Genomic DNA, 115,343 nt, shown 5'->3' on the forward strand with positions numbered 1-115,343 from the left:
GTACGGATTCCCGCCTCTTTCATTCGATTCTTGCGCTCATATCCGATTAGCACACCACACACTCCAGCTATGAGTACACGCATCAAGTATTCCACTTCCATGCACATCACCTCTTTCATTATGTATATGCTTACATGTGTCTATCTTTACTATTACCCAATCTTTCCCCGACTAATAAAAAGCCTCTACTCTGGTCAATTCTCTGCCCGAAAATTCCCCCCATGTCTCTCTCCCAATCCGTAATAATGTCTGAAATTATATATCAGCGGATGCCATTCCTCCGGATTGATCTTGTTCAGTCCAGATATCAGGCGTGTGTGCGCGTGCACCTTCACCGCTTTCACTTCCACAATCGCCATGAACGGTGTATGCTCGGGAATACGTATGTGTTGTACAGCCGCTTCAATCTGGAGCGGACATTCAGCTATTTTATCTGGAGCCACCTGAACCGATGCTTGAGATGTCAGTCCAGCCGCAATGAATTTATCCTGGCAAAACGTATAGCCCATCTGCCTTTTCTCCTCAGGAACCGGGGTAACTCCCGTATAACGACCCAGTGCCTCAACCTGTTTCCACATGGTCGCATCCGGCAGATTAATTACACACTCCGGATGTCGACTCAGATTTTCATAGGCTTTTCCCTGTATACCTAGACCAAGAACCAAACAATCCCCCAGCGCCCAAGATGAAGACAGTGGAGACAGGTTGGTTGACCCATCCTCGTTTAATGTGCTTAACAGCAATACGGGCGTACCATAATATAAAATACTTGGATTAAGCGTTTCATGTTGTATCACTTCTGAACTCTCGGACAACTGCTCTGTAGCAAAGTCCTGTTTCGTTATCTTTTTCATATCCTGTACCTCTCCTGTTCCAATTCCATTGGTTTATAAGCTCAATCTGACCCGTATGGGACGATACAACAGAATTGTAATACAGTAATAGTTCAGATATGATCGAAGTATGAATGTATATCCGAATATTACTGTTATTGCGTCGTTAATCGCTGATCCAAGCCGCGCTATTTTTCTGTCATCTTTGCTGGATGGGCGGGCGTTGCCCGCAGGGGAGCTTGCTCATATGGCAGGCGTCACTCCCCAGACGGCAAGCAGCCATCTCGCTAAACTCGTAGAGGGAGGATTACTCGAAGTCGAACAACAAGGACGTCACCGATACTATCGTCTGGCAAACAAAGAAATTGCTAATCTGATTGAAACCATGGCCAGTATTGCCCCGCCTGTACAGATACGCTCTCTCAAACAATCCGATCAGCTTCAACAACTGAGTTATGCACGGACCTGTTATGGTCATCTGGCCGGGAAATTAGGAATCTCGCTCTGTGAGGCCTTAGTACAGAAGGGTTATCTTTCAGAGCCCGAAGAGGCACATAGCAAGGATTATCAAGTTACAGAGAAAGGAACGCAGTGGTTCACTACGTTCGGCATTGAACTTCAAGTGAAGCCGGGGTCACGCCGGGCCATCGCTCGTAAATGTTTGGATTGGAGCGAACGCCGTCATCATCTCTCAGGTATGCTTGGCGAACAACTCAGACATCGATTATTGGAACTGGACTGGATTCGTCAAAAAACAGGAAGTCGCTCAGTCGAAGTAACGGAAGCTGGAAAGAAAGGTTTATACGAGGTGTTGGGTATCTTACTGTAGTCTGTAGGTGGAGGTGCAGCAGGGATAAAGGAAGAAGAATAAAACGCAAAAAATCCCCTTCACTTTGACCGGTATCCGATCTAATGTGAAGAGGATTTTATTGTTTAATTCAGAACGGAGAGAGAGGGATTCGAACCCTCGCACCGCTTACGCAGTCTAACCCCTTAGCAGAGGGTCCCCTTATAGCCACTTGGGTATCTCTCCAAGAAATGGCTCCCCGAACAGGGCTCGAACCTGTGACAACTCGATTAACAGTCGAGTGCTCTACCAACTGAGCTATCAGGGAAAATCAATCTTGATTAACTTAATTTATCATGATTAATAATCCAAGTCAACATGCCTTCCATCACTTTCTTTAGCGCATTGATTGATGCACACATCAGATATTCTGAAGGCCCAGTTTTCCCGCACAACGACCACAGCGGTAACGCTTCGGATCTATTTTCCGCTTGCGCAAATATTCCGTGCCACAGCTCTTGCACACCAGCTTATAACGATACGGCAGAGGTTTTCTGCCTTTGCCGTCAGGCAGAGATTGGCAGAACCGTGAGCCTCCCACCTTCTGCAATAAAGCTTTGAATTCCGGGTCGCGATGCTGATAACCACGCCCACGAATATGCAGATGATAGTGGCACAGCTCATGCTTGATGATTTTCTCAACTTCATCCCGCCCGTAGGCTTCGAGCTGATGCGGATTGATCTCAATCCGGTGACTTTTGAGCATATAACGCCCACCTGTGGTGGTCAGGCGACTGTTAAACAACGCCTCATGGGTGAACGGCACTCCGAAATGATCCATTGATATCTGTTCGATCCATTGTTGCAACTCCTTATTTTCCATCGGTATCCTCTCCTTGCACCCCCTCGGAGTATTGGTTTTTCTGGCAATATACTTGAATTTTAACCGTTTCGTAGGCTACACTGTCAAGTAGAATGTATGAGGGGAGATTATTACTCGTTATGCCTACAATGCGCTATGTCATCTTACAGCAGGAACAACAATTGCAGTTTGTGGAAATGCCGGCGGATTACGCCTATCAACTTAGTGCGCTCAATCTGCGCCTGCACAAGGAAATCGATAAACTCACTGCAGCAGATGTCCCTGTCCTGCCTTGGGCGATTGCCGAATGTGACAACCTGGATCTCCTGAACGAAAATCTCACCATTATCGGTGGCCTTGATTATATCAATGCACTTGAAGAGTCTTTTGCAGCACTGCGTGAAAACCATTATCCCTTGATTTCTCTGCTTACCGAAATCCGGGCGCTTCAGGCCCAATTGGAACAATGGTATGAAGAAGAGATGGAAGCCCTCTAATCCACTCCAGATCTCATTTTAAAATGACAAGAACGAAAAGCGCATCTCCCTGAATTGGGATTTGTGCTTTTTGGTATTGAGATATTGATTTGCCGGGGTCTGCCACTTATCCCGCACAGTCCAGGCTATTGCCACATATGCTAACGTACAGATGAATTATGCAAGAGGAGGAGATACCCTTGCCTCAATGGCTTTGCAATCAACTGATGCGTGCATTTCACAAAAAGGACAGCCGGCAAATCAAGCTGCTGAACGAATGCTGGTTCTTTTATCGTAACAAACCAGCAAATGGCACACCGCGCAGCGCGGAGAACGAACTTTAAGAGGTTGTTCAAAAAGTCCATGATCATAGCCACCGTACTTACCAGAGCAATTGGAACGAATAACGGGACCATTACTGTCGACAACAAACAGCCTTCCTGGTCAGGGAAGGCTGTTCTCCAATTCTATTACTTAGGAAGACTGTTGCGCAGAAGCAGGCTTCTTCATCGTAAGGCCGACACGGCCTTTTTTGGTATCCACACTCATAACCCAGACCGTTACATTATCCCCGACAGACACAACGTCCATCGGATGTTTAACATACCCGTTGCTGAGCTGTGAGATATGGACAAGCCCATCACTCTTGATCCCAATATCGACAAAAGCACCAAAATCAATTACGTTCCGAACCGTACCTTGCAGCTCCATACCTTCCACCAGATCCTCAATTTTCAATACATCTGTACGGAAGATTGGCAACGGCATTTCTTCACGCGGGTCACGACCCGGACGCTGCAAGCTGTCCAGAATATCACGCAATGTAGGTACACCTACGTCCAGTTTCACAGCCAATTGCTCTGGCTGTTGCTCCGACAGTAATACCGACAGTTCCTTGCTGCCCAGCTTGTCCAGTGCAACCTGAAGCTCCTTGAACAGCTGATCAACGACCTTGTAGGACTCAGGGTGAATCGGTGTACGATCCAATGGATTCTCGCCCTCACCAATACGCATGAAGCCTACGCACTGCTCATACGTTTTGGCTCCCAGACGTGGTACCTTCTGAAGCTGACGGCGGTTCGTGAACCGGCCGTTCTCTTCACGGTACTTCACGATGTTTTTGGCAATCGTAGCATTAACCCCGGCAACGTATGACAACAACGAAGGTGATGCTGTATTCACATCCACACCCACATGGTTAACTGCGGATTCCACGACAGCCTTCAGGCTTTCTTCGAGAATCTTCTGGGATACGTCATGCTGATATTGACCCACGCCAATGGCTTTTGGATCAATCTTAACCAACTCCGCCAGCGGGTCTTGTACCCGGCGAGCAATGGAAGCTGCACTGCGCTCCGCAACATCCAGATCAGGGAATTCTTCCTGGGCCAGCTTGGATGCAGAATATACACTCGCGCCTGCTTCGTTAACAATCAGATACACAAGACTTTCATCACCGTTCTCCTGAATGATCTCGGCAACAAACTGCTCCGTCTCACGTGATCCGGTACCATTACCAATGACGATCAGTCCGATATCATATTGCTTGATCATGCGATGGAATACTTCCGCAGCTTCACGTTTCTTGTTGTGTGGTGGCGTTGGGTAGGTCACAGCCACTTCCAGCAGTTTGCCCGTATCATCTACTACAGCCAGTTTACAACCGGTACGATAAGCTGGATCCACACCCAACACACGTTTGCCGTGAATCGGCGGTTGAAGCAACAGGTTACGCAGATTGGCCGAGAATACCGATATGGCCTGATTCTCACCTTTTTCTGTGAGCTCTCCACGAACTTCACGCTCGATGGAAGGCGCAATCAGCCGCTTGTAGGCATCCTCAATCACATCACGCAGGATATCCTGCACGGCAGAAGCACCACGAATGATCTGTCCTACCATATGGCGATGGGCCGGTTCTGCCTGTACGTCCAGGCCGACTTTCAGAATACTCTCACGTTCACCGCGATTAATCGCGAGAATACGGTGTGGGGGCATCTTTTTAGCTAATTCTCGGTAATCATAATAATTCTCGTACACGGACTCCTCTTGAGCATCCTTCGCTTCCGAAGTCAGCATCCCGTGATCAAGTGTGTACCGACGAATCCAGGCACGAATGGCAGCATCGTCTGCGATGTTCTCCGCAAGGATATCTTTGGCTCCCTGAAGCGCCAATTCCTCATCTTCTACGCCCAGTTCAGCATTGATATATTGCGCAGCTTCCTGGAGTGCATCTCCTTGTTTCGGTTGACCCCAGATCCAACCAGCAAGGGGTTCAAGACCTTTTTCCTTGGCCACACTGGCACGCGTTTTCCGCTTCTGACGGTAAGGACGATACAAGTCCTCCACTTCCTGCAGCTTCACAGCCTGGGTGATGGATTTCTTCAGTTCTCCGGTCAGCTTGCCCTGTTCCTCTATAATACGGATGACTTCCAATTTGCGATCCTCAAGATTGCGCAGATAGACAATGCGTTCTTCAATCGATCGCAGCTGGTTCTCATCCAGCTCTCCAGTCATTTCTTTACGGTAGCGGGCGATAAATGGAATCGTATTGCCTTCGTCCAGAAGCTCCGACGTCGTGCGGACCTGCTTCAAGGACAGTGACAGTTCCTTGGCTACCTGTTTGATGATTCGTTCATGGCGTTCTGCCTTTATTGTTTCTTCATTGGGTTCCAGAACCGTTTCCTGTTCAGACAAAATAAATCCCTCTTTCCTTCCTGAATCGTTCGTTACAATCATTTCAGGGCAGCTTTGCTGCTGTAATTACAGTATAGTTAAACCATTTGATTCATCCACTCTACCCTATATTATCACAAAATCCCGCCCAGATTTCCATCAATCCGCAAGCATACAAGTTCTGACAGAATGATGTCATCCTCCAGCCTTCCCCATTACAGCAAAAAAAGACCGAAAAACGTCAACACGACGCTCCCCGGTCCTCCCTTTTTTTAAAGCTTTAAATAAAATAGCAATCTAATAAGTGAAACTGCTCATTTACACAAAAACGGAGAGGACAGAAAAAACCTGAAAAAGCGAAGCGTTCGCCTTTATCTCCGGATTTTCCCTTTGAGAAAAGGGAATCGAAAAATCTGGGGATAACAGCGATTGGAAGGTTGTTCTGTCATCGTAGTATCCGTGTAAATAAAATGCAGTTCACTTATCTAGACGCGCTCGAAGCGGAACAGTTCGCTCAGATAGTCTCCTGATGCACTGCCTACCGAAATACCGCCATACATCAAGGCATCGCCGGTAAAGGTCTCCGAGCCGCCTTTCAGACGGTAATCCGCATTAGGGTCCAATCCTTTCAGCTTCAGGCGCTGAAGTGGCGCATTAGGCTCAGAGAGCACGCGGAAGTAGAATACAACGGCTTCGCTTCCGTCTGGTGCAATAAACATCCACGCTGTCTCATTGCCTTCAAACGGACTGAGCAAACGGCGGAATGTTCCATATTGAACCGTTCCACGGATCTCTTTGTACAGTTCAACCTGCGCTTTCACGATGTCGTTCTCTTCCTCCGTGAATTTCGTCAGGTCCAGCTCGTACCCGAAGTTGCCTGACATCGCAACATGTCCCCGGATTTCAAGTGAAGTTATCCGGTTGACCTGATGATTCGGTACCGCTGAGATATGCGATCCCATGGAACTCACCGGATACACAAGACTGGTACCATATTGAATCCGCAAACGGGAGATCGCATCCGTGTTATCACTTGTCCATGTCTGCGGCATGTAATACAGCATACCTGGATCGAAGCGGCCACCACCACCTGAACAGCTCTCGAACAGAATGTTCGGGAATGCCGAAGTGATTCGTTCCATAACGTCATACAACCCCAGCATGTAACGATGCGCGGTCTCACGCTGTCTATCTGCCGGAAGCAATGCAGAACCCACTTCCGTCATATTGCGGTTCATGTCCCATTTCACATAAGTGATTGGTGCAGAACCAAGTACGTCTGTTAACATGCGTACAATCTCATCACGTACATCCTGACGAGAGAAGTCGAGTACCAGTTGCTGACGTCCTTCTGTCCGGCGACGATCAGGCACATGCAGACACCAGTCTGGGTGTGCACGGTACAGCTCACTGTCTGGTGAGATCATCTCAGGCTCAAACCACAATCCGAACTGCATGTCCAGACCTGTTACCCGGTTAGCCAGATCATCCAGTCCCTGTGGCAGTTTGTTCTTATCTACAATCCAGTCGCCCAACGAGGAATTGTCGCTGTCCCGGTGTCCAAACCAGCCATCATCCAAGACAAACAACTCAATACCCAGCTTCTGTCCGGCGCGAGCGATCTGTTCAATCTTGTCCGCATTGAATCCAAAATATGTCGCTTCCCAGTTATTGACCAGAACCGGACGTTCCGCATTGCGGAACTTACCACGTGCAAGACGCTCCCGGTACAGTTCATGGTACGACTGAGACATACCATCCAGACCTGCATCCGAATATACCATAACCGTCTCAGGTGTCTGGAACGCTTCTTGCGGCTCCAGCTTCCAGCTGAACTCGAACGGATTGATTCCGAGTGACACACGGGTGGTGTGGAACTGGTCCACTTCAGCCTGTGCAGTGAAGCTACCGCTATAGACGAGACTGAACCCGTAGACTTCGCCCTGATCTTCATCCGTGCCTGGTGTCATCAGTGCAATAAATGGATTCTGCTGGTGACTGCTTGAACCACGACGGCTCTCAATCCCTTGCAGGCCTGAAGCAAGTGGTCTGCGAACGATATCACGTTCCCGCGTCCAAGCTCCTGACAGCTGCAACAATTCATAATCCGCATGAGGGAAATCGACAGAAGAACTGAGCGCACGCACCACATTCACTGAGGTAGCGCTCTCATTAACGATACGCATCGAGCGTGTAATTGCATTAAATGCCGTAAAGGCTGTATAGGAAAGCTCGATTTTGATGCCTGCAACGCGGTCTTCCAACTCAATAACCAGCGTCTCTGCTTCTTCATCGGATTCAACATACGTTGATGGCAAACCAGTAAGCGCTATCTTTCCTTTGACCAATCGATGGCCTGTATACGTAAACTCCGAAACCGTCGAGCCATTCTCAAGTTCCAGTTGGATAGCCGGATTACGGAAATCACTTGTGCCATACACGGGTAGTTCCACTGCCAATGTATCAAATGAAATCGTACGGTCCTCGGGTACTGGGTTCGGACTGAAAGATGCTCGTTCTGTCCGTACATGCAACCAGCTCAGATCGGTGTCGCGTAATTTTTTGCCATAATACAAATGCACCAAATATCCTGAAGGCAGTACCTGAAATACGTAACTGGCCTCACGGGTCTGTAAATGAAACTGAAGTTTCTCTTGATTGATATAAATGCTCATATGTCTCCTCCACCTCTATATATAGGTCTTTCGGGTAAACGGTTTCTCAGGTTCCATTATAACGAAAAGATCACCAATGTTCTACGCTTTCATCAAGCTTTAATCAAAAGAGCGTACAACAGCCCGAAGGATGCCATACGCTCTTTTGGTTACAGTCTGAAATTAGTGTGTTCCCTTACAGGAACATCCATTGCCAACGGACGGCAGGACAGCGTACAAAGACGCTGATTGCTGCCTTAAAAATCGATTAAACCAAGACTGATCTGTAAGGCTTCGTTGACCAATTTCATGGTCTCCTCGTCCAGATGGGTAATCTTGTCAGTCAGCCTTTGCTTATCAATCGTCCGTATTTGTTCGAGCAAAATAACCGAGTCCCGGTCAAAGCCGTGTGCCGCCGCATCAATTTCCACATGCGTTGGCAGCTTTGCCTTCTGGATCTGGGCGGTAATAGCCGCCACAATACAAGTTGGACTGAACCGGTTGCCGATATCATTCTGGATCACCAGAACCGGCCTGACTCCGCCTTGCTCGGAACCGACAACGGGAGAAAGATCCGCAAAAAAAACGTCACCACGTTTTACGATCAATGTCTACACCCCGCTAACTAAGCGGTCCAGAGTGCTGTCCGCATCTTCCTCCGCATGAAAGGCTTCGGATGCCATGGTCAGATTAATTTTTGCCATCTCCATGTACCCGCGCTGCATCGTTTCACGGATGTAACGTTTCTTACGCTCCGTCAAATACAGCTTCATAGCCTGCCTAATCAATTCGCTGCGGTTGGAATTCTCCAGCGCTACGATGCCATCCACTTCCTGCAAAAGATAATCAGGTAAACTGATCATGATCCGCTTGGTGTTCTGCAAGTTGGCCACCTTTCTTCCACCCCCACAAACCTTTCGCCATTGTGAACCAGTATTACGTTTTTCCAGAACTTTTATACAAAGGAATATATATGCCCCGAGTATATCAAGTATGCTGTACTCCATTATAAACACGGGGAACAATATTCGTACAGACCAAACATCTCATTTCAGGATTTAAATCCTATCGTCATACATAATTCGAGATGCTCCGACAGTTTTCCTTCTGTTCTGAAAAAAGTTTATTGGTAATGACGTCCAGTTTACCTGTCAGGATGTCAAAAGTGGATTGATTCTGGCGACTACTGCGCCGTCACGGGTATAGACCCGTGGAATGCGGTGCGCCATCATGCAGATCACTTCATAAGCAATCGTACCGAGCTGGATTGCCACCTCGTCTGCGGTTATAACGCCACCAGACTGATGACCGATGAGGACAACCTCTTCGCCGACTTGAATTTCTTCCGCTTCTTCCGCGAAAGATTGTAACGACACCATACACTGGTCCATGCAGATCGTACCGACGACAGGAACGCGACGACCGCGTACAAGCACTTGTGCTTTACCTGTCAACATTCTTGAGAATCCGTCTGCATAACCGATCGGCAGGGTCGCTATTCGTTCGTGCCCTTGTGTAACATATCGGGTTCCGTAACTGATCCCCCAATGGGGTGGCAGTGTTTTGACCAGAACCGCCTTCGTCTTCAGCGTCAATACCGGGGACAGCTTCACCACCTGATGATTCACCTGAGCCGAAGGATACAATCCGTACAGGCTGATTCCTACACGTACCATGTCATAGGATAATTCCGGTGTATCAATGGCAGCGGCGCTGTTCGCCGTATGTATAATCGGGATGACACATCCCTGATCCCTGAGCGCATGAACCACGCTTTGGAACCGTCGATACTGCTCCAGTGTATAGGTTTTGTCTTCTTCATCCGCTTTGGCAAAATGGGTAAACATGCCTTCCAACATCACCTGATCGAGCGAGGCCACTTCCTCTATGAAAGCCAATGCCTCATCGCCAGGCAACAGACCTAATCGGCCCATGCCGCTGTCGATTTTGATATGAACCTTCAGTTGGTTAGCGAATGTGCTCGCATCCAGATGTCGAATGGCATCAAGCACTTCCCTGCTAAACAGCGTGATGGTCACATCATGTTTCCAAGCAACAGCGATCCCTTCAGGCGGTGTATAACCCAATACCAGAATTGGAATCGTAATCCCATATTGTCGCAGTTCCAGAGCTTCGTCAAGAAAAGCAACACTTAAGTAATCCACACCCACTCGTTCCAGTTCTCTAGCCGTCTCCACCGCTCCGTGTCCATAGGCATTGGCCTTCACACAGGCGAGGAATTTCATGCCCTGAGGCAATGCCTCGCGGAAAGCTTCTACGTTAGTACACAAATGATCCAAATTGATTTCCGCTTGGGTCGGCCGATATTGTCCTTGCACGTTAAGTCACCTTCTCTAATCATCTTAATCCGGCTCACGTCAGACTCCATCGTAATGCTCTAGCATGTGACTGTCAAATGAACCGAAGTTTCGCATTCAAAAACAGGTGCAAGGTGCGCCGTTTGAGGAACAAATGCGAACACAGAAGAAGATCGATAAACGAGATTTGCAGGGCAAAATTTCACTTTTCACCCTAACAAAAATCTGCTTATATCGATTATTTACCCGGTTCCCTCTGCGTAGAAGCGCGTTTTGCATTATTGGGTGCTCCGAGTAAGAAAATCAGTTCCAGATGTACACATGTCTCTCATCAAAGCAAAGCACCGGAGAACGGGTCTCCGATGCTTCTTAGCATTCCTTATGTTTATGCTACTATTCGTTCATTTGTTCAAAAATCATTTGCCTGACTCTTCTTGCATCGATGTTGCAATACGTACCATTTCGTTATCAGGCAGGTCGGCACTGGTGATCCGATATTCTATGCCATCTGTCGTCCATGTCAGTGTCTGCAGTGCATCTCCGCTGACCATCCCTAGTGTGAATCCTAGATCCAGTACACGGGATGGGGCAAGCGACACAGCACGATCCTGCGGTCTGGCTTCGAATATCGTGTAATTGTATGTTCCTTCATAACGAAGCATAACCGAATAGTCTCCCGCCTCTTCCAGAATCTGATCATCCTTGAGCTGCACGCCTTCCGGCGCATAGGTCGGCTGAATCACCCCGAAGCTGTCTGCCCCTTCCGGTTCTGCAAGTGTTGGCTCTTCGCCTTCCTGACCTGTTGCAGCACCCTCTGTACCTTGCTGCTCTGTGTCAACACCTACACCCGACTGTCCATCAGTGACAGCGCCGTCTGTTTCTGGCGCAGTCTGAGGATTGGCAGGTTCTTTACCGCCCTCATTCCCTGTTTGCTCCGCAGGAGCCACACCAGAGTCCGTTCCTGTTTTGCCGCCTTCTTCTGTATTGGCTGTCATGTTACGTTGCATGTCAAAGGCGTCTTTCTCAAATGCAGCACCGAATTTGAAGGAATCAAATTTCACATCCACGACCACATTGGCATTGGAGTCGGATACCTCCACCTGTTTAGGTGCGTAATCCGATTTGTTCAGCCAGATCTTCTGTCTAACGAGTGCATGTGTATTATAATTGGCAGCTACATCAAAAACATAGCTCTCCTTCTCATCCGCAAACTGGCGGGTTGTATCCCCCGTAATGCTCCGAATCAATGTTTCATACAGATATACCTGTCCTTGGTTGTCTGGCCAGTTGCTCTGAAAACGGAAGCTCTTGTTCTGGCTCGGCGTCAGAACAAACACACCCTCATCGTTACGCAATACAATCTGTGTGACATCTTTCTTTGCATTGGTTAACGCAATACGATAATAGGAAGGCTTCTGATGCCATACCTCGACCTTGTACTGCTGCGGCGAATCTCCGGTATGCAGCGTCATCACGCCTGCCCCCTGGTAACTTTCCATCTCTCCTACGACTTCGTTCAGATCTTTGACCACAGCTGCCGCATCCTTCTTCCCGCAGGCGGCAAGCAAGACCGATAAGACCAATACCATGGCAAGCATCCATGATATTCGGCGCATGACATCATCCCCTTTAGCACATGTTTTCACTTCAGGATTGTGCTTGCAGCAGAACCCCTACTTGATTAGTACATGTTATGAGGGACTTGTTCGATATATGCGGACTAGTTTGACAAGCATGCAGTGAAGTCAGTTAATACGGCATTGCTACGCTGGCAGTTACTCCTACCACAACGGAATATACACCGGATAACTCGTATCCTCTTCAGCTGCACCAGGCCTTCTCTTTACCCACAATCGGCGCAGATCAGGCAGACCATGCCCCGCAACATGATAACCACGCAGAGAAGAATGATGCGCATGTTCTTCCTTGAAGCTGTACGTAGGCAGAAGCAACGCCTCCTGAATAAGTCGATCTTCCAGCTGTATCAATCTATTCAACCGCTCCGCTGGTTCCTGGATCATGACCACTCGTCCGCATTCCTGTTCCAGTTCATGTCTCCAGTAATCATTCATCGCAATCAGGAATAACGTGCTCTGGAAGGTATACATCGTCACCAGACTCAGCACGACATGATCATCGAACACTTCTCCTGTATAGATCAGATCACAATCCCTGAATCCATCTTGATAGACTGCATGGACCGGGTCTCCCGGCATAATGCATATATGTAAGCCAATCTGTTCACATCTCTCTGCAAACCAGATCATGTCTGCCTCCATCTTCTCTCCTTCTTCCACCCACAGATCTAATATCTGCCCCTGGTAAGAGCTACGGCTTAATAATGCTGAGGCCCGCGCCAGCGAAGACTCTATTAAAGTTGCTGATTTGGGGTAACCTTCTGGTTGATCCAATCTTTCTGATCGTTGTTTCCACGGCCCCCCTTGATCCGGACTCTCCATTAGATGCTGGTTCTGAACTCGTCCTCGAATCAGACTATAGGCAGCCTGCGTGTTTGTGCCCCCAAGCGCTTCCGACAACTCATGTGCATTCAATAGCAGTTGGACAGCCAGGCGAAAATTCACATCATGCTGTGGCCCTTTCTTTTGCATATTAAACGTCATATACACACCGCCCTGCATCTCATGCTGTACGGCACGAGGTTGTGCATCCGGAAATAAATCATGCTTGATGATGGACTCCGCCTTTGCCGAGTGAGGGAGCTGCCACACTTCAACGCGATCCACATAAGCCCGTCCTCTGAAATAGGCAAGGAACACCTCAAGCACAAGCAACTTCGAATCATGACGAGTCAATCGATAAGGTCCAGTTCCAATCGGATGAAGCGGGTTCATCTCCACATCTCTAGGCAGGATAGATGCACACATACTGCTCATCAGATCAGGGAACATAAAGTTTGGCTTATTCAACACAAAACGTACAGTCAACTGGTCATACGCCTCTATGCTCTCAATCGAACCAAACAGCGGCCTGGAAGGATTACTCCTGTCAGAGATAATACGATCAAAGGTAAACTTGACGTCCTCTGCATCGAGAATCCTTCCATGATGAAAAGGTATGCCTTTGTGCAGATAAAAGGTCCATTCCCTTCCATCCGCATCACTCTCCCATGCCATAGCCAGACTCGGCTCGCAGACTTGGCGTTCAGCATTATAGCGAACCAAACGATCGAACACCTCTGCAATGATGAAAACTTCTCCCCACACCGCCGTCTGCGTTGGGTCGAGAGTCTTAAACGGCGTATTCTGCGGAATCCGTAATGTATCCACTCGCCCTCTGGCTCCCTCGTTCGAACGCAGACCGAATTGATGCTGCATTTGCTGCATCAGATGTTCTCGCATCGTAATTGGTAAGGTGGAGGCCAATTCATAGGCGTCCTCGATCCTGTTCCCATTCAGGAGATGGTCAAACCGTTCACGAGCCACTTCAAGCAGCGGGACGCAAAAGACAAGTATCGATTTTTTGCCTCTGCCGCGCTGCGGGTTCCACATGACCCATCCGTTCTCCTTGAATTTGTTCATAATAAGGTTCATGTTACGCATGGTACAACATAAATGATCGGCGAGTTCACCTACCGTTGTATGTACTTCTTGTTTCTCATGCACATGCAGAAAGTTCAATCGCAATTGAATGTAATGTTCTGATACGTCCATATATGTCCTCCCTTCTTCTATGTTCTAACTTCTATCTTTTAAGTACTTTGCTCCATCTACTAAAATACGAAATCCATTCGGTTGCTTCTACAGTTTTTCTTCAGGTTTTCCTCCATTATACTCAGTAACATCAACATGACCAGCGGGAAGGAAGAAGAACGACTTATGAAATACGCCGATTTGCACCCGAACATCAGGATACGTATCATTACTGATTTTTTCACTGATCTAACCCAGAAGTCCATCATTCCATTCATGGCGATCTATCTGAGTGTTCAGGTTGGCGCAGGCTTGGCGGGGTTATTGCTGACGGTCAATATTGTGGCTTCCATGATTGTGGGGTTGTGGGCAGGATATTGGTCTGACCGAATTGGACGAAAGAAATTAATGGTGATCGCACAAGGTCTGCAGGTCGTAGCTCTACTTTGCTTGGCCAGCGCCAACTCGCCGTGGATGGATTCGATCATCGTCACTTGTGTCATGTTTCTGCTCAGCAGTCTCAGTTCAGGGATCACCGTCCCCATTGCTAATGCCATGATTGTCGATGTAAGCAGTGAACATGAACGCCATTATGTATACGCATTGCAATATTGGACAACCAACGTTGCTGTAACCTTTGGCGCACTGATGGGCGGACTATTTTTCGAATCATTTCGTTTTCTATTGTTCAGTCTGGTATCCCTGGAAAGTATGGCTACTCTTTTTATTTTGGTCTTTATGGTTCGTGAAACAATGGATAAACGTGCAATTAGTAGTACAAATCATTCCAAGGGTTCCGGTCCATCCACCAGACTAATGAAGGCAGATGCTCCAATCCAGAAGAACATACTGAACACATACTGGGCGGTCTTTCAAGACAAACGTTTTATGGTATTTTTCATGGCTACAGTACTTGCTGTCTCCCTGGAATTCCAGTTGGATAAATACATCGCTGTTCGTTTAAAAAGTGAATTCACCGCCCAACTGTTCGGCTCAGATATTTCAGGTCTGCATATGTTCAGCCTGATCATGGTAATCAACACCGTACTTGTCGCGTTGGTTGCCATTCCATTCTCCAGATGGATAGGTCGTTTCCCGTCCCGATCTATCATGACTGTCGGCATGCTCCTCTATACCGCAGGTTTCACCGTACTCGCTTTTAGCAACTGGTCCTGGTTACTTATCTCATCCGCTATACTGCTGACCATTGGAGAATTGATGTACGCTCCTGTTCGTCTAGTTATGCTCGCGGGTATGATTCCCGATTCGGACCGTGCTGCCTACATGGCTGCTGACGGGTTGAGCTATAACGCAGCTGCCCTCCTCGGAAGTCTCGGGTTAAGCATTGGTGCCTTTCTGCCTTCATATGCGATGGCTGGTCTGTATGTACTTATGGGGCTTGGAGCGCTCGTCTTTTTCCGAATGTTACTTCGCAAGACAGAGAAACAGAATGAACATCTGCCATGTGCAGATGCATCTTGATTTCACTTCTCCGGCAACAAAATAATCATGCAAGGGAGCCCTGCAGGCTCTCTTTTTTTTGCCCATTATCATTACTTTAAAGTAAATTATCATAAACATTTTGTATATTATAGTTTACATTTAGTTAAATATCATGTACATTAGGTTCATGGAGGTGAGTAAGTGGAAGAATTACACAATCACGTTCGGGAGTTACGAGCCAGAGACCGGCTGTCCCAAGCGGAACTAGCCAAGCTCATTGGCGCATCCCGTCAAACCATTGCCCTGATTGAACGTGGAGATTATTCTCCATCCGTCGTCCTGGCATTAAAAATAGCCCACGTCTTTCGTGAACCAATCGAAAAAATCTTTGAGTTGAAAGGTGGAGATTAGATTGAAAAATTCATCATCCTCATCCATTAAGAAGCGGTTGCGTCTTCCCTTGTATGCAGCAGGTGGCGCTGTAGTTGGTTTTATCGGAGCTAACGGGGTCCGCAAAGTCCCTTCTGATCTGAACTGGACGCTATCCGTGTATTATGACTATGATCTCTTATTCGCAATCCTTGCGGCTCTTGTGGTAGTTATGATGTTGTGGAACATATTCAGTCTCTCCAGCACGCCATCTTTTCCTCCGATGGAAGAAGAAACTTATGGAGAGTCTGATTCACTCATCTCTCCCGCAGAGCGTTCCCTCGGAAAAGCGATGATCCTCAGCGGATTCAGTGTTATTGTTGCGTTTACCTGGGCAGCACTGGCCTTGTCCTTGTACGCATCCAACAGAAACATGCCGAATTATCCAGAACTGTTTAACCTCGTGAATCTCGTTGCTTCGTGTATCTCTATTATCATCGTCGTGGTAGTGCAAACTCTGACTGTGAAGCGATACAACCGTTATTATCCTGAACGTGCTCTGGATCTGAACTCGCGCAATATGAAGAAGGATCATTTTGAGAAGCTGGATGAAGGCGAGAAATGGCTTGTGTATCGCGCAGCCTATCGTTCTTTTCAGATGATGAATGTACTTCTTGGTGTCGGAATGGTCTCTATGGTTCTATATTCGATTCTCTTTACCTTTGCTCCATTCCCAATTGTAATGCTCTCTGTGATCTGGATTGCCAACATCGGAATCTATTATCGTGAAACCTATCGTGCGAGTAAGCAGTAATACATGGGTAAGTGAATCAATTTCATAATACCTTTAGCTGCTTCAATGAAGGCTAGATATAGATCAAAACGGTTCAATTTGTCTATATCTAGTTACACAATTCCATTTTTAGTGAGTTATGAAATTGATTCGAGTAACTTTTTTTGTAAATATTTTCATAAAGGAGTGTTTGCATGCATTTATCCAAACGAAAGACCCGTCTAAGGTTCACCTCCCTAACAGGAGCTTTTATGGCTGTGGTTCTGTCTCTCAGTCTGTGGGTACCCGCAGTTCAGGCGGAGACCGCGACTCCAGTAGCTGCTGAACAAGGAAAGACGAAAGCGCTGACAACTGAATCGGCTACAGCATTTCTGGATTCATTCTTCGATTCACCTGAGGCAAAAGCCCATTATGTGGGAGCCTCCGTTGTTGTTGTGAAGGATGGCAAAGTTCTGGCGGAAAAAGGATATGGCTTCTCCGATGTGGAGAGTAAAACAGCGATCGATCCGAAAAATACGGCCTTCCGTGTAGCCTCTGTCTCCAAAACGTTCACGTCAGCAGCTGTAATGCAGCTGGTGGAGCAAGGCAAGGTTGATCTGCAAGCTGATTTTCAGACCTATGTGAAAGGGCTCAAATTTGATAATCCTTTTGACAAACCTGTAACTGTAGAGAACCTGCTCACACACACGACCGGATTTGAGATCCGTGATCCGCAGCAGGAAGACATCCATACTGATTTTGACAAGTACATAGCGATGGAGGATTACGCCCAGCAACATATGCCTCCTGTCGTTCGAGAGCCTGGTAGCGCCTACATGTACGATAACTTCTCGTTTTTGCTACTCGGCATGATTGTCGAGAATGTAAGTGGCGAGCCCTTTGAATCTTATATGCAACAACATATCTTCAAACCGCTAGGCATGGATAACAGCAGCTTCATGCTGAACGACAAGTTCCAAAAGCAGCTAGCTACAGGCTATGATGCGGCACACAATCCGCTTGATCTGTACACCATCTCTCCAACACCAATGCCTCAAGGTGGCATGTTGTCTACCGCTGAGGACATCGGGAAGTTCATGATTGCGTTCCTGAATGATGGCGTGAAGGACAACGAGCGAATTTTCAAAGAATCCACAGTGAAAAGTATGGAACAATACCGTTCCTCCATTCATCCACTGTTACCAAACACCACGTATGGATTTGAAGCTGCATTTCAGCTTCCCGGAGCAGGAAGTAGTCCAAAAATTATTACAAAAGGAGGCGACCTGACTGGATTCAGCTCTTATCTCTTCCTTATTCCCGAGCAAAATACAGGCGTCTTCCTTACCTATAATCAGAATGGAGCACTTCGTAATCTGTTCTATCCAGCCTTTATCCAGAACTTCTTCCCGCAATATGCAGAGCCTGTACAGTTCAAGGAATACACGCCACAATCCACCGAAGAGTTACAACGCCTCACCGGATTGTACGCGGATCTGCGAATTAGCACGATCGTTAGTTCCCTGAAAAATAGCGGCACAGAGCCTGGACAATTAAGTATTTCGGATGCGTTCCTAGGTCAACGCAACCTGATTCAAGTGGAAGATAATCTCTTCAAAGATGAATTGACCGGTCAATTCACGGCATTCAAGAAAAATGCTGATGGAACCATCTATATGAAAGAACCTTATCTCAACCCAATCGGTTATGAGAAAAAAGGACAGATCCCTCAAGGCTTCCGGGATGTTCGTGAGAACAGTCCTTATGCTGAAGCAATCTATGCAATACAATCTCTTGGATATTATGAAAATGATGCTAGCAAGTCTTTCCAACCGAAAACGGCTGTGACACGAGCTGAATTTATTGAGAACATTCTTAAACTGAGTGGATTGAAGCCCAGCAAAACTACGCCTCCTGCTGGCACCGACTGGGCAGATCATGCAGCAGCCGGATATATTCAACTCGGATATGAATTGGGTATGATTACTGGCACGGACGAACAGCAGTTTAAACCGGATCAAGTGATTATCCGACAGGAAGCAATGGTCATGATGTGGAGAATTATGCAACTGCAATATCCTAGCGAACTGTTCAATGATGTGAAACTTGCGGGGCACACAGATGCATGGGCTGTACCAGCCATTCAGATGATGTATACGCTCGGTATCCACGGACCTGAGGTAAAGGTACTGGAGGACGGTTCTGTTGATTTCCTTTCCCGCAAACCTCTGATTCGTCAGGAAGAGGCTGCGATTATGTATGCGCTGCTTACACAACCAACAGATCGAATCGTCGCTGAACTGATGGCAGCTCAACAACCACAAGCAGAACCTGCCGAAGGCGCTGAGCCTGCAGATGAGACATCTGAAACTGCGCCGGTTCCTGTACCAGCGCCGGTCCCTTCTGCGACTTCAGCACAATAAAAATAAAACATCTTCATATCGATTAGAATTATCATGCTTATGATGCAAGAAAAAACAGGCTTGTTCGGAAGGGTAAAAACCTTCTCGAACAAGCCTGTTTTTTTACTTTTCACAACTTATAAATCTATCTGTTACGGGGTTATATCCGTTTCTATCCGAGCAACGAAGAGACATGACGATTGCCATTACGCTGGTCGTACTTGTCTGCCGCTACTTGGGCATATCCCGCAAAATAATCCGCCAGTCTACGCAAATCTCCTGGATCTGCTTCACAAGGGAAGGACGCAGGGAGACGTAACCGGTATTCCGGGGATTCGTCCGCCCAGCGGCGTAACAATGGTGCCGTTCTGGCGTAGAACAACATTTTGGCAAATGGATCTTCATTATCCATCGCGAACACCAGACTTTCTTCCAGCACATCAATCCCCTTCGCCGGATTGGTACGTGCAAGATAATCCATCTGCTCAGCAAAGCTTCTCACAAAATCATTTTGACCCTTGATCAACCGGTATCCCTTTTGTTGATGCTTGTCTGCTTCCGCAGTCCGACCCAATCGGTAGAGTGGCATCAAGATCTCCGACAAGGTAAGATGCGGAATCTCCGCACAGCTCATTCGGCCTTTCAGGATCGGTTTTGCCATTTCAAGCACCTTCTCGTCGTCACCAGTAAGGATAAAATAACGCATCATCTCGTCCTGTTCACAGGCTTCACAGTCACTCATAAAGTCTCGATCCATCGTTCTGAACTTGGCATAACTGCTTCCTGCCTCCTCCAGCTCCCCAAGATCCATGGAGATGCGGAATCGATAATACCAATACGAACGTTCGCTGTAGCCAAATGACTTGAATCGCTGTCCGAAGTCCTCAAGCAGCTCCATCATTTTATCGCGTGACACTTCCGGGAAACTGGATAGTTTGCCTAGAATCCATTTATACGACCACATTAACGTTTCTTCATCATATTCTTCCGGCTGTTGATCGAACTTGCCCAGCTGCCAGGAAAAAGCAATCAGTGCTTTCATCGGATAACCGCAGAATGTCGCTGTCTCCACAATCTCTGATCTTGCTTCGTATGCCTCTTCTTCCATGCCATTCACATCGGCGACTCTTGCCGCTTCCTCTAGCATACCCAGCTTCGCCGGACCATTAGGCAAGCCGTAGGCCTCGTCCATCAATTCCTCAAAATCCATCTCTGTCTTCATCAGGCATCCCCCTTACGATCTGTATTCCCACGCAAACCCCAATCAATAAAACGAACAATGCCCTGATTCAGCACTTCCAGCTCCTGCCGGTTCATCGCATAATGCCCCATCATCAGCGCATTGACGTACAACATCTCAATGGCAATCGGCGTCATTTGGTCATCCGGTGACGTTAGCACACGCTGAATAATTGGGTTGTTCACATTCAGGTACAAGGTTGAATATCCCGCCGAACTGATTCCGGAGGATAAAGAGCCAAGGAGAGAAGAGAACAATTCCGTGCTCTCTTCGCTTGCTTTTTCCAGCGCACGGAGTGTTGAGGATTCCTGCGAAAGAGTGAACAACACCGGCAGATCCGATGGCTTGAAACCTTTCACCTCAGCTCGACAGCGGAAGCGCTGCAGCGCGGAATCAGCGAGTCGCAACGCATCATAATACTGATTACGCTCAGCCGCTGGCACATCGGTGAAACTCATCGAGACCTGATCCGGCTGTAGCCGCTCCGTCTGTACGTTGTGCACGGTCATCGGCAGTGTCATCATCAACTCGCTGTCATAGATGTAGCCGCCGTTAATCACCAGCATCGATTGTGCCGATGCCACATGATGAATCTGACGGTACTCATCGACAGAGGACGTGAAATACAATGTCTCTCCTTCATCGATCAGCTCACCCAGCTCCCGGTGGCCTCTCGTGCTCTCAAATGGCAGCCAGCGATGAATCATCGCGTAGAATGCTTGATCCTGCACAGCCAGTGCCTTCATGGACAAAGCATGCAGGCGAATTAGCTTCTGTAGCCGTTCCGTCTGGCTCTCGGCCATGTCGGCGAGTCCCTTGCGAAGTGCGTCTCCGAGTTCGGAGCGAACTTCCTCCAGCTTTTCATTTTCATAAAAATGTTCCCGTGATGCCGTCGGTTGAAGCTCATCTGTCCAGATCAGACATTTCACGAAGAAAGCCCACTCTGGCAAAATGTTCTCTGCTTTCTCTGAAATCAGCATTCGCTTCAGGTACACCCTGTGAGAACGCTTGGCATTCAGATTAACTGCGTGTGGCAGTACAAAAGCAATACCTCCCGTACGGCCTGAAGCCGTCGTCAGCGGAATGAAGTCCTGGAACTTCTCGCCAAGCAGACGTTCACCAAAAGCCAATACCTCTGCTCTGCGTGAACGTGCGAGTGCAGGGTCCATCAACCAGATCGGCGTCTCGCTATTCACCACGTGTTGTATACCGTCATGATGCAGCGTGACCGGATACGGCAATAACGCTCCGTAATAGAACAAGGCCTCTTTCACATAATCCGCTTCAAAGTAGTGAGCCGCGTCTGGTGTGCAGCGCAGATATACTTTGGTGCCTGGGGACAGCTGTGTGTCCAACTGCCGAATCGTATAGGTGCCATCCGGCTTGCCACGCCACTCCATCGAAGGGCCACCCTTCGCGGATTGCGTCAGCATGACAATTTCGTGACTTACCATGAAACAAGATAACAACCCGATCCCGAAACGTCCGATAAACGAAGTCTCTCCATCCAGCAGCGCTTGCTGCCCACGTTTCGAGGATTGTCCAATCATCGCCAGGAATTCATGGATATCAGCTTCAGTCAAGCCGATGCCGTTGTCCTCCACCATCATGGTCAGTTGCTCACCTGTTCCTGTCAGTTCCACACGCACTTCACCCTGATACCCTGGCTCCGCCTCCGTTCGTGCGGTAATCGCATCAGTGGCATTCTGCATCAGTTCGCGCAAGAACACTTTCGGACTGCTATATAGATGGTTGGATAAAATCTGGATCATACCACTCAGGTTCACTTGAAAACGATATTCATTGGATGCTGTCATAACCCACTCACCTTCCTCTACGTCCAAACACCATATGTACCCATACGATGTATTCATATGGATGTGTTAGACGAATTCATTATGTAATCGTTAAAAACATACGTTCTCGTGACAGGCACACCAAAACATCACGTCAAGCCGGCCCTGGATAACCAAGACCGGCGTTAGATGAATATGTCAGGCATTCATGAGACGTAGGGCCTTTTCTTTCATTACCACGTTACGAAGGGCAATGAAACGGATGTTCTACCCTTAAAATAAGGATACATGGTACAGGCCATAGTGAAAACAAACCTTAGACCCGATTTGAAGTGGAATTGAGGGGAAGTGCGCACCCTCCATCCGGGACTATTGACGGAGAGATACATCTTTTTTCGTCATACATTTGAAGTTTGGTTCTGCTTCGTCTGGTCACGCTATGGAATAGTCGTCAACAACTGGCGGAAGTCAGATCAGAGTGATGTAGAGTTTAGCGAGGAAATTCAACAGATTGAGAAATACACAAACGCAGGTTATGATGTGGAGACATGTATATTGGGATGATTATAGAGAGGAATGGAACAACCGCATGGAATCCAAACTACTTCAAAAATTAAAATATGCTTCACAATTAACCGCACAGGAGAAGCACATTGTGGACTATATCCTGAGCAACCCCGAAGTTGTATTTGATTCTACAGCCCATGAACTGGCTCAGCAGACTTATACAAGCTCATCCACCATTGTTCGCCTATGCAAAAAGCTGGGCACCAAGGGGTACCCAGACTTTCAGCTCAAGCTTGCTCTTGAATATCAACAGATACCTTCTGCGACGCAAACGCAGGATCATGCAATTGCAGAACAAGGCAACGTGCTGGCTGCCATCGACTCAGTTCCTTACCTGTATCAGCAGGCGCTGGATGATACGCGCCGGATGTTAAATGCTCCTGTTTTGCTACGAATCGCGAACTGGGTCAAAAAATCCGGACGTATCGATATCTATGGCAGTGATATGAATTATTATCTGGCTCAGCAAGCTTGTGCCAAGTGGAATGAACTCGGCATATCTGCGATTGCTCACAATAGTCCCAACATGCATTATTTGAACACGATGAATCCCAACAGCCTGACGCTGTCTTTTGTTATCTCGCACACAGGTGAGAATCAATCCATGATTGAAGCTGCCAAAGTGCTGAGCAGCAAACAGATGAAAGTCATCGCTGTTACGGGCAACAACCATTCAACCCTGTCCAGACATTGCGATGAAACGCTACTGGCTTATGGATACAACGAACAATTACGACTGTCCAAAATGTCTTCAATGGTCTCGGTACTTTATATTTTCGACATGTTGTACATGGGGAGCATTAGCGATACGTATTAACAATTAACGCTGATCCGCTGCAAATACAATCCCGGCATCCTTACGCGCACTCATGAGTACACTCATCACAGACTGGCTGTGTTCAAGTAGTTCATAACACCGGTTGTGGTCACCACTTGCATGGATGTCCCTGAACGCTTCCCACTCATAGTACAGCCAATTGGATTTGCTCTGCGCATTATACTCCTCAGCAGGCTCATTCCCAATTTGAAGCTTGATCTCCCGGCAACCGTTAGCTCCTCCCACAACCTGGAGATAACCTTTCTCTCCCTGAATGAGCACAAAGTTCATGCTGCTCGTGTCTTTGGCACCTACACATTCCGCAATAAACTCCGGATACTTGAGAACCACAACTCCTGACGTATCAATACCGTTTGCATGCTGGTTCGCAGTATACGATACGGCATTCGGACTACCAAACAGATTCATAACAAAATGAAGATTATAAATATTGATATCCATCAGCGCTCCACCAGAGAATTGTGGATTAAATACATTCGGTGTTTGCCCTGTAAGCAGATCATTGTATTTGCGCGAGTATTGACTGTAGTTACACTGGATGAGTTTGATCGGACCAAGCTTCGGTAGTTGCTCCTGTATGACTTTAATATTGGGCAGATGAATGTTGGAGATGGCTTCAAACAGCAACAGATTCTTTTCTTTCGCAAGTGCAATCAGCGTCTCTGCTTCCTGAAGCGTAGACGTGAACGGTTTTTCACAGACGACATGCTTGCCATGTTGAAGTGCCTGATAGGCCTGTTCGTAGTGCATGCTGTTTGGTGAAGCAATATATATGAGATCTACATTCGCATCTGAAAATAGGGATTCCAGGTCCGTATAGATGGTACTTACCCCATATTTACCCGCAAGCTCCTGTGCTGTCTCTCTCTTCCGGGAGTACATCGCTGTACAAGTGACATCTTCCAGTTCATTTATCGCAGACAAAATGGCATCCACAATGGACCCTGTACCAATCGTTGCTATATTCATCATATTGTTTTCGCTCCTGTCGTTGATTTGTTAGTTGGCTTTCTTCGCCGCTTCGATTCCATCATGTAAAATATCCAACACATATAGAACCTCTTTATCCTTGACCGGTTTATCACCGTTATGTCGAATGGCATGAAGCAGGCGATCATATATAATGCCATAGTCCGTTGCTTCTGAAGGAACTTTCTCCGTATGTGATGTTCCGTCATTGTCCACATAACTAATCGTACCCCAGTTATCCTCTGATTCAGCTTCAATGGATATCCTGGTTCGTCCATCTCCACTTTTCGTTTGGTGCCCACTGCTATATTTAACGAAGCTTCCCCGATCCCCGTGCACAATGAATTTCGGATGCTCGATCTTCACAAGCAGGCTGCATTTAATCGTAGCCTTCATTCGTCCATAACGAAAATCAATATCGATATAATCATCAGATTCACCCGGAGCGATCAAACTCCGAACATCATAATCAATTCGGTCGGCTAGGCCATATATAGAGATTAACTGATCAATGGTATGCACGGCCAAGCCATGCAGCAATCCAAATCCGCTTCTGGCGTACTGTGGGTGAAAATAATCATAGTGAGACTGGATTTCAACAATATTCCCCAGTTTGCCGCTCTCAATCACTTTTTTCAACGTCAGGAAGTCACCATCATATCTGCGATTTTGATTCGCCATAGCGATGAGATTTTTGCGATTGGCTAGTTCAAGGATATCTTCGGCTTCCGCAGAAGTGGAGGCAAAAGGTTTCTCCACCAGCACATGTTTCCCGTGTTCCAATGCCAGCTTGGCGTACTCTACATGGCTATCCACATGGGTGGCAATAACAATCAATTCAATCTCATCATCTTGCAATATGTCTTCGATATTCGTCGAAAAAGTAATCTCGGGATAGAGTGATTCACGCTCAGTATCGCCAACCCGATCTTCCTCCCGACGGTATATCGTCTTCACCTTGATGTATTCTTTCTTGTCCAGATAAGGCAAATGATAATTCACCACTGCGTTCCCGAATCCGATGATCGCCACATTTAATAACATGATCGCTCACTCCTCTGCTCTGGTTCAGTGTAATGTTATCACGATCAAGTCAGGCGGAGAATGCTTTGGGACGGGATTGGCAGCATCATGCGCAATTCGATTTCAGGTTGGAATGTGTATGAAATCCAATTTCATTCTCTTCTTTTTTTCATATTCGAGATCTAACATATCTTCCATAGTTTACCGATATAACATAAGGCGTTAATTACATACATATAGAACGAAGGGGACGATGAACAAATGAAAACCGGGTATACATACTTACAACGCACCATCTGTACTTTACTGTTATTTGTACTCATTGCAGCAGTGACATTGGGAGGCGGAACTGCAGCCCAAGCAGCTTCACTCAGCCAATCCACAGTGTATTATGAATCCGATGGCGTCTTGTACAAAGTATCCGCTGATGGCAGCAATACGACAGAAGTATTAATTGATTTCCAAGGGGTGGACTTGCTCGCAGCAGGCTCTTATCTCTACTACACGCAGACTGCTTCTTCCACAACATTGCTTCGGGTTCCGAATGACGGGTCCAGTGATGCGGCAGAGACATTTGCTACAGATGTACTCAGCTATTATACGGATAACGGATTCATCTATTATCTGGATGCTACAGGTACGATTTATCGCGCTAATGGCAATAGTGACGCTTCAGCTGTCACCAAGATTGCTGACAAGGCCGATACCGATTTCCCATTTCTTCTGGTAGCCAAAGGGCGTGCCTACTATAACGCACTGGTTAACGGGAACACGTGGATCGTATCCAAAACGTCCAACGGCAGTGGAGCTGTGCAGCGGATTGCCGCAGGCGCAGTGGAAGGACGTTATTTTACGAATCAAGCCAAAAACGAACTGCAACTGATGGTAAATACAGACCCCTACGAGGAGTTTTACTCCACCAATGCTGTTGTCATGTATAAAGTGAATTACAACACTGGCAAGGCAACTGCGGTTAATCCCAAAGCCAAACTGGATGTGAATGCTGTATATTCCGGTGGTTGGGGAAATAATCTTTACGTGTATAACAAGGGAATCGTTCTCGACAGTAACAGGGATTACAATTATTCCAAAGGCAAAGCATTTGCATTGACGACTTCAGCCAAAACGCTTCAGCTTCACAACAAGAGCGTCCGAGAAGTAAGTGCACTCGGTACAGACAAAGTTGTCCTTATTGATGTCGACAAAAAGGCTTATGCCAAAACCGTCTCGGGCAACAAAGTGACCAAGTCTGCCAACCTGAACCTAAACAATGTAACGTATGTTACGAATCAGTTGACGAATGGTACACCTACATTTGCGTACATCTCGGGTAACAATGCTCTCTACTCGGTCAGCACGGCTCTCAAGGTAACTAAACTTACCAGTGACGAATGGGATGCATTCCATCTCAGAGATGATGTTCCGGGCATGTTCTACATTAATGCCAAAGATCAGTATCGCTTGTATCATGTGCAATCTAATGGAACAGGGAAAAAAGTAATGAGTGACGTTTTCCTCGACAATATTCTATTGGTAACACCGTACTAACATATCCTGTTGATTCAGGCGTGTAGCCCATTTAACGGACTTATCCATAACAAAAAGGATTACCTTGCAGCCATACAGGCTCTTGGTAGTCCTTTTTTTGTTGTCGAAAACTATTTTTCAAAAACATCTTCCATATGAGAATGATAATTGTTATCATTAAGAAAATAAGACAAAAGGATGGTCCGTATGACTGAACAGTTTCCCTTCATTGCTGAAACCTCATCTCTACCGCTCCTCTCCTCCATGTGCCGTGTGCGTCGTGGGGAGAATTTCCGTGTGCAAGGCAAGACGGTGTCCCGGCCCATGCTCTGTCTTATTTTGCAAGGAGACGGTGTTCTGGTCCTGAATGATACAGTCTATACGGCGCAAGCGGGCAGCTTATTCGTGTTGAAGTCAGGTACAACCATCGAGGCCGCTGCACGCTCGAATGGGACCGAATTTATATTGCTAAGCATGGATACGGTTCGTTTGCAGCAAGTGCGGGGCGAATGGAAAATGACCTCTTCACCCGCCTTCCCGCTGGATTGGCAGACAGGCAGATTGCTGGTTCGTCACGAGCAGCAGGCTGTATCACGTATGGAACAGCTCTATGAAACCTATCGCGGTCTTCAACCGGATCACTTTATCAGCATACATAGCCAGCTGCATGAACTACTGCAGTTTCTCTCGGAGAACCGGCTGGAAGCCAATCATGAGAAAGTGGACCCTGCCTTGGAACGCAGCATTATGTACATGCGACATTACATGAGTGAAGGAATTAGCATGGATCAGCTTGCCAAGATCGCTGGACTTACTCCCAGCTCCTACTCACGCAGTTTCAAGAAGGCCAAAGGCATGTCGCCGACCGATTACCTGAATCGTTTACGTATAGACGAAGCCAAAAAACAGCTGACTGAGGAACCATGTGTCCTCAAAGACGTCGCGGTATCTGTCGGGTATGGCAATGAGTATTATTTTAGCCGCAAATTCAAACAAACCTTGGGCATTGCTCCCAGCGTATATATGAAAAGAGATCAACTTCGCGTAGCTACAGCATCCATCATGGGATTCCATGAGAATCTGGCCTCGCTTGGACTGCGCCCTGTAGCTGTACTGGAAGGAGTGCTTGACCGAGAATCGGATGAATATGAACAAGAACGCCGATTAACCAGACAATTCGATCAACTTCGGCAGGCGAAGCCAGACTTGATCATCGGTGACTTTTACCATAAGCCTTATTATGATCGCCTGAAAAGTATTGCACCCACCATTATCTTGGAGTCCACTGACGACTGGAAAGAGAACCATATTCGCATAGCCGAACTGGTCGGACGTGAGAAGCAAGCGTTGCTGAATTTCAAGGAACTTGCGTTCCGCAAACTTGAAGCAGGCTTAAGCCTACAACCTTATTTCGGACAAAAACGTATCGCTCTTATGGAGATTACGAATCAATTCATTCGATTACAGGGGACTGGCGAGCATCCATTAAATCACTTGTTGTATGCTGAATTGGGACTCCATCCTGCCCAGCTTGTATCTCCTGAAAGTTCAAGAAATGAGTATGTTGCGGATAATATCCCCGTGTTGGATACGGATTATCTGTTGATCCATCGTGCTTCGCTTCAGCCTGCCAGTGAAAAGGTATTCCGCCGTATGAAGCAAACGGCATCCTGGAATCGCTGCCCTGCCGTGTTGCATGGTGACGTTCACGATATCTCAAATTGGCAATTGTTATGCTGGACCCCGGCGGGCCGGTTGCAGATTCTGAACGAACTGGAGCAGATTGCTCAGCAGTCTGTGGTCTTTCCTCAGGCAGGTCTGATCGGACATTAGATGTGAATATCTGCTCGAAACGAATTGCCTGATGTGCAGTGTTATTTTCCCCATCGTGTTCCTTCATTATATTTCAGTAAGATATTGTACAAACCAAAGGGCCCTCTCCTCTAACGGAAAGGGCCCTTTGCATGTAATTATGAATGTTCCTTGATCTCTTCCTTCGGAACCAGCTTGTATATCTCTTCATCTTCCATGGTATCAATCAACCGATCCAACCATTTGTAGTATGCTTCCGCTTGCAAAACCTTATGTTTGTCTTCCATCAGAATGTGGATAAGTTCAGCGTCTGCCTGCTCATCCAGATCTTCAACTAACCGATTCAGTTCTTCAATCGATTTGCGTAGAATCTGAAGGTTACTCTCCACAGCTTTTCTCCACTTAATCGCAAAATAATCCGTAAATGTCTGATGCCAGTCATATTCTACTTCATATAGGTCTTTCCTGGAGCCTTTGCTCCATACTTTGTTTACCATTTTCAAATCCAGCAGTGTTCGTACACCTGTACTCATACTCGTTTTGCTCATTTCCATTTCCCGTCCCATATCGTCAAGGGTCATTGGCTTGTCTGCAAAAAATAGCAATCCATATAAGTGTCCCGTAGACAGCGTAACGCCGTAAAGATCCATATTACGTCCAATGGCTTCAATGACGCGTTTACGAATCCTCAGCACGGTTGCCTGCTGTTCCTCTTGTAAATGGTCCAAGCCCATGCTTGCAACCTCCATTCTGAACATTCCACAGTCTTGGCAAAAATATTGCAACACTTTAAAAGTCCTGCTTACATGGGAAAGCATCCGGCCGGACATCCTATATGCCAGAGGGCTTTCTTTCACCCAATGTATGAAAATGGGAACTTTACCAGGCTACATTTGCCTATGACTATCTTTTAACCAAAAAATTCAGCTTCAATTCAGCTCATTTTCTATTGTAGGAAAAGCGATATCAAATGTAAAGGAACCTTATTAGACAGAATAAGGAGAACGACGGAGCATATGGGAGGAAAACTTTGTACAGTTTTTACTGTACAAACATTATGTACTGTTTATTCGGTTGCTATACGGGGTAAGTATTGTTAGAATACAAAACGTTACCCAGAAAGACGGGAAGCGAAGCAACAACTACCGGATTTCGTGGCTGGGCGCATAAGTGTATGGGCTTATGGATGCTGAAAGCCGTTCGAAGTGCACAACACATCAGAAGGGGTGAAAACATGACCATACTTGAAGTGAAAAACGTAAGTAAATTGTTTGGACCCCAAACCGAGCAAGGTCTGCAATTACTGGAGCAAGGTTGGGGAAAAGAAAAGTTGGCCAAAGAAAAACAGATAACGGTTGGTGTCAACCGGGTCAACATGGAGATTAAGGAAGGCGAGATTTTCGTTATTATGGGGCTGTCCGGGAGTGGTAAATCCACATTAGTACGGATGTTCAATCGTCTGATTGAACCAACATCCGGAGAAATTCTGGTCCATGGTAAGGATCTACGTAAGATGAACAAAGAGCAATTGCGCGAAGTGCGCCGGAAAACGATCAGCATGGTCTTCCAGAAGTTTGCGTTATTCCCGCACCGTACCGTTCTTGATAATGTGGAGTATGGATTGGAAGTACAGAAAGTAGACAAAGAAGTACGCCGTGAGAAGGCACAAACCTCACTTGAGCTGGTTGGCCTTAAAGGCTGGGAAGACAAAATGCCAGATGAACTCAGTGGCGGGATGCAGCAACGTGTCGGCTTGGCCCGTGCACTTGCCAATGATCCGGAAGTACTATTAATGGATGAAGCCTTCAGTGCCCTTGATCCATTGATTCGCCGTGATATGCAGGATGAGCTGATCGAGCTTCAAGATAAAATGAAAAAGACGATTATTTTCATTACCCATGACTTGGACGAAGCGCTGCGCATCGGCGATCGTATTGCCCTCATGAAAGACGGCGCAGTCGTGCAGATCGGTACACCGGAAGAAATCATGATTCAACCGGCCAACTCATATGTGGCCCGCTTCGTCGAAGACGTGGATCTGTCCAAGGTCCTTACAGCATCTCACGTAATGCGTCGCCCTGAAACAATTACGCTTGATCGTGGTCCTCGTGTTGCCCTCGAATTAATGCGCGAACGTGGTATTTCCAACCTGTTTGTCATTGACCGTTCGAAAAAATTGCTTGGTGTCATTACAGCTGAAGATGCAACTCGTGCCATGCGCGAAAACAAAGTATTGAACGATATTCTGATCACGGATGGGCCGACGGTGTCGCCTGAGACCTTGATTCATGAATTGTTCGAGATTGTAAGTTCTGCCCATGTGCCGCTCGCTGTTGTTGGTGAGAATGGTCGTCTGCAAGGTGTTATCGTCCGCGGTGCCCTGCTGGGTGCACTTAGCGGTGAAGTTGCAGTAAAGGAGGAACTTGTGAATGATTCCCAAAATACCACTCGCATCGTGGATTGAATCCATCGTTGACTGGATGAGCTCCTCGCTCTCCGGATTGTTTAATGTAATCTCTGTTGTTATTCAGGCAGTAGTCGGATTCTTCTCTGGGCTGTTCATGTTGCCCCATCCGCTTCTGTTCATTGCCATATTGGGTGTTCTTGCGTTCCTTGTAGGTCGACTCCCACTGACATTATTCACGGTTATCGGGTTCTTGCTCGTTGATAACTTGGGGTACTGGTCCCAATCCATGGACACACTCGGCCTGGTTATCACTTCAGGTTTGGTTTCGATCCTGCTTGGTGTGCCTGTCGGAATCTGGCTCGCATACAGTAAAACCGCGGCGCGTATCGTCACACCGCTACTTGACTTCATGCAGACGATGCCTGCATTTGTCTACTTGCTACCTGCGGTTACATTCTTTAGCCTTGGTGTCGTTCCAGGTGTTATCGCATCCGTTATATTTGCGATTCCACCAACGATTCGTCTGACTCACCTGGGTATCAGACAGGTATCTGGCGAATTGGTTGAAGCAGCCGATGCATTCGGATCGACTTCCATGCAAAAACTGTTCAAAGTACAACTTCCACTCGCTTTGCCTACCGTGATGTCCGGTATTAACCAGACGATCATGTTGTCACTGTCCATGGTTGTTATTGCATCCATGATCGGTGCACAGGGTATTGGTGCGGAAGTATATCGTGCAGTAACACAGCTGCAAATCGGTAAAGGTTTCGAAGCCGGTCTCGCTGTTGTTGTACTCGCGATTGTACTGGACCGTTTTACACAAAATCTATTTATGCCTGGTCGCAAAAAGACCTCACGCATTACAACGAAGCAAAAAGCATGGATCACTGCTGCGGCAACATTCCTTGTGCTTGTAGCTGGTTTCTCACAATACTTCGTTGGTGGCACAACTTCCGCTGGTGGCAACAACTCAGCAGCCAATGCTGTAGGTAAAGAAGTGAACTATCAGATTATTGGTATCGATCCAGGGGCTGGTATCATGAAGTCCGCAGCTAAAGCGATCGAAGACTATAACCTGACTGACTGGACTCTCATTGAAGGCTCAGGTGCAGCCATGACTGCCACACTGGACAAAGCCATCAAAAATGAAGATCCAATCATCATTACAGGTTGGACTCCACACTGGATGTTCAACAAATACGATCTGAAATATCTGGAAGATCCAGAGAAATCTTTCGGTGATGCTGAAGAAATTCACACCATCGCCCGCAAAGGTTTGAAAGAAGATCACCCTGTTGCTTTTGAATTCCTGTCCCGTTTCCAATGGACCTCGGATGAAATGGGTGAGATGATGACTGCTATCCAAGAGGGTACATCCCCGGAAGAAGCAGCTAAAGCTTATGCGGAGAAACATGCCGATCAGATTGATGAGTGGACCAAAGGTCTGACTCCGGTCAACGGCGATGACTTCAAACTGAGCTATGTGGCTTGGGATTCCGAAATCGCAAGTACGAACTTGCTGAAATATGTGATGGAAAACAACCTGGGCTATAAAGTTAACGCTCTGCAAGTAGAAGCTGGACCCATGTGGACAGGAGTTGCCTCAGGCGACGTAGATGCCTCTCCAGCAGCTTGGCTGCCATTGACACATGCTGACTACTGGGAACGTTACAAAGACCAGGTAGACGATCTGGGTGCCAACATGACGGGTGTACGTACTGGACTCGTGGTTCCTAGTTACATGACTGAAGTAAACTCGATTGCAGATCTGGAGACAGGTGCAGCTACTTCCACTCCATCGGCAAGTGCCAATGTGGGTGAAGAGGTTAATCACCAAATCGTTGGTATTGATCCAGGTGCAGGTCTGATGAAAGCTACGGCAAATGCGATTGAGCATTATGAATTGTCTAACTGGAATCTAATCGAAGGCTCTGGAGCCGCGATGACTGCATCGCTGGACAAAGCTTATAAAAATGAGGAGCCCATCATCGTTACGGGTTGGACTCCCCACTGGATGTTCAATCAGTATGATCTGAAGTATCTGGATGATCCCGACTTAATTTTCGGCGATGCAGAGGAAGTTCACACGGTGGGACGTAAGGGAATCAAGGAAGATCATCCTGTTGCCTATGAGTTCTTCTCTCGTTTTAATTGGACTGCGGATCAGATGAGTGAGATCATGACTGACATTCAAAAGGGCGTTTCGCCTGAAGAAGCAGCCAAGACTTATGCAGAAAAACATCCTGACCAGATTAAAGAATGGACTACCGGGTTAACTCCTGTTAGTGGTGATAATCTACGTCTTGGTTATGTGGCATGGGACTCTGAAATTGCGAGTACCAACCTGATGAAGTATGTGCTTGAGGCGGATCTGGGTTACACAGTCAAAGCACTGCAAGTCGAAGCTGGTCCAATGTGGGCAGGCTTGGCGGCAGGTGATATCGATGCTTCTCCAGCCGTTTGGCTCCCGCTTACACATGGGGACTACTGGGAGACATATGGTGACCAGATTGAAGATATCGCTGTCAGCATGACCGGAGTCAAACAAGGTCTGGTTGTTCCAACGTACATGGATATCAACTCCGTTGAAGATTTAAAAGATAATTAAACCAGATTGAGATGAATAAACCTGAATTTGGTAAAAAGACCACCGAAATTTTTCGGTGGTCTTTTTCTTTTGGCTATGATTTTTTCAAGCATGCCAATTTGACTTGCTATTCAATCTTGGTCATACTGCTACCTTAAGCATTCACACGCTTTTTTCCATTCAACGCTACGCACATATCCTCTTACTTCGCTCATGAACACTCTATGTAGATAGTACTTGGTGAGTGCGATTATTTCCAACAACTATCCGATCAGCAACAGTAGTACACCAATGACAATCATGACAACACCGAGAATACCATACACCACTCTTGCGCCCTGCCGACCAATAGTCTTCACAAAAATCCCTGCTCTAAAGCTCTTCATAAACCAATCCCAATTGTTGATACCACCGAGTAAACTAAAAATTCCTGCCGCTATGGCAAATAGTGCGATTAAAACGGGTTGTTCTTGCATTTCGTCAACACTCCTATAATATAATCCTGTCTACTATACCTTCACTTGGTGAAAATTAACAGGCATAAATTAGAAAAAAACAGCTTGCAGACTCCCATCTGCAAGCTGTTCTAAACCGTCTGTATCATGCGTATTATTGCTTTTGCAACTCGCTTGCCGACAATAGCAGGGTCACCACTTCAGCACGTGTTGCTTCGGCGAGTGGATTAAACATATTTTCCCCTGTTCCCTTCACCAGTCCTGCATCATATGCAGCAGCGATATATGGAACAGCCCAAGCCGGTACTTTATCGGCGTCCACGAAACTCAGTGCCGAATTCGACTGTACTGGGAGACCGAGTGCTCTGACGAGCATAACTGTCATCTCTACCCGCGATACTTTGCCCGAAGAACGGAACGTATCATCCGTATATCCACTAATGATGCCTTGATCTACTGCCTGAGCAATAAAGGATTGTGCCCATGCAGGTATCCCAGCAGCATCCTTAAACGTCAATGCCTTGTTGCTGGCTGGAAGTTCAAATGCTCTTCCCAACATCACAATGAATTCGGCGCGTGTGGCTGGTGCATTCGGACGGAAATTACCATCCTGATACCCGTTCACAATTCCCCGGGAAATGGCCTGCTCAATGGCAGCAGCTGCCCAGTGATTTCCGATGTCCTTCATGTCTACAACCGGTGTGGTTGGATTAGGATTTCCTCCATTACCCGGAACGCTTGGCGTAGTTGGGTTTGTAGGAATGGTTGGTGTAGTTGGTGTAGTCGGTGTCGTTGGAGTTACAGGCGGAGTTGGTGTTGTAGAACCTCCACCACTGTTACCACTGCCCGGATTACTTCCATTATTGCCGCCACCATTACCAGGATTGCTTCCATTTCCGTCCCCCGGAAGTGTCGTGCCCTTCAGATCCGTACTACGTCCTTCCGTCACTTGATCGACTGTACCTACACGGTCCAGATGTTCATGGAAGATTTCATAATCGACCAGATTCAATTCGTAGAATCGATTATCATCTTTCGCTATTCTCATAGCACGATAGAAGTCTCCACCGTTAGCCATGAATGAATTGGTAGCGACGATATAGTACCCGTTCGGATCGATATCCGAGTACGTCCCGTCTGCATTCTTAATCTGAACTTTGACCACACGTTGACCAACTTGGGTCACGGTGTTGGTGGTAGCATCAATTTTTTCGCCTGGTTTCGTGGAATCGTAGTAGAAACGCATGCCTGCCACTTGCGGGAAGCGCCCTTCTCCCGTTTCCACACCACTAACGCCATTTTCCAACGCGGCTGTGATTTCCTTGCCTGTCATTTTCAACGCAGACAGATTATTAGCGAATGGCATCACAGTCAGGAGATTGCCCAGCGTAATATCACCTATCTGGAATGAAACACGAATGCCGCCGCCGTTCTGGATCGCCACGTATCCTTTGACGTCGTTTTCCTGCACAATGGATTTCACTTTCTCCAGCATACCGTCTGTCATCAGGTTTCCTAAATTGGTTTCCTGTTTCCGTACAGTGCCACGTTCTCCATCCAGGAAGACATTCGTTTTACCGATAATCGTTTTCTTGAACTGTTCCAACTGAGGAGCATATTCTTTCAGCTTGTTTGCGGCTTCCACGTCATCAGCATAGATGAATTGGTTGGCAGCATCTTTCGCATCCAGACTCAACAATTTGCCGTTCCACTTCTTCAATATACCTGCTTCATCAAACGTAACATCCAATTGACCAAGAGAAACGTCATATTCCCCGGTTTGCACAACCAATGTTGGCTCATCTTGGCTGCTCACAACAATCGGTTCCTTCAGAATGGTGTGTGAATGACCACCTACCACAATATCGATCCCTTCCACGGCTTCAGCCAATTTGAGATCCTCTGAGTAGCCAAGGTGAGTCAAAGCAATGATTTTATTGATACCTTCATTTTGCAGCATCTCTACAGTTGCTTGTGCACTTGCCTTATAATCGACAAACTTCAAGTCATCTCCCGGTGAAGAAAGAGATACTGTGTCCGGTGTCGTCAGTCCGAAAATACCGACTCGCTCACCATTCACTTCCGTAATAATCGCCGGATAGATTTCGGCTTTCTCACCCGGATCACCGATGCTATTGTTGTACAAACCACTCAAGCTCGCATCCTTTGAATAATCAATATTAGCACTTACAAACGGGAACTCTGCTTTTTCAATAAATGCTTTCAGTACGCTTGGACCTTTATCAAACTCATGGTTACCAAAGGTCATCGCATCATATCCGATCATGTTCATGAACTCCAGATCAGCCAAACCATTAAACAGATTGAAGTACAATGTACCAGAGAATACGTCCCCTGCATCCAGCACCAGGGTATTATCATTGCGTGCTTCCTTAATTGCCGTTACTCGGCGCGGGATGTTATCCAGATGTGCATGCGTATCATTCGTGTGCAGTACGCGCAGATTGAAGTCCCCTTCTTCCACTGGATCTCCAATACTTAATTGTGCAAGCAGTGGATCATGGTCGCTCACCCGTCCATCCGCTGTCTCAAAATCGGCATTCACATGTACCACTTCGATGGCTGCTGTCTCAGTCAAATTTTTACTCACCAGAATGTGATCCAGTGTCTGAGAATTTCCATCATAGATGTAGGAATATCGTTGATTTTCTGGCAGTTCGTTTACCAGATTGTCCAGTTCATTACCTTCGACAATGCTCAGGGTATTCGAGAATTGGAAGTCATTAAAATCGCCGAGAACAGCGACATTGACCTCATGGTCTTTGTTCAGTAACTCTTTCACAAACCCATTCACCAACGCAGCTTGCTTCGCACGTTGAACTTCACTGCTTCGAGTCGCAGGCTGTATGCTTCCAAAAGGTTTCAGGTCTCCACCTTTCGAATTGAAGTGATTGGCAATCACCACTACACGTTCACCATTGAATTCGAATTCAGCGGCGAGCGGTTTGCGGGAGCTGGCGAACGCCTCGTCCCCTGGTGCAATACGACCCGGATTATTGGAGAGACTGCCGTCAGCTTTGACTGTGATCGCTGTCGTAGCATTTCCTTTTCCAATACCAGTAGCCAACGATACTCGGTTCGGTTGATACAGGAATCCTACACGAATATTGGCACCCGGTGCCCCACCATCCTTGTTATTTTCCGGAGAAATCTCACTATATCGATATGTTGGTCCGTTATTCGCTTTGATTGCATCAATTAGAGTCTGAAAACTCTCATTAGCTGCTGTTGTACCTGTGTCGGCATCGCCATCGTTATCTTGAACTTCCATGATGCCAATGATATCTGGCGTACTCAGATTATCCACGATGATTTTACCAATTTTATTGGCTCGTGTTGCATCTTTTTTGCTGAAGTTCTCCACATTAAACGTAGCAATGGTCAGTTTATCTGCAGCTTGTTCAATGGAAGTAGTCGCTTGTTTCGTTTCTCCAGGGATAACTGCTGGCAAATTCCCTTCAGGACTCACCTTAAAATTGCCGCTAGAGTATGTCATTACTCCGATTACATTACCATCCAACTTATCGCCTGTTTTAACTGCTTTGGAAGGTTTCTTGCTAATAAAAAGACGCTGTGGATTGAGATCACTCTCATTCATACCTTTCTTGTTATCGGTCAGAATAACACCACCCGCAGGTGTGCGAAGTGGATTGTTCTCACCATTATCCACAACAACGGCCAGACCCGGTTGACTGGAGTATGGACCTATAATTTCAGGCTTTTCCAGTTCAACACGCATGCCTTCCAAACTTTCAAAAAAGTCTATAGCATCCGTCTCGGGATTAAATTCTGCAAAAGAGTCTGAGTCAATGACGGTTGGAATTACACGTCCATTGACACCCAACTTCACAGGTGCAGGTAGATCTACCTTATCTATTACTTTTACAATGGCACTCGCCGTAATCTGCGTGGTGGTTAATTCGTTAACCGCCCCATATTCCGTAACTTTCCCAGATACCTTCACCTGATTGCCAACGATAACTCCATGACTCGGCTTATACACTTGAATGGCTTCGGATGTACGTTCATCCGCATCGACTTTATCCGGAAGTTCTTGCATGTAAAAACTGCTTGTACTGACGGAGGTAACAATACCTTCGATATCCTTAACATCGTATCCGTTAAAAACAGAGGTATGTCCTGCACCCTGAATATCATGGATACGCAAGTCTTCTTTATCAGGAAGTACTTGATACGTAAAGGTGTATACTGCACTGGATTGTCCATTAAGAATGGCAACGGCCTTGATTACGATGTCTTGATCAATCACCAATGGGCTGCTATACACGGCCGAAGAAGAAGTAGGCTCTGTTCGATCCGTTGTGTAATGTACAACTGCACCCTCGGCTGGAGAGGTTAATGTGACTTCATTGTTTCGGGGAATTCCACCGGATGGAACACTTGCCATCACAGACAGGCTATTTTCTACAACATCTGCGGCTGTTCTAGGCAAAATCTCTAATCCGTAATTACTGTTGAAGGTCAGAACACCCTGCACATATTCGTAGGTTTTGCCAACAGTTAGCGCGGTAGGAGAGTTTTTGGCATAAATCGTCATCTCAGCACCATGACGATCCGTAGCGTAAAACGTCGAACTACTGCCACGTGTTACCTGGATATCTCTTACTTCGACAAACATTCCCTCATACTTTTCCCCTGGACCTTTGTTACTTTGATCTGCTGGTCTGACAAAGTCTGTGGACACCATATTTTTGGGTCCGGGGAGTGTTACATTTTTCTCAGTTACCTTCATGTATCCTTCGGTAAAACCTGACTTATCCTTCTCAATCTGGACGAGTCCGCTGTAGTGGGTAATTGGACCATATACTTCAATGCGATCCCCCACGTCAACTTGATTCTTCGCTCGGACTACAATGCCAGCTTCTTCGTCTTGAATATAATAATTCGTGAATTCTCCGGAGAGTTCACTGTACGTTACGACACCTGAAACGGCTACATTAGTATTTGGTGCAAGTACTCGCGCATCAGCGATGGATATGATTCCAGCCACGTCTGCTTCCTGCACTTCTGAGTTATCCGTCTCAGCTGCTTCCTCACTTTCAGTTCCATCCAATTCATCAACTTCGTTAGTCAGTGACTCTAGGTCTGAAGATTCTTCAGTTGGGATAGCATCCGGTATGGAGGTCTCCTGATCACTTGTTTGCGGCTGTTCCGTTACTACACTTTCCTCATCAGCATATGCGGTGCTACTTAATCCACCTATTGGTGCCGCACCTGTAACGACAAGAACGAAAACCAGAAACCCTTGTGCCCAACGTTTCACTTGCTTGTTGTTCATTCGTCCTACCCCCATGTTTTCAACTTGGCAATCATTTGTTCAGACAGCTTGTACATTAGTTCAAATATAAGATAACTGAATAACAGACTCGTGTAAACAATATTTCTTCAATATGAAAGAAAATAGAACATATACATTACAGAAAGAAATTATTTTCTCTTCTTTAAAGCTAAATAGGACTAATTTATGATCAAAATCATGTCTTTTTGATCTTTTTGAGTCATGTTTATGTGCACATTAAACTATTTAGGTTAGATAAATTAACATACTAGATATGAATTGTTTATTATTTCGACATTTAATGACAACATCTATCTATCCCTTTTTAAGAAAAATCAGACTTAAGTCTTATAGAATTTCAAGACAAAGGCATAACAATACGACGATCAGGATTGATCGCCGCATCTTTATTTTGAGATTAACCTAAAATTATTTCTTCACCGTGCTGTTATACTGTGCAATCTTGTCTGTAATTTGTTTGGCTGCTGCATCCAGCGCTTCCTGTGGTGTACCTTGTCCATTCAGGACCGTTTCAATCGCTCCTTCGACAAGTTGTCTGGCTTCTGGGAATACACCCATTAATGCCCCGGATGTTGCTGTCGAATCCGCGGAAGCGTGCAATTGGTCGACTGCTGTCTGGAATTGCGGGTACTTCGTCATATTATCCTTTAATACTTGCTCTTCGTAGGCTGCTGTCGTAATAGGGAAGTATCCTGTCGCAACACTCCAGTTCGCTTGTACCTCTGGTGTAGCCAAGTACTTGATGAATTCCCACGCCGCTTGTTGTTGCGCTTCCGATTTGTTATTCATGATGTACAAGCTCGCTCCACCCACTACAACGCCGCCTTCTTTGGCATCCGCTGGACGAGGCAGGAAGCCTGTTCCCAGTTCAAACTTGCCACCTGAACCTTCTACGATTTTACGCAGGCCAGCTGTGGAATCAAGAGTCATACCGATTTGCTGAGCTGTAAATGCTGCTGTTGTATCGTCTGTGCTACGTCCCAGATTGGAGAGGGTTTTCTCGTCGATCATCTTTTTCCACCACGTTAATGTCTTCACTCCAGCTTCGGAGTTCAACAGAGACTCTGTGGCTGCTTCGGTTCTTCCGTTACCATTGTTTACATAATCTGCATTCTGGTTCGCAAAGAACTGTTCCATGAACCAGCCGTATATCGCCATGGATGCTCCTGGCTTCCCGTCTTTTGCCAGTGCTTTTGCCGCTTGCTCAAACTCTTCATACGTCTTCGGCGGGTTCTCCGGGTCCAGACCTGCTGCTTTGAACATATCCTTGTTATAGTACAGAATCGGGTTTGATGTGTTGAACGGCATCGCGTTCAATTTGCCATCGATGGTGTAGTATCGGATGATGTTCGGCTCCAGTTGGGACAGGTCGAATTGGTCCTTGTCGATGAACTGTTGTACGGGCGTAATCATGCCCGAATCGATCATGAACTTGCTACCGATCTCGTAGACCTGGATAATGTCAGGACCACTGTCTGAGCCCATGGATGCTTTGAGTTTGTTCAGACTTTCATCGTACTTCCCTTGATAGATGGGTTTCACCTGAATCTCCGGATGGCTAGCGTTAAAGTCGGAAGCGAGTTGGTTAATGGCTTTCTCCCCTGCGCCAGACATGGAGTGCCACCACGTCAATTGTGTTGTTTCAGCGGCGGCTGCTTCTGCTGGTGCGCCACTTGCCGGGCTGCTCGTTTCTGCTTTCGTTCCGCAAGCGGAGATGACCAACATGAGTGCAGCCAGCATTAATGCAAATGTTCCTCTTTTTTTCAAACGAAATCCGTTCATAATCGCTCTCCTTTTATATGGCTCGCTTACAATAAAATCTTGGGGATGACGCGGTGTGGCCGTTACGGTTACGAATCGTTCTTTTGATCGCTGTTATCCCCGGATTTTTCTCATTCCCCCTCTCAAAGGGGAAAATCCGGGGATAAAGGCGAACGCTTCGCTTCTTCAGAATCGATTTCGTCCCCTCCACTACTACCGTCGTTCATTTCAACATCTTATTTGAAGCACGAGCCTCATTTTATTCGCTCCTGGTATCTAAAACCGTAGACCTTGTACGAAGATACAAGGTTTAATTCAAAACCTCTTAATCAAAATCTTTAGATCAAAACCTTCAGAGCTTCCACTTCAATTAAATAGTTGTAAAACTTTCTCTCCTTACCCCTTCAGCGCGCCTGCGGCCATTCCGCGGACAAGTTGTTTCAACCCGAAGATCAATAGCAGTAAGGATGGTAGAATCACCATTGCTGTTCCGGCAAATACCAGATTCCATGCTGTGGATTCCTGGAACTCCAGCATCGAAATTCCGATCTGTGCGGTTCTCATTTCCGGTGTGTTTGTCACCAGCAGCGGCCAGAGATACGAATTGTACATGCTTAAGAATGAATAGATTGCCAGTGTACCAAGTGCCGGACGGGACAAAGGCAAGACATGCGATATGAAATAGCGAATATGACCACAACCGTCGATCCTCGCCGCCTCGAACAATTCCTTGGGTAGCTGCATGAAGAACTGTCTTAGCAGGAATGTACCAAACGCCGTTGCCAGAAACGGCACCGTCAGTCCTTGATAACTATCCAGCCAGCCCCAGCTACGAACCGTGAGGTAATTTGGGATCATCGTTACTTCCCATGGAATCATCATCGTTGCGACAAACATGCTGAAGATGACGTTTTTGCCTTTGAACTGCATTTTCGCAAACGCATAAGCTGCCATACTCGCTGTAATCAATTGACCAAGCGTCGTCAGTCCTGCGACAAGAAAGGTATTGCCGATAAATCGACCGATCGGAACAATATCGAACACTTCGCTAAAGTTGGACAGATCGATTGAATTTGGAATGATATGCGGCGGATAAGCGCTCGCATCTTCCGGCGTCATGACGGCCATGAAAAAGGTGTACATCACCGGATACAGCACAAGTGCTGCACAGATCGTCAGTAATACATACAACAGCGTTTTGGTCCATGTCGCACTCATTGGTAATGCACTTTCCTTTCTACCCATTTGAACTGGATCAGGGTCAGCAGCATAATCACCACGAACAGGATCAGTGCCTGTGCACTACCTGTACCAAAGCGGAAATTAACGAAAGCTTCCTGATAGATGGAATAGACGAAAACATTCGTACTGTCCATCGGGCCACCCCGGGTTAGAATGTTGATCTGACCGAACGATTGAAAAGCGCCAATGATCGATACGACCGTAACAAAGAATAACGTTGGTGACAGTAGCGGCATCGAGATTTTGCGAAACGTCAGCAAGGGTCCTGCGCCGTCAATCTTGGCGCTCTCGTAGATCTCATCCGGGATGCCTGCCAAACCACTGGATAGAATAATGTAGTTGAATCCAAGGTTCATCCAGATTGTCATGATGGAGATTGAGATCAATGCCCAATCCGGGCTGGTGAGCCAGGGAATTGGATCGATGCCTACTTTGCCAAGCAGATAATTCAGCATGCCCAGGGTCGGATGGAATAGAAACTTCCAGATCACCGCTGACGAACCGACGGATAACACCACGGGCAGCGAGAATACAAATTGGAACACACGCATTCCCTTGAACCGGTTGTGGGTCAGTGCAGCCAGAATCAGAGCAGCCAACATACCTGTGGGGACTGTAAACAGGACAAATAATAATGTCACTTTCATCCCTTGCATAAACAGTCCTGATTGGAATACCGCCTTGAAGTTATCCAGCCCTACGTAAGCCGCAATCTGTCCCGTCGGATCTGTGGAATGCAGACTCAGGTACACGGACTTAAACATCGGGTAAAACAGAAACACTGCAAACAAAAGCAGCGATGGTGCCAGGAAACCATAGGCCAGCATATTCTCCCGCATTCGCTGCACACGCAGCGAGACTGTCCGGCGCTCACTCGTACCGGATACGCGCCGTTTGGCGGCGGGCAAGCTGATCCGGTTATCAAGCTCACTCATCGGATTTTCTTCCCCCTTGTTTCACGCATTCAGTGTGTGTGAGATGTTACATCCACTTCAGCACCACGTTATCTAGTGTAAGAGTCGAATGTCACAGCAAAATCCGTTCTGAATCAACGTAACGTTAATCATGGACAAGGGTGTTTACGCAAATGTGCATCAATTCGAAAGCGAAATCCAGACCGGATTTCGCGACAAAAAACCGCAAGAACTCCCCTGTTTGGAGATGTCCCTGCGGTTCGATGTGTAAATGGAATATGAACGTTTTCCTATTAATGAAAGTGACTCATTTTACATTAATCTGTAAATCTTCCAAACGAGGTGAAGCGATTAACCGTTCGAGTTAACGATTAAGATGATATGGTACTGTGGTGACAATCACATCTTTGTAATTAATCAGATAAGCCCGGATCATGAAGCTGGTCTGGTTGTGCAGTACATTTTGCCACCAGTGCTTGGTGATGAATTGCGGAATCAGAATGGTGATATGATCGGTCTCCGCCGTTTTCCACTCTACGGTATCAATGAATTTCTTGAGCGGCCCCATAATGCTACGGTACCTCGATTTGATCACAACCAGACGAACGCCTGGATTCCATTCTTCCCACTTCTGCTCCATCTTGCGTATCGCCTCATCATCGAATCCAATGTACAGTGCGACCACATGATCCGACATCGTCTGGGCGTAACTAATCGTATTCATGACGACCCGGGTAATGCCTGCAACTGGAATGACAATGGTATTGCCTTTTTTGGCCGGCTTATCGACCTGAATATCAATCCGCAGTTCATCTGCAATATTGCAATAGTGACGGTGAATACGCATGAACACATAGACAACGAGCGGCAAAAAGATAAAGATGACCCATGTCTGCGTGAACTTGGTGAAAATAAAGATCAGGGTAATCGATAGCGTAGTCAGCATACCGACTGTATTGACCAGCAGTTTCATCTGCCAGCCCGACGGCTTCACTTTGATCCAGCGAATCATCATGCCGAGCTGAGACAGGGTAAATGGAATGAACACCCCTACCGCATAGAGCGGAATCAGGCTTTCCGTATTTCCTTTGAACCCGACCACCAGCAGCGCAGACATCACACTGAGAAAAATAATGCCGTTCGAGAAGCCAAGGCGGTCTCCTCTGACCATGAACATATGGGGCATATATTTGTCTTTGGCCATCATGAAGGATAACAGTGGGAAAGCCGAATACGCCGTATTCGCTGCCAGGAACAGGATCAGTGCTGTTACACCCTGGATGATAAAATACATCCACCCTCTGCCAAATGTAGCTTCGGCAATCTGGGAAATAACTGTGGCATGGGGATCAGGTTTCACCCCATAACCGAAGGCCAGCAACGTGATGCCAATGAACATGGCACCCAATATACAACCCATGAGCAGTAACGTACCGGCAGCATTTTTCTCGGCAGGTTGCTTGAAGTTCGGGATCGCGTTACTTACCGCTTCTACGCCAGTCAAGGCCGAACATCCAGAGCTAAATGCCTTCAGTAACAGAAACATACTCACATGGGATAGACTTGTTCCGAATTCAGGTGCAGCTGCGTCCATCCCCCCGGCAAGAAATTTGATTCCGCCCGAGATAATCAGAACCGCAATCGAGAAGATAAATAGATAGATGGGGATCGCCAGCACAGACGCTGACTCCGTCACTCCCCGCAAATTCATAATCGTTAGAAAAACAATCATAATGAGTGCAATCACGACACTGTAGTCATGCAGCATTGGAAAAGCCGATGTAATCGCATCCGTGCCTGCGGACGAACTCACAGCAACGGTCAGAATATAATCCACCAGCAGAGATCCTCCGGCAATCAGACTGGAGGTGGTACCCAGATTATCCTTGGCTACGATATAAGCGCCGCCCCCTGTTGGATAAGCAAATATCGTCTGGCGATAGGAAAAAATTAAAATGACGAGTAATCCCAGCACGGCGATGGAAATCGGAACGGAGTACCATAGGGCGGCGAATCCGGCTGCAACGAGCACCAGCAAAATCTGTTCCGTACCGTAGGCAACGGACGATAGGGCATCCGAGGACAGGATGGCGAGTGCCTTCCATTTCCCCAATTTTTCTCCATCCAGTTCAGCCGATTTCATGGGCTTGCCTATTAAGATTCTCTTCATTTTGCCAAGCATGATCATAACTTCCTTCCGTCTCTCATCTGTGAAGCATTGTTATTATGCAAAATCGCAGAGCCGTTGACAATACGTCATTTCACCCGAATTTCGCCAGCGCGTGATAATGCATTCTACGATTCAATAATCGATAACAAAGCCATTCTTGTTCAGCAATTTGAACTTTTTTGAACCAAAATGACGATTGTTCGTCAAAAAAAAGGAAATGGCCTTCGGTTCAATGAACCAAAGACCACTTCCTCGATCTATGCGTTAACTATAAAACAATCCAGCTTTCATTAACTGCCCAGAATGCCGGGACGAGGAGTAACACCAAACGCTTGTGCCAGTGTGGTCAGCTGCTCATCCGTAATTCTCTGTCGGATCTCGTGACCGGCAACCAGCATATACACTTGGGCTGCCTTCTCAATCGTCTCAATCAGACCAAAAGCCTCGTCAATCGTTGTACCTGTTCCGAAGATGCCATGCTGCGGCCAGATGACCGCGTGATATTCTTTCATTTTCTCAGCCGTTTCGCGGCCAATCTCGTTCGATCCAGGAATCATCCATGGAATAATGCCGATCCCATCCGGAAATACAACCACACACTCCGTGCACATCTGCCAGAGGGTCTTCGTGAATTTTGCTTCATCCAATTCGTGGATAAACGTCATTGCCAATACATGAGTGGCATGGTTGTGCATGACAACCCGGTGGTTGGGGTCCAATTTCAAACGTTCAATATGGCTCATGAAATGCGTAGGCAACTCACTCGTTGGATTCGCCCCCGACTTCAATCCCCAGAGCACTTCCAGCTCCTGTCCATCTTGCGATACACGTAGCAACCCCAGATTGCTCTCGGGATCGGCGAGTACATTTTTGAAATATTTGCCCGATGCCGTCACGATAAAATACTTGCCTGCCAGCTCTTGCACCGAAAATGCAGGTTTGATCTTGCGAATCACATGATGGATATCAATATATTGGGCAACTTCCTCTTCCTCCAGCAGATAGCTGACATTACCGCCATTGCGCTCATCCCAGCCATTTTTCCACATATGTTGTGTAATTTCGGCCATCTCACGGATAAATGGAATATGGAAACCTGCAGCCTGTGTTGTTTCATTGGTAAGGGTCACGTTCATGATCAATCTCTCCTTATATTGAAAATGATATGGCTTGCCACGCACATAGTAAGTTCCTTTTTTCACATTCATTATACCTTTGTTTATCTTTGATAGTCAATAACAAACACAGAAATAATCTTTTATTTATTTCTGTTTATTTTTGTTTATTTGAAAATAAAACAAAAAAATACCCCACCGGCGCCCGGCAGGGTCAGTCACACATCTATTTAACACGAGAAGGGGTTTACAAGAGTTATCATACCTCTGCTACCTTAATAGAAGCTGAAAACAGAATAAAAAAAGCATGAAAAGCGGGTTGAGCAGGTATGGACAACGTACCTCTTTCGATCTATTTCACGTTAAGCGGATACGATGTGGCCTGTCCCTATTCGAAGCATATCTATGATTTTTTCAGCACATAGGTCGGATGCATCTTTCCAGTCGGTTCATATCGTTCGTCACCTGTGTACTCGAATCCCAGCTTGATCAAGATGTGACGTGACACTTCATTATCTGGATGATGCCCGGCAAACAGTGCCTTCGCCTTCATTTCGTCAAAGGCATACTTAATCACCGCATGCGCTGCTTCCTGGGCATACCCTTTGCCCCAGTGATCCCGGGTTAGATGGAATCCCAGTTCATACATATCCTCTTCTGAAGAATACGGACGCAGGCCACAACAGCCCACAAACACCTCGGACTCTTTCTCAAAAAGGGGCCAATATTGCACCCCCGCTTCCTTTTGCCTTTGAATTTCCTGTGTTAATCGTGCTTCTACTTCATCCTCGCTTAGAAATCCCTTACTGCTAATCCACTTGGCAACCTCATGATCGCCCCACAGCGCAAACGCCAGCGCACGATCCCCTTCGTTCCACGACGCACATTCCAACCGTTCGGTTTCAAATAAGATTGTTCTGTTCATCATCCACTAACCTCCTGTATGCCAACACAAATCTGCGTGCCGCCTATACCTTAAATTAATCGAATGACCGTCAGGATAAACAAATATGTATAAAGACCCTAGTATAATATCATTTTCAATCCAGAAGGTTCCACCAAAAAAAGAAAGACCCCTGCCGACATCATGTCCGGCAGAGGCCCATCTACTGTATTACACCAATTAGAAATCTGCTACGGCGAATTGAACTGTTCCGGAAGCAGCGCCTCCAAGGTTGGCTTGTAATGCAAAAACCAGGACTGCACTTGCAGTAATTGTAAGACTGCTGTTTACTGGAACCACGTAAGTGACTACTGGTGCATTAACACGAGTGATTACGAGAGATACTGGGAAAGGTCCGTAGTTGTTTACTGTAACGCTGGCATTGGTTCCTCCAGACAGGTTTTCGTAGTAGGACTTGCCTACGCCAGCTGGAAGATTGTAATACTGTAATGGTAAAAGGATGGCCATTGAAATCACCTCCTTTTGCTTTGATACGGTATTCTATGTTCAGAAACTAGTAAAGTCACGGTGAAATGACCGTGTTATAACGTCCATTTTTAATAGACAGCATAGATTGATAGACAACTGTACGCAAAAAGCCCCACCGGACCATCCGGTGGAGCCAACTAAGCTTACTTTAATATTACAGGTTTAATTAGGCATACAGCATGAAAAAGTTCAGTTCATGACCCTGCTGCTTGAGGTAGTTATACAGCTGCGAACGGTGATGGAACACATGCGTTAACGTTTCAATCTGCCATTGCGCCTGCAAATGACCATGTTCCATATAGAAAGCTTTGGTAGAGCGGTTTAAATAATCTTCTTCACTCAATCCCGTAATATATGCTTTGTAGGATTCGAAATTGCTCCACAACGTTGCTTCAAGCTTCTCGATATCCTCGATTCCGGACAAACTGTTCTCCACCAGACCAACCTCTGCTTCACCTTTTTCCTGCATAATGGCAAGATCCGATGCCGTGATCTGGATAAAATGATGCACAAGCTCCACCAATGAACGCATATTCTCCTGTGGACGAACCGACCAATCCTCCGAACGGATCAAGCGAATTAACGAAGCCCCCGTCCGTACGCCTGTTTCCAACTCATTCAACAAATGATCCCGAATCTGCAATGTTCCATTCATATATGATGTCTCCCTTATCTTTTATTCTCACGATTTAAGTATAACCGACGGTTCTACAGATCTATTGTACAAATCGGACAACATTCTGCCATGCTCCTTGGCTGCCGTCAACGGAGTCTCTCCATAAAACTTGCGAAATTGCCGAATCAGATGGGCTTGGTCAAAAAATCCGTGATTCTGGGCAAGCATTGCCCAGTCTGCCGTGTTCCCCTGATGAATATCATTCAGCACTCGATGAAAACGAACCACCTCACTGAACCGTTTGGGACTGATTCCGACCCACTCCGAGAACTTGCGATGCAGCTGCCGCTCACTGATCACTTCACGCATCGCCAGCTCCTGGACAGTCATACGTCCCCCATCTATAAAGATGCGGTGCAGCACGTTTTTCATCAGATCGTTCTCAGATGTGCTTGACTGCATGGACAACGGACTCAAGTACGCGTTCATAACTTCTACCCGCTCTGCAAAACTGTTCGTTTCGGCCATCCGCTCCTGAAGCTCGTTTAGCTTCTCCGGCCAACATTCCTGAAGGGCAATTCGCTTATCCGTAAACCATTCCAGAGGCATGCCATGGAAGACATGCGCTCCACCTGGAAAGAACCGGACACCAAAGGTGTAATCTCCAGCAGGCGAACCATCATCGGATGGCTCAGGTACAGCGAACGGCTGTGTATAATTGCCGCAGTAAGCATAGGAGTGCTCCGAACAGACCGGGTCGTATGTAATCAGCATATCCGTGCAACCATCCGGCAATACCCGTGCAGGGACAGTCATCACCGATTGCTCTCGACCTTCTCCCCAAGTAACATCTGCATGCGTGTTCGGAAGAGATCCTGATTCCCAATAACAGGCCACATAAGCCATCAAGCCGGCAACAGGTATTTTCTCAACATAATAACTGTTAGGGTACGTTCCATTTATCTGAATAGGCTTAAACAACGGGTGCAGGCTGTGATCCACAATTCCATCCTCCGATCACTAGAGTTGGTTACACATTATGTATTCATCTATCATACCATCAACCGCAGAAATGGAGAAAAAAAGTGCCCTACCGGAGGACAATCCGATAGGGCCAGTCACACATCTATTTAACACGAGAAGGGGTTTACAAGACTTATCTTACCTTCGCAACCTTAATGGAAACTGAAATTGGGATGAATATCAGATCAAAATTACTCAATTTTTAACTCAGTCCGTGAAGTTTGCGAAAACGCTCCGGACTCATGCCTGTATGCCTTTTGAACATCGCACAGAAATAACTGGCATTCTCGTAGCCCACCCGATCAGCAACTTCATAGATTCGGAGTTCTCTCTCACTGAACATCAGTTGTTTGCTCCGATTGATTCGTTCCTGGTTTACGTAAAATACAGGTCTGGTATGAAGCGCCTTCTGAAACAGTCTGCACAAATATTGAGGAGACACCACAGCCACATCGGCCAGTTCCTTCAGCGACAGTGAACGATCCAGATGCTCTGCGATATAACGCAGCACAGGCTTCAAGCGCTCCAGTTCATCATTATAGTTGGCAGATACGATGAGTAGTGGCTTCAGATCCAACAGCAGAGCATATAATTGTTTGGAACATTCCACATCGTAATCTGCATAATCCGTATCACCCCCATTCTCACCTCTAACCAGAAGTTGCTCCAGGCCATGCAACAGCGTGGCTGTCCTGAGTCTGCACACGCGTGAACCGGTAATCCCCGCATAAGATAATAGCTGACTGGCTTCTCTCCCCTGAAACGAGACCCAAGCCAGCTCCCAGCGGTCACTGATCGGCATATATCGATGCGGCACATCAGGGTACAGAACGAAAATGTCACCCGGTCCGACGATGTATTCTTCGTCTTGTATAATCACTCTTCCCTGACCATGAATGATCTGGTGGATCTGATAATCCGGGAATCCCTCTGGACGCTCGGTTTCATATTGGTGTTCCCAGTATCCAACCGTGGTCATATAGATCGGCAGGCGAGCAGCTTCTTCTGTTTTACCAAAAAAAATCCGGGTATCCATCCAGTACACCACTCTCTCCATCGTTAGTTTCATATTGTGATATATATGGGCAATATTCTTTATTTTCTAAGTCTCAATTCAATTCTATAATGACAATATTATAACATTTCAGAAGGAGTTGCTGTTATGCGAAAGAAACTGGTACACACCCCTCCGGCGAATGGATACCCGGAATGGAACAATAATCCCGAGACTTTTCAAGTAGGCCGTCTACCCGCACATGCTTCTATGGTAGCGTTTCCATCTATAGCAGAAGCATTGTCCAATGATTCCAGCGCATCGCCATGGTACGAATCACTGAATGGTCAGTGGAAGTTTGCCTTTGCGGAGACACCGGAGCAACGGATTACATCCTTTTATGAGAACAACTATGATGCCAGTGACTGGGACGAGATCGCCGTTCCTTCCAACTGGCAGCTACAAGGTTACGATTATCCCCAGTATACGAATATGACGTATCCGTGGGTCGAGCGTGAGCCTGAACTGAAGCCCCCATTTGCACCAACAACTTATAATCCAGTGGGTTCGTATATCCATACGTTTACTGTTCCTGCAGACTGGAAAGACCGGCCTGTCCTGCTTCATTTTGAGGGCGTTGAATCCGCCTTTTATGTATGGGTCAACGGAGAGCTCGTCGGTTATAGCGAGGACACATTCACACCCGCAGAATTTGATATCACTCCGTATCTAACGGAAGGTGAGAACAAGCTCGCTGTGGAGGTATATCGTTGGTGTGATGCGAGCTGGCTGGAGAATCAGGATTTCTGGCGGTTAAGCGGCATATTCCGTGGTGTATACTTGCATTCACCTTCACCCGTTCAGATCGCCGATTTCTTTGTTCGTACCGAACTGGATGACGCGTATCAGGATGCGGAGTTACTGCTGGATTTGAAATTATTTAATCATAATGCCGCGCAGACCACTGCCGGATTGTCCGTCCAAGCCCAGCTCTATGATGCACAGCAACAGACTGTATTGAAACAGCCACTTACTGCGGCCGTTACGTTCCAGGGCGAGGATGAACTTTCATTTAATTTGTCAGCAGAGGTTATCAATCCGCTTCTATGGAGCGCCGAGTCCCCTCATCTATATACACTTGTGCTGTCCATTCAGGACGAATCAGGCGAAACACTGGAAGCGGTCCGCAGCCGGATCGGATTCCGCAAGTTTGAACTGAAGGACGGCCTGATGCAAATCAACGGCAAACGCATTGTATTCAAAGGTGTGAATCGTCATGAGTTTTCCCCGGATACCGGTCGAGCCATTGGGCGGGAAGATATGATCCGTGACATCGAGTTAATGAAGTCCTATAACGTTAACGCCGTGCGCACATCCCATTATCCGAATCAGTCACTCTGGTACGAACTCTGTGATGAATACGGCCTCTATGTTATTGACGAGACGAATCTGGAGACTCACGGCACTTGGTACTATGGGCAAAAGGAAATGAATGAGGACAACATTCCTGCAAGCAAGCCGGAATGGCGTAACAACGTAATCGACCGCTGTAACTCGATGTTCCAGCGGGACAAAAACCATGCGTCCGTGATTATCTGGTCTCTCGGTAATGAGTCCTTCGGCGGCGATAACTTCATCGCGATGTACGATTATCTGAAACAAGTCGATCCAACCCGTCTCGTTCATTATGAAGGGACCTTCCATTATCGCCCTTCTGATTCAGCAAGCGATATTGAATCGACGATGTATATCAGCCCTGAAAATGTAGAGAATTATGCTCGCATGCCAGGACCGAAGAAACCTTATATTATCTGCGAATACAGCCATGCCATGGGGAACTCCTGCGGTGGTCTGCATCTGTATTGGGATTTGTTCGATAAATATGATGTGTTGCAGGGTGCATTCATCTGGGACTGGGTCGATCAGTCCATTCGTACCACTACGGCAGACGGTGTCGAATATTTCGCTTATGGCGGAGACTTCGGTGAATCCCCTCATGATGGCAATTTCTGCGGTAACGGACTGATTCTGGCGGATAAGACAGTTACACCGAAACTGGAAGAAGTGAAGAAATGTTATCAGAACGTTCGTATGGAAGCTATTGATGTAAAAGACGGCCTGCTACGCATCCGAAACCAGTTCCTGTTCACGGATCTGAGCGAATATTCGCTCGTGTGGACAGTAACACACGATGGTGTATCCGTAGAGAACGGCACGCTCGATATCGCGGTACCTCCTGGCGAATCGACCGAAGTCCGTATCCCATACACGCCATCGTCTGATTTGCTCAAGGAAGCGGTGCTGACTATATCCTTGGTTACGAAAGTTGCAACCAAATGGGCAGGAACAGGTCATGAGATTGCCTGGGATCAGTTCGTGGTATCTCCACGATTGCGTCCAATCCAACCGGTGTATCAAGGACAAGGCAATGCTCCGCAGGTACAGGATCTACAAGATGAATTGCAAGTGGCTGCAGGCCAAGTCACGTTGAGCTTCAATCCAGCTACTGGCACGCTCACGTCCTATCAGATCAATAATCAGGAGCAATTGCTCGCACCTGTCCGCCCGAATTTCTGGAGAGCCATGACAGACAACGATATGGGGAACCGCTTGAATGAGCGTTCTGCGTTCTGGAGAGATGCTCACGCTACCAGCAGACTAATTCGTTTCGAACACCATGCAGACGAACAAGGCATTCTCGTGACGACCGATTATACGTGGGATCAACATCCGGGATGTACGCTGTCCATCACATACCGAATTGATCCGGATGGCGTATTGGAAATCAGTCAAACCCTTATTCCAGGCGAAGGCCTACCCGATCTACCGGAATTCGGTATACTGCTGCAACTGAATAACAGCCTGGATACAATCTCTTGGTACGGCAGAGGCCCTCATGACAATTATGCAGACCGTCTAACCAGTGCACGTCTCGGCTATTACACAGGTGCGGTTCAAGATCAATTCGTTCCATACCTGAAACCACAAGAGTGTGGTAACAAAACGGATGTACGCTTTGCTGAAGTTACATCAGAGGATGGTCAAAGTGGTCTGCACGTAGAAGCCACCATACCATTTGAAATCAATGCGTTACCGTGGACACCTGAGGAATTGGAAGCAAACGATCATGTGTACAAATTACCTGAGAGCACACAGACTGTGGCGCGTATCAATTACAAACAAATGGGTGTCGGTGGAGATGACAGCTGGGGTGCTCGCACACATGCTGAATACACCTTACCAGCCAACCGCGCGTATCACTTCACCTTTACGGTAAGACCTGTATAACATCAAGCAAGCACTGCTGGCAGTATGCCGGCAGTGCTTTTTTTGTGGAGTGGTGAGTAGTATGAGTTTGAAGTTTTTCAACGGAACATTATAATGAATGAGGTGCAAGAAAGATTTTTACCAGCTATTACTCTATTACGAGGTGAGATTTTGCAATATCTGTTTACCGCTCTCTTCATTCTTGGCTTTATCACTTTCTTGGTATCTGTTGTTGGAATGATCCTATCTATTCGCAAAGGCAATAGGTTGCCAATCAGATATATTTTTCTAACGACGGCCTGTTTTGCGATTGCTTCAATAGGGTTGTATGGCACGCTGACTTTATCTTCGAACTCTACTCAGTCTGAAATAGATCAGACCCCTTCATCCCAGATTGAACTCTCTGGCTTCAACATGACTACCGAAGATTTTAAAAACAAGTTTAATGGCGCCGTGGGCAAATACCGACTGAATGGTTTGAGTATTACCCGCTTGAATATGAAAGACTCTTCGACGCAGGGCACTGGCGCTTTCGAGTATGTATTCAATGACGAATTGCGCTTGGTTGGTGTAGTGAATGCAGATGAGAGCGTACAGGAAGTCAGGTTATACGCAACCGGTGATGCGAGCGAACCAACGGGTGGAATTCTTTTGACTGCTATCGCCACACTCATTCTCACAACCAATAGTGAGTACACGTATAACGATGCACAAGATGTCATCCAGGATATCGGTCTATTGGATCGCGATGTGAATCAGCGTGATTTTGATGGAGCGACGGTTCGAAATGGATTAGAATATCGCTTCAGCGTACAGGATCATGAACACTCGACTTTTGAAATAACTGTTGCGAAATAAGATACCACACGTTAGGCCGCTCCATGAAGGAACGGCCTAACGTGTGGTATGTACTATAGGAGTGATTCAGTAATTTACTTGTAATCTCCTCTTCTTAGGGATTAAAGAGTCCTACTATTAAAGTAATCACGATACAAAAAAGCGATACAGGGTACAATATCCATTTACTGATTTTATCTTTGAAGGTGATCATCAAACAAATAATGCATATCCACGCAATTAATAGTTGCCACCAAACCAATGATGAACACCTCCACCATACGAGCGTTACTCAAAAGTTACAATCTCGCTTTGATTGTTCCAACTCATTTTAAAGGTAATTGGATTTTTCATTTTCTCCGTCTCAGTAATTGTTCCTGACATCGTGAACGGTACCCCTTCTTCTTCAAGTGATTTCCCCTGTTGTGATAAATTGTTGCCAGTAAGGTCAAACACAAAATCCTTTATACGCTTTTCATCACCGATGTAGGTTATAGTATAGATCCCTGTCGATCTCTGAAGAGATATATTCCAGTTATCGCTCTTTCCGCGGATTATATCATCCGCACCACAAGCTGAGACAATAGATACAAGCACTATAACACAAAGAATCAATGGCAGTTTAAATAATTTCATAATATCCCTCCTTTTAGGAATATACCCAAAAATGTGAGTTGTGATATTTGCTAATCATTCCTGATATCTAATCTATATAAGTTGAACTAAAGTTATTTACACAGACACTACGATGACAGAATAACCCTTCCAATCGCTTTATATAGTTTAATGTGACTTACCTTTGATATGACTAACGATTCTCTGAGCATCGTACTTGACCCATCCCAACAATGCAGAACCTCGTGATGTTTGCCAAGGTAGACCTACAAAGTACAGTCCAACAACGGGTGAGACTCCTGTCTCGTGTAAAATTACACCTTTGGAATCAAAAGCAGTATCGATATCGATCCAACTGTCATTTCGCTTAAACCCAGTCGCCCAGATAATATTGTCTATTCGTGTCTCACTACCATCCTCATATAGGATACGGTCATCTATCGCATTTACAGCACGTGGGCGCATGTTAACTTTTCCCTGGGTCATCAATTCTTTTAACTCATAACCATAGACGTACTCAGGCTGATTTCGCAACCATTTTCCAACCATACGATCTGCACTTGCACGTAATACTCCGAGCTTTTCAAAATACCAGAATATACTTCGTTTCATGATATGCAAAGGCCTAAAGGTTATATTTTGAGCTATGGATATGTATACGGTTTGTTTATCATCTGCTGCTAACTCTACGGCGATTTGAGCACCTGAATTGCCTCCGCCTACAACTACTGTTGTTCCAGGAAGCAATTGAGAGATTTTTTTATACTCTGAAGAATGAAGCTGAATCACTTGCTCGGATAATGATTTCGCAAACTGAGGAACATTCTTCGTCTGGAAAGGTCCCGTCGCAACGATAATATTGCGCGCTTCGATCATTCCATTATTGGTTTCAGCATAGTACACCTCATCTTGCTTCGAGAGACGAGAGATTAAACAGTTTAACTTTATAGGAAGATGCATTTGCTTGGCGTAACTTTCAAAATAATCTGCAATTTCATCTTTGCTTGGCAGGCCACTTTCATTTCCACTAAGCGGCATTCCAGGTAACCCATCATACATTCGTGGGGTAAAAAGACGTAAGGAATCGTACCGTTTACGCCAAGATTGCCCGACTGATGAGGCAGCGTCAACGATTAAAAAGGTTAACCCCGACCGCTGAAGATAGTAACCTGCTGCCAAACCTGCTTGTCCAGCTCCGATAACCAATACATCGTACATATGTATCATCTCCAATATCGTCTATATACTAATATATGAGCACTTATTCATATATTCATTTTACTTAACAACTGTCTGTTTAGCAATAGAAGAAAACCACACTACTTTTTTGAAAAAATCAACATTAAAAAGACTCCCTCTCGGGAGCCATTAATTATTGCAGCGTAGGTTGCATGTAACTTAACTTTGATTCTAAGTATGCTATGTTCTTTTGTTCGTTAGTTAGTTATTACCTGGTGTATCTATCGATGTCATCGTTCGCAGACTGATGCTCTCTTCTATGATGATCTTCATGCTGACGAACGTCATTCTTTAACTTTGCTAAGAATCCCCACCCCATAAAGGCAAGTAAAAGCACGGTAATCAGCGCATAAGCAAAGCTATATAGATTCATAAAAAAGTTGATAAAAATTGCAGCGAGCATCAAGCCCAGAATCCATAATACCCACTTCGTACCCTTTCTCAATTCATTTCCTCCTCAAGTCGTGACTCATAACCTGTCTATGTATCACTGTACATACGAAATCATAGGAACGAGGTTTCAATCACAGGGCTTCAAATCTACATTTAGAGCGAATTACCGAATCTTTAATTAACATCAGTTCCAAGAGAAACATCCAATATGCCCGACATCCCTTGCGCAGAAGAGGTACTTACATAATACGAACCAGTCGACAACGCTTTGTCGCTATAATATGTATGCTCTTTTCCATCTGCTGGGACACTGCCAGACGTTATTGCGGTTCCACTAGTAGATCCTTCATTGATCGTGAACGTGAAGTCTTTCGCACCCTTGTTTTTAAAACTTGCTTTTACATATCCAAATCCTGCAGGAATATTAAACCGATGCGTGTTAGCAGTACCTGCGAAATCTTCATTATTAATTACTGTTAATGTAGTTGATGGAGTATTTCTAGGTTCATTTGCTTTTACGAATCTTCCTTCAGAATTGGAAGTGAAATTATAAATTAAGATAATAACAGCAGCCGACACCAAAACTGCCACTATCATTTTTCTAACATGTTTCATGATATATGACCTCTGTATCACTTAATACTAACCTTCATCATACAACTGCAAATATTCCCTTTGCAATAGGAAGAAGACATATCAGGTAACTCTAAGAAAGAAAAATGGGAACTCTCCAAAATTAGTGAACTTGAATTATGATAGTATTCAACAACACAAAAAACCACTCCTTAATAGAAATTAAGAAGTGGTTTTTGATTCATTTATAATTTGTAAAAGTGACTGCTTCACAAATTTTCGTCGCATCGCAACGAGAATTCACTCTGCTAGGCACATGATGTAATAAAGGTTTTTACACCTTTATTACATCATGCCGCCCATTCCACCCATACCGCCCATGTCAGGCATTCCGCCACCAGCACCTGCTGGTTCTGGTTTGTCAGCGATAACTGCTTCAGTAGTCAGGAACATTGCTGCTACGGAAGCCGCGTTTTGCAATGCATAACGAGTTACTTTCGCAGGGTCAACGATACCAGCTTCGATCATGTTAACCCACTCGCCAGTTGCAGCGTTGAAGCCTACGCCAGTTTGTTCTTTTTTCAGACGTTCCACGATTACGGAACCTTCTTCGCCAGCGTTAGCTGCGATTGTACGGATTGGTGCTTCTAGAGCACGCAGGACGATGTTTACGCCTGTTTGCTCGTCACCGGACAGAGCTACAGCCGCAACCGCGCTATATACGTTCATGAGCGCTGTACCACCACCGGATACGATACCTTCTTCAACCGCAGCGCGAGTTGCGTTCAGGGCATCTTCGATGCGAAGTTTGCGTTCTTTCAATTCTGTTTCAGTAGCCGCACCAACTTTGATTACTGCTACACCGCCGGACAATTTAGCCAGACGCTCTTGCAGTTTCTCTTTGTCGAACTCGGAAGTTGTTTCTTCCAATTGTGTACGGATTTGGCTAACACGTGCATCGATATCGGATTTGTTACCAGCACCGTCAACGATGATTGTGTTTTCTTTAGTTACGCGGATTTGACGAGCTGTACCCAGTTGTTCCACAACAGCGGATTTCAGGTCCAGACCCAGTTCTTCCGTGATCAATTGGCCACCAGTGAGGGCAGCGATGTCTTGCAGCATTGCTTTACGACGGTCACCGAATCCTGGAGCTTTAACAGCTACAGCATTGAATGTACCACGCAATTTGTTCACAACCAGCATAGCCAGTGCTTCGCCTTCGATATCTTCAGCGATCAATACCAGCGGTTTGCCTTGTTGAACAATTTTCTCAAGCAATGGCAAGATATCTTGCGTGCTGGAGATTTTTTTGTCTGTGATCAAGATGTACGGATTGTCCAAAACAGCTTCCATCTTGTCCGTATCAGTGATCATGTAAGGAGAGATGTATCCACGGTCGAATTGCATACCTTCAACCACTTCAAGCTCTGTAGCGAATCCTTTGGATTCTTCTACTGTGATTACGCCATCTTTACCTACTTTTTCCATAGCTTCAGCGATCAGTTCGCCTACTTCTTCGTCAGCTGCAGAGATTGCTGCAACTTGTGCAATGGATTGTTTGGAATCGATTGGTTTGGAGATGGATTGCAATTCAGCAACCGCAGCTTTAACCGCTTTGTCGATCCCTTTACGGATACCGATTGGGCTAGCGCCTGCAGTTACGTTTTTCAGACCTTCTGTGATCAGCGCTTGCGCCAATACAGTTGCTGTTGTAGTACCGTCACCGGCAACATCGTTGGTTTTCGTTGCTACTTCTTTAACCAGTTGTGCACCCATGTTCTCGAATGCATCTTCCAGTTCGATTTCTTTAGCAATGGTTACACCATCGTTTGTGATGAGCGGGCTTCCGAATTTTTTCTCCAGAACCACGTTACGGCCTTTAGGACCGAGTGTTACTTTTACTGCATTAGCCAATGCGTCCACACCACGAAGCATGGAGCGACGAGCGTCTTCACTGAATTTAATGTCTTTAGCCATGTTAAGAAAACCTCCCTAGTTTTTGTTGGAAAATGGTAGTGCTATATGGTTCGGTTATCCGATTAAATTTGAATTAGTCGAGAATCGCGTGAATATCGCTTTCTTTCATAATCAAATATTCTTTACCTTCGAATTTGATTTCTGTACCGGCATATTTGGAGAAAATAACGCGATCTCCTTCTTTCACTTCCAGAGCTACACGTACGCCGTCTTTCAATACTCCAGCACCAACTGCAATGATTCTACCCTCTTGCGGTTTTTCTTTGGCGGAGTCCGGGAGTACGATCCCGAAAGAAGTTGTTTGTTCTTGCTCCAGTGGTTCTACCAATACGCGTTCACCTAAAGGTCTGATCATGAAAAATAGCCTCCTTTTGAAATTATATAACGTTACATTGTAGGTTGTAGCCATATGTATTAGCACTCGACAGTGTTCAGTGCTAACAACCAACTTTATGATACTCAACTTGAAGCATGATTTCAAGTCCTTTTGACGAATTCCTGCGAGAATTTACGTTGAATTTACACGAACATAGCAAAATTACACCCGCTGTGCCTGGTTCTATGTTGCAATTCACTAATCTTATTCTACGAAATTGTTTAGCCCTTCTGCAACGTTAGCAGACAGTCCCTTTCCCATTGTATCCATTGTTGAACATAATATGCCTGCTTGTCCTGTCGTGGTGGTCGGCAGTCTACAGAAATAGCCCGGATAAGAACAGACCGTCTTTTCCGGGCACATTACAGCTTATCCTCATTCAGCCCGCATGGTTCTTATCCTCTGCACGAACGTAACGGGATTCGATCTCTTCATCGGCCGCAAGCTGCTTGCGGTATACGATTGCGGATAGAAGCACACTGATCTCATATAACAGGAGCAAGGGAATCATCACCAGAAGATCGGATATGAAGTCTGGAGGTGTAATGACCACAGCAATGAAGATCAAGACAAAATAAGAGACTCTGCGCATCTTGCGAAGACGAATTGGATTCAGTATCCGCAGTCCTGTCAGAAACATAATAAGTAAAGGAAGTTCAAATAATAGGGACACAGGCAACACAATGCCAAACAGGAAGCTGAAATACTGTTTCATCCCGTAGGTCTCCACAAGCCCCATCTTCTCCGTAATCGCTGTCGTGAAGGCGAGTGCCATTGGAAAAATAACATAATACGAGAAAGCCATTCCTATAAGAAATAGCAGAAATACATAAGGCACATACTTCAGCGTAGCTTTTCGCTCGCGAGGCTTTAACCCTGGACTAACAAACTTCCAGATCTGATACACCGTAAACGGCAGTGTGATGATAAGTGAAAACAAACCAGCAATCTTCATGTAAATGCCAATCCCGTCCCAGAACGAGAAGGCATGCAATACAAAACCTTTGGCCGACTCTGACTTGGTCAGATATTGATATACCGGGTCCGCCACAAAAAATCCTGCAATCAGTCCCAGCACAAAAATGCTTAATACGTAGATCAGCCGCTTCCGCAGCTCGCTCAGATGTTCCGTAATCGACATTTCTTCCATTTGCTGCGTCATGCCCGCCCCCCATTATTGCCAGCTTAAAATACAAAACCCTTCCGGCAGGAAGGGATTTCTCTTTCATTGCCGTCAAGATTATTCCGGCAGGCGTTTATCAGCAGGCTTGTCTGCAGGTGTGCTCTCAGCCGCCAGCGGTTTCGCTTTCTCCTGCTCTTTGCGATTCGACGAGTCATCCTCAGAGATAATCTCGCGAGCGCCCTCTTTGAATTCACGGAAGGTACGCCCAACTGCACGTCCCAGTTCCGGAAGTTTGTTGGGTCCAAATAACAACAATGCAATCACGGCCAGCAAAATAAAACCCGTTGGTCCAATGGAACTAAACATTGATATTCCTCCTCGTCTTCAAGGTTCAAAGATGCGCATATTCGGCCATACGGTCATAGATGTCTCTGCTACGTTCTTAATTTAAGCCCATCATACCACAGATGTAACCACTTACATAACCCGCAATATTCACAAATAAAGAGATATCATGCCGAGAGTCCGTACCCGCTTATTGCTTGAACTGACCCGTAACCATCAGCAACGCTTCTGGAAGTTGATCCATAATGGCAGCCAGATGTTCATGCACACCCTTCGGTGTACCTGGCAGATTGACGATCAATGTACGTCCACGAATACCGCATACACCACGGAACAGCATTGCAGAACGGTTTTTGCTCATTACACTGTAACGCATGGCTTCTGCCATCCCGGGAACTTCCCGTTCAATCACGCGCCGGGTCGCCTCCGGAGTAATATCACGAATGGCCAGCTCCGTACCACCGGTAGTCAGCACCAGATCGGCGTGAAAATAATCCGTCATCTCAATCAAAGCCGCAATAATCTCATCGGGTTCATCCGGAACGATGCGGTACTCCACGATTTGACCACCCAGCTCTTCTTCCACCAGTTCCCGAATGACTTGTGCACTCGTATCCTCACGTTCCCCGCGGGCTCCTTTGTCGCTGGCTGTCAGGATTGCTGTTCTCCACACCATAAAGATCACCCTTCTCCTCTATGAAAATAAATATTGCCTATCGGCTGTAATCACCGTTTTTGCCACCACTCTTGGAATTCAGCATGGTTGGACCGATAATCATATCTTTTTGCATCGCCTTGCACATGTCATAGACCGTCAGTGCAGCAGCCGAAGCCGCCGTGAGTGCCTCCATCTCAACACCTGTTTTGCCTTCCGTTTTGACAGTGACTTCAATGTGTAATTCATCCACTCCGTTATCATGAAAACGAATATCTACACCCGTCAGTGCCAAAGGATGGCACATCGGAATCCAGTCCGACGTTTTCTTCGCACCTTGAATCCCGGCAATCTGAGCCACAGCCAGAACGTCACCTTTACCGATTCGGCCCTCCCGAATCGCTTCCAGTGTATCTGGATTCATCGTCACTTTCGTTACGGCCACAGCCGTACGTACGGTAGTTTCCTTACCCGAAATATCAACCATCCGGGCCCGCCCCTGTTCATTAAAATGGGTCAGTTTGCCACCGGAAGCCTGGCCGTTATTCGCTTCTGAACTCAATCACATCACAACCCTTTATTCGATATGTAATATACCTTCGGTTGTTATCAACAGATCAATCCGCAGATCGAGCAGGTCCATCGGAATCTCATCCTGTAGCTGACCCGGCAATACCATCGCAGCCATCAACGGTTTCTTGTCCGTCATCGCACATTGTGCTGCAAGCGTCTCGGCAAAACGGTCATAATAACCGCCACCATAACCAATACGTCCTCCATGAAGGTCATAACCAAGCCCGGGTACCAAGACGAGATCGATATCCGGCCAATCTTCAGGTGAAAGAACTTCACAGGAATCTTGGGGTTCCGGTATTCCCCATATGCCTGGCTCCAGATCCTGTTCTCCGGTTACTTGCCGCAGTTCCATTCGGGGTGGATTCGCCAATACTTTCGGTGCTAACATCACATCTCCATGCTTCCAGCCCTCTTCAAACAGAAACGCTGTGGATGCTTCGCTTCCATAGGACAAATAACTGAATATGACGAGTGGTCTGTTCCCGACCTTACGCTTGGCCTGTCTAAGGCGCTCCAACTCCCGCTTCATTCCAGCGTTAATCTTAGTCATTGCCTGCTGACGCATGCTCGCATCCATCAGATCACGGCTCTGTCTCAGTCTGGATCGAAGCTGGCTTTTCAGTTCCGCATGATCCTGCATATCCTTGAATAACCTCCTGTTGATAGGGAAGGTAGAAAAAAGCTCTCATTAAAAACATTTTATATGTTATGACCAGATGTCATCTTGTTGAAATGGTTAAAATGATTTATTTTCTGCAAAATCCTCATGTAATAACATGCCTTCTTTCAGTTTATCATTGATTGATCAAAAAGACTACATGCCCCATGCGTTCCCAATCGGTGCAATTGCTCTGTATTTCATGTAAACTGAGATGTAGTTGTCAAATCAAGAACTGGACCTATGGAGGAACTTAATTTTATGCTGCTGCAAGTATCCGGAATTATCAAACGTTTTGGTGTCGATCCAATCCTGGACGGCGTGAACTTACAAATATTAGAACGCGAGCGCATCGGCCTCGTTGGTGTAAACGGTGCAGGGAAATCCACTTTGCTCAAAATTGTGGCGGGTGAAATGTCTTATGACGGAGGACAGATTTTCAAATCCAAAGAAACGACGCTTGGTTACCTCGCCCAGAACAGCGGACTGCAATCCGACCGTAACATCTGGGAAGAAATGATGAACGTGTTCGCTCACCTGACACAGGCTGAAGCCGATTTGCGTCAGATGGAACGCGACATTGCCGACCCTGCCCAGATGGAAGACGAGAAAAAATACGCGGACCTGCTGGAACGTTATGCGAAACGCTCCGACTGGTTCAAGGACCATGGCGGTTATGAGATGGAAACTCGCATTCGCAGTGTACTGCACGGGATGGGATTCGGCGAATTTTCGCCAGATACCCCTATTGCCACACTTAGTGGCGGGCAGAAGACACGCCTTGCGCTTGCTCGTATTTTGCTTCAGGCACCTGATCTGCTCATGCTTGACGAGCCTACCAACTATCTCGATATCGCCACTCTTACATGGTTGGAAGATTATCTGAGAGGGTATTCAGGCGCACTGCTCGTGGTATCCCATGACCGGTACTTCCTGGATCGACTCGTAACGACCATCGTGGAGATCGAACGTCACCGCTCCAAAAAATACACGGGCAATTACAGCCGTTATATGGAACTCAAAGCTGCTGAGTATGAAACTCAGATGAAGCAGTATGAGAAACAACAGGGTGAAATCTCCAAGATGGAGGATTTTGTCCAGAAAAATATCGTGCGTGCCTCGACGACCAAGCGGGCGCAAAGCCGCCGCAAGGCCCTCGACAAAATGGAGCGCCTCGATAAACCGATGGGTGATCTGAAAAAAGCTCATTTTTCCTTCGAAACCGCCGTTATGTCCGGCAAAGAAGTACTTCGTGTGGATCAGCTGTCTGTCGCTTATGACGAGGCTTCTCCATTGTTCCGCAATGTATCCTTCGATCTGCGGCGCGGGGAAACAGTTGCTCTGATTGGTCCAAACGGTATTGGTAAATCCACCATGCTGAAGTGCCTCACCGGAAGTTTGCGTCCGGTAACCGGGGATATCCAATGGGGAACGAAAGTGCAGATTGGCTATTATGATCAAGAGCAGACTGGGCTCAATCCGTCCAATACGGTTCTGGAAGAACTGTGGAGTGCCTATCCTGGGATGGAAGAAGCACGCATTCGGACCGTACTGGGGAACTTTTTGTTCAGCGGTGACGATGTGCTCAAGAAGATTTCCTCCCTCAGCGGCGGCGAGAAAGCACGTGTGTCTCTCTCCAAGCTGATGCTGAAGGAAGCGAACATGCTCATTCTGGATGAGCCTACGAACCATCTCGACCTGTTTGCCAAAGAAGTGCTGGAAGCGGCGTTAATGGATTATGAAGGCACGCTGCTGTTCATCTCCCATGACCGGTACTTCCTCAACAAAATGGCTGAGCGCATTGTCGAGCTTCATCCAGGTGGAACGGAGCACTACCTCGGAAATTATGATGATTATGTGGAGAAGAAACAGGAGCTTGAGGACATCGCACGCGAAGCTGCTGAGGCACGTCAGGCTTCATCCAAGAACTCGTCCAAATCCGATTCGAATACAGCCACAACCGAAAAATCAGGAGCTGCTTCATTCGAAGCGGAAAAACAGGCGAAGCGTGAAGAGCGTAACCGTCAACGCAAGCAGGAAGCTTTGGAACAGCAGATTGCGGACCTGGAAACGAAGATTACCGAACTTGAGGCACAGATGGCTCTGCCTGAAATCTATCAGGATTATATGAAGCTGCAAGAACTCCAGCAACAGTCGGAGGAACATAAGACACAACTCGGCAAGGCGTACGAAGAATGGGAAGAACTAGCCATGCAATAGTACGGGCTTAGCCCTGACTGATTCTGTTCTGAAAAGTATAGTCGTACCACTAGCTGATTCCTTATGGGGATCAGCTTTTTGGGTCGGGATTGAATAGATTGAAGCTATGCTCCTTATGTTCATTAAGAATGGACTAACGTATGCGAAGGTTCAGGAGAATGTTTTGTATTTTGTCAAATTTACTCGAATGAAGAGAAATATTTTTGCGCACTCTCCACTCACACTTATCCACAAGAAAGCAAGATAGCAAGCACATTAATAAGCTTAATTATACAGCGGTAGAATAGACTTTTTCACACAAAAACCATATTTATCCACTAAGTTATACACATTATCCACAGATTTGTGGATAGCAAGGAGCCATTCTATCCCCTAAACCCTTTTCGTTTCGAAAACATCCCTGGTTTGACTTTGCGGTAGTTACCCACATTTTACACTGGATATGTGGATAACTATAGTCACACCTTGACAAATGTATTCGTCCACTCTTCAATGTTCCTCCATAATAAGACAAAAGCAGACCTTGTCGTTCAAGGCCTGCCCGTTGCTTACTTCCTATATGCCATGCACATTTACATCGAAGCGGTATTGCTCCTATCGCTGCTGCAAATGCGATCTGACCAAGATGATCTACGCATGTACTTGTTCATGCTGTTCGGAAGACTCGGCCTTAAGCCCAGCAGCATTACAAGCCGCTACATAAGCAAGGCCGGCAGCCATGACGATATCATTATGTGTTGCCGTTCCCCGGAACTCACGTCCTGCACGCTCCACAGTAACTACCGCCTCTGCGCTTGCACCTTCTCCGCCACTCAAGGCATGCATCTCCATATCGACAAACGCAATATCATCGGAAATGCTCTGACTAATTGCACGAATGGTCGCATCCACGGGTCCCCCACCAACGGCAGAGTAGGACTGTTCTCCAGCGCTAGTGCGAATTCGAACGGCGGCCATTCGATCCGTCATGCTGCCCGCCGTCACTTGCAATTCAACCAATTCATAATCCTGTGCAGGAATATTCATGGTCTGGCTAACCATCTGCAATAACTGGTCATCACTGACCACTTTTTGCTGGTCTGCGGTTTCTTTGAACACCTCATACAATTGCTCCATCTGTTGCTCATCCGGCTCAAAACCGTATTTGCGAACCCGATCCTTCAGCGCGTGACGACCGGAGTGTTTGCCCAGAATAATCATGCTGCGTGGGATACCCAGCGCTTCCGGGTCCATAATCTCATAGGTGCTCCGATTCTTCAGCAGACCATCCTGATGGATACCGGATTCATGCTGAAATGCATTACGTCCCACCACCGGCTTGTTGTACGCAATCGGGAAGTGCATTGCACGGCTGATCTGACGAGAGGTCTCATACAGTTGGTTCAGCTTAATATTGGTCGTTGCACCAATTACATCTCCTCGAGTCTCCAGCGCCATAATCAGCTCTTCCAGTGCACAGTTCCCCGTCCGTTCCCCAATACCATTGATGGTCACTTCAATCTGGGAAGCACCATTGGCAATCGCAGCTAGGCTATTGGCTACGGCCAGGCCCAGATCATTATGACAGTGGGCACTATAACGAACCTGATCGCCGCCTCTTGCACCCTCACGTACCCGGCGGAACATCTCTCCATACTCATGTGGCAGAGCATAACCCACGGTATCTGGCAGATTGATAATGCTGGCTCCTGCTTCAATCGCTACTTCGACCATCTCAATCAGATCATCCATCTTCGTCCGTGCCGCATCCATCGCGGTGAACTCTACAATGTCCGTGAACTGTCGTGCATAAGATACCATCTCACGGGCCGTAGCCACCACTTCACTGCGCGGACGACGCAGCTGATGCTCAATATGAATATCCGAAGAAGAGATAAATAGGTGAATTCGACGTCGTGCTGCATCCGCCGTTGCTTGAACGGCTGCATCAATATCGCCTTTGACCGCGCGCGCGAATCCACAGATCTCCACGTTCTGCAACTGTCTCGAAATCGCCTGAACCGCCGCGAACTCACCCGGACTGGAGATCGGGAATCCAGGCTCAATGACGTCGATGCCCAGAGAAGCCAGTTGGTGTGCCAGTTCGATCTTTTGCTCGGGTTGCAGACTTGCCCCTGGTGCCTGTTCTCCATCACGCAGCGTTGTATCAAAAATCTCAATCATGCGTTTGTTATTAGTTGTTGTCATATCCATCAACCTCCATCAAATTTTTATAAACATTTTCGTTGCGACCCACGAGCCACAGAACACCCGCTGATCGCCGTCACTGTTGTTATATATTTTGTTTGTAAACGCGTATGTTGTTTGTAGCTTCATTACAACAGAGTGTACGTCGACTTACACCCTGACCTTCTGATTCTTCAATCTCCATATGGTTCATTCCCTTGCCCACCCTGCTGCCGGCAGCAAACACAAATAACCCGCCATCTCGTATAAGAGACGGCGGGTTATTATCCCCTCCGCGGTACCACTCTCGCTTGATGGGCCAGACTTGCGCCGGACTCCATCCACCTCGTCGTCTCCGAGATCCGCTGGATTGTGCATGCACGCACGACACCACTGGAATTCGGAGAAACACCCTATAACGGGGGTTAACCGTTGCTGTGTAGCACATGTCGTTGTCCATCAGGACAACTGGGCAATTGATATCGTCCCCACGCTTCCACAACTCCGTTCCCGGGCGAGATTCGAAGGATTCCAGCCACTGCGTCGCACCACCCCGCAGCTCTCTGAGCGCTTTATCGTTCTACTGCTCCCGTTCATCACATTTATCATATGACCTAACTTCATTCATCCTTATTTTGAAAATCAAAAAAGCCTGCCACCTCATGCAATAATGCAAGAGACGACAGGCTGTTCACCTTCGCGGTACCACTCTTGTTGACTTCCTTCCTGTTCATTCAAGACAACCCCTGAATGCTTTCGCATATCCGGATCACTTGAAGCAGCCTGAAAGCCCCCTCAGTTATCGTCAGTCGATCCTTGTAATAACGGTCCTACCGACAACGGCCCATTCACGGAGGCAACCCGTAACCATGTACTTTGGGCCATGATCGGCCTTCGGATTCTCCCGGGGAGTCACCGTGTTCCATCGTTCCGCTTCCAGGTGAGTTTCGGGTTTCCTTCGACTGCGTTGCACCATATCGCAGCTCTCTAAGACCGGGATTGACCTTACTATTCCTGTTCATCGCGTTTATCAGTTCAGGAAGATAAATTCCTGTTTAAATTTGTAACTAATATACATTCTTCACATCCAGGCTGTCAACTCTTAATCTCAAACTGCCTGTCTATATAAACTATAAGTGCGTGTTCAAAAAGATCGGTTTTCAGTACCGAGAAGATGGGATGAAGCTAGAAATGGAGTAGCGGAGCGTAGTCAAAACTACGTGAGCAACGGACATTTCGGCTGAATTCCATATTCGATGCTGATGATGCCGCTAGGCATCATTCGTAATCAAAAGCGGGCTTTTTGAACAACCTCTATAAGGACTGAACGGACCATTGCTCCAGAGAAAGTCCAGGGTCTGCTTTGGCATCAAACTCAGCAATTTCTCCCCGTTGCCATTTCAGATACGCAGCCGCTCCAATCATGGCCGCATTATCCGTACAATATTCCATCGGCGGGATTAATAGTTCAAGCCCTTCCTTCGCACAACGCTCTTGTAACGCCGAGCGCAACCCCCGGTTAGCTGCAACACCACCGCATAACAGTAATTGCCGTGAACCGTACTCACGAACTGCTCTTACGGCTTTCTCCACCAACACTTCTACGACAGCTTCCTGGAAACCACGTGCAACCGCAGATGGCTCCAACGTTTCTCCGCGCATTTTGGCCTGATTGAGCGCATTCAGTACAGCAGACTTCAGACCACTGAGACTGAAATCATACGAACCTGCTTCCAGCCATACCCGTGGTAACGGCACCACATTCTCCGCTTCAGACGCCATCCGGTCCACATGCGGACCTCCCGGATAAGGACAGCCCAATGCACGGGCTACTTTGTCATACGCTTCGCCTACGGCATCATCACGCGTACGGCCAATCAGTTTGAACTTGCCCTCGGATTCCATATGCACGAGTTCTGTATGTCCACCTGATACGACCAGTGCCATTGCCGGATATTTCAGTTCATGAGTAAGTCGGTTGGCATAGATATGCCCAGCAATATGATGTGTGCCAATGAGCGGCTTGCCCAGTGCCATCGCCAGCGTTTTGGCTGCAACGATTCCTACCAGCAATGCCCCCACCAGTCCCGGACCTTGCGTCACAGCAATCGCACTCAGATCACGCGGACGAATGCCGGACTGCTCGATCGCTTGTTCTAGCATCAGCGTAATGACTTCAACGTGTTTGCGTGAGGCCACTTCAGGTACAACGCCGCCGAATGCCTTATGGGTCTCGATCTGACTTGAGATCAGATTGGACAGCACTTCCCGTCCATCCTTAACTACCGCTACCGCTGTTTCATCACAGCTTGTCTCCACCGCCAATATATAGGATGGTGCAGAATTTATTTTTTCATTGAGTTCGTTCATGAATCCAGTACGCTTCCTTCCTCTTCGCCGCTCCGGCCTGCAGACGGTAAGTTCGCCCACATAATCATCGCATCTTCCCCATTATCGGAGTAATATCCTTTACGAAGACCCGCCGATTCAAACCCTTTTTTCTGATATAAACGCTGGGCAATGATGTTCGAGACTCTAACCTCCAGCGTCATTCGTTCCATGCCGAGATACGCCGCTGTACTCATGATTTCATCCAGTAACTTTTCACCAAGCTTGCGTCCACGATACGCGCCTCTAACTGCAATATTGGTAATATGGGCTTCATCCATGATTGTCCACATACCTGCATAGCCAATGGCTTTTCCTTCTAATTCCATCACCATATATTTAGCAAAATGATTGTGCGTCAATTCATTTTGAAATGCTTCTTCCGTCCAGGGCAGGGTAAAGGCCTCATGTTCAATCTCCATCACATCGGGAATATCCGCGAGTGTCATGAACCTGAACTGAAGCGCTGCTTCCTGCTTATTATTCACCACGTTGTCCATCTGCTTCCCCTCCCCCTTTAGCCTTTGCGCAGCAGATTGGCTTCCGCTTCAGACAGCTGGGTGTAATTCGGCACCAGCGCATGCACGTCATCACGCTGACCTGCAAGCAGCGCCGCGGCGCCTAGGCGCCCAACCCAGCGGCCTTCCAGCTCATAAGGTACGAGCTGGAGCGCCGTTCCTGCGGGGCAGCTAAGCTCCGCCGCTGCCGCAGCATGGGGGCCCGTCTCGCCGACGATCCAGACGGCTGCGGGCCGCTCTTCCGGCGCCGCCTCTGCCATGCGGGCGGCGAGGGCTTCCAGCCATCCGTCCATCTTGCGGATGGCATCAGGCGCCAGACGCCGGGGCGCATCGCTCCCGGCGGAGGCAAACAGCGCGGTGCACGCTTGACCGCGCCGTGCATCCACAAGCGGAACGATCCAGTGGACAGGGGCAGCACCTGTGCTGCCCTGGTCCGCGGATGGCGTTCCGCCAGCCCCTGCTGCGGCATCCTCTGCCGCAGCTGCTGCCTTGGCGGCGAGGCCGCTGTGCCAGCCGCCCCAGGCGAGAGCCTGAAGGCTGGACACCCCGGCTACGGGGATGTCCCACGCCCAGGCCAGTGTCTTCGCCGCGGTCACCGCAATGCGGATGCCCGTGTATGAGCCTGGGCCAACGCCGACGGCAATACCGTCCAGCTGACCAGTCTCTGTGCTGCTGGCGGCCAGCAGCTGCTCCATTACGGGTACAACGTGTACCGAATGATTGCGCTCTGCCCGTTCATTGCGTTCTTCCAGAAGCGCATGATCTTCCATCATCGCCGCTGCCATCACTGCGGTGGATGTATCCAACGCCAAAAACCGCTGACGCGGCTCTTTTTGTAAATCTTCCATCATCATTTGACTCCATTCTGTCTGAACTGTCGGCACATGGCTGCATAAGTCTCGCCGTACCCATCCAGTGTAATCGTTCGATCCTCTAGGCCCGTTGTCTCAATCTGCACATGCAAGTGCTCTTGCGGCAGCAATTCGGGAATGATGCTTGACCACTCCACCAGACTGACTCCGGCTCCATAGAAATATTCATCAAGTCCAAGCTCATCCGCTTCTTCCAGCGAAATGCGATATACATCCATGTGATACAAGGGCAGGCGCCCTTCATATTCCTTGATTAGCGTAAATGTGGGACTGCTCACCACATCACGTACACCCAAATGCCAAGCAAATTTCTGTGAAAATGCCGTTTTCCCCGCGCCCAGATCACCATCCAGCGCAATCACCATGCCGGCGTTTGCCTGTCTGGCGAGTGCGGACGCGAGCGCTTCTGTATCTGCAATGCCATGGGATTGATACACCCACTGCTCGTGCGTCTGATTCAATATACGCCCCACCTTTGGCGGTCCAGCCGCCTGAGTTCACTTTGAACCTTATTATATCGGTCCCTTTCTTCCCCCGCAACATCGAAGGAACAAGCGCAAATATAAACGTGCATTATTAGACGGGTCTGGAAACTTGCTTCCTTCGGAGTTTTCAGACACCCATTAGGAAAAACAAAAAACCGGCACCTCTCGGTACCGGCCGTCCTACGTACATATTTTAGCTTTTTTTCACTCACCGATTCCACAATAACTACAGGCTACTTGTAACTACTCCTCCAACCGATCCACACGTACCGTCTGGGTATTTCCCGGCCTGCTGCCAACCTGAACGGTCGCCATGCCATTGGCTTCATCCACATTCTCGATCCAGACTGGATCTCCCTCCAATGTAACGGCAATGGTATCCTTCGAATCATAGATCGCTTTGGCTCGCTTTGCATCCATCATCTTATTCATAGTCCCCTTCCGGATCATCATGTGACTCTCGAACCATGCTATCAGTTGTACTTTCACCAATATGACCGTTATCTTCCGTAACCTGACCTCCACCTAACCCTTCATTCACCATCCGGTCAATGTCGAGCATGAATGACTCCCGATCAAGGGGTAATTCTTCCGAAGTGACTGCTTCCCAATTCACAGCTGTAGCTGGTGTATAAAATTCTTCAGCGCTTTCAGCATCAGCAAGAGGATACGGAGTAAAAGCATGCTTATGCGCTTCCTCTTCATCCCGTCTGTTACTCATTTCGGCACCTCCCGGCTTAATCATTGCAAGATCACTTCTCTTATGATCCCCGAGTCTCGCCGAACCATACGAATTCATTCGTTTATAAGACGATTATCCCTCGCACCAGATGCCCATACTATTGAATATAAATGTACCCTTTTGAAAGGAGCCGATCTATGCATACCGTCTGGAAAGGTGCAATCAGTTTTGGCCTTGTGCATGTCCCTGTCAAAATGTTCTCGGCTACCGAAGACAAAGACATCTCCATGCGCTACATCCATAAAGTCTGCGGTAGCCCGCTCGCTTATGTTCGTCAATGTCCATCCTGTGAAGTGGACGTGAAGTGGGAAGAGATCACCAAAGGCTATGAATATGAAAAGGGAAAGTTTGTACTCTTCGAGAAAGATGAATTGGAAGCGTTAAATGATTCCACCAGCAAAACCATTACCATTTTGGATTTTGTGGATTTGACTGAGATTGATCCGATCTATTTTCAGAAAACATATTACCTATCGCCCGATCAGACTGGGGGTAACGCCTATCAGCTCTTGATGAACGCGATGCGGGATACCGGCAAGATTGGCATCGCCAAAATTTCCATCCGCTCGAAGAGCAGTCTGGCTGCCATACGTGTACTGGAAGATTGCCTCTCCATGGAGACGATTTTCTATCCCGACGAGATTCGTCCTGTCTCCCAGGTGCCCAACTTGCCAGAAGTGCAGAACGTGAATGAGAAGGAACTCACGATGGCAAAGCTGCTGATTGATCAACTGTCTACGCCTTTTGAACCCGGTAAATACACCGATGACTATCGCAGCAAACTGCTGGATCTTATCCAGCACAAAGTGGCAGGCGAAGAAATCAAGATTGCCCCAGCCAAACCTGAAGCCAATGTAATGGATTTGATGGCTGCTTTACAGGCAAGTATTGAGGCTGTGAAGCCCATTCCAGCTGACCCTGGGACAACAACCGCCAAGCCCAAGAAACGTGCACCACGAAAAACATCCGCTCAAGCTGTTGTCGGTGGAGAAACCGATGCACCTGCTCCAGCCAAAAGAAAAAAGGCAACACCCAAACCGAAAGTTTGATTGTCGCCCAGGCAAGAACGATTCCGTTATATGCCTATGTAATCAGTTCAACTCAGGTCCGGCTTTACAGTCGGATTTTTTTGTTTTACAGAAATATTAGAACAATTCTTCTCAATCAAACGCCAGCTATATTCGCAAATACGATTGACGAAAGGTGATTTATATTTTATATTAACTTATGAAAAGTAACTTATTTATGAATATACAGTTATCTTACATTTGCTGCTTCAGCCAAGTGACGAGTGCAATTCAATAATTCGATTCAACGCATATACGCAATCAAACGATTAGCCCAATTATCTATTGATTAAACAATCCGGAGGAAACCATTATGAATACGACGTATCAAATCCCTGCCACAACCCATCTGGGCGAAGTGAGTCTACGAATTAAGAATCTCGACCGTTCGATCCAGTTCTATACTAATGTGGTCGGACTAAAATTGTTGGAGCGGAGCGGCAAAGCAGCTACGTTAACAGCGGACGGCAAACAGTCCCTCTTGCGATTGGAAGAGCTGACGGATGGAATTACCTTGCCTGAACGCTCACACGCAGGCTTGTATCATTTCGCCATCCTGCTACCTGACCGCAAGTCCTTGGGTCTTGCTCTGCGTAATCTGGCCGCATCCGGTATCGAAATCGGCCAAGGCGATCATCTGGTCAGTGAAGCCTTCTATATCTCCGATCCCGATCTGAACGGGATTGAGATCTATGCTGACCGTGCACGTGACACCTGGAAACGGGATAGCGATAATAATTACGTCATGGCAAGTGATCCTGTGGATGTAGAAAGTCTGTTTGCCCTGACGGAGAATGAACCTTGGCAGGGTCTGCCTGCTGGCACCGTTATTGGTCACGTACATTTCCACGTTCGCAGCCTGGAAGAAGCGCGCAACTTCTATACCGGCATTCTTGGTTTTGATATCGTAGGTAACTTCGCTAACATGTCCGCTTTATTTGTTTCTGCCGGCGGCTATCATCACCATCTGGGACTCAATATCTGGGCGGGAGTGAACGCACCTGTTAACCCGGATAACGCTACAGGAATTGACTACTTCACCATTGTTTACGCCACGAAGGAAGAAGTACAACAGGCACTTGAACAATTGCGTCAATCCGGCGCAGCCATTACACAAGTGGAGAATAGCTGGTTTACGGTAGACCCACAGAATATCCGTATCCGTCTGACCACTGCAAACTGACTTTGTTTGCGCAGTACTTTAATTTAACTAACATCCAGCATTCTGCATCATTCGATCCCAATCGCTCACGGGTCACATGAGCAAGCCCGGGCAGCTGTTTTCTCTACATCACAGAGAGATCAGCTACCCGGGCTTTTTGGTTGTCTATTTATAAAACTGGAACAATTGGCACATCCTATCCATATACACAGACGAGATACGTTAAGGAGATACCTTATGATTGAAAAGGGGCGCTTAACTGTTAGGCAGCTCGCTTCACTAATGTTCCTGTGCACGATTGGGGAACAAATTCTGGTCTTTCCTTCTATGATTACATCCTACGCACAGCAGGATGCCTGGTTATCCGCCTTGTTAGGAGTCGCAGGTGGCTTCGGCATACTCATCATTATGCTTGTTACCTACAAACTGCATCCCCGATTAAGTCTGATTCAGAATGCCCTTCGCACACTGGGACCTTGGATTGGGGCCTTGTTTAGCTCTTTTTACCTTTTTTATTTCCTGATCAGTACCTCAACGTTCATCAGAGAGATTGGTGATTTTATGGCTACTCAGATCTTGCCTGAATCTCCATTATTGGTTCTGCATTTGGCTTTTATGTGTGCGCTTGTCTGGGGGCTTCTATCGGGTCTGGAGAGCATCGGTAAGAGTGCCGAGGTCTTTCTTCCTCTGGTCGTGTTGTTTCTGCTTATTCTGACGGTGTGTCTAATCCCCCATGTACATTTGGCCAATATCCAACCGGTACTTGCACAAGGATTTCTTAATCCACTCAAAGGTTTTGTCGCTGTACTCACATATCCCTACTGCGAGCTGTGCATATTCATGATGCTCTTCCCCTATACGAAAAAGGAACCCCATCTGGAGAAGGACATCCTGTTAGCGGGTACGATTGGCGGATTGTTACTTACACTGACGCTGAGTATGTGTCTGCTCGTCATGGGACCATGGATGACACAGCATCACTGGTTCGCCTCATTCAACCTTTCACAGAAGATCAATATCGGAAACTTCCTGCAACGGATTGAAGCCTTCATGGCATCGGTCTGGATTATTGCCGTTTTCTTCAAAGCCGCACTGTTCTTCTACAGTTTTGTCCTTGGCACGGCTCACCTATTTCGCTTGTCCAGTTATCGTTCACTGATTCTGCCGGGTTCCATGCTTATTCTCGCCATGTCCATTCTGATCGCTCCGGACGAGAACTTTTACCTCAAGGTCATCATTCCCTATTGGATTGACTGGGATCTGACCTGTGGCATAGCGCTTCCGTTATTGCTCATTCTGGTGCATCATATGAAGTCCCGTTTTCAAAAATACAACAAGATTCCAAATTAACCTGTGCCAAGGGGTTGGTACGTGAAAGGAGTTCTCCATGTTCAAACCGTTGATTCCGTTCGAACCCATATCCCGGGCCACCTTGCCCACAGGACCGCAATGGATTGCCCAGGTCAAATGGGACGGAGTCCGTATGCTTGCCTATGAGGACGGGCAGGAGCTACGTCTGGTGAATCGCAGATTGCATGATCGAACCGCACAGTATCCCGAGCTGGTAACACCACGCAATTTATGTTCAGGCTCCTCCTATATCTTGGATGGAGAAGTGATTGCGCTGGACCCTGACACCGGAAAACCTTCGTTTTATCACGTTCTGCGGCGGGATCGAATGAGCAGGCCCGAAGGCATCGCCCAGGCCATACATCAGATTCCGGTTACTTATATGGTATTTGATATCCTCTTCTATGAGGGACAATGGGTGACGGATCAGCCATTGGCAGATCGACAACGCCTGTTGCACGAGGTTCTCAACACCGCTCCCCATGTTCAGGAGGTCACCAATACGCTTGATGCTGCTTCCCTGCTTACGGTCATGAGACAGCACCAGATGGAAGGCATCGTCTGTAAGGATCTCACCAGCAGCTACGGCATTCAGGGTAAGGATCAGCGCTGGCAGAAGGTCAAAATCATGCATGATGTAAGTGCCATGATCGGAGGAGTCACTTACCGGAGCGGTATCGTGAACGCCGTCGCGATTGGTGTATATGATGGGCCTAACTTTGTCTATATTGGTCATGTCGGGACTGGCAAGCTGAACTCCAATACTTGGCGGGAACTCACACATCAAGTGGAGCCTCTGGTCAGGCAGGATAGGCCGTTCCACAATGTACCCGAGCGCAGTGCGGAGACCACATGGGTGGAACCACGAATAGGAGTCAAAGTTCAATATATGGAACTGACACATCATCGCACATTGCGTCATCCCAGTATCCAGACCTTCGCAGATGTAACCCGCGAGGATTGTCTGGCGAACCAGCTTCTTCAATGATGAAGAGATCGCTGCACGCGTGTTTCAGCCCATGATTCCAACGATTGATTAGACATATAGGAGGTGTTCCGTTTGGCCCCAAAGATCCAAGGAACCATCATAATAGATGGAACTGAGCTAACGGTCACGAACCCGGACAAGCTGTTGTGGCCGGATGCGGGTGTTACGAAAGCCATCTATCTGCAAAAGCTGGCCGCCCTGGCTCCGTATCTGCTCACATATACAAGCAATCGATTGCTTACAACCATAAGGTATCCTCACGGAGCTGGAGGGACATTTTTCTATCAAAAGAATGCCCCTGAGCCTGTCCCTGATTATGTTCGGACTGAAGTACACGACGGCATCCGCTATGTGGTCATGAATGGACTCCCCGAATTGTTATGGCTCGGCAATCTGGCTGCACTTGAATTCCATCCCTCCCTGCATGCGATTGGAAGCACTCTGCCCTGTGAATGGATGATTGATCTGGACCCCTCTCAGGAGCATGAGCCACGGATTATGGAAGCTGCACTCATCGTTGGCGAGACCCTGACTTCTCTTGGTCTGAGGTCCATTCCCAAAACTTCAGGCGCCACAGGCGTTCAGATCATTGTTCCGATTATTCAAGGGATATCCTTTGACGAATTGCGGGATATCGGGTATTTTGTTGGTAAATATGTCACTCAAAAGCACCCGGATCTATTCACACTGGAACGACTCAAAAAGGACCGTGGAGACCGGATTTATTTTGACTACCTCCAGCATTATGGGGGCAAGACCCTTGCGGCTCCCTATACACCACGTGCCAAATCAGGAGCCACCGTCTCTACTCCACTAACCTGGGATGAGGTTCGAAACAATGTCTCCATCCAGGATTACCATCTGATGAACATTGTTGAGCGCCTGAATGACATCGGTGATCTGATTGCAGCCGTTGAACCCCAACCGGTTGAGCTCATTCTCAAGCACTTGAAGAAAAAATAGCCGACTCCCTCATCACAAGGGTGTCGGCTATTATCATTCATGCGTATATACATCGCTAATGGATACCTTTTTTCTTAAAACGTCCGCCCTTCACATCATGAATGTTACCGATAGCCACAAAGGCTTGCGGGTCCCAATCTTCAACGATGGTCTTGAGCTTCGCTTCTTCCAGACGGGTGATTACGACAAAGATGATCTTCTTCTCGTCCCCGCTGAATCCGCCCTCTCCATCCAGGAAAGTCACCCCGCGACCGAGACGGTCTGTCAGAGCTGAACCGATATCACGATATTTCTCACTAATGATCCATACCGACTTGGACTGGTCAAGTCCTTCATTCACAATATCAATCATCTTCATCGCAATATAATATGCAATCATGGAATACAGGGCATTCGGCCAGCCGAATACAAATCCTGCACCTGCGAAAATAAATACGTTAATGAACAATACGATCTGTCCTACAGACAACGGTGATTTCTCACTAAGCAGGATCGCCACAATCTCCGTACCGTCCAGTGAACCGCCAGACCGAATAACGAGTCCAACACCCACACCCAGGATCAATCCGCCGAATACAGCTCCGAGCAATGGCTCCCCTGGTGTTAATGCAGGAACATGGTGCAATAATGAAGTCCCGATGGACATGACCACGATCCCCAGCAGCGTGGATAACGCAAATGTTTTACCAATCTGCTTGTAACCCAGAATCAGGAACGGCAAGTTGAGCAAAGTCAGGAATATTCCCAGTGGCAGATGTGTAAGCTCCGACACCATAATTGAAATACCTGTAATCCCACCATCAATAACACCATTTGGCACGAGAAACACTTCAAGCGATACAGCCATCAGTGCAGCACCGATCAGAATCATCACAATACGTTGCAGCAGCTTTAATGTAAACACCGAGCTTTTGACGCCCCGGTCAGGCTTGGATGTCAGTTCTTTAACCGTTACATTGGACATGGTATCCCCCCCGTTGGATCAGTATGTGAATCCATTTCATAAATCATTTAAATACTCCACGGGGGAACCTACATATAGAAGTGCGTGTTCACAAAGATCGATTCTATACGTACCCTGTCAGTACGAGCACAAGCATCTAAAGGCTATATGAAATGGATTCAAGATTGTCTTAATTCCGGTTTACACTTTCAAAAGAGAGCAAAAGGGAGCCTGTTTTCCCGCAGACTCCCCTCCTTCGCCAAGACATGATTTATATATCTATTATATCATAAAAGATCAAATTTGAGCAAAATACTTAGCAAAAAGAAGATAAATTCACAAAAAGTGAACTTATCTTCAGAAATCTGCCCTAAATCGGCTAAAGAAGCGGAGAAAGCATCCGAGAAAGCATTTCTGCGCCTTTTTGCCACCGTGAACGCTTCTGAAATACCCGCACATCGATCTGACTACATTCCCCGAGATCCCGTTCAAAGTCAGCAACCAAACGGTCAATAGGAGTGCTCTCAAACAATACGGCCGTCATTTCGAAATTACAGAAAAAACTACGCATGTCCATATTGGCCGTGCCTACCGTAGCGAGCAACTCATCTACAATCATCACTTTGGCATGTACAAAACCTTTGCGATATTGGAAAAACTGCACACCTGCTCGCAACAGCTCCTCCACGTATGAAAGTGACGCCAGATGCACGAGCTTGGAATCGGATTGATAAGGAATGATAATTCTCACATCGACCCCACTGACAGCAGCCGTTTTGAGTGCCTCATACAGCGCAGGATCCGGGATAAAGTATGGTGTGGTAATGTAAATCCGGTCACAGGCTACCGAAATGGCGCCAAAACACATTTCCTGAATGGCATCCCAGTCCTGATCCGGTCCACTGGCCAGAATCTGAATTCGTTCTTCTCCGCTACAGATATGAGGTGGAAACAATTCCGCAAGCTGAGGTTCGGTAATTCGCTCACCTGAAGCCAATTTCCAGTCGTTCAGGAACGTACTTTGCAGGAAGTACACGGCATCTCCCTCAATCTGCACATGTGTATCCCGCCAGAAACCTATCTCCGGATATTGTCCAAGGTAATCATCGCCTACATTAATGCCGCCCACGAAGCCAACCTGTCCATCCACAACGACAATTTTACGGTGATTCCGGTAGTTAACTCTTCGGTCAATTGTTGCAATCAGTGGCGGCAGAAAATAATGAAACTCCACACCTGCATCCTGCAGTTTGCGGATAAAACTCCAGCTCATCTTGTGACTGCCAAGACCGTCACAGATAAACCGAACCTTCACGCCCTCCTGTGCCTTGCGAATCATGACATCCTGAAACTTCGTACTGATCACATCATCACGGAAAATGTAAAATTCCACATGCAAATGATGCTTTGCTTTTTCCATTTCCCTCAGCATCGCTGCAAATGCCTCTTCCCCATTCGTGAGCACCGTGCTGTGATTACAACCCGTAATGGGGCTCTCCGACAGATGGGATAGCAGGTTAAACAATCGATGCTGATGGTTGTAACGATTGCCCGGCATCTCTTCAACATCTCCAATGATGTGGGCTTGTTCCCAGATCGTTCCCCTCATTTCCCGGAAGATCCGTGATCCGCCCTTACGAAGCTTTTTGCGTTTGTTATAGTCCTGGGCCACGAAATAGTACACCACAAAACCGACCAGCGGCACACAGAACAAAATAAACAGCCAAGCCACAGCTTTGGCCGGATTCCGAAATTCCAGCAAAAGAATCGTGGCTGCCTGAAAAATAAATACGACTAATATAATGACCAGCCAGAACATTCGGCTTCCTCCTCAGTTGGCAAGCTTCATCACCTTGCCAATCTCTCACTTACACAGCTTTGACGATTAAGCCTGCAGCTAATCATAGATACCCAATGTAACCCCTGTTCGTAACGTTTACTTAGATAAAACTTTACATAAGCATACGAAATACTTGATTCTGGTAATCCAAAATTCTGCTCATCAATTGTATATTTTGACTGTGTTACCTTCTACATATCAGATTAATGATCGAACAGAACCGCATTGTGACGCCAATCTGCTCAATTTTGCTTCCAGACTCTCCCTCTTTTCTTCATGAGAAGGTGGTCTTCTTACGTAAAATTAGATATAATACTCGTTAAAAACTTATTACCTAAAGGAGAAGAGCAGTGAATGGAAAGTGAGAGGTATGCGTTAAATTTAGTATTGGTGGCTTTTTTGATAGGACTTTCGGCGTTTTTTGTTGCAGTGGAGTTCGCTCTGGTACGGGTTCGTCCGAGCCGGATCGACCAAATGATTGCAGAAGGAAACAAGCGTGCGCTGGCTGTGAAACAAGCCGTTGCCAATCTGGACGGATATTTGTCTGCCTGCCAGCTTGGAATCACGATTACATCTCTGGGACTAGGCTGGCTGGGTGAACCAACGGTAGAGAAGATTCTCCACCCTGTGTTCGAAAGCATGCAAATTCCTGAGGCGGTTTCTTCATTCTTATCGTTTGTCATCGCGTTTGCTTCCATCACGTATCTGCATGTTGTGGTTGGTGAACTCGCTCCAAAAACGATTGCAATCCGGAAAGCCGAGACTGTTGCACTGCTGACGTCTACACCTATCATCTGGTTTAACCGAATTATGTATCCTTTTATCTGGCTGCTAAACGGCTCAGCGAACCAACTGGTGAAACTGTTCGGAATCAAACCTGCTTCTGAACATGAAGATGCTCACTCCGAAGAAGAGTTGCAGATCATTATTAATGAAAGCTTTGAAAGTGGTAAAATCAACCAAGCCGAGTTCGGTTATGTAAGCCGGATCTTTGCTTTTGATGAGATGTTAGCCAAAGAAATCATGGTACCTCGGACCGATATGGTCTGCCTTTATGTGAATAGAACGAACGAGGAAAACCTGGAGATCATTCGTGAAGAACAATATACCCGTTTTCCAGTAGTGAATGAGAGTAAAGACGATATCATCGGTATCATTAATACGAAGCAATTCTTCCTGGAACTTTACGGAAACGATGAACCTGTCGATCTGTCCTCCCTGATTCAGCCTGTATCGGCTGTTCACGAAACAACTCCTGTGAAGGACTTGCTCAAGAAAATGCAGAAGGATGGCGTACATATCGCCGTACTTGTCGACGAATATGGAGGAACTTCCGGAATTGTAACCATCGAGGATGTACTTGAGCAGATTGTTGGTGAGATTCGCGACGAGTTCGACGCAGACGAAGTGGAAGATATTCAAGTCATCAATGAGAATTATGTCATTATGGATGGCAAGGTTTCCTTATCGAAGGTGAACGACATGTTTATGTCCAGCCTGGATGCAGATGAGTGGGACACCATTGGTGGGTGGCTCTACAGCCATCGTCCCGAGATGAACGAACAGGAAGAATATGAGTTCGAGAATCTAATCTTTGTTTTGCTGGAAAAAGACAAGAATCGGTTCTACAAAGTTGCTGTTGTTCCCAAGGAACCACTGACCATGTCTGACTACACCGATGAAGACGAGAAAGAGTCTCCTAATTTCTCTAAATAAAGCAACTTTATATACAATAAGAAGAGCACTTGCCTATATTGGTAAGTGCTCTTCTTATTATTTCTCGCTCAATATGTCACTTTCCCAAGGTATCAATCAAGGTTTAATACCCACTTTGCAATATCATCGATAATGGCTTTGGAGACATTAGATGGCTGAGCGTACTCTTGACCAATCGATAATCCATCATAACTGGATAATAGATGATTTACCTTTGGATAGCTGTTGTACGTTACATTGGAATGACCTTGAAGAGCCGATTTCCAGTTTTCGAATTGATTCATAGACACTTGCACATCATTTTCGCCTTGTATAATAAGCATAGGGGTATTTTGTGTTTTAGCCAGTTCAGCAGGCACATATTCTCTCTGCTCAAACCACCAATAAGCAGGTTGAAGTGGAAACGCCTCAGGAAGATGATCTACAGAATATTTAGGATCTTTAACGATCGCAGCAACATTTTTATAAAAATCTGCTTGTCCTTGAATGATCTCCGTGTCCAATCCAAGCTGCTTCATCCGATCGACCAATTCGTCCTGCTGCTCGGTAAGCACATCCACAAAGCTACTACTTGGTGCAGCAAGTAGAATACTTCCTGCAATATCATGTTCTTTATCCTCAGCCAGGATTAACGGTAATGCAAACCCGCCTTGACTATGTCCAGCCACAAAAATCGCTGTAGAATCAATATGTGTATTCTTTTTGAGTAATTCCACTGCATCGGTTACCTGATCTACGCTTTCTTGTTTTAATGTGAATTGGGGCTGAGAAGCGACCTTATAGGTATGCTCATACGTAACCTTATCGTATCTTAATACAGCAACTCCTTGTGAAGCTAAACCTACCGCAAGATCGCGAAATGGCTTTGCACCACCAATGGCAGCATCTTGATTGCTAGGCCCAGATCCGTGTACCAGAATGACAACCGGGAAAGATCCCTCTCCCTTGGGCAAAGTTAATGTCCCTGGCAAAGCTAAATCACCCTGCCCAACCGTAATGTCTTGTTCTGTATAGGCAGATGGGTCGTCGTAGCTTGGTTTTTGATACACATCTGGAGTAGCGGCGGTAATATGCAAATCATCCACAAGTCCGTTATGATTCATTCTGACCGTAATATTTAAACGAGTTAGCTCTGTTTTGAACGTATAGGTAACATTGCGATGCACTGTATTATTTTCTACATGCTTAGCTATGGCTTCACTTGTAATTTTGCCATTTTGTCCTTCTAAAGCTCCCCATAGCTGACTCAACAACGTGGGTGACAACACTCCACTCACAGAGGTATGAACATACTTGGCAGCCTCCTTGCCATCGCCCTCACTAATAAGGGAAATGAATATATCCTCAGGTGCTGCCTTCAGCGTCTCGGTAAGAAATCCCCCATCCATAAAGGTAACTCCTTTAGTCAACTGAACAGGATTGTCTAAGGATATGACCTGCCCATTCACCATCGCCTGTTTCTCTCCTACCTTAACTACAATCGTAAGTTCATTTTTTCGTATTGTGATTTCTCCTGTTTGTTGTTGCCAAGATACCTCTGCCCCATTCTTTTCTGCAATCTCACGAATAGGAACTAGATTTTCACTACCAGCGGGTTTCTCAGCAGCTGCTGAGATGGCTGTCACCGGAAGGATGAGACATACGAAAGTAAGAGACAGTAATAGCTTTTTCCAATTGTTCATCATCATAAATCCTCCTAATTATTTTTATGATATGCATAGATCTATGAGCATTTATTGGCTCAGGACTATACTTATAACAACAATAGCAATGATGAATAACAACAGGACCCAAGATAGCGGACGAGCGAAGTTAATCGTCCAGCCTATCCCATAACGTTTTTCTACAGTAAAAGAAGGATCATTGGCATTGAAGTAAATAAAACCAAGCTTCCAATATTCATCGTCATTCACAGGCTGCTCCTTGGATCGTTCGCGATCCTCTTGATGATTACGAATTTTCCCACCGCCTTGTCTGCCTGTGAGAGACAGCAATATAGCGCCTAATACGATTGCCACAGGGGTGATGAAGCTAATCGCTGTTAACAAGAACAGATTAGGGAGGAACATATTGATCTGAATGAAGGCAAATAAAATGGTAAGAAGGAACCCCGTGATGATCGTAAATAGGGACCATTTACGGCGGAATTGAATATTTTCAGCAGCAAATTTGGCAGGATTAGACGTAGTAAGCTGTTGTTTGCTTGTTTTAATACTCCAGTTCACCAACATCATAAGTCCAATAATTCCTAGCTGTACAAGATTAATAGCCAGTACCGAAAGGTAGGTTTTAGGCACACTGGAAGTGACATTGCCCTGAAAATCATATTTCATTGGAATCACGTTAGGGAGTGCCTTATAATTCAGGATCGAAATGATCGCAATGGCTACAATAATAGCAATATGAATGAGAAACCAATAGCTGGAATAGGTGAGCTTATTTTGGCGGAAGGTAGTATCGATTTTAACCCTTTGAGGTGTTTCTACAGTTGTAAGTGTTCCCTTTATTTTTTTCATCTTGAAATGAAATAAGATGTGTAGTGCTGACCAGTACACAATGAATATCATTGTGCAAACACCGGTGATTATTGCGGTTGACTCTTCATTAGCAGATCGAAGTAAATACAGACAGACAAGGATAACCAACCCGTTCCCGATCAAACTTACTGTAGCAAACGTACTCCGTAGCTTACGTAAGATGGGTGTGTGGTAATTATATTCACTTACCGTAACCCCAAAGCTAATTGTTTCCCTTGTCAAATAAGGTGTAAAGGATAGAAGTAAGGCTAATGGAGCAAAGATTAAGATGATAGGTAATATACTAAATAGTTGCATACATAACACACTCCCTTGATTCTTTATTCTCTGTTGTGACCCATCTTTACATCATCATACATTTGGTCTAATACCGCAGTTAGCTCTTCTTTGGTCATTCCACGACATATCGCTTCGGCAATAATCGGTCTTAATTCGCTTTGCTGCTTTTTCAAAAAATCATCCGTTAAATCAGGCATTCCATCAGGGTTTACCACGACTCCCTTTTGTCTATGAACAAGAATGTATCCATCTTGCTTGAGTAGTGTATAAGCCTTGTTGACCGTGTGAAGGTTAACACCAATATCTGCTGCCAAATTCCGAACCGAGGGTAGCGCCTCACCTAGCTGTAACTCACCACTAGCAATGCCTTCAATAATTTGATAAACAAGTTGCGAATAGATGGGAAGTTCGGATTGCATATCCAGTTGAATAATCAAGGGTTCACCTTCTTTTTATTATCTGTTATATATCAAGTATAACAGGTATAACATGAGTGAGCAATAATTCTGAAAATAAAAAATAAGCCGCATATCCATCGCGAGGGCAAGTTACCAACCCTTCACCATGGATATGCGGCTTATCCTGTTGAGCTTATCGATGTGATTCAAGAGCAAACATTAGTGGAGACACATAACAGAGTTATATTTCTAATTCCATTTAAGTTTCCGTCTTATCTTCGACAATCCGATAATGGATTCTGCGAACTATAATTTTCAGAATCATATATAGCGGAATCACGATAATCATACCCAAGATATTTCCCAGATCGGCACCTACAAGCAAAAGAATAACGGTAGTCAGTGGATGAATATCAAGCTGCTTGCCGTAGACGTAAGGTGAGATCAGGTTATCCTGAATTTGCTGTGCGATTACAATAATGACCAGGGACCAGATCGCCATCGAAGGTGATTCGATAAACGCGACAATGACAACCGGGATAGCTGCCAGCAAAGCTCCCACATAAGGAATAAAGTTCAGAATAATCGATACAACGGTCAGCAGCAACGCATACGGCAAACCTAAGATGAGAAAACCGATGTACATCAGAATCCCCAGGGCTACATTAACGATAACCCGGCCGACGATATAGTTGCTTAGTGCCTCATCGATCTCATGGACGGTTTCTTCCCCATCCTTCCGATAATGTCTTGGCAACAATAAGGTCAGATTCGTTCCAAACTTGCTGCCTTCCTTAAGCATGTAATACAACATGATCGGGAACGTTGCCAGAATAATAACCAGATTGGATACCACGGAGAATAACCCGGAGACATAATCGGTTACCTGAGTGATCCCTTGGCTCAGAATATCAGAAAGTCGTGAGAATAGATTGGAATCGTCAGGCAGATATCTGGAAACAAAATTACTCTTTTCAAGTGCATTCAACTGGTCGCTGAGCGAAGTAACCAACGCTGGAGCATTCTCCACAAAATTCATCAGTTGTTCTCTCAATGAAGGCCATACCAACACACTGAAACCAGCAAGTATTAATGCAGTCACGACATAAATAATCAGAACTGACAATGCACGCTTGATCTTATGCCTTTCCATGTAATCGACGAGCGGGCGCAGCAGATAATAGAAGAAACCAGCAATCAGCAGCGGAATGATGATGATGTGAATCAGTGAGGTCAGGGGGCTGAAAATAAAGTTCACTTTATTCCCCAGATACACGATGAGCAGCAGCAGAATAATCGCTGTGCAGATGCGGTAGAACTTGTTGTTTATCAAGAAACGTGATCCCTCCATGCGCTGCGTTGCCAAAGTGACTGCGGCGTTGATATGTATATCTAGTCATTTATAAGTACCCTTAAATGACAGTCATGCCACAGCCGATGCTGAATATACACTTTTTTCTTCCCAAAACAGCATTGGAGCAAAAAAAAGAAGCAGGCGTTAGCCTGCCACATCTCTTTTGCTGAATACAACCCAGGAAATCACCATGAAAATAACATAATACACTGCCAGGACTGCAATGGAGAAACCAAGTGTCATTCCTGCACTCGGACCACCCATGAGCGTAAATTCCGCTCCGGAAGTCATGTATTTGCTAAGATCCATGTTGTTGAATAAAACATACTTGGCCCACTCATAACGGTCCGGATTGAATATGAGTGAGAATATACTTTGTGAGAACATAATGAACAGGGATAATCCAATCGCAAGTGCGCCTGAACGAAAGACGGAGGACACCATGAAGGCAATCGCAAGCGTAATGAACAGATCGACGTACAGATATCCCCATAGCGTCAGAGCATTCGTAGCCGGACTATTGCTTCCTCCCGGAGCATCATGCGAGAAAAGAATATAGGACGTTAGCATGGCCATCGCGATGACCAGCAATGTACTGACAATACTGAAGCCAATGACGGTCAGGTATTTGGAAGCGAGAACTTTGCTTCGTGACCATGGACGGATCAGCAATAGCTTAATGGTTCCCCAGGTGAATTCGCCTGCGACCGATTCCGCTGCAATCACAACACAGAAGATCGTGTTCAGGAAAAACGTGATCTGGATGGTCGTCACAGCCGCTTCCCAGTACAAGACTTCATTGGACCCCATGCCTTCTCGCAGTAACACTGGCATTAACAGCGAGATCAGTGCCAGAATCGATAACATGATCCAGGTACGAGGACGACGGAAAATTTTCATGTTTTCATTCAATATCAGATTACCGAAACTACCCAATGCCTCCACCCCCAGTGACTTGCAAGAATTGTTCTTCCAGGGTATGAGTCACGTTACGAATACCATATACCTGAAACCCTTCGCTAACCAGCTTGGCATTGATATCCGGAATCTGCTCACGAGACACCCGTGCGACCAGGACATTGCCCTGTACAGTAGCACCCTGAATCAGATCGGCAGCGCGGTCTGCATCATTCAGCTCAAAAGCAACTTCAATTAATGCATCCGAACCTGCTTCAGCCCGAAGGTTTCTTACATCAATCAACTTGCCGTTCTGGATGATGGCTACGGTATCACACATCAGTTCCATCTCCGACAGCAAATGGCTGGATACGAAGACCGTAATGCCTTCCTCTTGGGTAAGCTGACGCAAATAATCTCTCAGTTCCCGTATGCCCTGTGGGTCCAGACCATTGGTCGGCTCATCCAGTACAAGCAGCTTCGGTTTATGTAATATCGCTTGCGCGACACCCAGACGCTGGCGCATACCCAGTGAGTAGGTTTTAACCTTATCGTGTATACGGGCTGTAAGCCCCACTCGCTCAATCGTTTCCGCAATACGTTCTTTCGTCACTCCCGGCGACATGCGGGCAAAGTGAACGAGATTCTGGTATCCAGTCAGAAACTTGTACATCTCCGGATTTTCCACAATGGCTCCGACCTGCGCTACCGCCTGCTCAAACTCATTCTTCACACTGTGTCCCGAGATGAAAATATCACCTTTACTGATGGACATCAGTCCAACCATCATTCGAATCGTCGTTGTTTTTCCCGCGCCATTAGGTCCTAAAAAACCAAAAACCTGCCCCGGAGAAATATCCAGAGTCAGGTCGCTGACCAATGATCGGGAGGATATGATCTTGCTGACGCCCTGAATCCGGACGACCGGCTCCTGCTGCATTCAATCCCCTCCTTCATGGACGAGCATATAGCTCATGCCCGTTTCTCATATGCACATAGTGTATCATAATCTTTAGTATAATGTCCCGCAAACTGGGTTTTCCCCTGACGTTTCACTTCAACTACACACGCTTCACAGCATCCAAGCGGCATTTCACTCCGATAGAATCCGGTGCGAAATACGTGATTGCCTCCATAGCCCTCTTCCTTCATTTCGACAGAGCTTCTAGCGACCGACACAATCATCCCACAACTGACACAGTAAAAGCGGCCCGTTTCGATCAATGATATTCCTTCCCCTCACAAGGAGCTTAGAAGTCCCTGTTATTTGTCGTTAGACGCTGAAAATTGATACATTTTGTATCTACCTCGTAATTTACTTGACACCGGGACTAATGTCAAGGCTTTACAGCCATAAAATCGAATAAAATACAAAAAAAACTCCATAAATGCGACAAAAGTCTCGCATTTATGGAGCCTTATGTTAGGTAAATGATACAATTCGGTGCAACGTATGGGTGAATATCATTATGACTTAATTCCAGTTGCTTTGACAATGATTTTTGATTATTCACTGTTGTTATCCTGCGAAGCACCCTCATTCTTCTGATTCGGATAATACCAGAGTAAGGTCCACTCATCGCCATCCTCTACCAGATAACAGGTCTGCACAATATCGAATTGTCCAAAAGTACCTGAGTACTTCTGAGTGACCCGGATTCTGTAAGCTTCTGAGAATGGCTTCACACCATCCACCACCGTGACATCGAACTCACGCTCCGGCTTCTCCATCTCCAGCTCAAAAGTTTCCACGCCAAAGTGCTGCATGAATATATGTGCTCTGTTCTGTACGTAAGCACTCTTTGGAAACCGCTCTTTCATCAGCGGATGAAACAGTTCCCATGAACTGCCGAAGTCACCCGTCTGCTCATATTTGTAAAATTCTTCGGCAACAGCCGCAGCTTCATCCGGTGTATCTGCCCGAAACAAATACGGAATGGTTCTACCGATCAACCATAGCAGGATCAGTATGATCGCTATGAACCCGATTTTCTTGAGCAAAGCATTCCTGTTTCTTCTTCGCAGCATGTCCAGTCCTCCTTGTCCTCCATCCATATTTATGATGGATGGTAGACAAGTAGAAGCTGAACGATGCATCTAATTTCCTGGGAAATCACTCGCTTTAAATGGAAGTACGCTTTCTCTTTCTGATCCTATTTATCAGAAACTGAAGCCCGGCATATATAGCAATCCCACAGCAGCCACCGAGCAAGTCCACTCCAACATCACGTATCGAGCTTGTCCGGTCTGGGCTGAACTGCTGAATATACTCATCAATGGAGGCGATGATACACACCACAGCCAGAGCAGACACGATACAGGTCGTGATGGCTGTTCTCCTGTATCGCAGCCCGCCGTACACAAGCACGGCGAGCACAGCGTATACAAATAGATGCGCACTCTTGCGAAAGATGAACTCTGCAAAATCGTACGGCCTCTGTTTCAGCGAATACTCATATTCCCCGTAGGTGAATTGCACATCTGGCAGCGTAAAACCGATTTGCAATTTTTGAGACCATTTATGAAGCCAAGGCTGAATGTCCTGCTGCTGAGAGGATTGTGTGGACATGGACCAGATGACCAGAATCCAGATCACAATCAGCAGCAGTGCAATGAGAAACCCGTACGTTCTTCGAACATGCCTTTGTCTCGTGCGCCCGGAACCCTCCTCCATCATATGATTCATCACCACTTTCATATCTCTTTCTTTATTCTAATGAACCGACATACATACCTCTGCCATTCGTACCTACATATACCTGACCATAGATTTGTCGGTCTGCCGCCATAATTTGCGGTTCATTGCCCAACCCGATTCCAGCACCTATAGGTCCTATATTGTTCCAGGTTGCCCCCATATCATCGGAACGGAAGAATCCATTCACATTATTTACGGTGCCGTATACATAGACGGCTGGAACAAATTTGCCTGGCTGAGCTTTTCCAAAGGCAAATAATTTGGAATTCTGTACGTTCTGGATCTTGGAAAATGTATTTCCCGAGTTCGTCGATGCATATAGTCCATCGGTTCCCAAACTTACCCATACGGCATTCGCCACACCGGGTGCAGCCTCGACTTTAATAAAGCTCGTATTGATATCCGTATTAACAGGAAGGCGAACCGCATTCGCTTTAGACCAGTTGGCTCCTGCATCCGTAGACCGATACAGATAACCAGCAGCATACATATAAAATTTATATCCATTGATGCGATCGGCAGCCAGTGGATGATTATAGGCGAAGACCATATTCCCCCCGATAGCCTGAAAAGGGGCACCATTCATATTTTGCCATGTTGCGCCACGATTCGTGCTTCTGACCGGATTACCGGTCTGGGGGTAATAAACAATTACATTCGGATTGATAGCCGAGTAGGCGACCCTCCCCAGTTTGGAGCCAGCTGGAACATTCATTGGAGTTACGGTAACTCCGTTATTGGAAGAGACAAATAAACGTGTGGTCGTACCATACCAGTCGCTGCTTCCCAGAAATATCATGTAATTCGGATTTGCTTCATGATAGTCAATACTTACAATTTCTCGCATACCCGCGAGCGGGATTTTATTGAGAGGAACATCGGATACATTCTCATGTCTAAATCCGACCTGATCTGTTAAACCGCTAAAGAATGAAACACCTTGAGGTGGTGTGGATGCAGTCAGCGCAACGACTTCTTCATGACCATCTGTAATGGCTTCCCAAGTACTCGCAGTACTGCCAGTCAATCCATTTGTACCATTGATATTTTCTGTCTTGTATACACCAAACCAGTCTGTAGCATATACGGTACCCGGGTTATGTGGATCGAACTTGATGCTGGATGTCGCTGAGAAAAACATGTTGGGTGTCCACCAGGACGGTTTGGATACCAGTGACTTGCTCACTGTTGTCCAACTAAGTCCGCCGTTTACCGAACGATACAGTGGCAGGTTATCTCCGCCTGTTCGAACGGCTGCCAAGATATGATTATCGTTTTGGGGATCGATCGTGATCCCATAATAAGACGAGTAGCTGGAACTTGGCGTGATATTCGTCCACTGCACACCATTGAACTTGTAGACGCCCTGATTATCAGTAGTCACATATAACGTGCCGTTCTTTGCCACAGTCATACGCGCAGGATATTCGGGACTTCTCCCGGTAAGTTGCCAGGTCGTCTGCCCATTGCTTCTTGGTGCTTTGCTATACACACCAATGCCGCGAACCCCTGCATACACAACTTGACCTTGCTTCGTCACGGGATTTAATCCATAGGCTACACTCCGTATACCCTCACCGGACAGCCCGCTCGGTACATCCCACACCTTGCTCCACGTAGCTGCACCATCGCTGGAGGTGTACAATCCATCATATCGCGTACCGACATGCAGGTAATTGGAGTTCGTTGGATTAACAGCGATGCTCTCACCCATGGCTCGATGGATATTTCCATTTGATTCGTTCCGAAGATTGAGTCCCGTCCGAATCCAGGTTTCTCCTCGATCTGTGGATTTCAGAATATCACTTGGCCCCACATTTCCGTACTTCCCAGCAGCGATATACACGACATTGGGGTTTTGCTGATCCAGCGCAATTCCATCTACGCCGTACAGATTGCTATCCTCATCTCCGAAATGGTCCAGTAGTGGAACCCAATCTCCTGAAGTGACATCCAGTCTGTAAGCTCCTCCAACGTCAGTTCGAGCGTAAACCAGATCAGGCTCAGTCGGATGAATGACCACCCCGGTAACGTACCCCCCACCACCAATAGGTATATTATTCCATTGATAGCTTTGAGCTGATTGAACATAATTTGTACTTGTCGGTATCATGAGCATATACATTAGTAGCACAATCAGGGACAATTTCATTAGCCTGGAGATACGCATCTGGTTCACCGCCCTATCCGATCATTTTGAATGTTCTTCAATCATCTGATGTATCCTGTCTCGTTCCGACTGTTCCACGATATAGTAATACACGCCGTCTATTTTCTTGCCCGTGCCTTTAATCTCAACGGATTCAATATGATCCAGTACTGAACGATAATTGGAGAACATCTGCTTCATCTCATCAAAGGTAACGTCGGTTCTGACATGAGCACTGACTTCGTCCAGCAACGTCTCCAGTTGCAACACGTTGGATACCTGGACCGTATTCTTCAGCACTTGTTTGATGATCTCCCGCTGGCGGTCATTCCGCCCAAGATCTCCCTTCGGATCATCATAACGCATCCGCGAAAATCCCAAAGCAGCTTCACCATCCAGATGAATATTCCCTTGCTCGAACCGGTAACCCTCATAGTCAAATGCGAAAGGGTTATTCACATTCACTCCACCCACCATGTCGATGACTTGTGCAAAGCCCTCCATATTCACCTTCATGTAGTAGTGTATGGGAACGTTGAGCAATTGTTCCACTGTTTGCACAGACATGTTAACACCACCAAAAGCGTAAGCATGATTGACCTTATCCTCCGTGCCATGTCCTACAATACTCGTTCTGGTATCCCGCGGGATGTTAAACATAAGTACGGATTGTTTTGCAGGGTTAACACTCAATACAATTATGGTGTCGGAGCGCCCCCGATCATTGGAGCGCTCATCCACACCCAGAATTAAAGCATTGAAAGGTTCTTCATTCTCCATGTCCACAGGGAAATCTCCCCCGCCCCTCTGGTCAACAATGGATACCTGTTTGATGGGTTCCCGGGGCTCATACATTTGATCCGCCGCTGATTTGACATGCAGATACAGATACACAGAATATCCAATCATGACAACTGCAACAAGGGAAAGGGCACCTAATGTTATTTTGATCCCGCGTCTCATGTTATGGCCTCCGTCAGATGACTGCCGTTTTTCTTCCATCGATATTGGTTAGACCTGGACGACCGACGGAGTAGTATTGAAAGGACGTGTCTTTGATCTGTTCTTCTCCGTAGATGTTTCTTCCATCAATGAGAATGGGTTGATTCATATGCGCTGCCAAATCAGTCAGATTAACCTCCATGAACTCTTTCCACTCGGTCAGGACACAGAGTGCATCAGCACCTTGCGCCGCGTTCATTGCACGATCTTCCCACGTAATGGATGGGGAATCCACCTCTTTGCGGAAGTTCTCGGTAGCAATGGGATCATATGCCCGAATCACTGCTCCCTCCTCAAGCAAACGCTGAATGATCTCAATCGCCGGAGCATCCCGAACATCGTCGGTATCCGGCTTGAAAGCGAGCCCCCAGATCGCAATTTGCTTCCCTTCGAGTGAACCAAGTGCGTCTTCCAGTTTGCGAATGACGTTGAAGCGTTGATCCTTGTTCACTTCCACCACGGACTTCAGCAGTTTGAAGTCATAATCCACATTACCTGCAATTTGAATTAAAGCTTGTGTATCCTTAGGGAAACAGGAACCTCCATATCCAATGCCTGCCTTGAGAAAGGAAGCACCGATTCGTCTGTCATATCCCATGCCTTCGGCAACGCGGCTGACATCTGCTCCTACTTTTTCACAGATGTTAGAGATTTCGTTGATAAATGAGATCTTGGTTGCCAGGAAAGCGTTGGATGCATATTTAATCATTTCGGCCGAGCGAATATCCGTAACAATAATCTGATCGGTTAATGGCTGATGCAGTTCTTTCAACGTGGCAACTGCCCGATCGCTATGTGTCCCAATGACTATCCGGTCAGGATACAGTGTGTCCTGCACAGCGGTACCTTCCCGCAGGAACTCCGGTACCGATGCCATGTCGAATGGGTGACTCGTCAAACTGCTGATCCATTCCTGAATGCGATCGTTGGTTCCGACAGGAACAGTGCTTTTAGTCATTATTATTTTATAATTATCCATATAAGAACCAATTTCTCGTGCAACAAGCTCAATAAAACTCAGATTCGCTTCGCCATTCGGCAGGGACGGCGTTCCTACAGCGATGATAATAATATCCGAACGACTGATGGCATCCTGAATTTTGGTGGTGAAGGACAGCCTTCCCGCTTTCATATTGGCATTCATGATGTCCTTGAGACCCGGTTCATAGATAGGTACATGACCATCCGTCAACATATTCACTTTTTCAACATTATTGTCGACACAGATCACATTATTTCCCAGTTCCGAAAAACATACGCCCGATACCAAACCCACATACCCTGTGCCAATCACCGTAATATTCATTCCATAATCTCCCCCATGTCCTAATGTGTTGGTTACGCGTGCTTCACATATGTCTGAACAATATCCTGCCATCCGGTAGATACTCTAACGATATCTTCCTCAATCAGCTGGCTGCCGATCTGCACTTCGATGATCTCCAGTTCCGTAACAGCTCTGACGGAATGAAGCATACTCCGATCAATGACCACCGTGTCTCCTTGCCCGATCATTCGGCTCTGCCCATCCAGAATCAATTCCCCTGTTCCTGATACAACCGTCCATACCTCATTGCGAAGCAAATGATATTGATAACTCAGGTTTTTCCCGGCACTAATGCAGATTCGTTTGGTGAGAACCTCGCCGCCAGATTCGTTTCTTGTATAATCCAGCACCCGGTAGCACCCCCATCTGCGCTCCTCATACATGGGACGTTGATCCTCATTCTTCAAGATTTCCTTGATGCCTGGGCTAGCCTCTTTGTCACTGACCAGAATGCCATCCGGACTCACAGCTACCACCACATCTGACAAGCCCAATATCGCAACCGGGATGTTCAATTCATTGACCAGGTGAGTATTCAGGGAATCTCCCGTGATCCATCCTTTTCCTACCACCGAAGTTCCCATCTCTTCCGTGAGTGTGTTCCACGTGCCTAGATCTTTCCAGAAGCCGTTATACGGAATGGCGATAATCTGATTGGCTCGCTCGACCACCTGGTAATCAAAACTGATCTTGTTCAATCTTCCGTATTGCTTCAGCATTTCGTCGTACTGTATCGGCAGTTCCATCTCAATCAGCAGATTGATCAAATAACCCAGCTTAAAAGCAAAAACCCCGCAATTCCATAATGCGGCCTGCTCCATCATAAGGGCCGCATCGGATTCGCAGGGTTTCTCCTGGAACTTCGCTACATTCACGTATTCATTGTTATTTTCACTGGAAGATAGGGATTGCGGAATGATGTATCCGTACTTCTCTGACGGGTACGTCGGCACAACCCCCATTAAGGCCAGATCAGCACCAGATTTATCCAGCATCTCTGGCAAAGTTGCCAGAACCTCAAAGAATTCTTTCTCTACAAAAGGATCGACTGGCAAGACTGCAATGGTCTCATTCAGACTCACACTCTCTACGGAATACAGATAAGAGGCTGCGAGCGCAATCGCAGGAAACGTATCTCTGCGCTCTGGCTCCACGACCAGTCTCACATCGTCTCCCAGCTGAGAAGTCAGAATCTCGACCTGAGGCAAACTGGTTGCGATAAGCGCCTGTGATGCAAGTCCGGCATGATTCAGCTGTCGCCATACCCGCTGTACCATGGATTCCGGACTTCCCTCAGGCCCGTGAAGCACTTTAAGAAATTGCTTGGATCTGGAATCGTTGGATAACGGCCAGAGACGCTTGCCAGAACCGCCGGATAACAGAATACTTCTCATAGGGCTGCACCATCCGAAAGTACAACCGTACTTGCTCCCTTGCCGCTCTCGGTTGGCTTGTTATATGTGCTGGTCTGATTGGATTCGAGTCTGCCTGCTGGATTGCTCTTCGTCCAGGCTGCATAATAATTCGAGTTCTTGCCATATGAATTATCCAGCAGGATGTTCGGTTGATCCAGGAGACAAGCGAGAATATGTCCATGCAGACGGGATGTCGTGATGGTTTGGTATTTATTGAATTCCTTAATGGCCGTATGTACCATCCGATCAGAGTATTTGTACCACAACCAGCGGGCGAAAGAGCTACCTTTCCCTGACTTCAACCGGGATGTAATCATGCGAATGATCTTCCGGTCGACCCGGTTGTACAATGTCTCCCAGTCTTTAAACGTGGCCTTGGGTCCACTGACGGATTCGTAATGCACCTGATTCTGAGTCTTCTCAATGTCTTTACGGAAGAAATACAACATCTCTGCAGTAGGCTGGCTCTTGGACTTAAGAGGCCACAATTGATGTGCCATATCCGGAGATAGATACACATTGGTTTGTTGAAATTCTTTACTGGCTATCTCATAAGATAATGTATCCCTAACAAAAAAGTGTACATCCTTATGACGATTGAATACTTGGGCTGTCTTTTTCAATTCAATATCACTCTTGTAAAACATCGTCTGTGGTAGAATTACGATCCGGTGATTCGGATGTTGAGCAATCATCCGTTCTCTCAATTTCTGATGGGCAGGGTACAAGTCACCAAAGTTACCTCCCCCGTGCAACACAATCGTGATGCCTTCCGGAACCTTGAGAGACAAAGGGCAATCCAGAATGCTGTATCTGGCACGTACATGAATATCATTGTCTCGGAAGAAAGCCTCAGTACCTTTCATAATCAACAAGTCGCCACCATTGCTATGCACCGGATAATCCAGATAATAGATTTCGGTACGGGGTGGAATGACCTTCAAAATCTGACGTAAATGTCCCTTCAACTCTTCCATTGGATGAATATTGTTAGTGCCCAGCATCTCCATCTCCTCCTTGGGTGACTCTTCTTCTTTTTTTGTTTAACCGTTCATAGAGAAACGGTAGATCTTGCTTGTCATAGAACATGGCGGCAAACTTCACCTTAAATACAATCTTCATCGCGGCCACAGTGACCACCATTCGTACAATGGACCCGATCAGCAAAGCAATCGCAATGCCATTAAGCCCCCATAGCGGGGTGAACACGAAGAACAAGGCCACCGTCACCGAGAGTGCAATGAGCTGTCTGATCATCACAAGCCCTGGCCGACCCAGTGCATTGAAGGCGGATGCCAGAATCCATGAGCCACCACCAATGATGCATTCCACAGCCAAAATATAAAATGCGACGCTCGCTTCCAAAAATTCGGAGCCAAATAGAAGACCCATCAGGTAGTTCCCCACAAACATGGTCGGTATAACGATGATCATCATGACCATGAGCGAGATGCGGAAGGCTCTGCCGACCGTTCGAATAATCTGCTCTTGGGGTAATCCGGTCACTTTTGGGAAAACAACATTGCTGATCGCCGTTTGAACTGCATTGTAGATTCGGGACAGCGCAAACACAACGGAATACAATCCGAAATCACGCGGGGTGAGCAAAGCCAAAATAATGATCTTATCAAACTGGGTATACAATGTTCCTAGCAATTCAACGCCATACACCTTGCTGCCATAACCGAAAAGTTTCTTGGCCGAACTCTGGTCCACCCGATCCTTGAACCATCTCAGTCTTAATTCATTACGGTTGGCATAGATAGCCCACGCCACCACTGAGAAGCTGGTTACAAAATAGATCGCAGCCGCGAGCTGAATGCTCAGCATGCCCAGGCCCCATAACACAAAAAGCCCGCCTACATTAAACAGGGGGATCATTAACCGGATGCCATTATATACAGCGAATTTCTCCCGACTCTGCGAGAGGGCTGATATGAGATTGATGACAATGAGTACAGGGACCGTAGCAATCGTATACCATCTGGATATCTGCACGACCTCTGGCGGAAAGCTGGAGAGCCAGAAGGGTAATCCAAACCAGGCAACTATACCGATGATGATGCACACCGGAACCTGAAAGAGAAAACTTAACCGAACATACTGCGCACTCTTCTCAGTTGCACTCTGTTTGATGTTATAAATGATGGATGTCGGTAGTCCGAATCCTACCAATCCGGTTAATAGTGCAGGCCAGAATAGAATGGCCGAGAACGCACCCTTTCCCTCTACGCCGAACATGCGTGACGTCAAAATGGAAGACAGCATCGTCAGTGTCATAACCAGCAGATTGGTTCCACTTGTCTGGAATATGGCACTCATTAAGCCGTTTCCTCTGAATACTTTGCGAAGTGCAACTTGCGCCATAGCGATCCTCATCCCTTACTGTTTTGACGAAGCGACCCAACGATCATGCCGTTTCTGTAACATACTTTGGCAAGCTGACGTGTGAACCGATCTGCATTATAGATATAGATCAGCGAGGCTGTGATCCCCTGCGCAAGCTTGATTCCATGTTTGGCCGTACGCACAACACCACGATCCTGATCCCGAATGGCATCACTCACACCCTGCCAATAGATTCGGCGCAGAAACCAGTTCTTCGTCGTTCGCTCTTTCGCTACTTTGTGTTGTACAGCGCCATACGGCGTGTAATACACCTTGAACTTCGTCCGTATTCTTGCAATTAACTCACTCTCTTCACTGGAGAGAAGATTGTTCCCCACTCTTCCAAGGTCTTCACGGAAGGGAGCCAGTTGATCGAAAACGGATAAACGAAAAGCCACATTCGCGCCAAATGGAATATAGGGGCTTTTCATCTCAGTTACTTCATCTGCAAAATCCAGAATGGTGAACAGTGACCTGTTCTCGGGTGGAATCCACATCGGTTCGGGCACTTCCCAGATCGGATCAATCTTGCCACCGACACATCCAATGCTCTCGCTCATCTCAAACACGCTGACGATCTGGCGAATCCAGTCTCTGCAAGCAAAGGCATCATCGTCAAGAAACAGGATATATTCGCCGCGTGCCTCGTGAATGGCCCGGTTACGGGCTACAGACAAGCCTTGCTTTTCTTCCAACACATACCGTATTGAATGGTTCTCATGCTGCAAAATCGTTTGAAGCACGATTTCCCGTGTATTGTCTTTCGAATTGTTATCAATAAGAATGATCTCATAGTCGCTGCTTGCGTAATTCTGTTGTATTGCACTTCGTATGGCCTCTACCGCATCATGTGCACGGTTATACGTACAGATCGCGACGGTTACCTTCATCATTTCATCCCCATATTTTTGAATTAGGTCCACTCTCTCATCTGTACTAATTGGAGTACAGGGTAAGTGTCCTTTGGGCAATCACTGGCCAGTCCAGACGCTCCAACGCTTTGACAAAACCACTGCCTTCCTGGAACTCCGATTGCTTTAACCGGATCATATTCATCGCCTTGAGCAATCCATCCGGATCGGAAGGTTCGTAGAGCACCGCACAATCTTCCGGCAGATATTCCTCCAGCAGACCAATCCTTGGCGCTACAACCGGTTTGCCAAAGGTCAGTGCCAGAATCGCACTGCCTGAAGTCGCAATTTGTTTATAAGGAAGGATGATAGAATCCACCGCATCAAAATAATCCGAATATTCATCGTCTTCAATAAAATGAAAATGGGTATGAATATGTCCGCTCTCGAGAAATTCTTCACCGAGATCGTAGTCCTTCACCTTTTTACCGGCAATCAACAGATGGGCTTGATCGGAATTCAGATCCTTGAACGCCTCCAGCAAATCATCCACACCCTTGTACGGTGAGACCTGACCGAAGAACGCATACACATAACTATCCTCCGGGATGCCAAAGCGGGAGCGGATATTCACGCCTTTTCCCTGATACACTCCCTTGTAATGTCCATGCGGAATAATCTCGATCCGGCTGGAATCAATCCCAAACGTCGAACAGATTTCGGAGATCAAGGGTTTGCCCATGACAATCAGCTTGGAGCAATTTCGGACCAGTATTTTTCTCATCCAATAATCGAACCGCGTCTTGCCACTGTTGTGAGGCCAGATGTTATGCACCGTCCAGAATAATTTGGCCCCGCGCAAGCGTGCAAAACAGATCATCAATACATACAGAATGGATTTGATCACTGTTGACAGCAGGGATGAACCTCTGTAATAGAAGCTGGGCCAATGAAAATGCAGCACATCATTTTTTCTCAATTTGATTAGATCTTTTTTGGTGAACTGCTTCACTTCCCATCCCTTGTTCTCAATGGAATCGGATAACAGTTCATTGAATTTATTGTTCTCAATCATCTTGGGCAGCATATACACCGTCGGATTCTCCATCCAGGCACCTCTTACTTTAGTTTCATTCGCACAGGTTCCTCTGTATACGTTCCAACTGCGCGTCTTGCATGAAATCTCATCAGAAAACCTTGCATCATGATCTTGGTATTACGCTTGAGCAGCACCCAATCTTTCCACCAGGGATACAACGACAGTGCTTTTCTCAAATAGACGTTGTTACGAAGGGTATTTCTCGACCACTCCAGCATTCGATAATGATGTAGTTGGCGGCGCTTCTGTTCCTTGGACATATCGTTGTAGTATTTCAAAATAATCTTGCGTTGGCCCTTGTACTTGGCCGTTGTAGAGGTTGAAATTCGTGGTCCACTATGGATGTTGATATCCACCAGTGGTTCTTTCACATTCACGGCGATATAGCCTCGCTTCAATATGCGCAGATAAAAGTCGTAATCTTGAGCGGATGTCAGATTCTCATCGAATCGAACTTCACGGGCCAGTGAGGTAAGTACCATGATTTTGGACGTTTCCCCGATCCAGTTGAATGTGAGCAGATCCTCATACCGAACAACATCACGAGGTTCCACCGACAATTTCCGTTTGACCACCTCATGCTGCTCGTTCGTGTATGCAAGATACTTGCTGCAAAAGGTGAATGACTCCTGTGTACGCTCCAGCACTTCCGCCTGGGTTTTAATTTTGTCAGCCATCCATTCATCATCATCATCAAGGAATGCAATGTACTTGCCATTGGCATGGGATATCCCCACATTCCGTGCATGATTGGCTCCTTTGGGATATGGAACCCGGATGTACCGAATCCGTGAATCTTCCCGGGTCCAAGCCTGACAGATTTCCGGCGTCTGATCTTCTGAACCATCATCCACAATGAAAATCTCCAGATACGGATGTGTTTGCTCACGTACACTTCTCAACGCATTTTTCAATAACTCCGCCCGGTTATGGGTCGTAATGATGCAAGATACCAAGGGGTTCATTTCATCACCTTTTCCTGTTCACTAGGATACCTTCACTTGAAGTGCATCATATATTCCTGACAATCTGCCTACGAGAAGATTCATATCGAATTTATCCGATATAATCGTTCTGTTATGCGAACCCATTCTTGCTCTAACCTCTTCATCCGTGATGAGATATTCCAGTGCTGATGTTAGCTCGTGCACATCTCCCGGCTCGATTAACAGCCCATTATGACCAGTTGTAATCACTTCGGGGATGCCTCCGACGGTGGTCGATATAATGGGCAAGCCACAATTCATTGCTTCAAGTATGGCCATAGGTAATCCCTCATGATAAGAAGGCAGGACCAGCAGATCCGCTTCCCGCATCAGCTTTTCCTTTTGCTCTCCGTTAATCCAGCCGAGTACATTGACACGATCCTCTATTCCATACTGCTGTACAATCGCTTTGACTTCTTCAACTTCGCCATCTCCTGCCAGATTGAAGGTCGCTGTAACGCCCAGCGCCTTCAATTGCTGAATGGACTGAAGCAGATCATAGACTCCTTTTCGCTCACCCAATCTGCCCATGAAGAGAGCATTAACAGCTGCCTGTTGTTCTCTGGCAAACGGTTCTTTGACAAAGACTCCGTTATAAAGAACCTCAATGGCTGTCTCCGGCACAATCGTAGCAAAGTATTCTCTCCACGTCTGGGATAAGACAATCAACTTGTCTGCCTGATTCAGAATGTAGTGACAATACTTGCGCTGCAGAGCAAATTGATTGTAGAAATCATCAAAGCTGGCCGCATGAATATGCAGAATGACTGACTTTCGAAATAACTTTCTTGCGGTTAGTAGAAATAGAGACTTCCGATAAAAGCTCCCGTTGTTCGCCATATGAATATGCACGATATCCGGCTTGAACGTGTACAGCTTCATCCAAAACTGAATAAATCCCCTTATAAAAATAAGCAGCCGTGAGAACACGCTGCCCGTGATATACGTTTCGACTCGCTGCATGGCATACATTTCCGAGATGGAGGATTCCTCAATGTTTTTGATGACACTCACAATTCCACCCATATCCTTCAAGGATGATCCAACAACCAATACTTTTGGTTTCATGATAGACTCCTTTTTTCATGGTTAATCTTCCGACCTCTTACAGGCTGTTCACGTAATTTTTGATGGATGAGATCAGATCAGACTGTTTTCTCACATAGGGCTGGAACGTCAGCTCCTCTATGCAAGGAATCAGTTTTTGCAATTCAACCTGACTCTCCGCGACGGCCACATAGCCGTTTTCCTGAAAAACCTTGGAGATCTCAAGCTGATGGTCATCCACATGCTCGCCCCATTCTTTCCGGCGTGGTATAACGATAACCGGCTTGCCGCGTTCGAGCGAATTCGTGATGGAGCCGACACCCGCATGAGAAATAATGCATCTGCTGCGCTCTACATATTCATTCATCTCTTCCTGCGTGAGAAAAGGAATCACAGTGAAATTTCGCGGCTGATATTCGGTATATCCGGATTGGGCAACAACCTCTTCTTCAATAATTCCTGCCTCGATCGCCTCATCAATAAGCTCGAACATCCGATTGAAGGGAAAGCGCTGCGTTCCAACGATAGCAAATATCAAAATAAAGCCCCCCTGTATTTCGCATTGGGATAGCTATCCTGCAACGTTTCCCACTGGATGAAGAACTCATCCGAGATTTTGTACATTAATCTCCCGGTTGCGCTGGAGGAATAGATTTTGGCATAACTTTCGATATAAATCAGCTTGGCACCAAAGATTTTACCGATGAGGCAAAAAGGGTATGTGGCTCCCGCCCCTGTCGTAATGATTACCTTTGGACGCTCACGCAGATATAGAAAGAACGATTTGATAATATTAGCCACAAAGATGAGCAAGAACATCGCATTTTTACGCTCTTGCTGCATTAAGAAGTATACTTTGCCCTGTGCCGAATCTACTTTTCTGCTTTTGTTCTTCTCGGTAATCAGGAAATAATCATGTTCTTCAACCGCAGGAATAATTTTGGTTAATTCATCAAAATGACCGCCTGTAGAACTGATCAAACAGACCTTCATGTTCTAATCTCCTTTGAAAAGGATACGTCCTTCGCTCGCTGTGCCTGTACATCCACTTTTGCTTCGACCCCTGACTTGGTATGGACTCCTTTTCCCGTAGCATATAACGCGTTCAAGAAGATACAGAATGGAGCAATCAGATGAACGGTAGACAGGGTATTGTCAAAAAAGGAATATGTCAGGAAACCGATAATCATACCGGCAAAATACAACCGGATCATACCGCCCAATCGGAGGTATACGGCCCGGAACACCAGAAGCAGCGAAAGAAACAACAGGATGGCTCCAACTAATCCACCATCGTAATAAAAACGAATATATTCATTATGCGGAACGACGAAGCCAGAAAAGATACTTCCATCATTCGCTACGAGAGTCGAGCCGAGTCCACGTCCAAATATCGGATACTCATTCGCTTTGCCAATAAAATAATTCCAGGCTACATCTCTTCCCGACAAGCCCTTACTCTCAGACCTCATCTCATAATTGTCCCACTGCGCAATGACCATATAGGCCACAGCGACAACGAACAGAATGAGAGGAATGATGGCACTAACTCTGCCTTTAATGAAGGCTTTCAGTTGATCAAAAAGATAGACTAGAATAATCGGAATCAGCGCAATAAGCGGCCCCCTCGTTCCCGTCTGGACCAGAATGACCAGATGTGTCAAGGTAAGCATGTAATACAGAACAACCTGATGGCCTTGCTTGATCTGAATCAGACAGACGCAGATGGAGATAAAACACAACATGGCCAGATGCGCTGCGATGTTCGCTCCCTGTAATCGGGTTACTCCCGACATCTCCAGGTTAGTAATGGACAATATGCCGGCTAGTTGCAGGACATAACCACCAGCAAGACTGAACAGCGGTAGCCATGCGAGCACACGTATAATTCGTTGACTGATCTCTCGTGAAAAGTGGGGCATCAGTAATAAAAATGGAACAATGACTCCCAGAAAAGCCTTGAATGGATCGAGTGGACTAACCTTACTGGGCAGATCCGATAGAAAATAACTTTCCACAAATAAAAAACCGATTGCCAATGCAGGATAGATCAACTCTTTTCGAATACCAAAGCGTAAAAATAGAGAGATCACAAAGCCCAGGATCGCCAGCTTGTAGAAGGAGAGCGAATCCAGTCCTGCCAGATGAATGCTGAAGATTTTATCAATGGACAATGAAAAACTTACGATGAGAATTATAAAGATCCAACTGGGCTGTTTAATATAAACGCCCAGCAGAATCACAGATATGAGTGCAACAACCGAGATTAGCGGAAGATAGATTGCTGCGAAGATAACTACCAGCGAAAAAAGAATGATATTAAACGACTTCATATTCAATGCAGCAAGTATACCGGTCTTTTGCATATCTGCTATGCCACCTCAAAGCCAGAATCGTGTTTCAAAACGCATCCTTCGAACCAACCAGCACCCTGAACGTTCTGAAGATAATTTTGATATCCACCATCATATTGCGCTCACGGGCATACGTCAGATCCAGCTCTACCATTTCATCAAAACCGACACTATTTCGACCGCTGACTTGCCATAACCCTGTACATCCGGGAATCATCTGCAGGCGCTGTCTGTCATAGGAAGTGTAGTTCTCCACTTCTCTGGGCAGAGCTGGTCTGGGTCCAACGAGACTCATCTCTCCTCGGAACACGTTCCACAACTGTGGCAGCTCATCCAGACTGGTTTTGCGAATAAACTTGCCGATCCGGGTAATGCGGGGATCATTTTTCATTTTGAACATGTTCCCGTTCACTTCATTCTGATCAATCAACTGTTCCAGCAGATCTTCTGCATTCGCCACCATGGACCTGAATTTGTACATATGAAACTCTTTTCCATTCTGTCCGACCCGTACCTGACGAAAAAAAACAGACCCCTGCGGGGCCTCGATTTTGATCAGTAATCCGATGACCGCAAACAAGGGGCACAAAATGATTAAACCTATGAAAGAACCCAGCAAATCGAGCATTCTTTTCATAAATAGATACACTTTATCTGCATTTTGTCCTGCCATCGTTGATGCATTGTACCCCAGACTTGGGTCCATAACGATCTCCGCTTCCTTCGTTTGGGGAGATGGACTCATTCAAACTCCCCCCCGGCTACATGTTCTACCGACTCTTTTTCCAGAATCTGTTGCAGAGCTTGCAGCATCGGAATTCTAAGTTCCTGTTTTTGCAAAGCGAAGTCGATGGTCGTCAAAATGAATCCCAGTTTCTCGCCCACGTCATAACGTACACCCTCGAAATCGTAAGCATACACTCCTTGTGTCTCATTTAAACGCTGAATCGCGTCTGTTAATTGAATTTCTCCCCCTTGACCAATCTCCTGTTGCTCCAGATGTTCGAAAATCTCTGGACTCAGTACGTATCTCCCCATAATCGCCAGGTTGGAAGGCGCTGTGCCTTGGGCAGGTTTCTCTACGAACCTGAGAACCTCTGTCAAACGGCCATCCGATTGTAGCGGGTCTACTATGCCGTATCTGTCTGTTTGTTCAGCAAGTACGGTTTGTACGCCAACAATGGAATGTTGAACCTGATCATATTGATCGATCAATTGTTTGGTGCATGGCACTTCCGATACGACGATATCATCTCCGAGCAACACGGCAAAAGGTTCGTCACCGATAAAGTTACGTGCACACCAGACAGCATGACCAAGTCCTTTGGCCTCTTTTTGTCTTATGTAGTGGATATCCACATTAGAAGATTTACGTACCTCTTCAAGCAAGCCCAGTTTCCCTTTTTCCAGCAAATTGTGTTCCAGTTCAAAGGCATTATCGAAATGATCTTCAATCGCCCGTTTCCCTTTACCGGTTACAATGATAATGTCTTCAATTCCAGAGGCAATGGCTTCCTCAACGATATACTGTATAGTTGGTTTGTCCACAATAGGGAGCATTTCTTTGGGCATCGCTTTTGTGGCTGGCAAAAAACGTGTACCCAATCCAGCTGCAGGAATGATCGCTTTTCTCACTTTTTTCATAAATACCACCCTATCCTCTTTTTTTAGTTTGATAAAAGTTGAACCAGGGCATCTAACCCGTCCTCACGTCATACCTTTGACGATTAACGTCTAAGGTTCATTGAACCCACAGCATGACCGAGTGCCTACGGTGATAGAGGTGCAGTAGACATTACCTGTTTAATTGGGAAGATACGATAGAAGTTTTACTTCTCTCCGTAGCCCACCGGAACTGCGGCGTTTTTGATATTGTTCAAGATGGCGCCCAAAATTCGTGCATTCACATGCTCCAGAGCAGCCTTGGTCTTCTTCACCAATTCCTTCTTGACCTTGCCTGAGTTCACGACCAGCAGCACACCATCACACAGCGAACTCACAATGAGTGCATCCGTTACAGCGAGCACCGGAGGCGTATCAAACATGATCACATCATATTGGTCCTCTAACTCTTCAATCAGCTTTTTCATCCGGTTGGAGCCGATCATCTCGGATGGGTTCGGCGGAATTGGGCCAGACGTGAACAACTGAAGATTGTCGATATAACTTTCTCTGAGCACCTCTTCCACACTGTACTGGTTGGACAGTACGCTGCTGAGACCGACATGATTGGGTACGGAAAACACCTTGTGCAAAGAAGGATTACGCAGATCCGCATCGATCAGCAGAACTTTCTTGCCTTCCTGGGCATAAGTCACTGCCAGGTTGCTAATGGTTGTAGTCTTTCCTTCGCCGGCTTCGGCCGAAGCCACCATGATTTTTTTGATATGACTGTCGATCGAAGAAAACTGGATGTTGGTCCGTAATTTACGGTATCCTTCCGAAATTTGAGATTTGGAGTTGAAATAGGTCACCAGACTGTTATTTTCATTGGTTAGCCGCGACATATTTGCCATCCCCCACTTTCTGTTGAGATACGTAATTTTTCGTATTTTTCAGATCATCTTTTTTCATTTTGGATATGACCGTAAGCACAGGCAGCCCCAGCTCTTTTTCCAGTTCAGTTTCGGATTTGAATGTATCGTCCAGATAGTCCAGCAAAAATACAAGTGCAATCGCAAGCACAAGACCTGCGAACAGGCTGACAATGATGCTTAATGTGGTTTTCATATTGATTGGAGGTACGTTACTATCCACTTTCGCTTCACTGAGGATAGCCACATTATCGATTTTCATGATCAGGGGGATTTGAGATTGAAACACGTTGGAGATGGCATTGACCGTTTTTGCGGCTTTTTCGTAGGTAGTCCCTTGTACAGTTATGCTCATCACTTGGGATTCGCTGGCTGTAGAGACGGAGGTGCTATTCATGAGCTGTGCAGAGGTTAAGCCTAGGTCCGGATACGTAGTAGCGACTTTATCCATAATGGCGGAAGATTTAATAATTTCTCTGTACGAGTTAATGAGTTTGATATTCGTTTGAATCATGCTGAAGTCCATCATCGCTTGACCTTGAACGGTAGAGGTCTGGTTCACGATCAGTTTGGAACTTGCCTCATAGATGGGCTGAGTGAAGAAAATGCTTTTGACCCCTGCACCCACACCGGCTATTAAAGCTATTGCAACAATCAACCACAGTTTCTTTTGTAAGAGTCGAAAATATCCTTTAAGTTCCACTTTCATTCCTCCTATATGTTGTGATCAAACCTATGTAACTACCAGATGGACAGTAGCCATTTGCGAGGTTTCCAGCGTTCTGTGACCAGGTTCGAATTCGATAGAATGTGGGATGCATTCTCTGCCAGCTTTTTGACGGCTTCAGGTCCGAATCGACGCTCGATGACCCGCTCTCCTTCACTTATGGCAAACGTCCTTTTGCACGTATCATGTGCATCTGATGAAATGAAATGAAACCCGTTTTCTTTGCAAAAATGAAAACACCACTGCCGAACTTTTCGACCGAAAAGCCCTGTGAAAGATTGAGCCGTGAGCTGACATAATCCACCTTGACTCAAATAATCAGCCAACAGCTTTGGCTTCTTCAAAATGACACGATTGCGTTCCGGATGAGCAATAATAGGGGTAATTCCCGCTATTCGTAATTCATGCAGTATCCTGGGGAACTGTGAGGGAATATGACCAAAGGGCAGTTCCAGCAACATGTAACGGCTTCCGGCGAGTGTGCAGCACTTTCCTGCATATAAGTCTCCAATCAGGTTGTCATGCACCCTGATCTCCTGTCCGGGACAGATCTCCAGGCGAATATTACGTTTGCGAAGTTCTGCGTGAAGCAGGTTCACGGCCTGATTGACCACCATCGGTTCATTGTTGTATTGCCCGTTCAGGTGATGCGGAGTAGCAATAATGGAGGTAATTCCTGAGGCTGCCGCCTTCTCAGCCATCGCAACGGACTGCTCCATTCGAACAGGACCATCATCCAGACCGGATAATATGTGGCAGTGCATTTCAACCATATCCAAACTTCCTGAAATAGTATGATCCCCCTCGCCCTTTTATTCATTGCGCAAATGCTTTTGGTGTTAAAGAACTAATGCATAACGCTATGAAATATAGTAAAATGGCGTTAAGTACATGTTTTATTCAGAAAATGTTAAGATTCGACTTGGAATTATATGGTGAAATTAATGTAATGATAGGGTTTTTGCAGAGCCCTTTGCTCTGTCGCCTTTTCATACTGAAAACGGGAAACCGTTGGAAACTGAACTTCAGTAATCATTGCGTTTAACTGTCCAGTTATATATAGTTTCTGTTCGTGCTGAATATGCAAGTTTGAATGATACATTGTGAGCTCTCCAAAGGGCTGTTTCCATTGCAACCTTGCGTGAAGTCTTACACATACATGATGATCTTCAACATCCAAACCAATGAGCATTTCTGATGATACTGGCAAGTTCAGGTCGCTCAGGAAGGTAATCGCTTGCGTGTCCATTCCAAGTAACAGAACGGGACGTCTTTTGCGGTCTACCATTTTCCCATGAAACTCCTGAATGTACATATGGACATTTAATTTCATATCAGCCCATTCTTGAATTATTGAATTCATGGTTTCATTCCTTTAGAATGGATTAGCCTACATGGACTGCCTCTACTTCCTTCTCACAGGTATATGGTTGAGGCAACAAGGAGATACTTAAAATATTCCAAATGATACATTTTGTAACTCCATACGTCCAATTTACGATACAATACGTATCATGTCAAGCGGTATTTGGACATGGTTCTTTTGATTTACGACAATTTGAGATGTCCTTAGACAGACCTATTTACAAATGGAAATGGGTTAAAGGAAACACATGAGGAGTTACTCTTTTGCAGGAAAGCTGCCCTGATCAAAAACTTGGCTCAGGATTGTTTCAATATATATTTGATGTCGTTCAGGGGGAAATAGCTTATGAGCTACGGAAATCGCATTGCTGAATTAAGGGAACAGCGGGGACTTACTCAAGAAGAACTTGCGAGCTCCATTCATATTACAAGAGCTGCTCTCTCCCACTACGAGAAGAACCGACGTAAACCGGATTTCGAAGTGTTAACGAGACTTGCCGATATCTTTGACGTGTCCATTGATTATCTCATTGGACGTACGAAGCAAAGTGATGTCGAGATGGATGAAGACGTTCGTGAATTCGTTGACACTCTGGAGTTATCGGACAAGGAAGTGCTGGAGCGCTTCGATCTGATGATTGATGGTAAGTCCTTAACGGAAGAAGAGGCACGTCGTTTTATTGCTTTTGTCCGAATGGAACGCAGCATGGACTAAACCCGAAAAGAGGACCCAGTTCCCGAGAGATGCACTCTCCGGCTGCTGGGCTTTTTTTGTGTCTTGAATTCCCTCCATTCCATGGTTGTCTATTGTGTCAAGGACGCTTGTTGTTGACGGAGGATACGAATTGGTTCCAACGCTCCGGGTCGATTCCGCATTGCAGTAACACCTTCATGATGTCCATCTGGGTTGCTTCGACTTGTTTACCTGTCGGCTTACGATCGCCCCTGTTTGGATGCTTCATATTCATTCCGCTAACCTCTCTTATCTTTATACTTTCCCTGCACTCCAAAACTAGCCTTATTATACTTGAGAAACTTCCTCAATGTTGTCGTCTCATGGCGATAACGTTTTTTGAACGGGTTCTAATTTTGTCGAAAGCCAAATAGGAGCAATATGGCGCCAAAATGGCAACCATATTGCTCCTATTATTCTTAATACAACCTGTTCATGCACTTACACTTGAACAAGGCAGTTATTAGCCTCCAGCACGTGCAAGTTCACGCATGTTCGCTTCAAATGCTGCGAGCAATGCTGCTTCTCCAGTCAAACCAGTCGCCTGAATCCGTTCAATCTGCTCTGTCATGCGTTTGAAGTCCTTCGGAATAACCCGAACAAACTGATTCACCGCATCTTGCCAGTTATCCAGAATGCGCTGACCCGCAGCACTTCCCGTGTTGGCAACGTGACGTTGAATCATGCCTCGAAGATCTGCACTTTCAGCCACATCTTCGATACGCTCCAAAAGAACCATTTCCAGATTACAACGTTTCAGGAATGTGCCTTCCGGATCATACACGTAGGCAATACCTCCGGACATCCCTGCTGCAAAGTTACGACCTGTATCGCCGAGTACAACGACACGTCCACCCGTCATATACTCACAACCATGGTCGCCGACACCTTCAACGACGACTTTGGCGCCCGAGTTACGTACAGCAAATCGCTCACCCGCAATACCACGGATATACGCTTCACCACTTGTTGCGCCGTAGAGAGCCGTGTTACCGATGATGATGTTATCTTCCGCCTCGAATGTTGCTTTCGGAGAAGGCATCACGATCAGTTTACCACCGGACAGTCCTTTACCCACGTAGTCATTGGAGTCCCCTTCAACAGTCAAGGTCATACCTTTAGGTACAAAGGCCCCAAAGCTTTGTCCAGCAGAGCCAACAAATTTGAATTTAACCGTATCTTCAGGCAATCCTGCGAGTCCATATTTGCGTGTGATCTCACTACCCAAAATGGTACCTACTGCACGGTTAACGTTCGTAATTGGAAGTACCGCTTCAACCGGTTGACCGGATTCAATCGCAGAGTGTGCAAGTGGCAGCAATTGCTGCATATCCAGCGTTTCTTCCAATTGGTGGTTCTGATGCTGTGTGCGGTAACGTGTAGAGCCTTCCGGCATTTCAGGCACGTGCAGCAATACAGACAGATCCACACCTTTTTTCTTCCAGTGATCTACGGCTTCTACCGTTTCGAGGCAATCTGTACGTCCGACCATTTCCTGAATGGTACGGAAACCAAGATCAGCCATAATCTCACGCATATCTTCTGCAACAAATCGCATGAAGTTAACCACATGAGCTGGATCACCCATATAATTTTTACGCAACTCTGGATTCTGTGTCGCTACACCAACTGGGCAGGTATCCATTTGACAGACACGCATCATGATACAACCAAGTGCAACGAGTGGTGCTGTAGAGAAACCATACTCTTCGGCTCCAAGCAAGGCTGCAATCGCAAGGTCACGTCCGTTCAACATTTTGCCGTCTGTTTCGAGGACGACGCGGTCACGCAGGTTGTTCAGCATCAACGTTTGATGCGTCTCTGCAAGACCCAGTTCCCAAGGCATACCTGCGTGGCGAATCGAACCTTGCGGTGATGCACCTGTACCACCGTCATAACCGCTGACGAGGATAATATCGGCACGGCCTTTGGCTACACCAGCTGCGATGGTACCTACGCCCACTTCCGATACGAGCTTCACGTTGATCTCAGCACGCGGATTGGCATTTTTCAAGTCATAGATCAGCTCCGCCAAATCCTCAATCGAGTAGATATCGTGATGCGGTGGTGGTGAGATCAGACCTACGCCTGGTGTTGATCCACGAACTTCAGCAACCCAAGGATACACTTTACGTCCTGGCAGCTGTCCGCCTTCACCCGGTTTTGCTCCCTGTGCCATTTTGATCTGAATCTCGTCGGCATTAACCAAATAGTTGGATGTAACACCGAAACGTCCGGATGCTACCTGTTTGATCGCACTGCGACGGGAATCCCCGTTACTATCTTTAATGAAGCGAGCCGGATCTTCTCCACCTTCACCGGTATTCGATTTACCACCAACACGGTTCATAGCAATGGCAAGATCTTCATGTGCTTCTTTACTGATCGAACCGAAGGACATCGCACCCGTTTTGAAACGACGCATGATATCTTCTACTGATTCAACTTCTTCGAGTGGAATGGAAGCTCCAACCGGTTTCAGCTTCAGCATGGAGCGAATAGTCAACAGTTGATCATTCTCACCTTGCACGAGCTTGGAATATTTTTTATACAGCTTGTAATCACCAGTACGTACTGCGTGTTGCAGGGTATGAATGGTTTGCGGATTGAACAGATGCTCTTCTCCGTCGTTACGCCATTGATAATCGCCACCGGAATCCAATACTTTATCGTTACCGTCTTTTTCCGTAAAGGCACGGTTATGATGTGTCAACGCTTCGGCTGCCACTTCTTCCAACCCAATTCCGCCGATGCGGGAAGGTGTCCAGGTAAAGTAACGGTCAACGAAGTCCGATTTCAGACCCACTGCTTCGAAGATTTGAGCTCCACGATACGATTGAATCGTAGAAATCCCCATTTTGGACAACACTTTAGTAACGCCTTTGGTAGCTGCTTTAATGTAGTTTTTCACTGCTTTCTCATGCGAGATACCACGCAGCAACCCTTGCTGAATCATGTCATCCAACGTTTCAAAGGCCAGATAAGGGTTCACCGCACTTACACCGTAACCCAGCAGCAATGCGTAGTGGTGAATATCACGCGGCTCTGCGGATTCGAGCATAATGCTGACTTTTGTTCTGGTTCCCTGACGAATCAGATGGTGATGCAGACCTGCTACAGCAAGCAATGCAGGAATGGCAGCATTCTCAGCGTCCACACCACGGTCAGACAGGATCAGAATGTTATGACCTTTGTCGATGACACGGTCTGCAGCTTCGAAGAGAAGTTCCATCGCTTTGCGAAGTCCTTCTGCTCCTTCCGCAGCGGTGAAGAAGATCGGAATCGTCATGGAGCGGAAGCCTGGGCGACGCACATGGCGAATCTTCGCAAAGTCTTCATTGGACAATACCGGTGTATCCAGACGAATCTGGCGACAGCTCTCCGGTTCAGGGTTCAGCAAGTTACGCTCAGGACCAATGGTTGTTGCCGTAGACGTTACAATCTCTTCACGGATTGCATCGATTGGCGGGTTGGTTACCTGCGCGAACATCTGTTTAAAGTAGTTGTACAGACGCTGTGGACGATCCGAAAGGACAGCCAGCGGTGCATCATAACCCATCGAACCTGTAGCTTCCATACCTGTTGTTGCCATAGGCTCCAGGATTTTACGAAGCTCTTCAAATGTATAACCATATGCCAGCTGAAGCTGGGTCACGTTATCATGTTTTGGATCAGGAAGTTCCGGTGCTTCCGGCAACTCGCTCAGATCCATCAAATGCTCATCAAGCCAATCCTGATACGGATTCTCGGCTGCAATGATTGCTTTTACTTCCTCATCCGCAATGATGCGGCCTTGTTGTGTATCCACGAGCAACATCCGACCTGGACGCAGACGGTCTTTGTACAGGATCTCTTCCGGTGCGATATCCAATACCCCAACTTCAGAGGACAAGATAATACGGTCATCCTTGGTTACATAATAACGCGCTGGACGCAAGCCATTACGGTCGAGTGTTGCACCAATCTGCAAACCATCTGTAAAGGCCATTGCTGCCGGCCCATCCCAAGGCTCCATCATCGTACTGTGATACTCATAAAATGCCTTTTTGGCAGGGTCCATGCCCTCATCTGT

99 protein-coding genes, 2 tRNA genes and 1 other annotated feature (2 of these 102 cut by a window edge) are annotated in these 115,343 nt (G+C 46.6%); of the genes, 22 read left to right on the forward strand and 79 right to left on the reverse strand.

Features of this window, described 5'->3' with window-relative positions; all coding sequences use genetic code 11:
- Both HF638_RS10195 and HF638_RS10200 read right to left on the reverse strand, forming a co-directional pair.
- Positions 1–101 carry the beginning of an MgtC/SapB family protein gene (locus HF638_RS10195; RefSeq protein ID WP_169480123.1) on the reverse strand. It extends 571 nt beyond the left edge of the window, so only the first 101 of its 672 coding nucleotides appear in the window; it begins with the start codon at positions 99–101; its stop codon lies beyond the left edge, outside the window.
- 93 nt (positions 102–194) lie between these two features.
- A complete protein-coding gene (locus tag HF638_RS10200; RefSeq protein ID WP_169480124.1) occupies positions 195–854 on the reverse strand; it encodes a flavin reductase family protein in 660 nt (219 codons plus the stop codon).
- A gap of 109 nt (positions 855–963) precedes the next feature.
- Here HF638_RS10200 and HF638_RS10205 point away from each other — a divergent pair, with 109 nt between their 5' ends.
- The gene (locus tag HF638_RS10205; protein WP_169480125.1) at positions 964–1,662 is read left to right on the forward strand and encodes an ArsR/SmtB family transcription factor; all 699 of its coding nucleotides are present in this window, start codon (positions 964–966) and stop codon (positions 1,660–1,662) included.
- A gap of 115 nt (positions 1,663–1,777) precedes the next feature.
- Here the strand turns inward: HF638_RS10205 and HF638_RS10210 are convergent.
- The 3 genes from HF638_RS10210 to HF638_RS10220 form a co-directional block, all read right to left on the reverse strand.
- Positions 1,778–1,866: transfer RNA gene (locus HF638_RS10210), tRNA-Ser, on the reverse strand.
- A 6-nt stretch (positions 1,867–1,872) separates the two neighbouring features.
- Positions 1,873–1,948: transfer RNA gene (locus HF638_RS10215), tRNA-Asn, on the reverse strand.
- A gap of 93 nt (positions 1,949–2,041) precedes the next feature.
- The gene (locus HF638_RS10220) at positions 2,042–2,503 is read right to left on the reverse strand and encodes a SprT family protein (RefSeq protein WP_169480126.1); all 462 of its coding nucleotides are present in this window, start codon (positions 2,501–2,503) and stop codon (positions 2,042–2,044) included.
- Positions 2,504–2,622: 119 nt separating this feature from the next.
- On the opposite strand from HF638_RS10220, the gene HF638_RS10225 reads away from it, so the two are divergent.
- A complete protein-coding gene (locus tag HF638_RS10225) occupies positions 2,623–2,979 on the forward strand; it encodes a hydrolase/acyltransferase (RefSeq protein WP_169480127.1) in 357 nt (118 codons plus the stop codon).
- Between the two features lie 179 nt (positions 2,980–3,158).
- Complete coding sequence (gene cmpA, locus HF638_RS10230) at positions 3,159–3,302, forward strand: cortex morphogenetic protein CmpA (RefSeq protein WP_017690033.1); 144 nt, start codon at positions 3,159–3,161, stop codon at positions 3,300–3,302.
- Positions 3,303–3,432: 130 nt separating this feature from the next.
- On the opposite strand, the gene HF638_RS10235 is transcribed toward cmpA, so the two are convergent.
- The 7 genes from HF638_RS10235 to HF638_RS10265 form a co-directional block, all read right to left on the reverse strand.
- Positions 3,433–5,655, reverse strand: a complete 2,223-nt coding sequence (locus tag HF638_RS10235; protein WP_248278104.1) for a Tex family protein — start codon at positions 5,653–5,655, stop codon at positions 3,433–3,435.
- A 464-nt stretch (positions 5,656–6,119) separates the two neighbouring features.
- The gene (locus HF638_RS10240) at positions 6,120–8,309 is read right to left on the reverse strand and encodes an alpha-galactosidase (protein ID WP_169480128.1); all 2,190 of its coding nucleotides are present in this window, start codon (positions 8,307–8,309) and stop codon (positions 6,120–6,122) included.
- 236 nt (positions 8,310–8,545) lie between these two features.
- The gene (locus HF638_RS10245) at positions 8,546–8,896 is read right to left on the reverse strand and encodes a type II toxin-antitoxin system PemK/MazF family toxin (RefSeq protein WP_024630714.1); all 351 of its coding nucleotides are present in this window, start codon (positions 8,894–8,896) and stop codon (positions 8,546–8,548) included.
- Between the two features lie 3 nt (positions 8,897–8,899).
- A complete protein-coding gene (locus tag HF638_RS10250) occupies positions 8,900–9,181 on the reverse strand; it encodes a CopG family ribbon-helix-helix protein (protein WP_017690037.1) in 282 nt (93 codons plus the stop codon).
- A gap of 258 nt (positions 9,182–9,439) precedes the next feature.
- On the reverse strand, positions 9,440–10,627 hold the full coding sequence (gene alr / locus HF638_RS10255; RefSeq protein ID WP_169480129.1) for an alanine racemase: 1,188 nt from the start codon (positions 10,625–10,627) through the stop codon (positions 9,440–9,442).
- A 395-nt stretch (positions 10,628–11,022) separates the two neighbouring features.
- Entirely contained in the window at positions 11,023–12,222 is a 1,200-nt protein-coding gene (locus HF638_RS10260) for an outer membrane lipoprotein-sorting protein (RefSeq protein ID WP_169480130.1), read from the reverse strand.
- A 165-nt stretch (positions 12,223–12,387) separates the two neighbouring features.
- The gene (locus HF638_RS10265) at positions 12,388–14,277 is read right to left on the reverse strand and encodes an ABC transporter substrate-binding protein (RefSeq protein ID WP_169480131.1); all 1,890 of its coding nucleotides are present in this window, start codon (positions 14,275–14,277) and stop codon (positions 12,388–12,390) included.
- 165 nt (positions 14,278–14,442) lie between these two features.
- Between HF638_RS10265 and HF638_RS10270 the strand changes: the two genes are divergently transcribed.
- From HF638_RS10270 to HF638_RS10285, 4 genes are all read left to right on the forward strand, one after another.
- A complete protein-coding gene (locus HF638_RS10270; RefSeq protein WP_169480132.1) occupies positions 14,443–15,738 on the forward strand; it encodes an MFS transporter in 1,296 nt (431 codons plus the stop codon).
- 162 nt (positions 15,739–15,900) lie between these two features.
- Positions 15,901–16,110 (forward strand): helix-turn-helix domain-containing protein, encoded by a 210-nt coding sequence (locus HF638_RS10275; RefSeq protein WP_169480133.1) that lies wholly within the window; start codon positions 15,901–15,903, stop codon positions 16,108–16,110.
- A 1-nt stretch (position 16,111) separates the two neighbouring features.
- The gene (locus HF638_RS10280) at positions 16,112–16,882 is read left to right on the forward strand and encodes a DUF3169 family protein (protein ID WP_169480134.1); all 771 of its coding nucleotides are present in this window, start codon (positions 16,112–16,114) and stop codon (positions 16,880–16,882) included.
- A gap of 173 nt (positions 16,883–17,055) precedes the next feature.
- On the forward strand, positions 17,056–19,263 hold the full coding sequence (locus HF638_RS10285) for a serine hydrolase domain-containing protein (RefSeq protein ID WP_169480135.1): 2,208 nt from the start codon (positions 17,056–17,058) through the stop codon (positions 19,261–19,263).
- Between the two features lie 151 nt (positions 19,264–19,414).
- Here HF638_RS10285 and HF638_RS10290 read toward each other — a convergent pair whose 3' ends face one another.
- Positions 19,415–20,464, reverse strand: a complete 1,050-nt coding sequence (locus HF638_RS10290; RefSeq protein WP_169480136.1) for a hypothetical protein — start codon at positions 20,462–20,464, stop codon at positions 19,415–19,417.
- A complete protein-coding gene (locus tag HF638_RS10295) occupies positions 20,464–22,299 on the reverse strand; it encodes an HSP90 family protein (protein ID WP_169480137.1) in 1,836 nt (611 codons plus the stop codon). Before HF638_RS10295 ends, HF638_RS10290 begins: the two co-directional genes overlap by 1 nt.
- 490 nt (positions 22,300–22,789) lie before the next feature.
- Here HF638_RS10295 and HF638_RS10300 point away from each other — a divergent pair, with 490 nt between their 5' ends.
- Positions 22,790–23,662 (forward strand): MurR/RpiR family transcriptional regulator, encoded by an 873-nt coding sequence (locus HF638_RS10300; protein WP_248278105.1) that lies wholly within the window; start codon positions 22,790–22,792, stop codon positions 23,660–23,662.
- Between the two features lie 3 nt (positions 23,663–23,665).
- Here HF638_RS10300 and HF638_RS10305 read toward each other — a convergent pair whose 3' ends face one another.
- A complete protein-coding gene (locus HF638_RS10305; RefSeq protein WP_169480405.1) occupies positions 23,666–24,652 on the reverse strand; it encodes a Gfo/Idh/MocA family protein in 987 nt (328 codons plus the stop codon).
- A 30-nt stretch (positions 24,653–24,682) separates the two neighbouring features.
- Positions 24,683–25,696 carry a Gfo/Idh/MocA family oxidoreductase gene (locus HF638_RS10310; protein WP_169480138.1) on the reverse strand — a complete coding sequence of 338 codons (1,014 nt, stop codon included), beginning with the start codon at positions 25,694–25,696 and terminating at the stop codon, positions 24,683–24,685.
- A 240-nt stretch (positions 25,697–25,936) separates the two neighbouring features.
- Here HF638_RS10310 and HF638_RS10315 point away from each other — a divergent pair, with 240 nt between their 5' ends.
- On the forward strand, positions 25,937–27,223 hold the full coding sequence (locus HF638_RS10315; protein ID WP_169480139.1) for a DUF5050 domain-containing protein: 1,287 nt from the start codon (positions 25,937–25,939) through the stop codon (positions 27,221–27,223).
- Positions 27,224–27,409: 186 nt separating this feature from the next.
- Positions 27,410–29,035, forward strand: coding sequence for a helix-turn-helix domain-containing protein (locus tag HF638_RS10320; RefSeq protein ID WP_169480140.1), 1,626 nt, complete (start codon positions 27,410–27,412; stop codon positions 29,033–29,035).
- 137 nt (positions 29,036–29,172) lie between these two features.
- Here the strand turns inward: HF638_RS10320 and HF638_RS10325 are convergent, their stop codons facing one another.
- Positions 29,173–29,748: a GbsR/MarR family transcriptional regulator gene (locus tag HF638_RS10325; protein WP_062833093.1), complete on the reverse strand. Its 576-nt coding sequence runs from the start codon at positions 29,746–29,748 to the stop codon at positions 29,173–29,175.
- Positions 29,749–30,248: 500 nt separating this feature from the next.
- Here HF638_RS10325 and HF638_RS10330 point away from each other — a divergent pair, with 500 nt between their 5' ends.
- Positions 30,249–31,478, forward strand: a complete 1,230-nt coding sequence (locus HF638_RS10330) for a quaternary amine ABC transporter ATP-binding protein (RefSeq protein ID WP_169480141.1) — start codon at positions 30,249–30,251, stop codon at positions 31,476–31,478.
- Positions 31,444–34,032 (forward strand): glycine betaine ABC transporter substrate-binding protein, encoded by a 2,589-nt coding sequence (locus tag HF638_RS10335; protein WP_169480142.1) that lies wholly within the window; start codon positions 31,444–31,446, stop codon positions 34,030–34,032. Before HF638_RS10330 ends, HF638_RS10335 begins: the two co-directional genes overlap by 35 nt.
- Before the next feature lie 242 nt (positions 34,033–34,274).
- Here HF638_RS10335 and HF638_RS10340 read toward each other — a convergent pair whose 3' ends face one another.
- The 12 genes from HF638_RS10340 to HF638_RS10395 all read right to left on the reverse strand — a co-directional run bounded on the left by HF638_RS10340 (position 34,275) and on the right by HF638_RS10395 (position 51,116).
- On the reverse strand, positions 34,275–34,487 hold the full coding sequence (locus tag HF638_RS10340) for an immunity 17 family protein (protein ID WP_076216916.1): 213 nt from the start codon (positions 34,485–34,487) through the stop codon (positions 34,275–34,277).
- A 133-nt stretch (positions 34,488–34,620) separates the two neighbouring features.
- Positions 34,621–39,786, reverse strand: a complete 5,166-nt coding sequence (locus tag HF638_RS10345) for an S-layer homology domain-containing protein (RefSeq protein WP_169480143.1) — start codon at positions 39,784–39,786, stop codon at positions 34,621–34,623.
- 429 nt (positions 39,787–40,215) lie between these two features.
- Entirely contained in the window at positions 40,216–41,589 is a 1,374-nt protein-coding gene (locus HF638_RS10350) for an ABC transporter substrate-binding protein (RefSeq protein ID WP_169480144.1), read from the reverse strand.
- 375 nt (positions 41,590–41,964) lie between these two features.
- Positions 41,965–42,786, reverse strand: a complete 822-nt coding sequence (locus HF638_RS10355; protein ID WP_036669010.1) for a carbohydrate ABC transporter permease — start codon at positions 42,784–42,786, stop codon at positions 41,965–41,967.
- Positions 42,783–43,745: a carbohydrate ABC transporter permease gene (locus HF638_RS10360; RefSeq protein WP_062833088.1), complete on the reverse strand. Its 963-nt coding sequence runs from the start codon at positions 43,743–43,745 to the stop codon at positions 42,783–42,785. Before HF638_RS10360 ends, HF638_RS10355 begins: the two co-directional genes overlap by 4 nt.
- A gap of 343 nt (positions 43,746–44,088) precedes the next feature.
- Positions 44,089–45,906 carry an APC family permease gene (locus tag HF638_RS10365; protein WP_169480145.1) on the reverse strand — a complete coding sequence of 606 codons (1,818 nt, stop codon included), beginning with the start codon at positions 45,904–45,906 and terminating at the stop codon, positions 44,089–44,091.
- A gap of 278 nt (positions 45,907–46,184) precedes the next feature.
- Positions 46,185–47,030, reverse strand: a complete 846-nt coding sequence (gene rhaD / locus HF638_RS10370; RefSeq protein ID WP_169480146.1) for a rhamnulose-1-phosphate aldolase — start codon at positions 47,028–47,030, stop codon at positions 46,185–46,187.
- 382 nt (positions 47,031–47,412) lie between these two features.
- Positions 47,413–47,937: a GNAT family N-acetyltransferase gene (locus HF638_RS10375; RefSeq protein WP_211175591.1), complete on the reverse strand. Its 525-nt coding sequence runs from the start codon at positions 47,935–47,937 to the stop codon at positions 47,413–47,415.
- Between the two features lie 195 nt (positions 47,938–48,132).
- Complete coding sequence (locus tag HF638_RS10380; protein ID WP_169480147.1) at positions 48,133–48,420, reverse strand: hypothetical protein; 288 nt, start codon at positions 48,418–48,420, stop codon at positions 48,133–48,135.
- A gap of 187 nt (positions 48,421–48,607) precedes the next feature.
- Positions 48,608–49,096 carry a DinB family protein gene (locus HF638_RS10385; RefSeq protein WP_169480148.1) on the reverse strand — a complete coding sequence of 163 codons (489 nt, stop codon included), beginning with the start codon at positions 49,094–49,096 and terminating at the stop codon, positions 48,608–48,610.
- Positions 49,097–49,123: 27 nt separating this feature from the next.
- Positions 49,124–50,059: a helix-turn-helix domain-containing protein gene (locus HF638_RS10390; protein ID WP_169480149.1), complete on the reverse strand. Its 936-nt coding sequence runs from the start codon at positions 50,057–50,059 to the stop codon at positions 49,124–49,126.
- Between the two features lie 223 nt (positions 50,060–50,282).
- Positions 50,283–51,116, reverse strand: a complete 834-nt coding sequence (locus tag HF638_RS10395) for a helix-turn-helix transcriptional regulator (protein ID WP_169480150.1) — start codon at positions 51,114–51,116, stop codon at positions 50,283–50,285.
- Between the two features lie 126 nt (positions 51,117–51,242).
- On the opposite strand from HF638_RS10395, the gene lacZ reads away from it, so the two are divergent.
- Together lacZ and HF638_RS10405 are read left to right on the forward strand one after the other, a co-directional pair.
- Positions 51,243–54,362 carry a beta-galactosidase, LacZ type gene (gene lacZ / locus HF638_RS10400; protein ID WP_169480151.1) on the forward strand — a complete coding sequence of 1,040 codons (3,120 nt, stop codon included), beginning with the start codon at positions 51,243–51,245 and terminating at the stop codon, positions 54,360–54,362.
- Positions 54,363–54,512: 150 nt separating this feature from the next.
- Positions 54,513–55,199 carry a hypothetical protein gene (locus tag HF638_RS10405; protein WP_169480152.1) on the forward strand — a complete coding sequence of 229 codons (687 nt, stop codon included), beginning with the start codon at positions 54,513–54,515 and terminating at the stop codon, positions 55,197–55,199.
- A gap of 267 nt (positions 55,200–55,466) precedes the next feature.
- On the opposite strand, the gene HF638_RS10410 is transcribed toward HF638_RS10405, so the two are convergent.
- From HF638_RS10410 to HF638_RS10460, 11 genes are all read right to left on the reverse strand, one after another.
- Positions 55,467–55,814, reverse strand: coding sequence for a hypothetical protein (locus HF638_RS10410; RefSeq protein ID WP_169480153.1), 348 nt, complete (start codon positions 55,812–55,814; stop codon positions 55,467–55,469).
- A 147-nt stretch (positions 55,815–55,961) separates the two neighbouring features.
- On the reverse strand, positions 55,962–57,011 hold the full coding sequence (locus HF638_RS10415; RefSeq protein WP_211175592.1) for a flavin-containing monooxygenase: 1,050 nt from the start codon (positions 57,009–57,011) through the stop codon (positions 55,962–55,964).
- Positions 57,012–57,240: 229 nt separating this feature from the next.
- Positions 57,241–57,477: a hypothetical protein gene (locus tag HF638_RS10420; protein WP_169480155.1), complete on the reverse strand. Its 237-nt coding sequence runs from the start codon at positions 57,475–57,477 to the stop codon at positions 57,241–57,243.
- Positions 57,478–57,599: 122 nt separating this feature from the next.
- A complete protein-coding gene (locus HF638_RS10425) occupies positions 57,600–58,040 on the reverse strand; it encodes a hypothetical protein (RefSeq protein WP_169480156.1) in 441 nt (146 codons plus the stop codon).
- Between the two features lie 303 nt (positions 58,041–58,343).
- Entirely contained in the window at positions 58,344–59,978 is a 1,635-nt protein-coding gene (gene groL, locus HF638_RS10430; RefSeq protein ID WP_017690076.1) for a chaperonin GroEL, read from the reverse strand.
- 73 nt (positions 59,979–60,051) lie between these two features.
- Positions 60,052–60,333, reverse strand: coding sequence for a co-chaperone GroES (groES, locus tag HF638_RS10435; protein WP_017690077.1), 282 nt, complete (start codon positions 60,331–60,333; stop codon positions 60,052–60,054).
- A gap of 400 nt (positions 60,334–60,733) precedes the next feature.
- The gene (gene tatC, locus HF638_RS10440) at positions 60,734–61,516 is read right to left on the reverse strand and encodes a twin-arginine translocase subunit TatC (RefSeq protein ID WP_169480157.1); all 783 of its coding nucleotides are present in this window, start codon (positions 61,514–61,516) and stop codon (positions 60,734–60,736) included.
- A gap of 78 nt (positions 61,517–61,594) precedes the next feature.
- Positions 61,595–61,843 (reverse strand): twin-arginine translocase TatA/TatE family subunit, encoded by a 249-nt coding sequence (gene tatA, locus HF638_RS10445; protein ID WP_036668966.1) that lies wholly within the window; start codon positions 61,841–61,843, stop codon positions 61,595–61,597.
- Positions 61,844–62,012: 169 nt separating this feature from the next.
- Positions 62,013–62,498 (reverse strand): MogA/MoaB family molybdenum cofactor biosynthesis protein, encoded by a 486-nt coding sequence (locus HF638_RS10450; protein WP_017690080.1) that lies wholly within the window; start codon positions 62,496–62,498, stop codon positions 62,013–62,015.
- Positions 62,499–62,535: 37 nt separating this feature from the next.
- Positions 62,536–63,039 (reverse strand): cyclic pyranopterin monophosphate synthase MoaC, encoded by a 504-nt coding sequence (gene moaC / locus HF638_RS10455; RefSeq protein ID WP_282435655.1) that lies wholly within the window; start codon positions 63,037–63,039, stop codon positions 62,536–62,538.
- Positions 63,040–63,054: 15 nt separating this feature from the next.
- On the reverse strand, positions 63,055–63,693 hold the full coding sequence (locus HF638_RS10460) for a 5-formyltetrahydrofolate cyclo-ligase (RefSeq protein WP_169480158.1): 639 nt from the start codon (positions 63,691–63,693) through the stop codon (positions 63,055–63,057).
- Between the two features lie 279 nt (positions 63,694–63,972).
- Between HF638_RS10460 and HF638_RS10465 the strand changes: the two genes are divergently transcribed.
- Complete coding sequence (locus HF638_RS10465; RefSeq protein ID WP_169480159.1) at positions 63,973–65,931, forward strand: ABC-F family ATP-binding cassette domain-containing protein; 1,959 nt, start codon at positions 63,973–63,975, stop codon at positions 65,929–65,931.
- A 630-nt stretch (positions 65,932–66,561) separates the two neighbouring features.
- Here HF638_RS10465 and HF638_RS10470 read toward each other — a convergent pair.
- From HF638_RS10470 to HF638_RS28400, 7 genes are all read right to left on the reverse strand, one after another.
- Positions 66,562–68,118 carry a 2-isopropylmalate synthase gene (locus HF638_RS10470; RefSeq protein WP_169480160.1) on the reverse strand — a complete coding sequence of 519 codons (1,557 nt, stop codon included), beginning with the start codon at positions 68,116–68,118 and terminating at the stop codon, positions 66,562–66,564.
- A 245-nt stretch (positions 68,119–68,363) separates the two neighbouring features.
- Positions 68,364–68,703: a binding site (T-box leader), on the reverse strand.
- A gap of 708 nt (positions 68,704–69,411) precedes the next feature.
- Positions 69,412–70,467, reverse strand: a complete 1,056-nt coding sequence (tsaD, locus tag HF638_RS10475; RefSeq protein ID WP_169480161.1) for a tRNA (adenosine(37)-N6)-threonylcarbamoyltransferase complex transferase subunit TsaD — start codon at positions 70,465–70,467, stop codon at positions 69,412–69,414.
- Positions 70,464–70,985, reverse strand: a complete 522-nt coding sequence (rimI, locus tag HF638_RS10480; protein WP_169480162.1) for a ribosomal protein S18-alanine N-acetyltransferase — start codon at positions 70,983–70,985, stop codon at positions 70,464–70,466. The genes tsaD and rimI overlap by 4 nt, the downstream gene beginning before the upstream one ends.
- Before the next feature lie 17 nt (positions 70,986–71,002).
- The gene (tsaB, locus tag HF638_RS10485) at positions 71,003–71,851 is read right to left on the reverse strand and encodes a tRNA (adenosine(37)-N6)-threonylcarbamoyltransferase complex dimerization subunit type 1 TsaB (RefSeq protein ID WP_169480408.1); all 849 of its coding nucleotides are present in this window, start codon (positions 71,849–71,851) and stop codon (positions 71,003–71,005) included.
- Positions 71,852–71,853: 2 nt separating this feature from the next.
- A complete protein-coding gene (tsaE, locus tag HF638_RS10490) occupies positions 71,854–72,336 on the reverse strand; it encodes a tRNA (adenosine(37)-N6)-threonylcarbamoyltransferase complex ATPase subunit type 1 TsaE (protein WP_017690089.1) in 483 nt (160 codons plus the stop codon).
- A 267-nt stretch (positions 72,337–72,603) separates the two neighbouring features.
- Positions 72,604–72,780, reverse strand: a complete 177-nt coding sequence (locus HF638_RS10495) for an H-type small acid-soluble spore protein (RefSeq protein ID WP_026081228.1) — start codon at positions 72,778–72,780, stop codon at positions 72,604–72,606.
- Positions 72,781–72,784: 4 nt separating this feature from the next.
- Entirely contained in the window at positions 72,785–73,081 is a 297-nt protein-coding gene (locus HF638_RS28400) for a hypothetical protein (RefSeq protein WP_211175620.1), read from the reverse strand.
- Between the two features lie 158 nt (positions 73,082–73,239).
- Between HF638_RS28400 and ku the strand changes: the two genes are divergently transcribed.
- The 5 genes from ku to ligD all read left to right on the forward strand — a co-directional run bounded on the left by ku (position 73,240) and on the right by ligD (position 78,632).
- On the forward strand, positions 73,240–74,151 hold the full coding sequence (gene ku / locus HF638_RS10505; protein ID WP_169480163.1) for a non-homologous end joining protein Ku: 912 nt from the start codon (positions 73,240–73,242) through the stop codon (positions 74,149–74,151).
- A 331-nt stretch (positions 74,152–74,482) separates the two neighbouring features.
- A complete protein-coding gene (locus tag HF638_RS10510) occupies positions 74,483–75,352 on the forward strand; it encodes a VOC family protein (protein WP_169480164.1) in 870 nt (289 codons plus the stop codon).
- 216 nt (positions 75,353–75,568) lie between these two features.
- Entirely contained in the window at positions 75,569–76,681 is a 1,113-nt protein-coding gene (locus HF638_RS10515) for a GerAB/ArcD/ProY family transporter (protein WP_169480165.1), read from the forward strand.
- A 37-nt stretch (positions 76,682–76,718) separates the two neighbouring features.
- Positions 76,719–77,669 (forward strand): ATP-dependent DNA ligase, encoded by a 951-nt coding sequence (locus tag HF638_RS10520; protein ID WP_169480166.1) that lies wholly within the window; start codon positions 76,719–76,721, stop codon positions 77,667–77,669.
- A gap of 72 nt (positions 77,670–77,741) precedes the next feature.
- Positions 77,742–78,632 carry a non-homologous end-joining DNA ligase gene (gene ligD / locus HF638_RS10525; RefSeq protein WP_169480167.1) on the forward strand — a complete coding sequence of 297 codons (891 nt, stop codon included), beginning with the start codon at positions 77,742–77,744 and terminating at the stop codon, positions 78,630–78,632.
- Positions 78,633–78,687: 55 nt separating this feature from the next.
- On the opposite strand, the gene HF638_RS10530 is transcribed toward ligD, so the two are convergent.
- Positions 78,688–79,596, reverse strand: coding sequence for a YitT family protein (locus HF638_RS10530; protein ID WP_062833061.1), 909 nt, complete (start codon positions 79,594–79,596; stop codon positions 78,688–78,690).
- Positions 79,597–79,954: 358 nt separating this feature from the next.
- The gene (cls, locus tag HF638_RS10535; RefSeq protein WP_169480168.1) at positions 79,955–81,394 is read right to left on the reverse strand and encodes a cardiolipin synthase; all 1,440 of its coding nucleotides are present in this window, start codon (positions 81,392–81,394) and stop codon (positions 79,955–79,957) included.
- Positions 81,395–81,769: 375 nt separating this feature from the next.
- On the opposite strand from cls, the gene HF638_RS10540 reads away from it, so the two are divergent.
- Entirely contained in the window at positions 81,770–83,131 is a 1,362-nt protein-coding gene (locus HF638_RS10540; RefSeq protein ID WP_169480169.1) for a hemolysin family protein, read from the forward strand.
- 92 nt (positions 83,132–83,223) lie between these two features.
- Here the strand turns inward: HF638_RS10540 and HF638_RS10545 are convergent, their stop codons facing one another.
- From HF638_RS10545 to HF638_RS10680, 28 genes are all read right to left on the reverse strand, one after another.
- On the reverse strand, positions 83,224–84,819 hold the full coding sequence (locus HF638_RS10545; protein ID WP_248278106.1) for an alpha/beta hydrolase family protein: 1,596 nt from the start codon (positions 84,817–84,819) through the stop codon (positions 83,224–83,226).
- Between the two features lie 45 nt (positions 84,820–84,864).
- Positions 84,865–85,698 (reverse strand): DUF1648 domain-containing protein, encoded by an 834-nt coding sequence (locus tag HF638_RS10550; RefSeq protein WP_169480170.1) that lies wholly within the window; start codon positions 85,696–85,698, stop codon positions 84,865–84,867.
- Positions 85,699–85,988: 290 nt separating this feature from the next.
- Positions 85,989–86,384 carry a GntR family transcriptional regulator gene (locus tag HF638_RS10555; RefSeq protein WP_169480171.1) on the reverse strand — a complete coding sequence of 132 codons (396 nt, stop codon included), beginning with the start codon at positions 86,382–86,384 and terminating at the stop codon, positions 85,989–85,991.
- A 220-nt stretch (positions 86,385–86,604) separates the two neighbouring features.
- Complete coding sequence (locus HF638_RS10560) at positions 86,605–87,678, reverse strand: AI-2E family transporter (RefSeq protein WP_248278107.1); 1,074 nt, start codon at positions 87,676–87,678, stop codon at positions 86,605–86,607.
- A gap of 165 nt (positions 87,679–87,843) precedes the next feature.
- Positions 87,844–88,635 (reverse strand): ABC transporter permease, encoded by a 792-nt coding sequence (locus tag HF638_RS10565; protein ID WP_169480173.1) that lies wholly within the window; start codon positions 88,633–88,635, stop codon positions 87,844–87,846.
- Complete coding sequence (locus HF638_RS10570) at positions 88,628–89,536, reverse strand: ABC transporter ATP-binding protein (RefSeq protein ID WP_062833055.1); 909 nt, start codon at positions 89,534–89,536, stop codon at positions 88,628–88,630. Before HF638_RS10570 ends, HF638_RS10565 begins: the two co-directional genes overlap by 8 nt.
- Before the next feature lie 32 nt (positions 89,537–89,568).
- Complete coding sequence (locus HF638_RS10575; protein WP_169480174.1) at positions 89,569–89,820, reverse strand: hypothetical protein; 252 nt, start codon at positions 89,818–89,820, stop codon at positions 89,569–89,571.
- Between the two features lie 282 nt (positions 89,821–90,102).
- Positions 90,103–90,624: a hypothetical protein gene (locus tag HF638_RS10580; RefSeq protein WP_169480175.1), complete on the reverse strand. Its 522-nt coding sequence runs from the start codon at positions 90,622–90,624 to the stop codon at positions 90,103–90,105.
- Positions 90,625–90,718: 94 nt separating this feature from the next.
- Entirely contained in the window at positions 90,719–91,273 is a 555-nt protein-coding gene (locus HF638_RS10585; RefSeq protein WP_169480176.1) for a VanZ family protein, read from the reverse strand.
- A 31-nt stretch (positions 91,274–91,304) separates the two neighbouring features.
- Positions 91,305–93,464 (reverse strand): WD40/YVTN/BNR-like repeat-containing protein, encoded by a 2,160-nt coding sequence (locus HF638_RS10590; protein ID WP_169480177.1) that lies wholly within the window; start codon positions 93,462–93,464, stop codon positions 91,305–91,307.
- A gap of 21 nt (positions 93,465–93,485) precedes the next feature.
- Entirely contained in the window at positions 93,486–94,406 is a 921-nt protein-coding gene (locus HF638_RS10595; RefSeq protein WP_169480178.1) for an LCP family glycopolymer transferase, read from the reverse strand.
- Positions 94,407–94,419: 13 nt separating this feature from the next.
- Complete coding sequence (locus tag HF638_RS10600) at positions 94,420–95,751, reverse strand: UDP-glucose dehydrogenase family protein (RefSeq protein ID WP_169480179.1); 1,332 nt, start codon at positions 95,749–95,751, stop codon at positions 94,420–94,422.
- Positions 95,752–95,783: 32 nt separating this feature from the next.
- Positions 95,784–97,166 (reverse strand): sugar phosphate nucleotidyltransferase, encoded by a 1,383-nt coding sequence (locus tag HF638_RS10605; RefSeq protein ID WP_169480180.1) that lies wholly within the window; start codon positions 97,164–97,166, stop codon positions 95,784–95,786.
- On the reverse strand, positions 97,163–98,191 hold the full coding sequence (locus tag HF638_RS10610; RefSeq protein WP_169480181.1) for a polysaccharide pyruvyl transferase family protein: 1,029 nt from the start codon (positions 98,189–98,191) through the stop codon (positions 97,163–97,165). The genes HF638_RS10605 and HF638_RS10610 overlap by 4 nt, the downstream gene beginning before the upstream one ends.
- Entirely contained in the window at positions 98,178–99,554 is a 1,377-nt protein-coding gene (locus tag HF638_RS10615) for a lipopolysaccharide biosynthesis protein (protein WP_169480182.1), read from the reverse strand. Before HF638_RS10615 ends, HF638_RS10610 begins: the two co-directional genes overlap by 14 nt.
- Before the next feature lie 8 nt (positions 99,555–99,562).
- Complete coding sequence (locus HF638_RS10620) at positions 99,563–100,468, reverse strand: glycosyltransferase (protein WP_248278108.1); 906 nt, start codon at positions 100,466–100,468, stop codon at positions 99,563–99,565.
- Between the two features lie 43 nt (positions 100,469–100,511).
- Positions 100,512–101,534 (reverse strand): glycosyltransferase, encoded by a 1,023-nt coding sequence (locus HF638_RS10625; RefSeq protein ID WP_169480183.1) that lies wholly within the window; start codon positions 101,532–101,534, stop codon positions 100,512–100,514.
- Between the two features lie 11 nt (positions 101,535–101,545).
- Positions 101,546–102,490 (reverse strand): glycosyltransferase family 2 protein, encoded by a 945-nt coding sequence (locus HF638_RS10630; protein WP_169480184.1) that lies wholly within the window; start codon positions 102,488–102,490, stop codon positions 101,546–101,548.
- Between the two features lie 21 nt (positions 102,491–102,511).
- Positions 102,512–103,579 carry a glycosyltransferase family 4 protein gene (locus HF638_RS10635; protein WP_169480185.1) on the reverse strand — a complete coding sequence of 356 codons (1,068 nt, stop codon included), beginning with the start codon at positions 103,577–103,579 and terminating at the stop codon, positions 102,512–102,514.
- 37 nt (positions 103,580–103,616) lie between these two features.
- Positions 103,617–104,096 (reverse strand): PssE/Cps14G family polysaccharide biosynthesis glycosyltransferase, encoded by a 480-nt coding sequence (gene pssE, locus HF638_RS10640; RefSeq protein ID WP_169480186.1) that lies wholly within the window; start codon positions 104,094–104,096, stop codon positions 103,617–103,619.
- Positions 104,093–104,551 carry a PssD/Cps14F family polysaccharide biosynthesis glycosyltransferase gene (pssD, locus tag HF638_RS10645; RefSeq protein ID WP_036611329.1) on the reverse strand — a complete coding sequence of 153 codons (459 nt, stop codon included), beginning with the start codon at positions 104,549–104,551 and terminating at the stop codon, positions 104,093–104,095. The genes pssE and pssD overlap by 4 nt, the downstream gene beginning before the upstream one ends.
- Complete coding sequence (locus HF638_RS10650; RefSeq protein ID WP_169480187.1) at positions 104,548–105,924, reverse strand: O-antigen ligase family protein; 1,377 nt, start codon at positions 105,922–105,924, stop codon at positions 104,548–104,550. The genes pssD and HF638_RS10650 overlap by 4 nt, the downstream gene beginning before the upstream one ends.
- Positions 105,925–105,958: 34 nt before the next feature.
- Complete coding sequence (locus HF638_RS10655; RefSeq protein ID WP_169480188.1) at positions 105,959–106,657, reverse strand: sugar transferase; 699 nt, start codon at positions 106,655–106,657, stop codon at positions 105,959–105,961.
- Complete coding sequence (gene galU, locus HF638_RS10660; RefSeq protein WP_036611572.1) at positions 106,654–107,556, reverse strand: UTP--glucose-1-phosphate uridylyltransferase GalU; 903 nt, start codon at positions 107,554–107,556, stop codon at positions 106,654–106,656. Before galU ends, HF638_RS10655 begins: the two co-directional genes overlap by 4 nt.
- Before the next feature lie 185 nt (positions 107,557–107,741).
- The gene (locus HF638_RS10665) at positions 107,742–108,419 is read right to left on the reverse strand and encodes a CpsD/CapB family tyrosine-protein kinase (RefSeq protein ID WP_169480189.1); all 678 of its coding nucleotides are present in this window, start codon (positions 108,417–108,419) and stop codon (positions 107,742–107,744) included.
- Positions 108,400–109,149 carry a YveK family protein gene (locus HF638_RS10670; RefSeq protein WP_062833037.1) on the reverse strand — a complete coding sequence of 250 codons (750 nt, stop codon included), beginning with the start codon at positions 109,147–109,149 and terminating at the stop codon, positions 108,400–108,402. Before HF638_RS10670 ends, HF638_RS10665 begins: the two co-directional genes overlap by 20 nt.
- 38 nt (positions 109,150–109,187) lie before the next feature.
- Complete coding sequence (locus HF638_RS10675) at positions 109,188–109,946, reverse strand: tyrosine-protein phosphatase (protein WP_169480190.1); 759 nt, start codon at positions 109,944–109,946, stop codon at positions 109,188–109,190.
- A gap of 155 nt (positions 109,947–110,101) precedes the next feature.
- Positions 110,102–110,536, reverse strand: coding sequence for a hypothetical protein (locus HF638_RS10680; RefSeq protein WP_169480191.1), 435 nt, complete (start codon positions 110,534–110,536; stop codon positions 110,102–110,104).
- Between the two features lie 348 nt (positions 110,537–110,884).
- Between HF638_RS10680 and HF638_RS10685 the strand changes: the two genes are divergently transcribed.
- Positions 110,885–111,253 (forward strand): helix-turn-helix domain-containing protein, encoded by a 369-nt coding sequence (locus HF638_RS10685; protein WP_169480192.1) that lies wholly within the window; start codon positions 110,885–110,887, stop codon positions 111,251–111,253.
- A gap of 97 nt (positions 111,254–111,350) precedes the next feature.
- On the opposite strand, the gene HF638_RS10690 is transcribed toward HF638_RS10685, so the two are convergent.
- The gene (locus tag HF638_RS10690) at positions 111,351–111,506 is read right to left on the reverse strand and encodes a hypothetical protein (RefSeq protein ID WP_167350832.1); all 156 of its coding nucleotides are present in this window, start codon (positions 111,504–111,506) and stop codon (positions 111,351–111,353) included.
- Between the two features lie 228 nt (positions 111,507–111,734).
- On the reverse strand, positions 111,735–115,343 hold the 3' portion of the coding sequence (gene gltB / locus HF638_RS10695; protein ID WP_169480193.1) for a glutamate synthase large subunit. Its footprint extends 990 nt past the window's final position; the window shows 3,609 of its 4,599 coding nt (coding positions 991–4,599); the start codon falls outside the window, past its right edge — the gene reads right to left on this strand; the stop codon is at positions 111,735–111,737.

Origin of the sequence: Paenibacillus sp. SZ31 (genome assembly GCF_012912005.1) — a bacterium.
In the GTDB taxonomy this organism is placed as follows: domain Bacteria; phylum Bacillota; class Bacilli; order Paenibacillales; family Paenibacillaceae; genus Paenibacillus.

What these genes read in the sequence shown, in the direction of transcription:
- HF638_RS10200 (WP_169480124.1), bottom strand. Translation starts at nt 854, where the DNA reads ATGAAAAAGATAACGAAACAGGACTTTGCTACAGAGCAGTTGTCCGAG.
- HF638_RS10205 (WP_169480125.1), top strand. Translation starts at nt 964, where the DNA reads ATGAATGTATATCCGAATATTACTGTTATTGCGTCGTTAATCGCTGAT.
- HF638_RS10220 (WP_169480126.1), bottom strand. Translation starts at nt 2,503, where the DNA reads ATGGAAAATAAGGAGTTGCAACAATGGATCGAACAGATATCAATGGAT.
- HF638_RS10225 (WP_169480127.1), top strand. Translation starts at nt 2,623, where the DNA reads ATGCCTACAATGCGCTATGTCATCTTACAGCAGGAACAACAATTGCAG.
- HF638_RS10240 (WP_169480128.1), bottom strand. Translation starts at nt 8,309, where the DNA reads ATGAGCATTTATATCAATCAAGAGAAACTTCAGTTTCATTTACAGACC.
- HF638_RS10260 (WP_169480130.1), bottom strand. Translation starts at nt 12,222, where the DNA reads ATGCGCCGAATATCATGGATGCTTGCCATGGTATTGGTCTTATCGGTC.
- HF638_RS10265 (WP_169480131.1), bottom strand. Translation starts at nt 14,277, where the DNA reads ATGGACGTATCAGAACATTACATTCAATTGCGATTGAACTTTCTGCAT.
- HF638_RS10270 (WP_169480132.1), top strand. Translation starts at nt 14,443, where the DNA reads ATGAAATACGCCGATTTGCACCCGAACATCAGGATACGTATCATTACT.
- HF638_RS10285 (WP_169480135.1), top strand. Translation starts at nt 17,056, where the DNA reads ATGCATTTATCCAAACGAAAGACCCGTCTAAGGTTCACCTCCCTAACA.
- HF638_RS10290 (WP_169480136.1), bottom strand. Translation starts at nt 20,464, where the DNA reads ATGAAGACAGAGATGGATTTTGAGGAATTGATGGACGAGGCCTACGGC.
- HF638_RS10295 (WP_169480137.1), bottom strand. Translation starts at nt 22,299, where the DNA reads ATGACAGCATCCAATGAATATCGTTTTCAAGTGAACCTGAGTGGTATG.
- HF638_RS10305 (WP_169480405.1), bottom strand. Translation starts at nt 24,652, where the DNA reads ATGAATATAGCAACGATTGGTACAGGGTCCATTGTGGATGCCATTTTG.
- HF638_RS10310 (WP_169480138.1), bottom strand. Translation starts at nt 25,696, where the DNA reads ATGTTATTAAATGTGGCGATCATCGGATTCGGGAACGCAGTGGTGAAT.
- HF638_RS10315 (WP_169480139.1), top strand. Translation starts at nt 25,937, where the DNA reads ATGAAAACCGGGTATACATACTTACAACGCACCATCTGTACTTTACTG.
- HF638_RS10320 (WP_169480140.1), top strand. Translation starts at nt 27,410, where the DNA reads ATGACTGAACAGTTTCCCTTCATTGCTGAAACCTCATCTCTACCGCTC.
- HF638_RS10325 (WP_062833093.1), bottom strand. Translation starts at nt 29,748, where the DNA reads ATGGGCTTGGACCATTTACAAGAGGAACAGCAGGCAACCGTGCTGAGG.
- HF638_RS10330 (WP_169480141.1), top strand. Translation starts at nt 30,249, where the DNA reads ATGACCATACTTGAAGTGAAAAACGTAAGTAAATTGTTTGGACCCCAA.
- HF638_RS10335 (WP_169480142.1), top strand. Translation starts at nt 31,444, where the DNA reads ATGATTCCCAAAATACCACTCGCATCGTGGATTGAATCCATCGTTGAC.
- HF638_RS10340 (WP_076216916.1), bottom strand. Translation starts at nt 34,487, where the DNA reads ATGCAAGAACAACCCGTTTTAATCGCACTATTTGCCATAGCGGCAGGA.
- HF638_RS10345 (WP_169480143.1), bottom strand. Translation starts at nt 39,786, where the DNA reads ATGAACAACAAGCAAGTGAAACGTTGGGCACAAGGGTTTCTGGTTTTC.
- HF638_RS10350 (WP_169480144.1), bottom strand. Translation starts at nt 41,589, where the DNA reads ATGAACGGATTTCGTTTGAAAAAAAGAGGAACATTTGCATTAATGCTG.
- HF638_RS10355 (WP_036669010.1), bottom strand. Translation starts at nt 42,786, where the DNA reads ATGAGTGCGACATGGACCAAAACGCTGTTGTATGTATTACTGACGATC.
- HF638_RS10360 (WP_062833088.1), bottom strand. Translation starts at nt 43,745, where the DNA reads ATGAGTGAGCTTGATAACCGGATCAGCTTGCCCGCCGCCAAACGGCGC.
- HF638_RS10365 (WP_169480145.1), bottom strand. Translation starts at nt 45,906, where the DNA reads ATGCTTGGCAAAATGAAGAGAATCTTAATAGGCAAGCCCATGAAATCG.
- rhaD (WP_169480146.1), bottom strand. Translation starts at nt 47,030, where the DNA reads ATGAACGTGACCCTTACCAATGAAACAACACAGGCTGCAGGTTTCCAT.
- HF638_RS10375 (WP_211175591.1), bottom strand. Translation starts at nt 47,937, where the DNA reads ATGATGAACAGAACAATCTTATTTGAAACCGAACGGTTGGAATGTGCG.
- HF638_RS10380 (WP_169480147.1), bottom strand. Translation starts at nt 48,420, where the DNA reads ATGGCCATCCTTTTACCATTACAGTATTACAATCTTCCAGCTGGCGTA.
- HF638_RS10385 (WP_169480148.1), bottom strand. Translation starts at nt 49,096, where the DNA reads ATGAATGGAACATTGCAGATTCGGGATCATTTGTTGAATGAGTTGGAA.
- HF638_RS10395 (WP_169480150.1), bottom strand. Translation starts at nt 51,116, where the DNA reads ATGGATACCCGGATTTTTTTTGGTAAAACAGAAGAAGCTGCTCGCCTG.
- lacZ (WP_169480151.1), top strand. Translation starts at nt 51,243, where the DNA reads ATGCGAAAGAAACTGGTACACACCCCTCCGGCGAATGGATACCCGGAA.
- HF638_RS10410 (WP_169480153.1), bottom strand. Translation starts at nt 55,814, where the DNA reads ATGAAATTATTTAAACTGCCATTGATTCTTTGTGTTATAGTGCTTGTA.
- HF638_RS10415 (WP_211175592.1), bottom strand. Translation starts at nt 57,011, where the DNA reads ATGTACGATGTATTGGTTATCGGAGCTGGACAAGCAGGTTTGGCAGCA.
- HF638_RS10425 (WP_169480156.1), bottom strand. Translation starts at nt 58,040, where the DNA reads ATGAAACATGTTAGAAAAATGATAGTGGCAGTTTTGGTGTCGGCTGCT.
- groL (WP_017690076.1), bottom strand. Translation starts at nt 59,978, where the DNA reads ATGGCTAAAGACATTAAATTCAGTGAAGACGCTCGTCGCTCCATGCTT.
- groES (WP_017690077.1), bottom strand. Translation starts at nt 60,333, where the DNA reads ATGATCAGACCTTTAGGTGAACGCGTATTGGTAGAACCACTGGAGCAA.
- tatC (WP_169480157.1), bottom strand. Translation starts at nt 61,516, where the DNA reads ATGACGCAGCAAATGGAAGAAATGTCGATTACGGAACATCTGAGCGAG.
- tatA (WP_036668966.1), bottom strand. Translation starts at nt 61,843, where the DNA reads ATGTTTAGTTCCATTGGACCAACGGGTTTTATTTTGCTGGCCGTGATT.
- HF638_RS10450 (WP_017690080.1), bottom strand. Translation starts at nt 62,498, where the DNA reads ATGGTGTGGAGAACAGCAATCCTGACAGCCAGCGACAAAGGAGCCCGC.
- HF638_RS10460 (WP_169480158.1), bottom strand. Translation starts at nt 63,693, where the DNA reads ATGCAGGATCATGCGGAACTGAAAAGCCAGCTTCGATCCAGACTGAGA.
- HF638_RS10465 (WP_169480159.1), top strand. Translation starts at nt 63,973, where the DNA reads ATGCTGCTGCAAGTATCCGGAATTATCAAACGTTTTGGTGTCGATCCA.
- HF638_RS10470 (WP_169480160.1), bottom strand. Translation starts at nt 68,118, where the DNA reads ATGACAACAACTAATAACAAACGCATGATTGAGATTTTTGATACAACG.
- tsaD (WP_169480161.1), bottom strand. Translation starts at nt 70,467, where the DNA reads ATGAACGAACTCAATGAAAAAATAAATTCTGCACCATCCTATATATTG.
- rimI (WP_169480162.1), bottom strand. Translation starts at nt 70,985, where the DNA reads ATGGACAACGTGGTGAATAATAAGCAGGAAGCAGCGCTTCAGTTCAGG.
- tsaB (WP_169480408.1), bottom strand. Translation starts at nt 71,851, where the DNA reads ATGGAAGATTTACAAAAAGAGCCGCGTCAGCGGTTTTTGGCGTTGGAT.
- HF638_RS10495 (WP_026081228.1), bottom strand. Translation starts at nt 72,780, where the DNA reads ATGGATGCAAAGCGAGCCAAAGCGATCTATGATTCGAAGGATACCATT.
- HF638_RS28400 (WP_211175620.1), bottom strand. Translation starts at nt 73,081, where the DNA reads ATGAGTAACAGACGGGATGAAGAGGAAGCGCATAAGCATGCTTTTACT.
- ku (WP_169480163.1), top strand. Translation starts at nt 73,240, where the DNA reads ATGCATACCGTCTGGAAAGGTGCAATCAGTTTTGGCCTTGTGCATGTC.
- HF638_RS10510 (WP_169480164.1), top strand. Translation starts at nt 74,483, where the DNA reads ATGAATACGACGTATCAAATCCCTGCCACAACCCATCTGGGCGAAGTG.
- HF638_RS10515 (WP_169480165.1), top strand. Translation starts at nt 75,569, where the DNA reads ATGATTGAAAAGGGGCGCTTAACTGTTAGGCAGCTCGCTTCACTAATG.
- HF638_RS10520 (WP_169480166.1), top strand. Translation starts at nt 76,719, where the DNA reads ATGTTCAAACCGTTGATTCCGTTCGAACCCATATCCCGGGCCACCTTG.
- HF638_RS10530 (WP_062833061.1), bottom strand. Translation starts at nt 79,596, where the DNA reads ATGTCCAATGTAACGGTTAAAGAACTGACATCCAAGCCTGACCGGGGC.
- cls (WP_169480168.1), bottom strand. Translation starts at nt 81,394, where the DNA reads ATGTTCTGGCTGGTCATTATATTAGTCGTATTTATTTTTCAGGCAGCC.
- HF638_RS10540 (WP_169480169.1), top strand. Translation starts at nt 81,770, where the DNA reads ATGGAAAGTGAGAGGTATGCGTTAAATTTAGTATTGGTGGCTTTTTTG.
- HF638_RS10545 (WP_248278106.1), bottom strand. Translation starts at nt 84,819, where the DNA reads ATGATGATGAACAATTGGAAAAAGCTATTACTGTCTCTTACTTTCGTA.
- HF638_RS10550 (WP_169480170.1), bottom strand. Translation starts at nt 85,698, where the DNA reads ATGATATTCATTGTGTACTGGTCAGCACTACACATCTTATTTCATTTC.
- HF638_RS10570 (WP_062833055.1), bottom strand. Translation starts at nt 89,536, where the DNA reads ATGCAGCAGGAGCCGGTCGTCCGGATTCAGGGCGTCAGCAAGATCATA.
- HF638_RS10580 (WP_169480175.1), bottom strand. Translation starts at nt 90,624, where the DNA reads ATGCTGCGAAGAAGAAACAGGAATGCTTTGCTCAAGAAAATCGGGTTC.
- HF638_RS10585 (WP_169480176.1), bottom strand. Translation starts at nt 91,273, where the DNA reads ATGATGGAGGAGGGTTCCGGGCGCACGAGACAAAGGCATGTTCGAAGA.
- HF638_RS10590 (WP_169480177.1), bottom strand. Translation starts at nt 93,464, where the DNA reads ATGCGTATCTCCAGGCTAATGAAATTGTCCCTGATTGTGCTACTAATG.
- HF638_RS10595 (WP_169480178.1), bottom strand. Translation starts at nt 94,406, where the DNA reads ATGAGACGCGGGATCAAAATAACATTAGGTGCCCTTTCCCTTGTTGCA.
- HF638_RS10600 (WP_169480179.1), bottom strand. Translation starts at nt 95,751, where the DNA reads ATGAATATTACGGTGATTGGCACAGGGTATGTGGGTTTGGTATCGGGC.
- HF638_RS10605 (WP_169480180.1), bottom strand. Translation starts at nt 97,166, where the DNA reads ATGAGAAGTATTCTGTTATCCGGCGGTTCTGGCAAGCGTCTCTGGCCG.
- HF638_RS10610 (WP_169480181.1), bottom strand. Translation starts at nt 98,191, where the DNA reads ATGCTGGGCACTAACAATATTCATCCAATGGAAGAGTTGAAGGGACAT.
- HF638_RS10615 (WP_169480182.1), bottom strand. Translation starts at nt 99,554, where the DNA reads ATGGCGCAAGTTGCACTTCGCAAAGTATTCAGAGGAAACGGCTTAATG.
- HF638_RS10620 (WP_248278108.1), bottom strand. Translation starts at nt 100,468, where the DNA reads ATGATGAAGGTAACCGTCGCGATCTGTACGTATAACCGTGCACATGAT.
- HF638_RS10625 (WP_169480183.1), bottom strand. Translation starts at nt 101,534, where the DNA reads ATGGAGAATCCGACGGTGTATATGCTGCCCAAGATGATTGAGAACAAT.
- HF638_RS10630 (WP_169480184.1), bottom strand. Translation starts at nt 102,490, where the DNA reads ATGAACCCCTTGGTATCTTGCATCATTACGACCCATAACCGGGCGGAG.
- HF638_RS10635 (WP_169480185.1), bottom strand. Translation starts at nt 103,579, where the DNA reads ATGAAACCAAAAGTATTGGTTGTTGGATCATCCTTGAAGGATATGGGT.
- pssD (WP_036611329.1), bottom strand. Translation starts at nt 104,551, where the DNA reads ATGAAGGTCTGTTTGATCAGTTCTACAGGCGGTCATTTTGATGAATTA.
- HF638_RS10650 (WP_169480187.1), bottom strand. Translation starts at nt 105,924, where the DNA reads ATGCAAAAGACCGGTATACTTGCTGCATTGAATATGAAGTCGTTTAAT.
- HF638_RS10655 (WP_169480188.1), bottom strand. Translation starts at nt 106,657, where the DNA reads ATGAGTCCATCTCCCCAAACGAAGGAAGCGGAGATCGTTATGGACCCA.
- galU (WP_036611572.1), bottom strand. Translation starts at nt 107,556, where the DNA reads ATGAAAAAAGTGAGAAAAGCGATCATTCCTGCAGCTGGATTGGGTACA.
- HF638_RS10665 (WP_169480189.1), bottom strand. Translation starts at nt 108,419, where the DNA reads ATGTCGCGGCTAACCAATGAAAATAACAGTCTGGTGACCTATTTCAAC.
- HF638_RS10675 (WP_169480190.1), bottom strand. Translation starts at nt 109,946, where the DNA reads ATGGTTGAAATGCACTGCCACATATTATCCGGTCTGGATGATGGTCCT.
- HF638_RS10680 (WP_169480191.1), bottom strand. Translation starts at nt 110,536, where the DNA reads ATGAATTCAATAATTCAAGAATGGGCTGATATGAAATTAAATGTCCAT.
- HF638_RS10685 (WP_169480192.1), top strand. Translation starts at nt 110,885, where the DNA reads ATGAGCTACGGAAATCGCATTGCTGAATTAAGGGAACAGCGGGGACTT.
- HF638_RS10690 (WP_167350832.1), bottom strand. Translation starts at nt 111,506, where the DNA reads ATGAATATGAAGCATCCAAACAGGGGCGATCGTAAGCCGACAGGTAAA.